Genomic DNA, 115,343 nt, shown 5'->3' with positions numbered 1-115,343 from the left:
AACCCGGCGACTATCCGCGTGGCGGCGCCGTGCACCTGCGACTGTGGCTCGCCGAACAGGTGGCGCATCTGGTCGGCGCCGCGAACCTGGCCGGAGCGCCCTGGATCAGCTACTACGCCAGGGCCCTCGGCGCCAGAATCGGGCCAGGCGTCGACCTGCATTCACTGCCTCCGGTCACCGGAATGCTCAAGATTGGGGCTGGCGCGTCCATCGAGCCAGAGGTCGACCTGGCCGGCTACTGGCTGGACGGCGACATCCTGCGGCTCGGTGCCGTGCAGATTGGAGCGGATGCCACGATCGGCTCCCGCAGCACGCTGCTGCCGGGCACCCGTATCGGCAGGGGTGCAGAGATTGCGGCCGGCTCCGCCGTTCACGGCCAGGTGCCCGCCGGCCAGCTTTGGGCCGGCTCCCCCGCCGAACGTATCGGCAAGTCACGGAACGACTGGCCAGACGAGCGGCCGCCGATCGGTACCCGCTGGCTCGTCGCCTACGGCGCCGGCTCCGTGGCGCTCTCGACCCTGCCGGTACTCGCCATTGCCGTTGCGCTCCTGATCATCGGAGCGGGCATCACCGGTACAACCGACCTCGGCGGGGCCGCACTTCGCGCACTGCTCTGGCTGCCCGTCGCCACGGCGGCCGGCGGCGTCGTCTACGCGGGACTCACCGTCGTCGCCGTCAGAGTGCTCAGCATCGGCCTGGTGCCCGGCACATACCCGGTGCGCAGTCGCATCGGCTTCCAGGTGTGGGCAACGGAGCGCCTGCTGGATTCCGCCCGCACCATCTTGTTCCCCTTATACGCGAGCCTGTTCACCCCTGTATGGCTGCGGATGCTCGGTGCCAGCGTCGGTAAGGACGTCGAAGCCTCAACCGTGTTGCTGATTCCCTCGCTCACCACCATCGGCGACCTGGCGTTCCTCGCCGACGACACCATGGTGGCCTCCTACGAACTCGGGCACGGCTGGATGCGCATCGACAGGGCAAAGGTCGGCCGACGCGCCTTCCTCGGCAATTCGGGGATGACCGGCCCAGGACGCACTGTGCCGAAGAACGGACTCGTCGCCGTGCTCTCTGCAACCCCACGGAAAGCGAAATCAGGGTCGTCGTGGCTCGGGAATCCGCCGGTGCGTCTCCGGCGCGCGGTGGCCGAGTTCGATGAGACCCGCACCTTCCAGCCGTCGACCGCGCTGCGCATCGCACGGCTGCTCTGGGAGTGCTGCCGGTTCGTGCCCGTCGTGGTCTCTGCCGCCATCGCGCTCGGCATCATCGTTGGACTCGAATGGATGATCGCGGCCTGGGGCACACCCGTGACGATCCTGTTGTCCGGCGTGGCGATGCTGGTTGCCGGAGCTGTGGCGGCGGGCGTCACGACAGTGATGAAGTGGATTCTGGTGGGGCGAATCAGGGTGGAGGCGCATCCGCTGTGGTCGTCGTTCGTCTGGCGCAACGAAGTGTCTGACTGCTTTGTGGAACTGGTGGCCGCCCCGTGGTTCGCTGTCGCGGCGACGGGAACACCCGCACTGGCCTGGTGGCTGCGCTCCCTCGGCGCGCGGCTCGGCCGGGGCACCTGGTGCGAGTCGTACTGGTTGCCTGAGGCCGACCTGGTGAGCCTCGGCGACGGTGCGACGGTCAACAGGGGCTGCGTCGTGCAAACCCACCTCTTCCACGACCGGGTGATGTCGCTCGACACCGTCGTGCTCGCCGACGGTGCAACGCTTGGCCCGCACAGCGTGATCCTGCCCGCGGCCGCCATCGGTTCCCACGCAACTGTCGGCCCTGCCTCCCTCGTCATGCGCGGCGAATTCGTGCCTGACTCAAGTCGCTGGGCTGGTAATCCGATTGCGCCCTGGAACGCGGGGCGATCCTCATGACCTGCAGCAGAGCCGGACGATGGGTCGCCCTGCGTGATGGGACACCTGACGGGTCGCATGATGGGTCGCCTGGGTCACCTCGGATGATCGATTACGCCGCATGATCAATTACTCTGGCGAGGTGACAGCTGCCGACGAGGAAAAGACCCATGGCGCGGCAAGCTTCGGCGACCCGTACCTGCCGGGCAGCGGCAATGGCGGCTATCTCGTCACGCACTATGCCGTGGAGCTCGACTATCGCGTCGCCGGCAATCGGCTGGCAGGAACGGCGATCATCACGGCGGTGGCCACGCATCCGCTGGGCAGGTTCAGCCTTGATTTCTCCGGGCTCTCTGCCCAGAAGGTGCGCGTCAATGGCGTGCGAGCGCCTCGCTTCACGCAAAGCGCCCACAAGCTCACCATCACTCCCGCACGCCCACTCGAAGTCGGCGAGCGCTTCACCATCACCGTGCGTTACGGCGGTTCACCGGCACCACGGCGCAGCCTCTGGGGTGATGTCGGCTGGGAGGAACTCACCGACGGCGTGCTGGTTGCCGGCGAACCGTGCGGCGCGCCCACCTGGTTTCCGTGCAACGACCACCCGAGCAACAAGGCGACGGTCACCCTCACCATCACCACGGACTCGCCGTACCGCGTCGTGGCGTGCGGAACACTGGTCTCCCGCACGATCAAGGCGAGCAAGACCGTGTGGGTTTTCGACACCGCCGAACCGGTGGCCACGTACCTGGCCACCGTGCAGATCGGGCACTACGCCCTGCATCCCATTGCCGCAGCAGACATCCCGCAGCGGGCATATATCCCGGTCGACCTCGCTGCAGACGTTGCAACCGACTTCGCACGACAGCCCGCCATGATCGAATCCTTTGAGCGGATGTTCGGACCATATCCATTCCCGGAATACACCGTTGTCGTGACGGATGACGAGCTGGAGATTCCGCTTGAGGCCCACGGCCTGTCGGTCTTCGGCCGCAACCATGTCGACGGTGCGCACGGCTCCAGCCGACTCATCGCGCACGAACTCGCCCACTCGTGGTTCGGCAACAGCCTCACCGTGTCATCGTGGCAGCACATCTGGCTGCACGAGGGCTTCGCCTGCTACGCGGAGTGGCTGTGGTCTGAGGAGTCGGGCGGGCCAACCGCCCAACGCCTCGCCGAGTCGTACTGGGCAAAGCTCAGCGCGCTGCCGCAGGACATCCTGATCGGCGACCCCGGCCCCGACCTGATGTTCGACGACCGGGTGTACAAGCGCGGTGCGCTTGCCCTGCACGCTCTACGGCTCACGATCGGCAGTGAGCTGTTCTTCACGATGCTGCGCGAGTGGACAGCGCTCAAGCGGTTCGGTTCAGTGACGACGGCGGAGTTCGTGACACATGCCAGCGGATACACGGATCGCTCCGTCAGCGCGCTGCTCGGCCTCTGGTTGTTCGACACTGCACTGCCGAAGCTTCCGCGGGGGTATCGCGACTGATCCCGGCTTCCCGGCTTCCCGGCTTCCCGGCGGTCGACGAACCCGTTCACGGCCGACCACTCGAGACCTGCTCGCGATGATTTCGAGACGCGGCCTCGTTCCTCGGGCGCTCCTCAATCAGCGGATAGCTCCAAGCACGGCGACAGCGCCGAGTAGGCGACTGTCGGCATCCGTTGCGGGCAGGTCGACAACCACGATGGTGGGTGCATCGTCGAGACCGAGCTCTGCCGGCCAGGCGTCGAGAATCAGCTCGTCGTCAGCGAGAACGGTGAGCGACAGGGTGGCCAGTTCGATCGCCAGTCCCCATCCGGTGGCCTTCAGCACGGCTTCCTTTGCGGTCCAGAGCAGCGTGCGACGGTGAGCGCGCAGGGACTCCGGCAGCGTCGCGAGCGCGCGCCGCTCGTCGGGATGCAGCAGCACCTCATCGACGGGAGCTGCAGCAATCGCTGCCGCGAGCGCCATGGGGTCCTCGAGGTCGAAGCCGATCGGACTCCCCGCCGTCACAGCGACGACCACCTGTCCCCCAGCTCGGCTGAGGCTCACCTGGATCTCTGACCCATCAATGAACACCGGAGCAAGGATACGTGGCTTGCCATGATCGTCGGCACCGCAGCGGCGGCAGTGCCTGGCAATCACCACGTCGATGGCCGAGGTGCCGGAGAACGCCGCGACGGCATCCGCTATCGCCGCGTTGCCAGCGCTGCCCCCGCTCGCAACGGGGTCGGCGGGGTCTGCAGGGTCGGCGGCCTGGCGGTAGATCGCGACGGATACCCCCGCGACTGCTCCAACCGATGCCCCTACTCGTGGCGACTGCATATGCTTATCCTGCTCCTTCGCTTTCCTGCGCGTCCATTCTCTGACACGCATATAAGCCGGGGTAGTGTCGTTCTGTGACAAATGAGAGCGAAGACGCCCCCAAACCCCTCAAGGCCAAGCGACCGGGTTTCGTGTACTTCCTCGGCTACGGCATCATGGCACCCGTTGCCAGGCTCGTCTTCCGACCTCGTATCACGGGCAGGGAGAACATCCCGAAGACCGGCCGCGTCATCCTCGCGAGCAATCACCTGTCGTTCGTCGACAGCCTGGTCATTCCGCTGACCGCGCCGCGCCGGGTGCAGTTCCTGGCGAAAAACACCTACTTCACCGGCACCGGCTTCAAGGGCTGGGTGTCACGCACCTTCTTCACCTCCATCGGAGCCGTCGGCGTCGAACGCGGAGCCGGACAGGCCGCACAGGATGCACTCGACGCCGGTCGACACATTCTCGAATCGGACAGTGCCTTCGCGATCTACCCAGAGGGCACCCGATCCCTCGACGGTCGTCTGTACAAGGGGCGGACCGGTGTCGCCTGGCTCGCCCTGACCACCGGCGCTGTCGTCGTTCCGGTCGGCTTGATCGGCACCCAGGAGATCCAGCCGGTCGGGGCCAAGTTCCCACGCATCCGTCGGATCTCGGTCAAGTTCGGTGAGCCCATCGATGTCAGCGTTCATGGGTCTGCGGAGTCTGGCAAGGCCAGGCGCCTCGCGACCGACCAGATCATGGCCGGTATCCACGAGCTGTCAGAGCAGGAACTCGCCGGCGTCTACAACGAGTCGCCGCCGTCTGGCACGCTGCACCGCATCGCCGACAAGGTCTTCCCGCGCGAGCGCATCTAGTTCTGATCGCTGGGCAGGCGATCGTCCAGGCACCTACAGCTCAGCTCAGCTCAGCTCAAGGATGGCTCGCTGGGTTTCGAGACGAATGCTCCTCCGTCGCGTTCTCCTCAACCAACGGCGGGTCGCTGTGCACACGCCGCACACACCTGACTGTCATGTTCAGGAAACGTGGGCGACGTACTCTTGATGTTATGACTCGCACGTTCTCAGTACCCCAGCAGCGCAAACTCGTCACCGAACTCCCCGGCCCGAAGTCGGTCGAACTCCAGAAGCGCCGGGTGAAGTCCGTCTCCAAGGGCGCAGGCACCCTGGCCAACATCTACATGGACCACGGCGCGGGAGCAGTACTCGTCGACGTCGACGGCAACCAGCTCATCGACCTCGGCTGTGGCATCGGCGTGACCACGATCGGGCACGCCCACCCCGACGTCGCGGCGGCCGCTGCTGCCCAGGCCGGCAAGCTCACCCACACCCTGTTCACGGTGACCCCATACGAGAACTACGTGCGCGTCGCAGAGAAGCTCGCCGAGATCACCCCAGGTGACTTCGAGAAGCACTCCATCCTCGTCAACTCCGGCGCAGAGGCCGTCGAGAACGCGGTCAAGATCGCGCGCAAGTACACGGGTCGCCGCGCCATCGTGAGCCTCGACCACGCATTCCACGGCCGCACCAACCTGACCATGGGCATGACGTACCGCCCCTGGCCAGAGCGTGCAGGTATGGGTCCAGTACCCGCAGAGCTCTACAGTGTTCCGATCAGCTACCCATACCGCGACGGCCTGTCCGGCGAAGAGGCAGCCGAGAAGACCATCGACTACATCAACACCCACATCGGTGCCTCTGAGATCGCGGCGTTCTTCGTCGAGCCGATCCAGGGCGACGGTGGCGTCATCATCCCGGCACCCGGCTACTTCAAGCGCCTCTCAGAGTTCTGCACCGAAAACGGCATCGTCTTCGTTGCCGACGAGATTCAGGCCGGCATTGCGCGCACCGGCGCGTGGTACTCGATCGAACACCACGGTGTTGTGCCAGACCTCATCACGACGGCTAAGGGCATCGCGGGCGGCTTCCCGCTCGCTGCTGTCACCGGTCGCGCCGAGATCATGGATGCCGTCCAGCCCGGTGGCATCGGCGGCACCTTCGGTGGCAACCCGGTTTCGACCGCTGCTGCTCTCGAGGTCTTCGACATCATTGAGCGTGAAGGACTGATTGCCGAGGCGCAGCGCGTCGAGAAGGCACTCTGGGCTCGTATCGGCGACTGGGCAGACCGCTTCCCGATCGTCGGCGAGGTCCGCGGCAAGGGCGCCATGTTCGGCGTCGAGCTCGTGCACCCTGGCACGAAGAAGCAGAATCCTGAGGCGCTCACTGCAATCCTCAAGCACGCGACAACCAACGGTGTCATCGTGCTCGACGCCGGCAGCTGGGACTCCGTGCTGCGCATCATGCCGTCAGTCGTGATCTCCGACGAGCTCATCGACGACGCTGCGACTGTCATCGAGGAAGCACTCACCGCCTTGTCGGCTGCCGCCGTCTAGGTCGACTTGCTCTCTCGTTCGGCTACGCTGTGGTCGAACAAAACCGTGAGGCGCCACATCTGAATGTGGCGCCTCACGGTGCTTTAACGCGACAGCGCGACAGCGCTGGAGTACCGCAGCACGTCAGCACGTCAGCCCGTCAGCACCTCAGCACCTCAGCACCTCAGCGCCTCAGCACCTCAGCGCCTCAGCGCACGCGCGAATCATGCTTCAAGACTCCACGTCAGGGTGCGCCTTGCTCCGATAGCTCCGCGCCTTCTGCCGGTTGCCGCAGATTTCCATGCTGCACCACGCCCGTGATCCGTTTCGGGAGCGATCGAAATACGCCTCCTGGCAGGTATCGGCCTGGCACAGCTTCACCCGCGGCATCGTGCCCAGGATGCTGAGCCTCACGGCTGCAGAAAGCGCCGCCTCGGCAACGGTGGCCGACGTCAATGACAGGCCGCCTCCATCGCACGAGGGCTCGAGGGACACCTTCGGCAGGATCGGCTTCTCGCCGGCGACCAACTGGCGCAGCGCGTCACGCACGGCAACGGTCTCCGCGAAGTCGCCCGGTTCAAGCTCCCGCGCCTCTGCCCACTCGGCGAGCGCAGTCTGGCTGGACAGCGCATCCGTATTCGACTCCACGTCGACGGTGTTGAGAAAGTCCACGAGCAGGTCTTCCGGCGACTGCTGAGCGCCGACTTTCGTTGAAATGCTGCCATCCATCACATAACCAGTGTACGCACTTTACGGGTTACGGTAGCGTGGCATTTAGTAACCGGTAAAACGGTCATGGAGGTTACGCAAAGCGCATGGCGGCGCCGAAGACGATGGAGGAATCATGAATCCGCTCGCTTGGTTCACACTGTCTCTAGTCGAGAGCAGGGAACGAGAACTGGAACGCGCCATCGAGCAACACAGGCAGCGCACGGCAGGCGACGACGCGGCGCCCCTGTCGCGCGACGACAAGTGGACAGCCGCGATTCGGCGCTGGGCAACAAGGGGATGGAGCGATGCCCCGGAGGTCAGGCCTGAGGGGGTTGACGCTCGTAGACGAATTCGAGCCCATCTTCTTCATCCATCTGCTCACCGGTGAGAACGAAATCCCAGTTTGCGATGACGGCCAGCGATGCCACATTCTCAGGGCTGATGCTGGCCCGCACGACCAGCACATCGTTGCGGTCGGCTGCGAATTTCAGCAACTCTCCGACAACGGCCGTTGCAATGCCCCTCCCCCGGTGTTCCGGAAGCACGGTGTAGCCGATCTCCACCATGCCGGTCTCGTCCGGATGAAAGTGGAAACCGGCGTGTCCGACGACTTCGCCCGTCGACTGCAGGACAACGGCGCGGGCAAGCCAGCCGACGGATGCCGGGTGCTGCAGCATCCGCTCAGCGTGCAATCGCCATAACCAGGCCTCGCCGATGAAGTACGAGGGAAAGGTCAATCCGGTGAGCGCACCAGCGCCCTCGAGATCACCGTCAGCCAGCGCGCGGAGCGCAGTGCTGTCGAGAACGACGAGTTTCACCAGGGCGGGCATCACGCGCTGCCCGCCGGAGCCTGGCCCGCCTGAGCCTGGCCGACCGGAACCGCGGCAATCTCCCCGTCCGCTGCGTCGGCTGCCACGGTCAGCGGCTCGTGGCCAACCCGAAAGTTCACCGACGAAGCGATAAAGCACTGCGCGGCGGCCTGCGCGTGCAGCGATTGGGCCAGGTCGATCTGGCCGGCATCCGTGATGGTCACCCGCGGCTTGAGCACGGCGGCTGTGAAGTGGCCGCCACCATCTCTCGTTTGCTCCATCGAGCCTGTGGCGGCGTCGGTGTATGACAGCACCGTCACGCCATGTTGCGCCGCCGCGTGCAGGTACGACAGCATGTGGCACTGGCTGAGCGCCGCCAGCAGAAGTTCTTCTGGGTTCCAGCGCTCAGGGTTGCCCCTGAATGCCGGATCGGCTGAGCCTTCGATGTCGTGCTTGCCGATCGCGCTGACCAGATGTTCGCGGCCGTATGCCCGATAGGTGCTGGTTCCGGTGCCCCGATTGCCCGTCCATTCGACCTGAACGGTGTAGTCGTGAACGATGTCCATCTGGGCTCCTTCTGTTGAACCGGTGCCAATCGCAGTTCTCCCCAAGAATATCCGTCTGAACCCGCCCCTCTGGTCGGTAAACTTGCAGCATCATGACTGAAACTCTCGCAACCACCGCTGCCCAGGCATCCGCTGCCACGACCGTCACGCAGGAACGCCGTATCGTGACCGCCATTCCTGGGCCGCGCTCTGTCGAATTGCAGGAGCGACGACTGGCAACGGTGTCAGACGGCGTGAGCTCCATGCTGCCCGTCTACATCGAGCAGGCGCACGGCGCGATCCTCCGCGACGTCGACGGCAACCAGTTCATCGACCTGGGAGCCGGCATCGGCGTGACCACGATCGGTCACACAGAGTCAAGTGTTGTGGATGCCGCGGTCAACCAGGTCGGCCAGTTCATCCACACGCTGTTCACCATCACGCCTTACGAAGAGTACGTGCGCGTCGCAGAGCTGCTCGCCGAGCACACCCCCGGTGACTTCAAGAAGAAGTCCGTCCTCATCAACTCCGGCGCAGAGGCCGTGGAGAACGGCGTGAAGATCGCCCGCAAGTACACCGGCCGCCGCGCCGTCGCGGTGCTCGACCACGCGTACCACGGCCGCACCAACCTCACCATGGCCATGAACTACAAGGCCGCCCCATACGCAACCGGCTACGGCCCGCTCGCCGGCGATGTTTACCACGCACCGAGCTCCTACCCGTATCACGACGGGTTGAGTGGAGCGGATGCCGCAGCTCGCACCATCGCCTACCTCGAGAAGGCTGTCGGGGCGAGCGACCTCGCCTGCCTCGTTGTCGAGCCCATCCAGGGTGAGGGCGGATTCATGGTTCCGGCCGACGGCTACCTCCCCGCACTGCAGGAATGGTGCACGGCCAATGGCGTCGTCATGATCGCAGACGAGATCCAGAGCGGCATGGCCCGCACCGGTGCGTACTACGCCAGCGAGCACTTCGGCTGGGTGCCAGACCTCGTCCTCACCGCAAAGGGCATTGCCGGCGGCCTTCCGCTGGCAGCCGTCACCGGTCGTGCAGAGATCATGGACTCCTCGCAGCCCGGTGGCCTTGGCGGCACCTTCGGCGGAAACCCGGTGGCCTGCGCCGCCGCGATCGCCGTCTTCGAAGCCATTGAGCAGAACAACCTGCTCGCAGAGGGCAAGCGCATCGAGAAGAGCCTCAAGGCGGGTCTCGAAGAGCTGAAGAACAGCACAGACATCATCGGCGAGATCCGTGGCTACGGCGCAATGGTCGCCATCGAGCTGGTCCAGCCCGGGACGGGCGACACGACAAAGGAACCCAACGCCGCCGCCGTCACCGCGATCTCGGCGTATGCCGCGCAGCACGGCGTGCTGGTCCTCACCGCTGGCACCTACGGAAACGTGCTGCGCTTCCTGCCGAGCCTCGCCCTGACCGATGACCTCATCGCTGACGCCCTGTCCGTCATCGGTGATGCCATCCGGGCCCTCTAGAGCGTGGCGGCCACATTCAGCGTCGCCGACTCCGTCGAGTTGGCCGTCGTCGAACGCAACGGATTTGTTGAGTCCCGGCATGCCGGTTCTGCCGTCGTCATGACCGGTGAAGGCGACTTGCTGCGCACGCTCGGCGACGTCACCAGCCCGATCTTCCCGCGCTCAGCGCTGAAGCCGTTCCAGGCGATCGCCGTCATGTCGAGCGGCGTGACGCTGCGCGGCGAGGACGCGGCCATTGCCACGGCCAGCCACACCGGCACGTTCAAGCACGCCGAACTGGCCAACGGGCTCCTCACCCGCGCCGGCCTCTCGTCCGCAGCGCTCGAGTGCCCCTCTTCCTGGCCGGATGACCGGGCGACCAGGGACGTCCTCGTTCGCCAGGGCCTCGGTCCAGACCCGCTCTACATGAACTGTTCCGGGAAGCACGCTGCGATGCTTGTGGCGTGCGTGCAGAACAACTGGTCGATCGACGGGTATCTGCACCCTGAGCATCCGTTGCAGAAGCGGATTCTCGACGTCATCGAGCGCTTCACGGGCGAACGCCCCGCGGCGTCCGGCATCGACGGCTGCGGCGCGCCCGTGCACGCGATCTCGCTCACTGCGCTGGCACGCGGCATCGCTCGCATCGCCACGAGCCGCTCGAACTCGCCATTCGCCATCTACCGCGAGGCCGGCTTCCTCGCTGAAGCCGTGCGCGACAACGGCTGGATCATCGCCGGCCCCGGCCAGCCCGACACCGTGGTCATCGACCGCCTCGGCATCTTCATCAAGTACGGCGCTGAGGGCATCACCGTCGCGACGGCACCGGACGGCACGACGGTTGCACTGAAGGTGCTCGACGGCAACCTGAGGGCAGCGACGATCGTGGCGCTCAGCCTGTTGGCGGATGCCGACGCGCTTGCCCGCGAGGACGTCGATGCGCTGGTGCCAGACCTGCACCTCGCCGTCCAGGGTGGCGGCCGCCCCGTCGGTCAGATCAAGCCGAGCTACGTGTAGCTGAGGCAGGGTTGGGTGCCGCGAGCGGCGCCCAACCCCGCTGGCCCGTTCCTCGCGGTTGCTCTCGCCGTTGGCTACTGCTCCTGGCTGTTCCTGGCCGTTCCCGGCCTGCCCCTGGCCTGCTCCTGGCTGCTCTCGGCTGTTCCTGACTGCTCCGGCTGTTCCTGGCTGCTCCCGGCTGCTCCCGGCCTGCCCTCGATTGCATAACTCCTGCAGAATCCTCTCGGCCGGTTAGCCAGCCCCGGAAACACGGGGCGGAAGCCCACACGCCGGGCAACTTGCAGGAGTTATGCACACAGAACCCGCGCGACGACAAACATGCCGGGCCGACCTGGGTCCGCGCCCGGGTAAGCCTGAACCCCGAGCATGACTCAGCCATGTGCATGACTTGCCTGAGGTCCGGCGGCACACAACAGCTGACACTGAGACGGCGCCGACTGGACGTCTGCTGCATAACTCCTGCAGAACACTCCGCGGCCGCTGCGACTGCCGCGAAAACACGGCCTCGCAGATCACCCGCCCGGCAAATTTCAGGAGTTATGCACGCGGCACCGGCGCGACGGCACATCTGCCGGGCCAATCTTCGCCCGCGCGCGAATAAGCCCGAACCCGGAACCCGGAACCCGGAACCCGGAACCCGGAACCCATCGTGTCGACTGGACTTCTCGTCTATAACTCATGCAGAACACTCTGCGTCCGGTTCGACCACCCCTGAAAAACTGGGCGGGAGCTGGCACGCCCGACAGATTGCAGGAGTTATGCGCCAGCAGCCAACCGGTAATCCGCCAGCGAGGCCGGCCGGTCGGCAGCCGGTCGGTCGGCAGCCGACCAGCCGAACTAGCTGAGCCTCGCCAGCCGCTTGGCGCGCGCCGCCGAGGAGACCTGCGTGGTCACCACGATCACCAGCGCGAAGATGAACACCGCTGAGGCGATCACGTTCGCTTCCGCCGGTATGCCACGCGCCGCCGAGATGTAGATGTACTTCGGGAACGTCGTCACCGAACCGGAGTTGAAGTTCGTGATGATGAAGTCATCAAAGCTCAGCGCGAATGACAGCAAGGCCGCCGCCAGGATGCCAGGCAACAACAGCGGGAACGTCACGCGCATGAAGACCTGCGACGGCGACCCGTACAGGTCACGGCCGGCCTCTTCGAGTGCAGGATCAAGCCCGGCCACCCGCGCCTTGACGGTCACAACGACGAAGCTGATGCAGAACATCGTGTGCGCCAGGATGATCGTGACCATGTCCTTCGGGATACCCACCGACAGGAACTGCGCGGCAAGACCCGCCCCAAGAACCACCTCTGGAGTGGCCATCGGCAGGAACAGCAGCAGGCTGATGCCGGAGCGGAACTTGAACCGGTAGCGCACAATCGCGATTGCGATCATGGTTCCGAGTGTGGTGGCGATGAGGGTGGCGACGGCGCCGATCAGCAGGCTGTTGCCGAACGCCTGGCAGACAGCCCCGTTCTGCACGGCGCAGACGTTCAACCATTTGTCGAGCGTGAACCCTCGCCAGGAGATGTTCGATTTGATGGAGTCATTGAACGAGAAGATGAATGTGTAGACGATCGGGATCATCAGGAAGATGAGCGCGAGGGTCGCATAGAGCGGCAACAGCCATTTGCCGAAGGAGATCTTCACAGCAGGTCCTCCGTTCCTGAACGCTTCACGTAGACACCAACGATGACGAGGATCACCGACATCAGAATGATGGAGAGCGCTGCCGCAGCCGGATAGTTCAACAGCACCAGGAAGTTCGCTTCGATCACGTTTCCGATCATCTGGGTGTCAGGTCCACCGAGGAAGTCCCTGCTGGCATTGATGTAGTCGCCAGCCGCCGGGATGAACGTGAGCAGCGTCCCCGCAACGATGCCGGGCATCGAGAGCGGAATCGTCACCTTCCGGAACACCTGGAACGGGCTGGCGTAGAGGTCACTGCCAGCCTCGAGGTAACGCAGGTCGAGCCGCTCAAGCGTCGTGTACAGCGGCAGCGTCATGAACGGGATGAAGTTGTAGGTGAGGCCGAAGATAACGGCAGCCGGAGTACCCGTGAAATGGGCATCCGGTGCCATCAGCGAGAGCGCCTTCAACGACGTGATCACGAACGACTCGTCAGACAGCAGCTGCTTCCAGGCCAAGGTGCGCAGCAGGAAGCTGATGAAGAACGGTGCGATCACCATCACCAGCATCAGGCTCTGCAACAGCGGCCACCGCCGGGCTTTCACGCCGATGAAATAGGCAAGCGGATAGCTGAACAGCAGCGCGAGCACCGTCGCGACGAGAGCGTAGCCGAACGAGCGCACGATGTGCGGCCAATAGTCGGAGATGACCGTGACGTAGTTCTCCCACTTGAATGCGTAGGCGAACTGCCCGACGTCGCCGAATTCTGCCGGTTGCTGCAGCGAGGTGAGCAGCAGCGACACAAGGGGGGCCAGGAAGAACAGCACCAGGTACAGGATGCCGGGCAGGAGCAGCAGGAAAGCCACCCTGCTGGTTCGGCGCGGCGCCGGTTCGGCCGCGGTTGTCTGAGGGGCAAATGCCGCGAAGGCCATCCCTACGCTCCCTCAAGCTCCGTGATGAGGTCGTCACGCTTCTGCGCGGCGATGCTCTTCGTATCGGTGTCTGCCGCGAACCGGGGGGTTTCATCCGGGTCATCGTCGAGGCCGAAGCCGTGCTCGATCGCCCACGACATCCACACCTGGTCACCCTCATGGGCGACGGGGCCGAACGCCATGTTCTGGGCGAAGACCACAACGCTGCCGATTCCAGGTACGTTGACGATGTACTGGGTGCTCACACCGGAGAACGACACGTCGGTGACGTATCCGGGGCCGAGGACGTTGCGCTTCACATCGTCAAGCGGAACCTCGCGGTGCAGCGTCAACTTCTCCGGCCGCACGCCAACGGTGATACTTCCGGCATGCCTGTGCGCCCGCGCCGTCGGGACGACGACCTTCGAGCCCACGATGTCGACGGAGATTGCCTCGCTGGTTTGACCAACGACAGGACCGACGAAGAGGTTGGACTGACCGAGGAAGTTGGCGACGAAGGCGGTCCTGGGCAGTTCGTAGAGCTGCTCGGGCGCACCCATCTGCTCGATCCGACCCTTGTTCATGACAGCGACGGTGTCGGCCATGGTCATGGCCTCTTCCTGGTCGTGGGTCACGTGGAGGAACGTCAGGCCGACCTCTTCCTGGATGGTCTTGAGCTCCAGCTGCATCTGGCGGCGGAGCTTCAGGTCGAGCGCGCCGAGGGGTTCGTCGAGGAGCAACAGGGCAGGGCGGTTGACGATGGCCCTGGCCAGCGCAACTCGCTGCTGCTGGCCGCCGGAGAGCTGGATAGGCTTCCGGGCACCGAGATGGTCGAGCTCTACCAGGCGCAGTGCCTCGTGTGCTTTCTGCACGGCGTCGCTGATCTTGCGTCGCCGCAGCCCGAAGGCCACGTTCTCCAGCACCGTCATGTGCGGGAACAGCGCGTAACTCTGGAACACGGTGTTGACCGGACGACGATACGGCTTCTGCTCCGTGACATCCGTTCCACCGATCAGGATGCGACCCTCGGTGGGATCTTCCAGCCCCGCCACGAGTCGAAGCGTCGTCGTCTTGCCACAGCCGGATGGTCCGAGCAGCGCGAAGAAGGACCCTGCCGGAATCTTGAGGTCGAGGTTCTCGATGGCCGTGAAGCCAGGGAACCTCTTCTGGATGCCGATCAGCTCGAGGTCTGCTCCCCGGTCGGCGAATGCTCCTCCGGCCATCGCTACGCCCCCAACAGGATGCTCTGGAATGCTGCGTCGTATTTCTGCTCCTCAGCGCCGGTGAGCGAACGGAACACGTGGGCGTTGGCGAGGGTTGCCTCGTCGGGGAAGATGAGCTGGTTGTTCGCCAGCTCAGGATCGATGGCCATTGCGGCCTCCTTCGCCCCGACGACCGGAGTGATGTAGTTCACGTAGGCAGCCACCTCAGCCGCCACCTCTGGCTCGTAGTAGTAGTTGATGAGCGTTTCAACGTTGGTCTTCCGCCCCGAGCCGATCGGTACGACGAAGTTGTCGTTCCAAATCGTGCCGCCCTTCTCCGGAACGATGAACTCCCAGCGATCACCGTTCTCGGCGTTCAACTGGGTGATGTCACCCGACCAGACGATCGCAGCCAGGGTGTCCTCGTTGACGAGGTCTTCCTTGTACGAGTTGCCCTTGATGTTGCGGATCTGCCCATCAGAGACCTGCTTCTGCAGCACGTCGATCGCAGTGTTGTAGTCGTCTTCCGTCCAGTCGCCCGAGATGTCGACGCCGGCGTCGAGCATCAGCAGGCCCATGGTGTCGCGCATCTCAGAGAGCACGCCAACCCGGCCTTTCAGGGAGGGGTCCCACAGATCTTCAACGGATGCCAGGCCGCCGGGCAGCTTCTCCTTGTTCCAGCAGATACCCGCGAAGCCGCCCTGCCACGGAACCGACATCGAGCGCCCTGGATCGAAGTCGACATCCTTCAACGACGGCGTGAGGTTGGCGAGGTTGGGGATGTTGGCGTGGTTGAGTTCCTGCACGAAACCAAAGCGGATCAATCGGCCGACCATCCAGTCGGTGAGACACACGGCGTCTGCGCCGATGTCCTTGCCGAGCGCGAGCTGGTCTTTGACCTTGCCGTAGTAAGTGTTGTTGTCGTCGACGGCCTCGGTGTAGTTGACCTTGATACCTGTCTCTGCCGTGAATGCGTCCAGGGTTGGGTAGTTGCCATCGTCGTCGATGTCGATGTACAGCGCCCAGTTGTCCCAGTTCAGCGTCTTGTCGGTTGCCGAGTTGTCGGGTGCGGCCGTCGGCTTGGCCGACGCGCCGGTGGAGCATGCGGCGAGCGCGAGAGCGGCAGCACCGGCTCCTGCTCCGGCCAACAGCGTCCTTCGCCCCATTTGCGCCCGTTGAGCCTGGCGGATGAGCTGCTGAATCATCGGGTCTGCGGGCATCGGCCGGTGAGTCATCTATGGATCTCCTTGCGTGAACGAGACGAGACCGGACCAAAGCGCCCGGCGGCATTTCTGGGCAGTGCGAGTGGATAGATACTGGCACAGTCGAGACACCGCCGACAGCATTAGTGCCCAAATCGATATTCGAGAACCCAACTTGTAACGAAATCAGTACATAGACGCAACATTCACCCTCGAAAACAGCCGTTCTAGGGCAGTAGGCTGACAGCACAGGCGACGATGTCTGGCTACGACGTGAGGATCCACATGAAGGTCGCAATTCCCACCGAGGTCAAAAACAACGAGTTTCGCGTTGCGATAACACCGGCGGGAGTGCACGAACTCGTGTCGTACGGTCACGAGGTCTTCATCCAGTCAGGGGCCGGTGCAGGGTCGTCAATCTCCGACGCCAGCTACGCCGCCGCGGGCGCCCAGCTCCTCCCAGATGCCGCTGACATCTGGGCGATCGCCGATCTCCTGCTCAAGGTCAAGGAGCCGATCGAGAGCGAGTACGCCTACTTCAGGCCCGACCTTTTGCTGTTCACCTACCTGCACCTCGCGGCAGAGCCCGAGCTCACCCGCGCCCTGCTGGCCGGCGGAGTGACGGCCATTGCCTACGAGACGGTGCAGCTGCCATCCCGCGCACTGCCGTTGCTCGCCCCCATGAGCGAGGTCGCTGGGCGACTGGCCCCAATCGTCGGCGCCAACGCCATGTTGAAGCCGAATGGCGGGCCAGGCCTTCTGGTGCCTGGCGTTCCCGGAACCCACCCCGCGCAGATCACCGTGCTCGGCGGCGGTGTCGCAGGCACAGCTGCCATGCAGGTCTCCCTTGGCCTTGGCGCTGAGGTGACCGTGCTCGACACCAACCTCTTCCGGCTCAGGGAACTGGATGCGATGAACTTCGGTCGGGTGAAGACCATCGCCTCGAACAGCTTCGAGATCGACAGGGCCGTGGTCAATGCCGACATGGTGATCGGTTCGGTTCTCATCCCCGGCGCCAAGGCACCGAAACTCGTCAGCAATGAGCTGGTTTCGCGGATGCGACCGGGCAGTGTGCTCGTGGACATCGCTGTCGACCAGGGTGGCTGCTTTGCCGACACGCATGCAACAACGCACGCAGACCCGACGTTCACCGTGCACAACTCGCTGTTCTACTGCGTGGCGAACATGCCGGGTGCTGTTCCCAACACGTCGACCTACGCGCTCACCAATGCCACGCTTCCCTATGTGCGTGCCGTGGCGAACTCTGGTTGGAAGAGTGCGCTCAGCACCGATCCGGCGTTGGCTCTCGGCCTCAACACCAGTGGGGGCGCGGTCACCAACCAGGCCGTCGCTGCGGCGCACGGACTCGAGTACCGCGAGCTGGCGGATGCGCTCGCTGAGTAAGAAGCGGATGCGTCGGCCAGAGTTGACCGCGGATGCTGGCCGGAGTCGGCGGGAGCCGGCACGGCTGCCTTACGCCTACGCAAATACCCCACGACTGATCAGCCCGTCTGGCTGAAGTATCCAGACGTGGCGTCGGCCCGGCGCGATGTGGGGTGGCAGACTGCGTCCCCGCGTGATGAGGCGGATGTCGGCCAGGGTGCAGTGATCGAGTATGACGATCGTGTTGCGTCGCAGCGCGGTAAACAACGCCCACTGCGATTGCCAGGCATCGACGTCTCCCACCAGAATCTCTCCCGCAGCACCCGTGCCGGTGACGCGGAGCATCCGCTCATCTGATTCGGCGCGATTGCTTCGGCTCACGTCGAAGACAGAGGTACTCGCGGGGACTCGTGACCGAAGGTACGCGCAGGTGGCAGCCGGCCGGCCGGACACCACGACCAGGTTGGACTCGTCAGCGAGCCGAATCGGCCAGGCGGTGTGCGGTTGCTCCGGTTCGTGGGTGTCATAAGTGGCATGGGTGGGCTGAGTGGGGTGAGTGGCTTTGGCCAGAAGCTGAACATGACGCCCGCGCCAGAGTGCTGCGCCTGGCGGCTGTTCGGACTCTCCCCATCCGGCGTGCAGAGTGATGTCCGCGCCTGCCGCAACGAGGTCGGCGGGGCTCGTTCCGCCCAGCACGAGTGTGCTCGGGCACAGCGCTCCGATGCGTTGCAGGGCGGGGGTGAGCTGGCCGAGGGTGAGCACGACATGCAGTCCGCTGGCGGGTCCCGTCCGCAGGAGATCTCCCCAGAGTGTTCGGGCAGCATCCTGATGGTCACTCCCCCACGTGGCGTAAATCGCGTCGATGTCGTCGAACAGCAACAGGGTCCGTGGTGAGGGACCCACAGCGTCAGCATCAACCCGATGCCCTGCCCGCCCGTGCTCCAACCGCCCAGCGGCATCGACCAGGGCATCCCACATCGCCTCGCTGTCGGCAGGGACGATGGTGCAGCGGAGAGCAGCAGAGCGCTGGCCGGCCAATGAGGCGATAAGCGTCGATCGGCCGGAGCCGGGCCCGCCGACAACGAGAAGCCCACCATCGGCCACCGGGTCGTATCGCGCGATGCTGTAGCGCTGATGCTCCGGCTCGTCCGCGAGTCCGAGCACGAGGGAGGTCTGACTCGACGAACGCATGGCGTTCGCAGGTGGTGTTCTGCCACCTGCACGACCCGACCCACCAGCACCGCCGGCTTCACGTGCCGCGTCTAATCCGGCCCCGCCGAAGAGCCTGGCCAGATCGCCGCGTTCCACCCTGGTCGGGAGCGGGTCCAGCCACGGGCGTCTGGGTGCGCGGGGTTCCCCTGCCGACTCGCGTGCGGAATCGGCCCAGCGGGCGACGATGCTGTCGACGTGAGTGCTGCTGGTCGTGGCGACCTGGCACAGGACGAGGTTGTCGCCCGTTCGGATGAGGCATCGACCTGGGTCGCCCTGGGCAAGACCGACCGCATCGTCGACACCGAGAATGGCGACACTGTCTGCCGCATTGTTCACCCGCAGCGACAATCGCAGGCTGCAGTTGGCCAGGAGTGCATCCCGCACCACGCCGGTGGGTCGCTGGGTGCAGAGAATGAGATGGATTCCGAGGGACCGGCCACGGGCGGCCAGATCGACGAAGAGCGCATGGAGCGGTGGAAAGGCTTCGAGCATCGCCTGGAACTCATCAACCACGATGACGAGTCGCGACAGCCGGCCGCTCCGGTCCTCCGCGATGTCCCTGGCTCCGCTGTCTCGCAGTGATTCCTCGCGATAGCGAATCTCGGCACGCAGACTCTCCAGCGCCCGCTTAGCCTCAGCAGCGTTGAGGTCGGTGATGATTCCGACGCAGTGCGGCAGTCGCACGAGGTCGTCGAATGCAGCTCCACCCTTGAAATCCACAAGGAGGAATGTGACGGCATCCGGTGGATACGCCGCAGCGAGCGCGGCCACCCAGGTGACGAGCAGTTCGCTCTTCCCGCTTCCTGTCGTTCCGGCGACGATAGCGTGCGGGCCTGACTCAACGAGGTCGACAACGTGGACACCGTTGCCGCCCATGGCAATGGGGCATCGCAGGGAACGGCGGTCGATGGCATCCGCTGATTCACCGTGGATCGACTGACGAAGCGCGCGCGAGCCGGGCAGGGTGTGCGGGTCAGGCAGGCCAAGCGGTTCAGCCAGGCCACGCGGTCCAGGCTGATCAGGCAGAGAGCCCGGCCCCGCAAGTTCGTGCAGCTCAATCCGACGGGGCAACGCCCTCGCCATGGCCCCGAATCCGAGATCTCCTGCCACCTCTGCCAGGTGCACTGACAGCTGATGGGCCTGGCTGGCCGCGACGAGTTCGGGCTGGAGGGACAGGCCAGTCGGATGATAGTTCGAACGCACGATACGTGCGTCGTTCGGCACGTCGATTCGGACAATGGTCGAGCATCCTGGCGGAAGCGCCTCACTCGACGACGCCATCGCAATGAGGATCTCGCCTTGGGCCGAGCCAGGGCGCAGCATTCGCGCGTCCTCGCTGACGACCAGGCTGATGGCATCGCCGGGCGACGTCTGGCCGAGTTCCGGCCCCAGGTGTGGCAAGGCCTGTGTCCACGTCCATCCGTCGTTTGGCGGAGCGTGAACCGTCAGTCGGCCGGGGTGCAGGCGGTGCGCGAGTTGCAGCACGAGGCCCCTCGCGAACGAGCGGGTCAGGACCAGTGGGCCGACCAGGCCGATGCCGGCTCCGGCGTCAACCTCGACGGGGGCGTCGGGGCAGCTCCGTGCCTCGGCCTCGATGGCCACGCTCTCCATGCCGCTGCCGTCCGCGGCTCCACTGTCCGATGCCCTCACCGGCTTCTCCACGGTGAAAGTGCTGGGCACGGTCCCCCGCCCCAAGGCAATCAACGGATGGGCATCTGGTTCCCAACGGGACAACGCGGCGCTGGCATCCGCGACGTGCGGCGCGGTGTCGGCACCAGCCTCGCTCTTCTCCCCCCGGTCGTCGGCCGTAGCGATCCCCGCGAACTCCACGACACCGCTGCCACTCTCGATCATGGCAACGGACGGAGTCCTCGCCCATGCGTCGTGGCGCTGCTGCCGGTGCAGGGTCACGATCCGCGCCCTGACGTCGGCGCAGTCCGCTCCGAAGCGCCTGCGTGCCGCAGCCCTGGCCTTGCGCAGCCCGCGCCGGTTGTCCACCATGCTCGCCAGCGCAATCACAGGGCCGAGCACGGCGAACAACAGCATGTACAGGGAACCGGTGACCATCCACATGACTCCGGACAGCACAACAGGGGCAGCTGTCGCGACCACCGGGAATCCCGCGCGAGCAGGCGTGGCCGACAGTTCGGGGATGCGCACGGCAGTCGGTGGTTCGATCACTCCCCCACAACAGCAGGTCACCGCGTCGTGATCCGCAATTCAACAGCACCGGTGGTGTATCCGTGATCGCTCGACGTGGGGAGGAGCATCCGTCACGTACGGAATGCTCGTCTCGCGTCTGTGAGTTGCCCGTTTTTTGCTAGTGCCGATGCCTGCCCTACCAGCAAAAATGGGCGGCTTTTGGTGGGTGCGTGTGCTGCGAAGGGTGAGTGGGTCAGATGACCATGAAGAACTGGTCGGCCAGCTCGACACGTGAACCGCGAGGGACGAGATAGCGCCTGCCGGCCTCGCAGCGGAGCGCAGCTTCATCCGGACGACGGATGGCTGTCCCGTTTCCGGAGAAACGGTCACTGATCCAGAATTCGCCGTCATGCTGCCCGAACTCGAGGTGGGTCTTCGAGACTGACATCCCGACATCCGCAATCTGGATCAAGTGATCGTAATACTCAGAGGGCTGCGGCAGCGGACGGCGTCCGATCAAGCCTGAGCCATGCACGACGACGGTCTCCCCCGTGCTGAATTGCAGCACGAAACGCACCGTGGGCCGTGTGAAACGGGGCTCTGCCCCACGCTCATCCGACACCGGTCCCGACGGTGACTCGGTCGTCTGCGCAGTCGTCACTAGTCCTGACGCTGACGCTGAGCCTGGCTCAAGCCCCACGGTCGATGCTCTGGTCAACTCCGAATCCGAACCAGCCCCCACTTGCACGCCGGGGTCCACACTTTTTGCCCCGCCAGGACCGCCATCGTGCCCAGCGACCGGAACGGAGATAACCGTCGGTATACGGGGCAGCGGCTGGATGATCGTGGTGTCGGCGGGACGCGGATCCTGTCGTTTCCTGGTCGCTACGGTCGCTGTTGTCGAGCTTCCGCACTCGCCGCAGAACATCGCTCCCTCTGGGAGTTCCGCTCCGCAAATCTGACAGTTCACGATCGTTGCCTTCCTGTGCCCGCGTGTCCAGCGTATCGGCCAAACGAGCGCAGGGAGACGAGCGCGCGGATGCGCTGCCGGCGGCTGAGCCGCGCGGTCAGCGCGTTACCGAGTTCGTCGACGCTGGTCCACACGTGGTCGGCATCGGCCACGGTGGGTTCGTCTGGAGCAAAGACAGCACGGTCGACGAACGAGGCCAGCCCCAGCGGACGCATTCCCCCGACCCGCTCCGCGAACTCGATCCGTGTGGCAGATGCGGGAACGTCCACACCGGAATCGACAGCCTGGTCGGCGAATTCACGCCAGCCGCCGGCGATGCGCTCCTCGGGTGACCCGGTGCGTTGACGCAGTTTCCGCCGCCGGGTCTTCCCGACGACGATGGCGATGAAGGGTGAAAGCAGCAGTGCAATTCCGAGCACGACCCAGCCCAGGATCCGAAGCACGGTGAACAAGACCGCGAGGAATTGATCGGTGGCTGGAGCCGGGTCCTGTTCGCTGCTCTCCGGTTGAGTGGCGTTGTTCTGCTGGTTCGGCTCCTCAACGGGCGGCGGAACCACCGATTGCGGCCGAGAGACTTCGGTCGGCAGGTCAGGCTGCTTGTCCGGGATGTCGCGTACGACCGGATTCGGGTCGATGCTGACCCAGCTCCCGTCAGAACTCTGCACCTCGATCCAGGCCGAGATATCTGATCCGGTCACGGTCGTGGTTCCAACGGCATCCGTGCTGCTCGCTTGCGGAACGAACCCCATGACAACCCTCGCCGGGAATCCGATGGTCCGCGCCATCAGCGCAGCGGTCACCGCATACTGCTCGGCATCCCCCACCATGGGGCGATCGGTCAACAGTTGGGTGATCCGGTCCGCACCATGGCCCGATCGGCTGAACGGCTCTTCGGGGTCGATTCCGTGGCTGACGTACCCCTCCGTTCGCAACGCGTCCACCATGTCCGCCAGCTGTTCGCCTGGGGAACGGTTCTCCTGCACCCACCGCGCCAGCGTCTGGGTGACCTGGTCGGGAACGACACCGATCGGCGGCAGCACCGCTGTGCCTGGCGAGAGCGTCTCGAGGGTGTCCGGGGCGGCCGGCACCACAGACGTTGCGCGGTACTCATCCCCCTCGTGCAACCCGCCGAGCACCGCCCCTGTCCTGCTGTTGTCGTTGTAGAAGAACGCGTCAGCCAGAGCGGATGCCGTGCTCCCCGAAAAATTGATGCGTTCCAGTGCCCCTGCGCCCGGCACCCACACACCGGAATAGCCGTCAACGTGCACTGTGAGCGTGGCCTGCTCGCCAGCCACGCCGCTCTGGTCGAGCCGGAACGGCAGCCGAGTGAATGAGCCCGAAGCACTGTCCGTGTCGCTGTCACCCACCGAGTAGACGATGCCGTCGTAGGTGTCGAGCGCAGCAAGCCTGATCCACGCCGACTCAGGGAGTCCGGTTACCCGCAGCATGTCAGTGTCGGCCAGGTCTGGCTGCAGGTAGTTGCGGAACTCGGTCAGCGGACTGGTGTAGTCACGGGGATCGAACGGCTGTTGCACCCGCGCCCTGACCACGTCGCGGGGAACTGACGCCGGAGCCGCGATCGCCGCAGCGGTGCCGACGGCGATGGCCACGGCAACGATGATCGCGGCGCTGGCCAACCCACGCGCAGCGTTCAGCCGGCGGTCGAGCGCCGACTCAGAGGTGCGGGACGCAGGCGGCGAGACCGAGGGTGCGCTCCTGCGCCTGCGGTGCCAACGCAACCACAGCAGCCACGACAGCACGCCGACGAAAACGGCAACGCCGATTTCGATGGGAGCGTCAGGGACTGTCGGTCCAAGCGCGATGCCGCCGACGAATAGTGCGAGCGGCGCCAGCACGGCGAAATCCGGATGCCGTGCCCTGAGCGCCGTGGTGAGGCCAACCACGCTTGTCAGCAGCACCATGATGAACGCGGGCACCAACAACGCCTGATAGTCGCCAACGGGCAGGACGATGGTGACGAGTTGCTTCCACCCGAGCGCGGTGGCAACGAGCAGCTCCCGCACCCCGTCTGCCGTCGGCAGTATCCCGCCGATACTTTGTCCTGGAACGGCCAGCGGCACGCCAGCCAGCAGGAAAACGACAAGGGTGGCCAGCGCAACAGCCCACGATGGCCAACGGAACACAGCGCCGAGAACGGCGACGGATGCCCCGAGCACGATGGTCACTCCCACCATCACCACAAAGGCGCTGCTGTGGTAAATGGGCCACAGCGTGGTGGACGCCACAGCACTCGTCACCGCAAGCGCTATGACGTTGCCAAGGATGAATCCCCAGTTCCGGGTTGCGGCTGGGGCAGCACGCCTGCCCGCAGATCGGCCGCTCATTCGGCTGCCGCCCTGGCCAGGATCTTCTGGAGGTCTTCGAGGTAGCCGATCGTGATGACGGTGAGATCACCCATCTTGCGAACCGTCGGCACGACATCCGGGTCACACACGACGGCGACGACCGCGACGCCGGCAGGATATCGGGTCGCAGCTCTCCGCAATTGGGCCGGCGTGCACGACGAACCGCAGATCAGGAAGGCGACCGAGATGCCGGCGACGTTGTCGGCAGCGACCCTGGCCAGCTCGGTCAGGGGAAGCGCGGATGGAGCCAACTCAATGGTGCTGAGGTCGTCGAGCAGCCGCACCCGCGAGATCGTGCTGAGCGAGCGCATCGAGTACACCGTGCGCTTGGCGAATTCGGGGGTGAGCTCACTGACGACAACCGACACGTTGCGGGCGTCCCGCACGGCACGCACGCCCAGGGAGCCCGCGACGCTGACGGCCATCTCGAACTCGTCGTCTGTCGCAAAATCAGGTTCGGCCAGGCTGAGCACCACCATGAGGTGGCTCCGCCTGGTCTCTTCGAACTGCCGCACCATGAAGGTGCCTGTCTTGGCAGTGCTCTTCCAGTGGATGTTGCGTCGATCGTCACCGGGCACGTACTCGCGCAACGCGTGGAATGACACGTCGCTGTTGGTCATATCCCTCGTCGGGATGCCTTCGAGATCGCGGACGAATCCGGTGCTCATGCTCGGAATCGAGATCGTACGGGGATGCACGTAGAGATCGATCTCTTCTGCCCAGGCCCGTTCTGCCCTGAACAGTCCGATGGGGTCACCGCGTACCGTGTGGACGGGCCCAATGGGGATGACTCCCCGTCGCTTGGTCGGTACGACGAAGACGTCGTCGAATTGGGCGCCATGACGCAGGGCAGGCATCTGGAACACGGCCATGTCCGCGCCAATCTGCACCTCGACGTCGACGCCGGGGAGGCGTCGTTTGGTGGGATTGCGCACCAGAACCTGACCGGGGACCCGTTCGCCGACGACGACCTTCGTCGTCGGCAGCTCAAGGCGAATCTCGTACGCATTCCTACCGATCAGGTACAGCAGTGTGGCGCCGATGAGCACCAGGCCTGCCCACCCGATAGTGACGAGCTCGCTCCACCCCAGCTGGTAGCCGAGGATGAAACTCGCCGCGACGGCGCACATGACGCCCCATCCGAGCGCGGTCACGACAGCGGCGACTGCCGCGGCGGCGGCCCTGGCGGCCGCGACGACGGCGCGCCAACTGCGCACGCACCAGACGATGGCGTCTGCGAGTGCCCCTTCGGTGCGCGAAGCTGTGGTCACACTCACACGGGCTGCCTATCGCTGGGCGGCGGCGTCTCGATAAGGATCTGGGCGATCACACTCGGCGCCGTGACGCCGTCGAATTCTGCTTCGGGGTCGAGCAACAGCCGGTGCGCGAGCACCGGAAGGGCGAGCGCCTTCACGTCATCGGGAATCACGTAGTGCCTGCCGTTGGCGGCTGCGAGTGTCTTGGCGGCCCTGATCAGCGCGAGCGCACCACGAACGCTGGCCCCCAGCCGCACCTCTGTGGCCGAGCGTGTTGCATCGACCAACCGGGCAACGTAGTCGTTGATACTGGGATCCACGAAGACACTCCTGGCCAGCGCGGCCATCTCTACGACCGAATCTGCGGTGACAACGGGCTGTACGAGCTGCTCGTGGGCGCGGTTGCCAGCCCCTTCCAGAATACGAATCGTTGACGCGTGGTCTGGATAGCCGATCGATGCCTTCATGATGAATCGGTCGAGTTGCGCTTCAGGCAGCCGGTAGGTTCCCGCCTGTTCGATGGGGTTCTGCGTTGCGATCACCATGAATGGCAGTGTGACTTGGTGGGTCACCCCGTCAGCGGTCACCTGGCCTTCCTCCATCACTTCGAGCAGGGCTGCCTGGGTCTTCGGGCTCGCCCGGTTGATCTCGTCTGCCAGCACGATGTTCGCGAAGACCGGCCCACGGTGATACTCGAACGCGCCGCTCCGCTGGTCGTAGATGCTGACGCCTGTGATGTCTCCCGGCAGCAGGTCTGGAGTGAACTGGATGCGACTGTTGCTGCAATGCACACTCTGGGCCATCGCCCTGGCGAGCGACGTCTTGCCGGTTCCAGGGACGTCTTCGAGGAGCAGATGTCCCTCGCTGAGCAGCGCGGTGAAAGCGAGGCGGATGACGTGTTCCTTGCCAAGTAGGACCTGTTCGACACCGCGCACCATCCGTTCGAAAACGTCAGCGAAGTGAGTGGCCTGCTGCGGGGTCATCGTCATCGGTTGGTCTCTCTCGATTCTTTCATTGCCAGTTTCGGCACTGGCCCATATCGGCGCGTTGGTCGTCATTGTGAATCAGCTACAGGTCGTAAGGGTATGCGACGTTGTTCACCGTGACGATGAGCCGCACCGTCCCTGCCGGCGCAGGTGCCGGCAGCACACAGGTGGTTGCGAGGGGGTCGGCCGTCACCGTCACAGTCGAGTCGCGCACCTCACAGGTGATTGTCGCGGTCAGCGCACCGTTCACCGGCACCGACGCCCAAGAGAAGACACCGGAGAGCTCGTCGTACGTAAGCCCGCTCATCGCGAATGTGATCGAGGGCTCTGGCGCCGTGATCGTCGCAGACCATCCGCCGCACTCCCCCCACACGCTGCATCCGCGCACCTCGAACTGCACCGGGGCTCCGAAGGGCTGCGAGAGAATCTCCCGCGGCCAGCCCGTCCCGGAGAACGGCAGGGCGTCGCCAGACCCCGGTGAGCGAATCTCGTAGCGCACCAGTGCCGCAGCGCTGGAGGGGGTGAGGCCCGTCACATGGTAGTCGCGCCCGTCGCCACGCGTGTCCATCGTGCCCGTCGCCGTGACAGTACCGACAGCAGGTCGGATCGTCACGGCACCAGAGCCCGCAGCCACACAGCCGGCCTTGTTGTAGCCCCACACCACGAAATGGTATTCAGCACCGGATGCCGTCAATCCACTGAACGTGGCCGACGTCGCTCCTGGCCCGACAACGATCTGCTCAAGCACGGCGCCGCCCACGGTAGGAAGGGAGGCGCTTCCGGGTGCTGGGCTCGAGACGGTACAGGCCTGCGCTCCTGTGGGGATGCCGCCGCCGTTGACCCGCTGCACGACGTAGCCGCCCACGGCGTTGCCGTTGCCGTCGAACGGGGCCCACGCGACCGTCACCGTCGCGTCCGTCGCAGAGCCACTCGCCGAGACGGTCCCGGCTACCGGTGCACCATACGGTGTGCCGCTGCCGCTTGAGCTGGTCCAGGCAGTCAAGGCCGGGTATGCGCCGTTCCTCGCGCTGACAGAGTAGGTGGCTACCGCCCCGTTGGTCAGTGGGCCGACGGTCGTCGAGCACCGGCCGGCCACACACGCGGGGCCTGCAGCGCTGACCTCACTCTGTTGCACGCCGTTGACGGTGATCACGTAGCTGCTGACAGCGGTTGCGCCTGAGGGAACGCCGACGGCCGCCCAGCTGAGAGTCAGCGCCGAGTCGAGCGGGGCTGACGAGAGCCTCGTCGGCGCCGCGGGGACGACATCGGACCACACGGCACCGCTGGTCGCTGTCGGCGTGGAGAGCCCAATCGTGTTCCGGGCGGCGACCGAGATTCGTACACCGTTCGCTTGTCCGTTGCCGGCGGTCTGCAGGGTGCAGGTGGTTGCAACGCACGACGTCGTGCTGAGCACTCCACCCGATCCGGCATCAAGCTGGGAGATCTCGTACGCCGAGATGGGTGAGTTGTTGAATCCGCCTGGGTTGAACGACACCGTCAGTGAGCGATCGCCGTATCCCGTCACAGCGAGACTCGTGACGGGGTCTGGTTTGTCCTGCACTGAAATACGCACAGTGCCCCAGGCAAATCGAGCCGGGTCATTGGTGGCATCAGCCACCTGGTATTGCAGGGTCGCGTCCGCCGCGACCGCCGTCGACGACACGCGAACCGTCAACGTCGCTTTGTCTGCACTCGGGGTGACAGAGATACCCTCCGGCAACGACGAGCTGTCGCTCCCCCGCACTGCCACGACCCGAAGCGGCACCCCAGGGAACGGGTTGGTCGCGTTGTCGTTGCCCAGTACGTCGATTGTGGTCGTCTGGCCGCGCTGCACGATCGCCGAGTCAGCCGCTGGCACGGCGACAGGGCGAGTGGATGCGACGACCCGCATCTCGATTCGGCCGGTGCTCCCATCGTTGACGGTATCCGTGACGCCAATCAGCAGCGTTCCGGTCGCGCCCTTCTGGGTGTCCGCATTGGCCCGCACCGTGAGCTTCTGGCCATCGAGCGACCAGGTGAATCCGCTGGGCTGAGGGTCGAGGACCGTGTATGCGAGCTTTCCCAATTCGTCTGGATAGCGGTAGGTGGTGAGCTTCACGAGATCGATGACCTTGGACTGGTCAGGCTCGAAGTCGATGACGGCGCCGCTGAACGCTGGGGGCTGGTTCTTGCGCGGCGTGACCGTGATGGGCAACACGATCGTCGCGGTGCGTGGGCCGCCGATGGCGGACGTGTCGCCATCCGTCACCTCGAACGCGATCGACGCCGGTCCGAAGAACCTGTCTTCGCTGGTGAACGTGAGGGTCGTGGAGTTTGCGACGAGATCCGCACCGTTTGAGTGAGTCGCACTCACCGTGCTGGTGTCGGCCAGCGTGACGTTCTTGCCTCCCGCCGCGACCACGTAATCATTGATATCAATCGTGAGCGCCGATTCGCTCTGCACGGTGAGCTTCGGTGCACCGCGACGCAGCTGAGGAAGGGCGTCGTTGAATCCAGGAACCCAGATGAACGCGTTGGCAACGACCGCTGGATCCTCTGGATGGGCGACGGCGAACGGAATGATCTGCGCCTCATCCGTAATCGTCACCTCGACCTTCTTTCCGGCCGTCACCCGAGCGTTGTCGGCGAATCCCGGTAGGAGGGTGAGTGAGAGGTCGCGCTCTGAGCCATCGGCGAAGAACACATTCCGCAGCACGTCGACCGTGATCGTGGTGCGGTCGAGGATGTCGGAGAGCACCAGGACCGTATCCCTGGCATCTGGCCGAGACAAAGGAGCATCAGCCGTGACGACAGCCGTGACGAAGTTGGAACTGGTTCCGCCACGCTCATTCTGGATCTCGTAGATGAAGCCGATCCTGCCCTCCTGCGGAGGAGCGGTCACGACGACATAGTCGTCCTGCACCGTTGCGGTACCGAGGCTGCCGGTCGGGATCACGCTGGTGATCGACAGTGCTTCGCCGTCTGGATCTGAATCGTTGTCGAGTACCCGAACCAGGATCGTGCTTCCCGGTCGCACGAAGACTTCGTCTTCAACGGCGATCGGGTTGCGGGCGCCGTCAAGCCGTTGGCCGATACCGACCCTGATCGTGCCGGTTGCCCGAGCACCCAGCGCGTCGATCACCGTGTACGTGAAGGTATCTGTGCCTGCGGAGTAGTCACCGGAGAGGTACTCGATGGACGCCGTTCCCACAGCCGTCACCGCGCCCTTCTGCGGGCTCGTCTCCTGGCCGAGCAGTTGAACGGAGTCACCGTCCGGATCGATGCCGCTCAACGGGATCGGGATACTGACGCTTTCACCGGCCAGCACCCTGGCGGTGATCGTTTTGGGGACAGGAGGATGGTTGGATGCCGGATCGGCCTCACGCACGGAGATGGTCACTTCAGCGGTGGCGAACTGTCCGTCTGGTGCATCGACCTGGTAGACGGCGGTGAAGTTTCCCGGTGTGTTCGGGGCGAGGTAGCGAAGCACGCTGCCAGAGGTGAACAGCAGTCCGGAATCCGCGGGCAGCGGTGTCGGGAGCGTGCTGTGCAGGGTGAGGGTGTCACCGTCTGGGTGCTCGTCGTTGGCCAGTACCGGAATGTCGATGGCCTGGCCAACGCGCACCGCGATCGTGTCAGGCATGGCAACGGGTGGCTGGGCACGCACCGGCTCTGGTATCTCGAGCACGGTCACGGTTCCGGTCGCTTCGCTCAATCCGTTACTGACGGTGTAATTGAACGACACGGCGCCCTCGAGCGGCCGGGTCAGCGTGACCCGCAGGGTGCGCTGCTCCAGGATCTCCACACGGATGCCGCTTTCCACCGGAACATTGCTCGTGCCGGTGACGAGCAGCACGCCGCCTGCGGGATCGAAGTCGCCGTCGAGCACGGAGACAAGCGCTGAGCGCTGCGAACGCACGAACGCCGTGTGCGGCACCGTCACCGGTTTCACATTCTCGTCATCCGGCGTCGTCACGTCGATGCGCACCTGCCCGTTGGCCGTTGACGTGCCATCGGTCACCGCGTAGTCGATGTACTGGGTGCCAGCCCGTGAACTGGAGAACCTGAACGTGCCACCGTCGAAGTCTGCGGTGATCGTGGCGTCGGGTTTCGACGGAACGCTGCTGAGACGGAGGGGGCCTGACCCGCCCTTGACGTGCTCGAGGGGGGCAACCGAGACTTCGGTGTCCACAGTGGTGGCGACCACGAACGTCTCGGTGATGATGGGCACAGTTCCCAGGCGTTTGACCGTGACAGCGAGGTTTCCGGTTCCATTCAGACGGCCGTCAGACACCGTCAAGCCGACCAGGGCGAGGTCGCCGCCCGAACCGGCATCCGTGTAGACCACGTTTCCCTGCGGGGTGAAGCTGGCCTGATTGGGGCTGACCACGTTCACGCCGGCGAGGTAGAACGAATCGCCGTCTGGGTCGACCCAATCGGTGAGGACTCTGGTCAACACCCGCCCACCAGCCTCGACCGTTGCCGTTGTGGTGCGCGCTTGCATGGGCGGCGAGTTCTCGTCCTCGCCCCGCACGGTCAGCGTGATGCTGGCGCTTGCCGAACCGCCCCGACCATCGTTGATGGTGTAGCCGAACTGCAGCTGTCCGGTTGCCCCCGCCACCAGCGTCACCTGCACTTGTTGCCCATTGGACACAAGCTCAACCCTGCCGGCCTCACTCGGGAAACCGGTGACCTCTGTGATCACCAAGGCGTCGCCGTTGGGGTCATAATCGTTCAGCAGCACGGGCAGCATGCTCGCCCTGCCCGGCCTGGCACCAAATTCGTCGTCAACGGCGACAGGAGGCACCTGCAGCTTCTCCACCTCTGGCGGTGTGTCCTCGCTGTTGGTCTCGACCTCGTCCTGGTCAGTCAGCGTCTCGATCAACTCGTCCCAGTTGTCGATGAGCTGGTTGTCGGCCTGCACAGCCCAGGCCGCACCATTGCGAGCGTCGTTCAGCAGTACCCCTGTGCCGTTCTGCTGGAACTCCAACCGGGCGTCACCGGCCAGCGAAGCGAGAGTGGACAGTGTGCCTTCGCTGGGAGCGGATGCCGGGTCGTCCTGCACCCCGCCAGGCGCCGTGTCACCTGCGCACGAACGCCACGCAGCGCCGTCATTCCAGGCGCCGAATGAGCACGCGTCGGTCACAATGGGTGCAGCGGGCACTCCGCTGCGGCCGGAGACGAGCACCTCTGGCTCTCCGCCATCAATCGGCACGGCGAGCATGCCGCCACTGTGGGCGACCAGCACCCGATCACCAGCCAGACTGGGTGCCTGCAGCAGCACAACGGAGCTGTCCAGCGTGCTGCCATCGGCCAGGGTGCCTGACAGGTCGATGCTCGCGTCACTGACCAGGAGCTGCAGTGTCGATTCATTCAACAACGCCCAGCGGCCGCCGACGCTTGTCAGCTGGTAGGTGTCGGTTACCGCACCGGCGTCGAGGATCTCCGTTTCGGTGACGGCCTCGCCCGCCGACGTGTCCACTCGCGAGAGGTTGCCCGTTGACGGCGTGAACGAGAACAACACTCCTGCGCCATCGACGCTGGTGATGGCGCCTGTGCCGAGGGACAACGTTGGTTGGGCCGCGCTGTCAAAAGTGTCGAGGCTGGCAATGGGCATACTCCACACATCGCCGTCAGAGGTGATGACTGCGTTGTTCGGCGTGAGGTGCACCGCTGGGGAGACGGGCGGGAGCGGCACTGACTTCGAGACCGTCGCCGTCGCAGCATCAACGATGTCAAGTGAACTGCTGGTGCGGTCGATGACCAGCACATTCGATCCGCTTTGGACCAGATCGAGGCTCGTGCTATCGGCTGGCACCACGGTGTTCAACTGGCGAACCGCGGTGTTGGCCCTCCCGACCGTCTGCCGGGACTCGTTGCTCACCCAGACGGCCGCGTCACCGAGATCCATCCGTTGGGCGGTGTACCCACCAGACACGACAGCCATGGTCACGACCATGGCTACGACGAGCAATCCGCTTGCCCACGTGATTGACTGGGCGCGATTGGCCCGAATCCACCGGAAAATCACGGAGTGCTCTCGGCGGAGACGTCGACGCACTTCTGCCCGCTGGCCTGCCCCGTCTTTCCCTCGCGATTGACCGCGACGCTGAGGCACACGCGATCGCTGTCCCGCGGGTCAACGCTGAACTCCGTTCCGCGCTGGATGCTGCTTTCGCCGCTGCCCAGGGTCACCACGTAGGCGTCGCCGGCACGGAGCCCGGGGTCTGACCAGCTGAAGACCACCACACCTGACTCTGCAGATCCACCGATCGAGGTGACGGTCGGGATGTCCTCAGCGGCAGAGCGCGTCAGCATGGTCACGCCAACGCCGGCCAACGACACGATGACGGCCGCGAGTGCGACCATTCCCCACACCAGTCCTGCTTTGGATGCGCGGGTCGTGATTCGGGTCGCCGATCCGCTGGTTTCCGCCTGGCCCTGCGACGGACGCGTGCCTGAACTCGATCGAGCGGATGCTCCCACCGCCTTTCGACGACGCCGTGAACCCTGCGGGTCAAGGGCGCGCACGCCACTGATCCTGGTTTTATCTTCTGGGTCGGCGAGCGAGGCCTCTGCCCAGTCATCCATCGACACTTCAAGGGGTGTCTGCACCAGCCCGAGTTCGGCCTCGACCCCCTGCAGCTCGCGAATCAGTTCGAGTGCGCTGTGCTGGCGCTGCTCCGGCCGGCGAGACATCGCCTTCCTGAGCGCCAGTTCCAGACGCGGAGGAACGTCGGCACGACCGAGTGGTGGCAACTTCGCCTTTGCGATGCGAGCCATCAGGTCGGCAGACGAGTTGTCGCCACCGATCTGTTCAAAGGGCGAGCGGCCGGCGAGCAGGGAATAGAGTGTCGCCCCCAGCGACCACACCTCAGCAGCAATCGACCCAGAGACCTCGTCGAACAGCACTTCGGGGGCCGACCACGGAATCGACAGGCCGAGAGCATCCGTCTTTTCAGCGTCACCGACGGTGGCGGCGATGCCGAAGTCGGAGAGCACCGGATGCCCGTACGCCGTGATCAGGATGTTGGATGGCTTGATGTCGCGGTGCAGGACACCGGAGCGGTGCGCTGTTTCCACAGCACTTGCAACCTTGATTCCGACGCGCAGCACCTCTGGCACCGGCAGCGGTTCACTGCGGTAGCGCTGGCTGAGCGTCGACGAGCAGTACTCCATCACAAGGTATGGACGCCCGTCGGTGGACACACCGGCCTGGTACACGGTGAGGATCGCCGGATGCGAGCTCAACTGGGCCATGAGGTTCGCCTCGGCCTGGAACAGCTGGCGTACCTGGTCGTTGACGACCTCGGCCAGCAGCACCTTCACGGCGACCTGCCGCCGCGGCATGCTCTGTTCGAACAGGAAGACATCGGCGAATCCGCCAGAACCCAGCGCCCGCACGTAGGAGAAGCCCGCCAAGTTGGGCGGCGAAGACGGCAACCGTCGTGTCATCATCGCCTCCCGCTTTCTACTGATACGTGTTGGGTCGAACATTCAGCACGCGCCGTAACGGGTGCACCAGCGAGCGTTCTCCAATTCTAGGCAGGGAATCACTCGCAGACAGCCAAGGACACCGATGTCTGAAATGGCTATCAGTTGTCGCGTTCGAAACCGGGCAGCTCGGCCGTATCCTCCAAGGTCTGCGAGTGCGCCGTCTCCACGTTTGGTACGGCAGCTGACACGACGTCGAGCACGATGACCGTGACGTTGTCCCTGCCGCCGTTCTCCAGGGCCGCGGTGACGAGTGCGTCCGCCGCATCGGCGGGCTGCGGGTTCGACAGCAGGAAATGACGGATGCCGTACGGCGTCAATTCCTTCGTCAGCCCATCCGAGCAGACGAGGATCCTCATGCCGGGAATGACGGGAAGTATGCGGAAGTCCGGTACCGGCGGCTCGTGGAAGCCCACCGCCCTGGTGATGACGTTGCCGTGCGGGTGCACGTCGGCTTCCTCACGCGTGATGCGACCGGCGTCGACGAGCTCCTGCACGACGGAGTGATCGACGGTGACTTGTTCGAGCACGCCTGACACCAATTGATAGACGCGCGAATCACCGATGTTGAAGACGATCCATTGCGGGGTGCCGGATTCAATGACCAGGGAGACACCGGTCACCGTGGTTCCTGTGCCGAGGTCGGTGACGCCTTCTCCTCGGGCCATGTCGTCAACGGCGAGCGACAGTGCGCGGCTGATGGCTCCGGCGTCGGCCTCTGATCGCTCTGCGAACTCCGCAAGCCTGCCGACGACAGCGGCGCTGGCAACATCGCCGGCAGAGTGCCCGCCCATGCCGTCCGCGACGGCGAATATTGGGGGGATGCTCACCAGACTGTCTTCATTGACCTCGCGCCGGTGACCGGTGTCTGTGAGTGCAGCCCACGCGAGCGTGAGGGTGTCCTTCGACGGCAATGCAACCGTGAAGCTGGTCGAGCCTTGACCGATCTGGGTCACAGGTGACGCCTTTCCGAATGCGGATGTGCCGGCGGGCGTGATGACGCAGCGTCAACCGGGAGGATCTGGACGATATTACCGTCACCGATGTCCACTCGCATGCCGGGCAGCACAGTGAGCGAGCCGCGAGGCTGCAATCGCTGGGCCGTACCGGTCAATGAGATGACACGTGTGCCGTTGGTCGAACCCAGGTCGGTGACGACGACGGAGTCGCCGACCTGTCGAATTTCAATGTGCGTCCGCGAGACGGCGGCGGTCGGGGAATCAACAGTGACCAGCTGCGGATGCTGACCGCTCGACACGCGCGGCGCGCTCGGCCGACGCCCAACGAGGCACGGTGCCGTCAGCTCGAACGGAGTGCCAGCAGTCCGACCATGCCGCTCCACAGCGACGCGGAACGTCATCGGCACGATCTCAGGAATCGACGCCGTCTCCGGCGGCCGACTGAGCACCGGCCGACTGAGCACCGTGTCCGCGTCGCGGACCGGCCGGCTGAGCACGGTGTCAGCGTCGCCCGACTGCGTTGAGGCTGGTGCGCGCAGCACGGTGTCGGACACGGTGCCGATCGACTCCGCAGCGGGTGTGGATTCCGGTGCCAGGGTCAGCGCCGGCGTCGCGGCTGCCACTCCCTGAGCGGATTCTGCCACTGTCGACCGCCGAGGCCCATCCGCTCGATCCGCTGCAACGCCCGAATTCCGCAGCGGTTCGGGGGTGATGAGGTCTGCAGTACCGATCTCACTCGACCAGTACAAGGCCTGGCCTGGCATGACGCCAGAGTCAACGTGCACGCCGCCTCGCAAGCTCGTCGCAGGGAGCACCGGGGCCGCCGGGTCGCTGATGGCGACGCCGGTCACCGACTGGAAATCTGCCAGCAACCACGGTCGGATGTCACTGTCTGAGAACCGGCGCGACCCACCAACCGAGTAGACGTCGGCAACGATTGCGCCGCGAATGACCGCAGACACCGACACGCCGTCTGCCCCGTCGTCTGATGGGCTGCCGGTCGCTCGACCACTGCCAACAGCTCGTTGGCCCTGCGCCACAATGACGATGAAGCTCTGCACCGCATCGACGCCGGACAGCGGGATAAGCGCGACGACGGTTTCTATCTCAATGGCGTCTCGCGCGACGACCGCGGTCAGCCGATCCACCACATCCTGGGACGTGGTGGCAGGAATGGCGACCAGGAATGTCCGGCCAACGACGAAGACCCACTGGGGTGCGTGACCAGTCGCCAGGGAACAGCCCACACGACCCGTGATCATGCGCCCACCGTTCCCCTCGACATCGACTCCCTCTATTCTCCGATATATGACATCACATGCTTGACACGGGTGTAGTCCTCGAACCCGTACATGGACAAATCTTTGCCGTAGCCGGAGTGCTTGAACCCGCCGTGGGGCATTTCGGCCACGATCGGGATGTGCGTGTTGATCCAGACACATCCGAAATCGAGGCGCTTCGCCATGCGCATGGCACGACCGTGGTTGCTGGTCCAGACCGAGGATGCCAGTCCGTACCGGGAATCGTTGGCGAACCGCAGTGCCTCTGCTTCGTCCGTGAACCGCTGCACGGTGATGACGGGTCCGAAGATCTCCTCCCGCACAGCCTCATCGGCCTGTCCAAGCCCGCTGACGATGGTTGCCTCATGGAAGTAGCCCGTGTCGCCCTGGCGGTGTCCACCGAGCTCGATCACGGCGTGGTCTGGCAGCCGGTCGATGAATCCGCTCACCTGGGCGAGCTGGTTCACATTGTTGAGTGGCCCGAACAGGATTCCCGATTCGGCCGGCGCACCGGTCTTCGCGTTGTCACGGGCGTGTGCGGCGAGGGCGGCGACGAACTCGTCGTGGATACTGTCCTGCACGAGCACCCGGGTGGCTGCGGTGCAGTCCTGGCCGGCATTGAAGTATCCGGCCGCCGCGATGCCGGCCACTGTCGACTCAATGTCGGCATCGTCGAACACGATGACGGGAGCCTTGCCGCCAAGTTCGAGGTGTACTCGCTTGAGATCAGCGGATGCGGCCTTGGCCACTTCCATCCCGGCACGCACTGAGCCGGTGATCGAGACGAGCTGCGGGATCCGGTGATCGATCATGGCTGCGCCTGTGCTGCGATCACCCATGACCACGTTGAGCACACCGGCTGGGAGGAACTCAGCCGCCACCTCTGCCAGCAGCAGCGTGGCGCTCGGGGTGGTGTCCGATGGCTTCAGAACGGTGGTGTTTCCGGCCGCGAGCGCGGGCGCGAACTTCCAGACGGCCATGTTCAATGGATAGTTCCAGGGGGTGACCTGGCCGACGACGCCGATCGGTTCACGGCGGATGAACGACGTGTGGTTCGTCAGGTACTCGCCGGCCGACTTGCCTTCGAGGTTCCGGGCGGCTCCGGCGAAGAAGCGGATCTGGTCAACAGAAAGCAGGATCTCGTCTTCAACGAGTGAGGCACGCGGCTTCCCGGTATCGCGAGATTCGGCATCGGCGAACTCCTCTGCACGCGCCTCGACGGCATCCGCGATGCGGAAGAGGGCAAGCTGGCGCTCGGCGGGTGTCGATTCTCCCCAGGTCTCAAACGCGGTGGACGCAGCCTGGTACGCGGCGTCGATATCGGCCGCGGAGGAGACCGGGCTGGTGCCGTAGCCGGCTTCCGTCGCCGGATCTATCAGGTCCAGACGGGCATCGGAGGTTGATTCAACGAACTCTCCGTTGACGAAATTTCGCAGTTGCAGCTCGCTCATGAAGGCGATTCTAACGCCTGAGTGCATGCTTCTCTGAGGTGAAATCAATAGGAATCCGTAGTTTTCGATGGCTTTTGCCACGGAATCGCTTGTTTAGGCCTGTCTTCAATGACACAATCGATCCATGAATGCCCCCGGACGCAGCACTGCCAAGCCACTGCAGCTCGACGCTGTCTCCAAGAAAATCATCGAGCAGCTGCAGGTCGACGGCCGCCGCTCATACGCCGAGATCGGCAAAGCTGTCGGTCTCAGCGAGGCCGCTGTGCGGCAACGTGTTCAGAAGCTGACGGATGCCGGCGTCATGCAGGTCGTCGCCGTCACCGATCCGATGCAGCTCGGCTTCACCCGCCAGGCCATGATCGGAATCCGTGCCTCTGGTGACACCCGCGTGCTGGCCGAGCAATTGTCGGCCATCCCCGCCATCGACTATGTCGTGCTCACCGCGGGCAGCTTCGACATTTTGGCCGAAGTCGTCTGTGAAGACGATGAGGAGCTGATCGCGCTCCTCAACTCTCGTATCCGCAATCTCGATGGAGTCCTCTCCACCGAGACGTTTGTCTATCTCAAGCTGCACAAGCAGTTCTATAACTGGGGAACACGATAAAGATGTCAATTCTGGAATCAGCACCCACCGTATACAGCGATGCCGAGAACGCTGCGATGCAGCAGAAGGCCAAAGATCACCTGTGGATGCATTTTGCGCGCCAGTCCGTCATGGAGTCAGGCCAGGGCGTGCCGATCATCACCAAGGGCAGCGGTCACCATATCTGGGACTCGAAGGGCAAGAAGTACATTGATGGCTTGAGCGGACTCTTCGTCGTGAACGCCGGCCACGGTCGCAAGCGGCTCGCGGAGGTCGCGGCGAAGCAGGCAGAAGAACTCGCGTTCTTCCCCATCTGGTCGTACGCACACCCCAACGCCATCGAGCTTGCCGACCGTCTCGCCTCGTATGCCCCCGGCGACCTCAACCGCGTGTTCTTCTCCACCGGTGGCGGAGAAGCCGTCGAAACGGCCTTCAAGCTCGCGAAGTATTTCTGGAAGCTGCAGGGCCGCCCGACCAAGCACAAGGTCATCTCACGGGCGGTGGCCTATCACGGCACCCCACAGGGCGCACTGGCGATCACCGGCATCCCCGCCATGAAGGAGATGTTCGAGCCGGTGACGCCCGGCGGCTTCCGGGTTCCGAACACGAACTTCTACCGTGCAGACGAGATGAGCCCCGGCCTCGGATCCGACCTCGGCGCATTCGGCCTGTGGGCCGCGAACCGCATCGAGGAGATGATCCAGTTCGAGGGCCCTGAGACCGTCGCTGCCGTGTTCCTGGAGCCCGTGCAGAACTCCGGCGGCTGCTTCCCGCCCCCTCCCGGCTACTTCCAGCGTGTGCGCGAGATCTGCGACAAGTACGACGTGCTGCTCGTGGCCGATGAGGTCATCACCGGCTTCGGCCGCATCGGCGAGATGTTCGCCTCGACCGCGTATGGCTTCCAGCCCGACATGATCACGTGCGCAAAGGGCATGACGAGCGGCTACTCGCCGATCGGCGCCACCATCGTCAGTGAGCGCATCTACGAACCGTTCAAGCACGGCGATACCGCGTTCTATCACGGTTACACGTTTGCGGGGCATCCGGTGTCGTCTGCAGTGGCATTGGCCAACCTCGACATCTTCGAGGAGGAAAAACTCCTGGAGAACGTGCGCGAGAACTCACCGGTGTTCCGTGCAGAGCTCGAGACGCTTCTCGACCTGCCGATCGTCGGCGATGTGCGCGGTGACGGGTACTTCTTCGGCATCGAACTGGTCAAGGACAAGAAGACCAAGGAAACGTTCAACGACGATGAGTCTGAGCGACTGCTGCGCGGCTTCCTGTCCGGCGCCCTGTTCGACGCGGGGTTGTACTGCAGAGCGGATGACCGTGGCGACCCCGTCGTGCAGCTCGCTCCCCCGCTGACCATCGGTCCCTCAGAGATCCGAGAGATCGGAAGCATCCTGCGCGGCGTGCTGTCGGAGGCAGTGAACCACCTGTAGCCCACACGCCCAGGGCGCACTGATGCCCAGGGCACGCTGACGCTCTGGGCGCACTGATGCCCAGGGCACGCTGACGCTCTGGCAAAGCCAGGTCAGGGAGTGGTGCATCCGACACCATTCCCTGACCTTTTCTGTCGCGGCCCCTGTGGCACCCGTCATTCCGGTTCGACGAACAGCCAGTCCGGCACGTGCCCGGACGACAAGAGCTTGTTGAGCACTCCTGCCATGCCATAGTCGGCGTCAATGGTGAGTGCCTTGTCAACGAAGAGTCCTCCGACGGTGCTCTGGCCCAACGCCCATGACAACCACGCCAGCATGCACAGCGGAGCTGGCCTGGCGGTTCGTGGTGCCAACGCCACTACCCGCTTCAGCAGGATGATCCCGCGTTCGATGCGGTCGTCGTCCGGGCGAACCTGCGACCTGCCCAGCAGTATCTCCGACCCGAAGTCGTTCAGCATTCCGGCGGCGCCTTCGTCCGCAGCTGAATGCGCCGCGGCATCTGCCCTGGAACTGGCTCTCTCCGCCCACACGAGGTCGTCTATGCCGAGGCCCGTCATCTGCTGAAGCGCCGCGTAATGCGAGTTGAGGGCGAACGCCCGCATACCTTCCTCCCTGCCGAAGGCGAACTGCACCATCATCTGGTCACGAGTGGCCGGGCTCTGCAGCATGAGCAACAGCGCCGCAGATTCCTCGTCGGTCATCTCGTCGGGGTTCCAGTCCAGCGCCAGCTCAGCCAGCTCAATCGGATCGAGCAGGTCGGTGAGCGTATCGATGAGGGCCATGGCGGTATCAGGGGAGGATATCGCCCTGGTGTACCGGCGGTACATCCTGCCAAAGCGCTCTTTAGCGGCACGACTCACGACGGGAAGGTCGGCGCCACTGAGGAGCGTGCCGATCGCTGATCCCGCAGACCCGGTCTGCCGTGCCGCAGAGAGCCGTGACACAGAGAGCTCTGAGCCTTCAATGTCGCTGAGCGGATGCCCCTGTTTCGGGCAAGCCGGGTCGAGAAAGGAGCCCCAGCCGTCGTCGGCCACGCAGAGCGAATCCCGAATCCCAAATCCGGACAAACTGAGGCGCGACGCCAGCCTGTCCGCGAATAGCCGGTGGGGTATGCCGCCAGATTCCCGGAAGCTGTCGTTCGTGTAGATGACGGGCACCACCGAATCGACTCCGACGAGCTTGCACAGCATTCCGACCACGGTCGTCGCAACGCGCTTGTGCACCTCCGTTGGCGTATCGGGGCTCGGAAGGTTGAAGCGCAGTATCCCGCAGGTGCGCCTGCCGCAGAACGCGACCAGCACGACGCTGTCCACGGGCACGAATCCACTCAACTGGGGAACCAGGGCCAAAAGGTCTTGAGGTTCGTTCGCCTTCATGATTGTCGGTTGCATGGGGCAAGCCTCCGCGGAGTACGTGCCAAGCGACCGACGCTCGGCACATGTGTGCAGAACGCCGGCCGCATCCGGTCTGTGGAGAAGCCCCGTTACACCTCGTCCGTTTTACACCTCGTGCGTTTTATACCTCGTGCGTTTTATACCTCGTCCGTTTTACACCTCGTCAGTGATCGCAGCGGCGAACTGTGCGTTGTACAGGTTGAAGTACGCGCCTTCCGCGGCGAGCAGCTCTGCGTGTGTGCCCTGCTCGACGATGTGGCCCGATTCCATCACAAGGATCAGGTCGGCATCCCGAATTGTCGACAAGCGGTGCGCGATCACGAAACTTGTCCGGTCTGCGCGCAGCGCGTTCATCGCCTTCTGCACCAGCACCTCTGTGCGCGTGTCGACGGAGCTCGTCGCCTCGTCGAGGATGAGCACGCTGGGCTGCGCGAGGAATGCACGAGCGATGGTCAAAAGCTGCTTCTCCCCCGCGCTCACGTTGCTCGCCTCATCGTCAAGCTTGGTGTCGTACCCCTCTGGCAGTGATCGCACGAACCTGTCGACATAGGTGGCGCGAGCAGCCGCGAAAACGTCGTCGTCTGAGGCGTCTGGACGCCCATACGCAATGTTGTCCCTGATCGTGCCGCCGAACAGCCACGTGTCCTGCAGCACCATGCCCATTCTGGAACGCAGGTCATCGCGGGTCATGGCCGCGATGTTGACGCCGTCGAGCGTGATGGATCCGCCATCCAGCTCGTAGAAGCGCATGATCAGGTTCACCAGGGTGGTCTTCCCCGCGCCCGTCGGTCCGACGATGGCAACGGTCTGGCCGGGTTCGGCCACCAGGTTCAGGTGTTCAATGAGCGGCTTGTCCGGCGAATAGCTGAAGGAAACGTCAGTGAAGACCAGGCGTCCCTCCGACTCGACGGGGCTCTCTGCCGGGTCTGGGTCGGGGCTCTGCTCTTCGGCATCGAGCAGTTCGAACACGCGCTCGGCCGATGCGACACCGGACTGCAGCAGGTTCGCCATCGAGCCGAGCTGGGCAAGCGGCTGGGTGAACTGCCGCGAGTACTGGATGAACGCCTGCACGTCACCGAGTTGCATCGCCCCAGATGCCACCTGGAGGCCGCCGACCACGGCAATGGCGACGTAGACCAGGTTGCCGATGAAGGTGAGCGCCGGCATGATCATGCCGCTGATGAACTGGGCGCCGAAGCTGGCTTTGAACAGCTCCTCGTTCTTCGCTGCGAACCGTTCCTCTACCTCGTGCTGGCGGCCGAACACCTTCACGAGTGCGTGACCGGTGAATGTCTCCTCGATCTGCGCGTTCAGTTCCCCGGTGTTCGTCCACTGGTCGACGAACAGCTTCTGCGAGCGCTTGGCGATCAGCATCGTCACGACGAGGGTGAGCGGCACGGTGACGAGCGCGATCAGCGCAAGGAGCGGCGACAGCAGGAACATCATCAGCAGCACGCCAACGACGGTCAGGAGAGAGGTGACCACCTGGCTCAGCGTCTGTTGCAGGCTCTGCGAGATGTTGTCGACGTCGTTCGTGACCCGGCTGAGCAACTCGCCGCGCTGCATCTTGTCGAAGTACTTCAGCGGCAGGTCGTTGATCTTCACCTCGACCTCTTCGCGCAGGCGGAACACCGTGCGCTGGACGACCCCGTTCAGCACATAGGCCTGCAGCCAGCTGAAAACGGATGCCAGGATGTACAGGATCAAGACCCACATCAGCACGTTCGTCAGTGCCATGAAATTGATGCCGATGCCAGGCGTCAGCGTCATACCGCTCAACATGTCGGCCTGTTGGTTCTCGCCCGTCGCACGCAGCTGGGCGATCACCTGGTCCTGTGTGACACCGGCCGGAAGCTGCTTTGAGATGACACCGGCGAAGATGAGGTTGGTGCCCTCGCCGAGGAGGCGCGGACCGAGCACGGAGAACGTGACACTCACCACGGCGAGCAGGAATACGAGGAACAGCCAGAGCCGTTCCGGACGCAGCTTGCCGATCAAACGCCTGGCCGATGGACCGAAGTTCATCGACTTCTCTGCGGGCATCGCCATCCCCGCCATGGGTCCGCCGCCTGGACCACCGCGCGGCCGGGGCGGTCGGGCGGGCGTGGTGCGCTCTTCGCTCTGCTCGCTCATGCTGCCTCCTCCGCTGCAAGCTGGGATGACACGATCTCCTGGTACGTCTTCGACGTCTCCAGCAGCTCTGAATGGGTGCCTCGACCGACAATGCGTCCGTCCTCAAGCACCAGGATCTGGTCGGCGTCGAGAATCGTCGACACTCGCTGGGCGACAATGAGCAACGTCGCTCCCCCCGTATCCCGCTTGAGCGCCAGCCTGAGCCTGGCATCCGTTGCAAGGTCGAGGGCGGAGAACGAGTCATCGAACACGTACAGGCTTGGCCGCTTCACCAGCGCACGCGCAATCGCAAGTCGCTGGCGCTGCCCGCCTGACACGTTGGTTCCCCCCTGGGAGATGGGAGCATCGAGCCCACCCTCCATCTCTTCCACGAAGTCCTTCGCCTGCGCAGTCGCGAGCGCCGCCCAGAGTTCATCCTCCGTCGCATCGGGCTTGCCGTAGTGCAGGTTGCTCCGCACGGTTCCGGAGAACAGGTACGGCTTCTGCGGCACCAGGCCGATGTGGCCCCACAGCAGGTCGGGGTTCAGTTCTTTCACGTCGACACCGTCAAACAGCACCGATCCGCTCGTGGCATCGAACAGGCGAGGGACCAGATTGATCAGGGTCGACTTGCCAGACCCCGTGCTGCCGATGATCGCCGTCGTCTTGCCCGGCTGCGCGAAGAAACTGATGTTGCTGAGCACAGGCTGTTCGGCGCCTGGATACGCGAAGCCAACGTCCAACAGCTCGACCTGGCCGTTTCCCGTTGTCTCGCTCACGGGATTCGCCGGCGGGCGCACGCTTGATTCGGTGCCAAGCACCTCTCCGATGCGGTCAGCACAGACAGCCGCACGCGGAATCATCACGACCATGAACGTTGCCATCATCACCGCCATCAAAATCTGCATGAGGTAGCTGAGGAAGGCGATCAGCGTTCCGACCTGCATGGAGCCGTCCTCGATGCGGAACGATCCGAACCAGATCACCGCGACGCTCGACACGTTAAGCACCAGCATGACGACGGGGAACATCAGTGCTATCAGACGCCCGGCGCGCAACGCGGTGTCCGTCACGTCGACGTTCGCCTTTTCGAACCGCTTCGTCTCGACGTCTTCGCGTACGAAGGCACGGATGACGCGGATGCCGGTGAGCTGCTCCCTGAGGACGCGGTTCACGGTGTCGATGCGCTTCTGCATCTTGCGGAACAGGGGCACCATCCGCACGATGATCAGCCCGACAGCTATCAGCAGCACCGGGACGCTCACGGCGATCAGCCAGGACAGCTGGAGGTCCTGGCGCATCGCCATGATGATGCCGCCGATGCTGAGGATCGGCGCCGTCACCATGAGCGTCGCGCTTGTCAGCACGAGCATCTGCACCTGCTGCACGTCATTCGTGGACCGGGTGATGAGGGAGGGCGCTCCGAACTTCGCCATCTCCTGCTCCGAGAACTCGCCGACCCGTGAGAAGACCGAAGAGCGCAGGTCTCTGCCGAGCCCCATGGCAGCCTTGGCGCCGAAATACACCGCGATGATGGCGCAGATGATCTGGGCGAACGTGATGAGGAGCATCACGCCACCGGTATTGAGGATGTAGCCGGTGTCACCCGTTGCCACACCGTTGTCGATGATGTCGGCATTCAGGGTGGGGAGATACAGCGACGCGATTGATTGCAGGAGCTGGAAGAACACCACGCCAACGAGCAACCGCGAGTGCGGCTTGAGGTACTGCACCAACAACTTCCACAGCATTGCTACTCCCCATCGTTCGTCGCCTCTGTGCGACCTCAACCGTGCGACTACAACTGTGCGATTACAACCGTGCGACGACCGTTGCGCAGCACACCGCGCACCAGCGTGATCCCGCTCTATTCGAACAGGCGTGAAATCCAGGCGATATCGTCGGCGGACGGCTGCCAGGCCGTCGCCGCTTCGGCATTCTGGATGATTTGTTCCGGCTTTGTGGCCCCAGCGATCACGCTGGTCAAGCCGGGCTGGGCGAGCAGCCACGCCAGCGTCGCCGCCAGCATGCTCACGCCACGCTCGTCGCAGAACGCCTGGTACTCCTCGATGATGTCCCACGGCGCGTTGTCGAGCAGGTGCTTGCGGATCATCATGATGCGGCTGTCTGCCGGGCCGCCGCCACGGCTGAACTTGCCGGTGAACAGGCCGTTGTACAGCGGGAAGAAGGGCAGGAAGCCCAGGCCGTACTGATTCACGGCCGGGAGCACTTCGTCCTCTGCGTCCCGAACCAGCAGGCTGTACTCGTTCTGCGCTGAAATGAACCGCGGGTGGCCACCGATGCGGGCCGTGAATTCGGCCTCAGCAATCTGCCATCCGCTCAAATTCGAGTGACCGATGTACCGGATCTTGCCCTCGGTGATCAGGTCGTCGAGGGTCGCGAGCGTCTCTTCGATCGGCGTGTTCGGGTCTGGCTGGTGCAGCTGGTACAGGTCGATCCAGTCCGTCTGCAAGCGACGAAGCGACGCTTCGACAGCCAGGCGGATGTAGCGGCGCGAACCCCGTGCGCCCCAGTCGGGTCCGTTCTGCCCACCCATGTCCATGCCGAACTTCGAGGCGAGCACGATCTGGTCGCGGCGACCGTGCAGGGCCTTCCCCATCAGGGTCTCGCTCAGGCCGCGTTGGGCACCATAGATGTCGGCTGTGTCGAAGAACGTCACGCCGGTATCGATCGCAGCGTTGATGACAGCGCTCGTGCCTTCCAGGGATTCCGATGCCGTTCCTGTACGCCCGAAGTTGTTGCACCCGAGTCCGATGGTTGACACGATCAGGCCGGAGTCACCGAGCGCCCTGTACTGAATCTCTGCCATCCCATCAGCCTAAGTCCATGGAAGTGCCGCGGCACCCGCGACGCCTATACAAGTTCTCAGGAAGCCGCTCGCCTCAGGCAGAGCGAGCCGAAAGCTGCGTGTATCCGCGCACCACAGCGGCCTCCACCAGCTCGAGGGGCACGTTGGTCAGTGACGCCAGCCGCTCCCCCACCGACTCAATGGGCTCGACAACGGCGTGTGCAGAGCGGATGCCGTCGGCAATCGCACCGAGCACGCCGGCTTGGGCGCGCACGAACGAACGGTCAACGGCGCTGCCGTGGCCGGGAACCACGACGTCCGTGGCATCCCCGGCCGAGTCATCGATCATCGACGCGAGCACGTCGAGGGCGGCCGGCCACTCGAGCGGGAAGCTGCCTGAGCCATACATCGGGGGGCCAGATTGCTCGATGACGTCGCCGACGAGCCAGGCGTTGACATCCGGGACATGAACGACCAGGTCCGTGTCTGTGTGGCCGGCGGGCAGCGGGATGAGGTGAACGACCCGCCCGCCGATGTCGATGGTGTGCCGCTCGTGCACCAGCACGCTCGGCGGGGTGAGCTGCACGTCTCGCCAGTCGTACTGTGGGGAGTTGGCCGGGTCATGCATCCAGTCCGCGAGCCTGGGGGCCTCATACGTCGCGAAATGCCGCGGGATGAGGTGATGCCCGTAAATCGGTGTCGCCGGTGCGAACACCTGGTTCCCGAACGTGTGGTCGTAGTGGGCGTGCGTATTCACCACCCAGCGGATGGCGCCGGCGCCAAGCACCTGGGCATCCTCGACGATCTCCCGCGCCTCACGCGGGTTGCTTCTGGTGTCAACGAGCAGGAGGCCGTCGCTGCCGCGCACCAGGCAAACGGAGACGTCGAGAGGTTCGTAACGCCGTTGATACACACCGTCTGCAACTTCGATCCACGTCATCTGATCACCCTAGTCTGGTGATCACCCAAGTCTGGCGTGATGCTCCTCCACAGCGCTCACGGCGGGCTGGCTGTGCAGAGGGCTGGCATCCCGCAGTGGGCACTGGCCGCTGTTCAGTAGCCTCGCCGCATGAATCCAGTACAGCTGAACATCGAAACCGATGTACCCCAGACGCTCCAGCGCCCGTCCGTCTTACGTATGCCGAGTCCAATCGGCATGATCGAGCTCATGGCATCTGCTGCGGGCGATCTCATTTCGGTGGCCATCGAGCACGATGGCCGCCTCCCGCATGACACCCTGCCTGACGCCCCCACCGCGGTGCTGCGCGCCGCATCCCGCGACCTGCGGAAGTATTTCAGCAGTGGGCATCCGGTGCTCGTTCCGGGTGTCGACGCGCTGGCCGGTACCGACTTCCAACGGATGGTGTGGCATCGGCTGGCCGCGGTGTCGTGGGGCGAATCCATCACGTACGGACAGATTGCCACCGACATCGGGATGCCGGGTACCGGCAGGGGAATCGGCAATGCCGTTGCGGCTAATCCGATCCCGCTGTTCGTGCCGTGCCATCGCGTGCTCGACGCCCAGCGGCGTGTCACCGGCTACACCCAGGGCGCGGGAGTGGCCACGAAGCGCTGGCTACTTGATCACGAAAGGATCGAGTACCGAAAGCGCGACAAGGAGACTCAGCCGCGTTTGCCCGCAGTGACCTCGGCCACGACCAGCTCCAGCTCACCGGCAGCGCCGTGATCGAGCCGATAGCCCGCTGCTGCGGCCCAGTCGAGTAGCTGCTCGACGGTGTCGAAGTCTTCGGCATTCTGAATGATCGCCCTGGCGAACTCACCCTTTGACTTCTTGTTGAAGTGATTGAGTGCGCGCCTGCGTCCTCCGGCATCCGTCACAACCCGGAGGAAGTAGGAGCCATCCCGCACGGGCGCTGGGCCGAGCGCCACATAGGCCTCAGACCGGAAGTCGAGGATGAGGCCGGGGCGGGAGGCCAGCACATCGGCATTCACACTCCCCCAGTGCTTCTTGAGGGGGGTGTCTGGAATGCGCGAGTCATGCGACAGCCGGTAGGCCGGAATCGGGTCGAGCGCCATGACGAGGCCGAACAGCGCGGAATGCACAGCGACATGGGATGCCGCGAAGTCGCGCTCGGCGGGCGTCAGCGACGCCGCATCGAGGGCGTCGTAGAGCACACCGGTGTACCGGTCGAGCACGGGCATGGTGGCCGAGGATGTCACAGCCAGGTTGCGGCCGATTTCGGCATGCTGTTTGGGTCCGAGCTTCAACGCCGCGATCGTGGCGTCTGGGTCGTGGGCAATTGTGTGCAGCGCGTGAACCAGAAAACGCCGACGAGAGTTCAATGTCGGATGCGCAAGCGCATCGTAATCAAGCTTCTCGTCGGCGCCTCCGTCGCGCTTCGTTTCAGAAGGCGGAAGAATTACCAGCAAAGGTGTGCTAAACCAACTCTGCCTGGCGGGCCACGATAGTAACCGTGTTGTTCTCTACGGACAGGAAGCCGTCGGCAGCTTTCGCCACGACCTTTGATCCGTCAGTGCTCGTGATGCGAACCTCGCCGCTGGCCAGGATCGCGAGCATCGGCTCGTGACCGGCAAGAATACCGATCTGACCTTCGACAGTGCGAGCAACGACCATGGAGGCCTCGCCGGACCACACCTGGTGGTCCGCCGAGACGACACTGACGCTAAGGGGCGCCGAAGCCATGGTTAGCCGTTCTCCTTCTGGATCTTCGCCCACAGTTCTTCGACGTCGCTGAGCCCACCGACGTTGAAGAAGGCCTGCTCGGCCACGTGGTCGAATTCACCCTTGGCGATCGCGTCGAACGACTCGATGGTCTCCTTGAGCGGAACCGTCGAGCCCTCTACACCGGTGAACTTCTTCGCCATGTAGGTGTTCTGCGACAGGAACTGCTGGATACGGCGTGCGCGCGAAACGGTGACCTTGTCTTCTTCAGAGAGCTCGTCAAGACCAAGGATCGCGATGATCTCCTGGAGTTCCTTGTTCTTCTGCAGAATCGCCTTGACCGAGGTGGCCACACGGTAGTGGTCAGCACCTAAGTAACGCGGGTCCATGATGCGGCTGGTCGAGGTGAGCGGGTCGATGGCCGGGTAGAGGCCCTTCGACGCCATTTCACGCGACAGCTCAGTGGTGGCGTCCAGGTGGGCGAACGTCGTTGCCGGTGCCGGGTCGGTGTAGTCGTCAGCAGGCACGTAGATGGCCTGGAGCGACGTGATCGAGTGGCCACGGGTCGAGGTGATGCGCTCCTGGAGCACACCCATCTCGTCGGCGAGGTTCGGCTGGTAACCCACGGCGGAGGGCATGCGGCCCAGAAGGGTCGACACCTCAGAACCGGCCTGGGTGAAGCGGAAGATGTTGTCGATGAAGAGCAGAACGTCCTGCTTCTCCACGTCGCGGAAGTACTCAGCCATGGTGAGGGCGGAGAGGGCGACGCGCAGACGCGTTCCCGGCGGCTCATCCATCTGGCCGAACACAAGCGCAGTCTTGTCGAAGACGCCTGCTTCTTCCATTTCAGCGATGAGGTCGTTACCCTCACGGGTACGCTCACCGACACCGGCGAACACCGAAACTCCACCGTGGTCCTGCGCAACGCGCTGGATCATTTCCTGGATCAGAACGGTCTTACCAACACCAGCACCACCGAAGAGGCCGATCTTTCCACCCAGTACGTACGGGGTCAAAAGGTCGATCGACTTGATTCCGGTTTCGAAGAGCTGAGTCTTGGACTCGAGCTGGTCGAATGCCGGGGGCTTGCGGTGGATGGGCCAGCGCTCGGTGATCTCAATCTTTTCACCGGGCTCGGCGTTGAGCACCTCGCCGATGACGTTGAAGACCTTGCCCTTGGTGACGTTTCCGACGGGGACCGTGATGGGTGAGCCAGTGTCCTGGACCTCCTGGCCACGAACCATACCGTCGGTCGGGTTCAGGGCGATTGCACGAACGAGGTCATCGCCGAGGTGCTGTGCAACCTCGAGGGTGACCACGGAGGTCGACTCGCCCATGACGACGGTGGTCTTCAGCGCGTTGTAGATCCCGGGAATCGAATCGTGCGGGAACTCGATGTCGACGACGGGGCCGGTGACGCGGGCGATACGGCCAACAGCACCTGCTTTGCCCTCTGCCTCGACTGGCGCGGTTGCGGTGTCAGTCATTGCTCTCTCTTCTCTGCTTAGTTCTTGGCGGATGAGAGCGCGTCGGCTCCACCCACGATCTCGGAAATCTGCTGGGTGATCTCAGACTGACGGGCGTTGTTGGCCAGTCGTGTGTAGTCAGTGATCAGCTTGTCTGCGTTGTCGCTCGCGGACTTCATAGCCTTCTGGCGGCTGGCGTGCTCTGAAGCAGCCGACTGCAGCATGGCATTGAAAAGACGGCTTTCGATGTAAACCGGAAGCAGTGCGTCGAGAACAGTCTCGACATCCGGCTCAAACTCGTACAGCGGCAGAATCTCTTTGTCGCCGGGCTCTTCTACACCCTCGACAACTTCCAAGGGAAGAAGTCGAACAACCTCAGAAACCTGGCTGACCATGCTGACGAAGCGGTTGTAGACGATGTGGATCTCGTCCACGCCGCCGTCTTCGCTGTCGCGCAGGAAGGACTCGAGCAGTGCGTCGCCGATTTCCTTCGCCGTGTCGAACTGCGGCTGGTCTGTGCCACCCGTCCAGACGCGCTCTGCAGCGCGACGACGGAACCCGAAGTAAGCAACTGCCTTGCGGCCCACAAGGAAGTACACGACATCCTTGCCCTGGCTGCGCAGCAGCGTGCTGAGTTCTTCGGCTTCTTTCAGAACCTGGGAGCTGAATGCGCCTGCGAGCCCGCGATCCGACGTGAAGATGACGACGGCTGCCCGTTCGACCTTCTCCGGCTCGGTCGTGAGTACGTGCTCAACATTCGAGTACGTTGCCACTGCCGACACTGCGCGCGTGATCGCACGCGAATACGGGGTGGACGCAGCGACTCGCGCCTGCGCCTTCTGGATGCGCGAGGCGGAGATCAGCTCCATGGCCCGAGTGATCTTCTTGGTCGTCTGGGCAGATTTAATCTTCTGCCGGTAGACCCGAAGTTGCGCTCCCATGTGTCTCCTGTGGTTCTTAGATTAGATGTTTATGAAGAAGTTGGCGGTGATCGAACGAGTCGAACTAGCGCTTCTGCTTCACAATCTTTTCCTGGTTGACGTCTTCTGCTGCGATGGCTTCAAACTTCTCTGAACCAACGGAGGCGAGCGGCTTGCCCTCACCCGTCTGGAACTCGAGCTTGAACTTGTCGACCTCGGCATCGAGCGTCGCCACAGTGGCGTCGTCGAGAACGTTGGTCTCGCGCAGGGTGGCCAACACGGTCGTGTTGCGAGCGAGGTAGTCGAGCAGCTCGCGCTCAAAGCGCAGGATGTCTTCGACAGGAACCTCGTCGAGCTTGCCCTTGGTGCCGGCCCAGATCGAAACGACCTGGTCCTCAACGGGGAACGGCGAGTACTGCGGCTGCTTGAGCAGCTCGGTGAGGCGTGCGCCACGGGCGAGCTGACGGCGGCTGGCCGCGTCGAGGTCGGATGCGAACATCGCGAAGGCCTCAAGTGAGCGGTACTGGGCGAGCTCAAGCTTGAGCGTTCCAGAGACCTTCTTGATGGACTTGACCTGGGCGTCTCCACCAACACGGGAGACCGAGATTCCAACGTCAACAGCTGGGCGCTGGTTGGAGTTGAAGAGGTCTGACTGCAGGAAGATCTGGCCGTCGGTGATCGAGATCACGTTGGTCGGGATGTATGCGGAGACGTCGTTTGCCTTGGTCTCGATGATCGGCAGGCCGGTCATGGAGCCGGCGCCCAGCTCGTCGGAGAGCTTGGCACAACGCTCGAGCAGACGGGAGTGCAGGTAGAAGACGTCACCCGGGTATGCTTCGCGTCCCGGCGGACGGCGGAGCAGCAGTGATACTGCACGGTAGGCCTCTGCCTGCTTTGACAGGTCATCGAAGATGATGAGGACGTGCTTGCCTGCGTACATCCAGTGCTGGCCGATGGCCGAACCGGTGTACGGGGCGAGGTACTTGAAGCCGGCGGGGTCAGATGCCGGAGCGGCCACGATGGTGGTGTACTCCATTGCGCCTGCGTCCTCGAGTGCACCCTTCACCGAAGCGATGGTTGAACCCTTCTGGCCGATGGCGACGTAGATGCAGCGAACCTGCTTGTTCGTGTCGCCGGACTCCCAGTTGGCCTTCTGGTTGATGATGGTGTCGATCGCGATGGCCGTCTTACCGGTCTGGCGGTCACCAATGATCAGCTGGCGCTGTCCGCGGCCGATCGGGATCATGGCGTCGATGGCCTTGATACCGGTCTGCATCGGCTCGTGCACCGACTTGCGCTGCATGACGCCAGGCGCCTGCAGTTCAAGGGCGCGACGGCCTTCTGACTTGATCTCGCCGAGACCGTCAATCGGTGCGCCCAGCGGGTCGACAACGCGACCGAGGAATGCGTCACCGACGGGAACCGAAAGAACTTCACCGGTGCGGTGAACTTCCATTCCCTCAACGATGCCGGTGAACTCACCGAGGACGATGACACCGATCTCATCTTCGTCGAGGTTCTGGGCGAGGCCCAGCGTTCCATCGGCGAACTTGATGAGTTCGTTTGCCATGACGCCGGGAAGACCCTCAACGTGAGCAATGCCGTCGCCAGCGGTGGTGACGTACCCAACCTCGGTGGTCGAAGCCTTGTTCGGCTCGTAGGACTTCACGAAGTCCTTGAGAGCGTCGCGGATCTCATCGGGGCTGATCGTTAGTTCTGCCATCATCTTCCCTTTTCTGTACGGGGTGTACAGGTTCTGTCTGTGCGAGACGTTGCCGTCTCGAGGTTTCTAAGTTTTTCTGGCTGAGAATCAGCTAGCGAGCTGAAGTCTCAAGTCGTTCAAACGCGATGCGACGCTGCCGTCAATCACGTCGTCGCCAATCTGGACGCGCACGCCGCCGATCAGGGCCGGGTCGATGACCTGGTTGACCAGGAGCGAACGACCGTAGCGAGCAGACAGACCGGCGATGAGCCGGTCGAGCTGCGCCTGGGCGAGCGGAGCAGCCGAGGTCACGGTTGCGATGGAGTGACCTGACTGGTCTGCGACAACGGATGCCGCGTGGCGAAGGAGTTCACCGATACGACGGCCGCGAGGCTGGCGTACGAGGTGGCGAACAATCGCGAGTGTCTGGGCAGAAACCTTGCCGCCGAGGAGCGCGTCAATGACACGAGCCTTGGCATCCGCATCGCCCAACTTGCTGGCCAGGGCCAGCTCGAGCTCTGCGTCGGAAGAAACCGCGACACTGAAGGAAAACAGCTCGTCCTCAATAGAGGTACCTGCTGGGACTGACCGTGCGATAGTGCGCAGGCCGAGATCTTCGATCCCGGCAAGCACGTCGTCATGGCTCGACCACCGGGCACCCGCAACACTCTGCAAGAGAGTGAGTGCCGTCGGCGTGACTGCGGATCCGAACACGCTCGTGACGAGCGCGGTCTTTGCCGCAGCATCCGCTGACGGATCTGCGAGTGCCGTGAGCAGCTGCGGCGAGTCGCCGACGACTCGACCGGCGTTGAAAAGGCTTTCGCCCGTCGCCAGATCGGCCGTGCTGCCACTGGCAGCCAGTGCCGCCCGCGTCAGGGCCAAAGCTTCTCTGGTGGCGCTTCCCATGCTGTTAGTTCTTCCCTGCTGAAGGCGTTGCCTTCTCCGAGGCTTCAAGATCAGCCAGGAAACGGTCAACGATGGCGGTAGCCTTCGCGTCGTCAGTCAGGCTTTCGCCGATGACACCCGATGCGAGGTCGATGGCCAGGGAGCCGACTTCTGAGCGAAGCGACACAACGGCCGCCTGACGCTCTGCTTCGATCTGAGCCTGAGCTGTTGCGGTAATACGAGCGGCTTCGGCCGAAGCCGCATCCTTCTGCTCTGCGACGATCTTCTGGCCGTCAGCGCGAGCCTGCTCGCGGATCTGGCCGGCTTCGATGCGCGCCTCAGCGAGCTGGGCCGTGTACTGCTCAAGAGCAGCCTCGGCCTTGCGCTGTGCGTCATCTGCCTTCGCGATATTGCCTTCGATGGCCTCTGCGCGGTCATCGAGCATCTTCTGAACCCTCGGAAGCACGAGCTTCCAGAAGAAGAACAGGATCACGACAAAACAAACCGCAGACCAGACAATGTCGTAGACCTCTGGGATGAGCGGGTTACGCGTCTCACCCTCAGCGGCAGCTGCAATCACTGCGTGAAGCATCATGCCTCCTAACTAGAGTGAAAGAGGGCTACTGACCGGTGGTGAAGATGAAGTACGTAGCGATACCGATGAAGGCGAGTGCCTCGGTGAATGCGATACCGATGTACATGAGGACCTGAAGCTGGCCAGCGAGTTCAGGCTGGCGTGCAACGCCTTCGATGGTCTTGCCAACGACGATACCAACGCCGATTGCCGGGCCGATTGCCGCGAGGCCATAACCGACAGTCGCGATGTTTCCCGAGAGTGCCGCGAGAACGGTAGTTGCGTCCACGTGTGTTTCCTTCCGTGATGAGCGAATACGACGGATGCCGAGTTCGTTGTTTAGTGTTCCTCAGCCAGCGCGAGCTGGATGTAGACAGCGGTGAGCAGAGCGAAAATGTAGGCCTGGAGAACCGCGATCAGCACCTCGAAGAGGGTGAAGGCGAATCCGAAGACCAGGGTTCCAGCACCGAACAGCTTGAATCCGCCGTCTGCAGTGAAGAAGAAGAACTGGGTTGCGCTGAAGAACAGCACCAGCAGGAGGTGGCCGACGACCATGTTCATGAGGAGTCGGAGCGTCAATGTCACCGGGCGAATGATGAACGTGGACACGAACTCAATCGGCGTGACGATGAGGTATAACGCCGGCGGAACTCCGGGCGGGAACAGCGCGTTGCGGAAGAACTTGCTGGGATTCTTCTTTACGCCGGCGTAGATGAACGTGCCGTAGGCAATAACAGCCAACAGCAGCGGAACACCGATCACGGAAGTTCCGGCGATGTTCAGGCCAGGAATGATTCCGGTGAAGTTCATGAACAACACCATGAAGAAGATCGTGGTGAGAAGCGGCAGGAAGCGCTTGCCGTCTTTCTTGCCGAGGAGATCCTCTGCGATGTTGACTCGAACGAAGTCGAGTCCCATCTCCGTCAGGCTCTGCAGTCGGGTCGGAATGACCTTCATACGGCGAGTACCCAACCAGAAGATGAGCATGAGCACGACCATCGCGAGAACGCGGATGATCATGATTCGGTTCATTGCGAACGGAGTGTCCGCGAATAGAACGATGTCGGGAAAGAATTCATTGATGGTGGGACCATGGAAGCCCCCGTCGTCGCTTGCAGACGGGAGCAGCAGGTTCACAGCGGTTTCTAGCAGCGCTATCTCCTGTTTCGGGGCGGTGAGCTCTGCTCTCCGAACGACGAACGAATGACTGGTTTAGGACACAAGTGAATGCTGCCTTTACCGGGGGGAATCGCTTATGACTCTAGCAAATAACCGGGCATCCACCCAATCGAGGTGAATGTTTATTCATGTTTATTCTTCGTGAGGTGCGTCTGGGAGCTTGACATCGCTCGCATACGGCATCCTGCTTTTCATCAGTACAACGGCGTCGATGACCAACGAGCCCACAACACCGGCAATGATGCTGAGGAACAGCACGACCGGGTTGAGCCAGACCTGGTCTTTCAGCAGGAAGACCAATACCAGGAAGACGACGAACTTCAGCAGCCATCCTCCGAGGACGATGGCGAAGAACGCACCGATCGCAGCCTGCTGGCCGGCATAGCGATTGGCGATCAGGAGGCTGGCTGCGGTGACACCCATGAAGACCACAGACATGACCGTGCCGATGAGTACGCTCACGATGCCGGGCATGCCCGCAAAGATCCCGCCAAGGATGCCGCCGATGACGGCGATGCCGAGGGCGAGGTACGACCCGTAAATCACGATCTTGCGGAACGCCGGGACGGATGTCGGTTCTGAGTATGTGGGGGGCGGGGTGGACGTCATGTTGTGGTCTCCTCGACGTGTTCTGATGCCTCATCGAGTGGATCGAGTCTGGCGATGGGCAATGTTTCCTCTGCCACTGGCGTGAGCTGGCTCGCGGCTTCAACAGCCTTGCGGCGGCTGAGCGGGGCGAGCGTGACAATGGTGCAGATCATCAGCGAAACGACCAGGAACACTGTCGCGTACCAGCTGGGGAGCTGGAAGTAGACGGGCAGGACGAAGTACAGCAGGCATCCAATGGAGGCCGCTGCCGTCCAGCCGTAGAAGATGAGTACGGCGTGCAGGTGCGTGTGGCCCATATCGAGCAGGCGGTGGTGCAGGTGCTTGCGATCGGCGCTGAACGGCGATTTACCCACTCTGACCCGCCGGAACACCGCAAGGCCGAAGTCGAGCAACGGGATGATCAGGATGGCCACTGGCAGCAGGATCGGGATGAATGCTGGAAAGAGCTGTGAGCGGTTCACGGCAGCCGGGTCAACCTGGCCGGTGATCGCGATAGCGGATGTCGCCATCAGCAGTCCGACAAGCAGCGCGCCGGCATCCCCCATGAACATCTTGGCCGGGCGCCAATTGACGGGCAGGAAGCCGACGCAGGCGCCAACCAGGATCGCAGCGATGAGTGAGGCGAGGTTGAAGTAGTTCGTGGGCGATGTGTCGCGCACGAGGAGGTAGCTATAGAGGAAGAACACTCCGTTGGCGATGAGCGCGACGCCGGCGACAAGTCCGTCCAGCCCGTCGATGAAGTTGATCATGTTCATGACGAGCACGATCGCGAAGACGGAGATGAAGATCGACATCCAGCCAGAGCCGACGGTGAGTCCGCCGATGGGCAGCGAGTAGATCTGTACGCCGCCCTGCCAGGCAACCAGTCCAGCTGCAATGAACTGTCCGGCCAGCTTGGTCATCCAGTCGAGGTCCCAGATGTCGTCTGCGACGCCGATGAGCACGATGAGGAGCGCTGCGCCCAGGATCGCGAGGATCTGCTGCGGATTGGAGAACACCAGCCGGAGAGGCGCGAATTGCGCCGAGATCACATACGACACCCCGAAGGCGGCCAGAATGCCGATGAACATCGCGATGCCGCCGAGCCGGGGCGTCGGGCGGGTGTGCACGTCACGTTCCCGGATCTTCGGGTACAGGTGATAGCGATGGCTGAGCCTCAGGACCACGAAGGAGAGCCCGAAGGTGACGATTGCCGCCACCAGGGCGATGACGATGAAGAGGGTCATGGCTTAGTCGGAGGACGTCTCTTGGGCAGGCTCATCGGTTGCGCCTGGCTTGGCCGTTGCCGCGCGCGTGACCGAGACAGTGGGCTCGTCTGTGATTTCGGCGGCCGGGTCGTCTGTGGCGGCCGCCTCGTCTGTGGCAGCCGGCTCGTCTGTGGCAGCCGGCTCGTCTGTGGCAGCCGGTGCCAGCGCATCGCCGATGACGGCCGCGATCTGGTCGCGTGAAATGACACCGTTACGCACGATCATGAGCGTGCCGCCGTTGGCATCGAAACGCGTGGCGTCAATGATGGTCGACGACGTGTCGCCTGGGCGGTCGCCGATGGCCTCGTAGTCGAGCCCGGCCACTCCCCCGTCGAGGAAGACGGAGACGCTGCTGCCGAGCATCTCTTCTGCGCCTACGGCATCGATCGCAGACGGCATGCCAGTGCGATTCGCCGACGACACCGCAAGTGGCCCGGTCTCAGCGAGGAGTTCGAGCGCGATCGGGTTGCTGGGCATCCGCAGCGCAACGGTTCCGCGCGTCTCGCCCAGGTCCCAGGCGAGCGACGGCTGGGCGCGAAGCAGAATGGTGAGCCCGCCTGGCCAGAATGCGGCGACGAGGTCGTGCACAGGAGCGGGGATGTCTGTGGCAAGAGCGTCGAGCGTCGACACCCCTGGGATGAGTACGGGCGGCGGCGACTGGCGGTCGCGACCCTTCGCATCAAGCAGGCGCTGGACGGCTTCGGGATTGAAGGCATCCGCTGCAATGCCGTAGACGGTGTCGGTGGGGATGACGACGAGCGCTCCCCGTCCGATTGCGGAGCGTGCCAGTCTCATGCCGGCCGTGTGTTCAGCTTCGACCGAGCAATCATAAATGCGTGTCATTTGGCCTCAATTCTAGACCAGCCTCCTTGGGAGATACTGGAGGGATGTCAACTGACGTGTACTTCTTCGATTGTGACAAGACCCTCTATGCATACGATTTCCGGAAAAGGCTGCCGGCGCTCGCCCGACTGACCGGTTCCAGTGAGTATCACCTGGCCACGACATGGTGGGTTGGCGGGCATGAAACCGCGGCCGACGAGGGCGAGTATCCCTCCACAGAGGAGTACCTCCTGGCGTGGAAGGAAGTAACGGGAACGACGTTGACGCTCGAACAGTGGCAAGAGGCCAGGGCTGCGGCGATGACTCCGATCCCGGGCGCCATTGCAGCGCTCCGCCGCGCGGCGACCCTTGGCACTGTGTCGCTGCTCTCGAACAACCCGATTCCGTTTCGCGACTCGCTTCCGGTGCTCGCCCCCGAGGTCTCCGACATCCTGGCCGGCAATGACCTCACCTCAGCGGTGCTCGGCGCAGAGAAGCCGGAGCGACGGATCTACACCCGTGCACTCGGCGTGTACGGCATCCCGGCCGAGAATTCGATCCTGTTCGACGACAGCGCGGCGAATGTTGCCGGCGCCCAGGCTGCCGGCATGCATGCGTGGCAGTTCACCGAGACGAACGGCGTTTACGACGTCGATGGGCTGAACGCCGCCATTGACGCGTTCGCCTCGCGAGAGCGCTAGGCGCCTGCGCCTCATCCGGTGATTGAGGAGCGACCGACGTAGGAGGCCGCGTCTCGAAATCTGCTCGCTAGGTCTCGAGACGGCCCTGGCGGGCCTCCTCGACCACCGGGGAGGGTCGTGGGCGACCGCTACGGGCGCACTGCCGTCGTCGCGCGATCTCTCGTCGTGTAGTCGCGGTGGGTTGCCGTCGCGCGCCAGCCGTCTGCCTCGAGCAGCGCGCGGATCTCGGCCCCCTGCAGCTCGCCATGCTCGATCACGAGGGTGCCGCCGCTTCGCAGCAGGCGCAGTGCCGTCTGCGACACGTGGCGCACGACATCGAGGCCGTCCTCGCCGCCGTACAGCGCAAGGGCGGGGTCGAAGAGGCGCACCTCTGGATCGCGCGGGATTGCGGCGGCCGGGATGTACGGCGGGTTCGAGATCACGACTGCAACCGTGCCGTTGAGCTCGGTCAGCGCGTCGGCGAGATCGCCGAACACGAGGGTCGCGTTCTCCGCACCGATATCCGCGAAGTTCTTGGACGTCCAGGGGAACGCCTCAGGGGACTTTTCGACGGCCCAGATTCGCGCGTGCGGAACCTCGGTTGCCATTGCCAGTGCGATCGCACCGCTTCCGGTGCCGAGGTCAACGCCAATGGGCGCGGCATCCGGCATGGAACTGAGCGCATCGATCGCGAACTGGGCGACCTGCTCGGTCTCCGGCCGCGGCACGAACACCCCGGGCCCGACGGACAGCTCAAGGTGTCTGAATGGCGCCGTGCCGACGATGTGCTGCAGGGGTTCGCGGGTGGCCCGCCTGGCGGCCAGCTCGAGGATGCGACGTGCGTCCTCCTCGACCAGCGCACTGCCCATGATGACGGCCGACTGCACCTGGCCGCGGCTGAGGCCGAGGACGTGACCGATCAAGAGGTCGGCGTCGACGTCTGGGTCTGGCACGCCGGCATCCGTCAGCGTGGAAATCACACGGGATCTGAGCGCTGGAATCGTCTGAACAGCGGGGCCTTGCGAGCCGTCGTGGTTGCCGCCCTCGATGTTGGCGGAGTCGGAAAACGGGTCGGATGGAGTCACAGGCACATAATGGAATGTAACGTACTCGCACGTGCAACTCCCGTGGCTCTAGGCTGAGCGAGGTTTCCCACAACGAGCGAAAGGTCTTCCCGATGGCTGCACAGATCTACTCCGACATAACTGAGACGGTTGGACGCACACCCTTGGTGAGGCTGAACCGCCTGACAGCGGGGACCGACGCCACCGTGCTCGCCAAGCTCGAGTTCTACAATCCAGCCGGCAGCGTGAAAGACCGCATCGGCGTCTCGATCATCAACGCCGCTGAGAAGTCAGGCGAACTGAAGCCGGGCGGCACCATCGTTGAAGGAACCAGCGGCAACACCGGCATCGCGCTCGCCCTGGTCGGCGCCGCACGCGGCTACAAGGTCATCCTCACCATGCCGGAAACCATGAGCAAGGAGCGTCGCGTGCTCCTGCGGGCGTACGGCGCCCAGATCGTGCTCACGCCCGGTGCCGACGGCATGCGTGGCGCAGTCGAGAAGGCGCGCGAGATCGTGGCATCCACTGAGGGTGCCATCCTTGCCAGCCAGTTCCAGAACCCCGCCAACCCGGCGGTCCACCGCGCGACGACCGGCCCGGAGATCTGGGCAGACACCGATGGCGCAGTCGACATCTTTGTCGCCGGCGTTGGCACCGGTGGAACCGTGACCGGTGCGGGGCAGTTCCTCAAGGAGCAGAAGCCCGGCCTCACGGTCGTGGCCGTCGAGCCGATCGACTCCCCCATCCTGTCTGGCGGCGCACCTGGCCCGCACAAGATCCAGGGCCTTGGCGCCAACTTCGTTCCCGACATCCTCGACCGCGAGGTCTACGACTCCGTCACCGACGTCACCCTGGCCGACTCCGTCGCCACTGCACGCGCGCTGGCAACGGATGAGGGCATCCTCGCCGGTATCTCTGGGGGTGCCGCGGTCTGGGCTGCACTTGAGCAGGCCAAGTTGCCGGAGAATGCCGGTAAGACGATCGTCGTCGTCGTTCCCGACTTCGGAGAGCGTTACATTTCGACGGTGCTCTACGAAGACCTGCTTGACTAGAACCATCCGAACCTGACCGACTGGACACACCATGGGAGTTTTCTCACGCATTCGCGAAGATGTCGCGACGGCGCGAGCCCATGACCCGGCGGCCCAGGGAAGTGTGGAGATCTTTCTGGGATACAGCGGTCTCCACGCTGTGTGGGCATATCGGCTGACACACAAACTGTGGGTGGCCGGCTGGCGTTTGCCAGCCCGGCTGCTTTCGCAGTTCGCCCGGTTTCTCACGGGAGTCGAAATTCACCCCGGCGCCCGGATCGGTCGACGGCTCTTCATCGACCACGGCATGGGCGTCGTCATCGGCGAGACCGCTGAGGTCGGCGATGACGTGATGCTCTACCACGGGGTCACCCTCGGCGGAAAGAGCCTGCACGGCGTCCCCCGCGGCGCCAAACGCCACCCGACGCTCGAGAACGGCGTGACTGTCGGAGCTGGAGCCAAGGTGCTCGGCGCGATCACGATCGGCCAGTGGAGCACGATCGGCGCGAATGCGGTGGTGACCAAGGACGCACCGGCCAACTCGTTGCTGCTCGGAGTTCCGGCATCCGTTCGTCCGGCCAAGGCAGAGACCACCGAGTCAGCCAGGGGCGGCATCACGCATTCAGAGCCGCTCTAGCCGGGCCCTCTGCCGCTGGTGATCCGACAGGCGGCAGCATCGCCGGTCTGACTGTGTAGCTGGGAATCGCCGTGTGAACTCGCTCTCAGAAACCTGAGGCTACATCAGCGGGCCAGAACGTGTCAGGCTGGAGTGGTGGTGCAAATTGTGGAAGAGACACGTCAGGAAACAGAAGCGCAGACAGGGCAGAGCCCTGCTGCTGCATTTGACGTGCCATGGCGCGTTGTCGTCTGGAACGACCCCGTCAACCTCATGTCGTATGTGGTCTACGTCTTCCGGAGCTACTTCGGTTTCGGCAACGATGAGGCCGAACGACTGATGCTGCAGGTGCACAACGATGGCCGCGCCATCGTTGCCCAGGGCAACCGCGAAGCCATGGAAGTGCATGTTCTCGCCATGCACGAGTTTGGACTCTGGGCGACCATCGACAGGGACGGCGCATGATTCCGTTCCACCGTCAGTCGACGGGCGCAATCGTGGCCGACTTCGACAACAACGAACGCCTGTTCCTCTCCGATCTGGCATCGCAGCTGGTGGAGGTGCTGGAGGCTGAGGGCACGGATCCAGCTGTCGAGCGGCTGCTCCCCCGGGCGTATCCGGGCGACGCAGAGGCATCGGCTGAGTTCAGGCGCTTCACCGCAGACACGCTCACCGAGCGGAAGATCGAGCACGCCAGGACCATGATCGCCTCGCTCGACGCCCCCGACGACGAGGAATCGTTCTTCGACCTCAGCGACGCAGAGGTACAGGCCTGGCTCCGCACTCTCACCGACCTGCGACTCACTCTCGCCGTGCGGCTCGAGATCAACAACGACAACGAAGAGGGACGCACCGACGAAGAGGCTGAACCGCTTCAGACGGTGTACTTCTGGCTCGGCGGCCTGCAGGAGTCGCTGCTGACCGCGCTGCTCGCCGCCGAGAAATAGCTAGCGAGAAGTAGCTGACGCTGACGCAGTTGGCCCCGCGCCCCCGCCCATCGAAACAGGGCCCGGCTGGCGCGAACGCCGACCGGGCCCTGTAAGGGTTGCTGCTGAGCTACCTACTCGTGGTCACCGATGTCGGCGAGACGAGCTTCCTCGTCTGCCAGGATGCACGACGTCACAACGGGCTCGAGTGCACCGTTCATGACGGCATCGAGGTTGTATGCCTTGTAGCCGGTGCGGTGATCCGCAATGCGGTTCTCCGGGAAGTTGTACGTACGGATGCGCTCTGAGCGGTCCATGGTACGGATCTGGCTCTTGCGAACCAACGACGCCTCAGCGTCGATCTCTTCCTGCTGCCTGGCGAGAACGCGGGCACGCAGAACGCGCATGCCGGCTTCACGGTTCTGCAGCTGGCTCTTCTCGTTCTGCATGGCAACCACGATGCCTGTCGGCAAGTGGGTGATGCGAACGGCGGAGTCGGTCGTGTTGACCGACTGGCCGCCAGGGCCGCTGGAGCGGTAGACATCGATCTTGAGGTCGTTCGGGTGAATCTCGACTTCCTCAGGCTCGTCGACCTCTGGGAACACCAGCACGCCGGCTGCAGAGGTGTGGATGCGTCCCTGCGACTCGGTGGCTGGCACGCGCTGAACGCGGTGCACGCCACCTTCGTACTTCAGGTGCGCCCAGACGCCCTCTGCAGGGTCGCTGGAGTTGCCCTTGATCGCGAGCTGGACATCCTTGATGCCGCCCAGGTCGCTCGAGGTCTGCTCGATGATCTCGGTCTTCCACTTCTTGGACTCTGCGTAGTGCAGGTACATACGAAGCAGATCGGCGGCGAACAGCGCTGACTCAGCGCCGCCCTCACCCATCTTGATTTCCATGATCACGTCGCGGCTGTCGTTGGGGTCACGCGGAATCAGCAGGCGGCGCAGCTTTTCGGCTGTTGCATCCAGCTGTTCTTCGAGGCCCGGGATTTCTTCCGCGAACGCTTCGTCTTCGTCAGCGAGCTCACGAGCGGCGTCAAGGTTCTCGCCAACCTCTTTCCACTCGTTGTACGCCGCGATGATGCGGCTGAGCTCGGCGTAACGACGATTGACCTTCTTGGACCGCGCCGGGTTGGAGTGCAACTCAGGATCGGCCAACTGACCCTGCAACTCGTCGTGCTCAGCTAACAGGGTGGAAACAGACTCGAACATCAGTGGTCCTTGTCTGACCCGTTCGCGGTCGGCATCGACTTCTGAACCTGCATCAGGAATTCAACGTTCGACGACGTCTCCTTCAGTCGGCCAAGGATCGCTTCGAGAGCCTGCTGCTGGTCGAGACCGGCAAGTGCGCGACGCAGCTTCCAGGTGATCTTGACCTCATCGGCGCTCATCAGCATTTCTTCACGGCGAGTACCGGATGCGTTCACATCGACGGCGGGGAAGATGCGCTTGTCTGCCAGCTGGCGTGACAAGCGAAGCTCCATGTTGCCGGTGCCCTTGAACTCTTCGAAGATTACCTCGTCCATCTTGGACCCGGTCTCGACGAGCGCGGAGGCGAGGATGGTGAGCGAGCCACCGTTCTCGATGTTGCGCGCTGCACCGAAGAAACGCTTCGGCGGGTACAGGGCTGCGGCGTCAACGCCACCGGAGAGCACACGGCCAGACGGCGGGGTCGCCAGGTTGTATGCACGGCCGAGGCGCGTGATCGAGTCGAGGAGCACGACAACGTCGTGACCGAGCTCAACGAGGCGCTTGGCGCGCTCGATGGCCAGTTCGGCGACGGTGGTGTGGTCTTCTGCCGGACGGTCGAAGGTGGAGGCAATAACCTCACCCTTCACCGTGCGCTGCATGTCGGTGACTTCCTCAGGACGCTCGTCAACGAGAACGACCATGAGGTGAACCTCAGGGTTGTTCGTGCTGATGGCGTTGGCGATCTGCTGCATGACGATCGTCTTGCCGGCCTTGGGCGGTGCGACGATGAGGCCGCGCTGTCCCTTGCCGATCGGGGCAACGAGGTCGATGATGCGCTGGGTCAGCTTGCCGGACTCGGTCTCGAGTCGCAGGCGCTCCTGCGGGTACAGCGGCGTGAGCTTCTGGAACTCGACACGGCTGGCTGCCTCTTCGACGGTCAGGCCGTTGATGGAGTCGACCTTGACGATCGCGTTGTACTTCTGGCGACCGTTTGCGTCGCCTTCACGCGGCTGGCGGATGGCGCCGACGACGGCGTCACCCTTGCGCAGGTTGTACTTCTTGACCTGGCCGAGGGAAACGTAGACGTCGCTGGCACCCGGCAGGTAGCCGGAGGTGCGCACGAACGCGTAGTTGTCGAGGACGTCGAGGATGCCGGCAACCGGGATCAGTACGTCGTCGTCGGTCAGCTCTGGCTCGAAGTCATCTCCTGCAACGGATCCGCGACGCTTGCGGTCACGGTAACGGCTGCGGTTTCCGCGGCCACCCAACTCGTCGTCGAGGATGTTGCCACCCTGACCGCGATCGCTGCCCTGGCGTTCGTTGCCGCCCTGGCTACGGTCGCCCTGGTTGCGGTCGCCCTGGGTACGGTCGGCCTGGTTGCGCTCTGCGCGCTCCTGGTTACGGTCCTGACCCTGGTTGCGGTCGCCCTGGTTGCGCTCTGCGCGCTCCTGGTTGCGATCCTGGCCCTGGCCACGCTCGTTCTGGTTCTGGTTGCGGCCCTGGCGCTGGTTCTGCTGGCGGCCACCGTCTTCGGTGCGCTCTGCAGCGGGCTGGTTGCGCTCAGCAGCAGGCTGGTTGCGGTCTGCAGCAGCCTGGTTGCGGTCCTGGTTACGCTCACCGCGGTTGCGGTTGCGGTTGCGGCCCTGGCGCGGCTGGTCTGACTGCTCAGCGGATGCGTCGGTCGTTCCCTCAGCGGATGCGTCGGTGGAGACCTCGGTCGACGTCTCGGTCGACGATGCGCCCTGCTCTGCAGTTGCGGCAGCATCCTGCGTTCCAGTGGAGCTGGCACGGCGGTTGCGCGAGTTGCGGCGAGCCGGCTTCTCGGTGGCCACGTCGGCGTCAGCGGCCGGAGCGTCGGTGGACGGCGCAGTCGTTGCTGCATCGGCGGCGACCGCGTCTGCGTTCTCGGCGACGGGCGCAGCACCGCTGGTGGTGCGGGTGCCCCTTGCGGAGCGGGTGCGCGGCACGACAGCGTCGAGCGCAGGGATCAGGGAGTCAAGCCCTGAGCCGCCATCGACGTTGACGTGGGCAACGGCCGGAGCCGCGGACGTCGTGGTGCTTGCACGTCGCGGTGCACGCTTGCGGGCTGCGGGTGCAGCATCTGCTGCTGCTTCCGTTGCTTCCGCAACGGGAGCTGCAACGACAGCCTCGGCTGCCGGTGCCGCTACGACAGCGTCGGTGCCAGCCGGTGCGTCGGTAGCCGGTGCGTCGGTGCTGGCCGGTGCATCGCTGCTGACCGGGGCGTTCGACGTAGCGGACCGCGTGGCCTGGACCTCGGAAATTGCTTCCACGAGTTCTCCCTTACGAAGTTTGGACGCGCCCTGAATGCCCAGTTCGCCGGCCAGAGCTTGAAGCTCGGCGACGCGGAGAGCGGTGAGGCGTGATGGGTCCACGCCTGCGGCGCGGAGATTGACATCAGTCACGAAAAAATGTTCCTTCCCCCTGGGAGCCGAAATGCTATGCCAGGAGAGCTGGTGCAGCGATCATTGCGCTGCGGGTGACCCAGTCCCACACAGAATGTGGACCGGGATGAACACACACAGCCACGCTTGCATACAGCAGTAGCAGTGAGTTACAGGGAATACACCAAAGAAGAGATTCGCACGTTAGGCGGTTTTCTATCGGGTGCGAAGCAAGTCTAGCACCGTTGGCATTGCGCTTTCGACGCGCCTCTTTCGGCGTGTCCCCTGTAACTCACTGGCTTGGGCGGCTAGCCCACTGACCTGACGGTCGTCGGCTCTAGGCGACCGGTACTGATACTGAAACGGATGCGCCCTGGAAGTCAACAGCCAGCATGAGCGCCTGCCAGGGGGTGTCGGACGCTGCAGCGACGAGCTCGGCAGCAACGAGGCGCTGGCCAGGGTCGCTCGCGAGCACCAGGAGCGATGGACCTGCTCCGGAGACGACAGCCGCGAAGCCCTGTTCGCGCAGCAGCGTGATGAGCTTGTTCGTCTCCGGCATCGCCGCGGCACGGTAGCTCTGGTGCAGCTTGTCTTCCGTGGCCGCGAGCAACAGCTCAGGGCTCTGGATGAGTGCCGCAATGAGCAGCGCGGAGCGGGACACATTGAAGACAGCGTCTTCGTGCGGCACGGACTCCGGCTGCAGGCTGCGTGCGAGTGCCGTCGACATGACGTGCTCTGGTACGAATACCAGCGGAGAGACTCCCCTGTGCACGATCAGCTTCTTGTGCTTGGGTCCCTCAGGCGTCGTCCAGGCAATGGTGAGACCACCGAAGAGCGCTGGGGCGACGTTGTCTGGGTGACCCTCCATGTCGGTGGCCAGCGCGAGCAGCTTGTCGGAATCGATCTCGACGATGCCCTCAAGCAGCCCCTTGGCCGCCATGATGCCGGAGACGATGGCCGCGCCGGACGAGCCGAGGCCGCGGCCGTGCGGGATCGCGTTGTGTGCGACGACATTCAGGCCGGGCATCTCCTGGTCGAATGCCTCGAACGTGTGCGCGATGGCGCGCACGACGAGATTCGACTCATCCGTTGGCACCTCGCCCTCACCGATGCCATGCACCTCGACCAAGACGCCGGGTTCGTCGCGAACACTGACCTCAAGGGTGTCGTAGAGCGCGAGCGCGAGGCCGAGAGTGTCGAAGCCTGGGCCGAGGTTGGCGCTGGTGGCCGGAACCTGGACCGTCACAAACCGACCGCTGAGGTCGGAGGCTACGCTCATGCCTTTGCCAGCCCGAGCACGCCGGCGATCTCGCCTGCATCGATCGACACACTGATCGGCTGCACGTCACTGCCGTCTGCCGTGCGAAGAGCCCACTGCGGGTCCTTCAGGCCGTGACCGGTGACGGTGAGCACGACGGTGGCGCCGGCCGGGATCTGGCCGGCCTCTGCGCGCTCGAGGAGTCCGGCGACGCTGATGGCCGATGCGGGCTCGACGAAGATGCCGACCTCTGCAGAGAGGATGCGGTATGCCTCAAGGATCTTCTCGTCTGAGATGGCGCCGAAGTAGCCGTCGCTCACCTCGCGCGCGTTGAGTGCGAGGTCCCACGATGCCGGGTTGCCGATGCGGATGGCGCTGGCGATGGTGTCTGGGTTGTCGACGCGGTGGCCGAGCACGATGGGTGCACTGCCTGCGGCCTGGAACCCGAACATGCGGGGCAGCTTGGTGGTGGCGCCGCGCTCGAGCTCTTCGCTGTAGCCACGGAAGTATGCGGTGTAGTTTCCGGCGTTGCCGACGGGAACGATGTGGAAGTCGGGTGCGTCTTCGAGAACCTCGACGACCTCGAATGCGGCAGTCTTCTGGCCTTCGATGCGGTCTGGGTTGACCGAGTTCACCAGGTGAACAGGGTAGTTCGCCGCCAGGTCGCGGGCGAGGTCGAGGCAGTCGTCGAAGTTGCCCTGCACCTGCAGCAGCTGGGCGTTGTGCGCGATCGCCTGGCTGAGCTTGCCCATGGCGATCTTGCCTTCTGGCACGAGCACGGCCGCGGTGATGCCGGCGTGCGTCGCGTATGCGGCAGCAGAGGCGCTGGTGTTTCCGGTCGAGGCGCAGATGACGGCCTTTGCACCGGCTTCGACGGCCTTCGAGATGGCCATGGTCATGCCGCGGTCCTTGAACGAACCCGTTGGGTTCATGCCCTCAAACTTGACCCAGACCTTGGCGCCGGTGCGTGCGGACAGCGCTGGGGCTGGAATCAGCGGGGTGCCACCCTCACCGAGCGTGATGATCGGTGTGGCATCCGAGATGTTCAGACGGTCTGCGTACTCCCGCAGAACGCCGCGCCACTGTCGTGACTCTCGGCGAACGAGGGGCAGTGTCTCGTTTTGGCTGGGCATCAGGCTCCTTCAACTCTCAAAACGGATGCGATCTTGGAGACGACGCTGTTGGCGGCGAGGTCTCGTACGGTGGCGGCGAGAGCCGCTTCCGTGGCTAGGTGGGTTCCAATAACAAGGCTAGCTGTCGAACGTACAGCCTCATGACTGGCAGTTTGCGCCTGGGCTGGCGTTATCGCCTGCTCGACAAGCTCAAGTGAGACGTCGTGATCGCCGAAGACGTTGGCGATCCTGGCCAGCGCGCCCGGTTCATCCGTTACCTCGAGGGAGACGGAGTACCGCGTCATGATGTGGCCGATGTCGAGAATGGGGAGGTCGGCGTGCACGGAGGCGGCGAAGCCAGGGCCCCCAACCACGTGACGACGAGCCAGTGAGACGAGGTCGCCGAGCACGGCGGAGGCGGTTTCGACTCCCCCGGCTCCTGCGCCATAGAACATGAGGCTGCCGGCAGCTTCCGCTTCGACGAAGACGGCGTTGTTGGCGCCGTGCACGGCGGCGAGCGGATGCGACCGGGGAACCATAGCTGGGTAGACGCGCGCTGACACGCCTTCTGTGCCGGTGATCGGATCGACGAGTCGCTCGCAGATCGCGAGGAGTTTGACGACGTAGCCGGCCTTCCGAGCGGATGCGATCTGCTCTGCGGTGACCGCCGTGATGCCCTCGCGATACACGGACTCAAGGGGAACCGTGGTGTGGAAGGCGAGGCTGGCCAGGATGGCTGCCTTCTGCGCGGCGTCGTAGCCGCCGATGTCTGCCGTCGGGTCTGCTTCGGCGTAACCGAGGTCCGTCGCCGTGGCGAGTGCCTCTTCGAGGGTGTCGCCGTCGACATCCATGCGGTCAAGGATGAAGTTGGTGGTGCCGTTCACGATGCCGAGGATGCGGTTGACCCTGTCACCGGCGAGGCTGTCGCGCAGCGGGCGCACGATCGGGATCGCCCCGGCGACGGCAGCTTCGTAGTTGAGCTGGGCGCCCACCTGGTCGGCAGCCATGAACAGCTCTGCGCCGTGTGCGGCGAGCAGGGCCTTGTTGGCGGTCACGACGTCTGCGCCTGAATTGATGGCCTGGAGAATGAGGGTGCGCGCGGGCTCGATGCCGCCCATCAGCTCGATGACGACGTCTGCACCGAGAATGAGCGACTCGGCATCCGTTGTGAAGAGCTCTTTCGGGAGGTCAACGGTGCGCTCAGCGTTGACGTCGCGCACGGCGATACCGATGAGCTCGAGGCCGGCGCCCACGCGATTGGCGAGCTCGTCACCCTGTTCGAGGAGCAGCCTCGCGACCTGGGCACCAACGGAACCGCCCCCGAGGAGGGCGACGCGCAGGTTGCGGTATTCGATCATCGAAGCGAGTCCTTAGATTCAAAAGAAACAGAGCCAGAAGAAGCAGCGGGCGATATCCCGGTGTCGCGGGCGAGCACATCGGCGATGCTCTCGCCACGCACGATGAGTCGCGCCGTGCCGTCGGCGACGGCGACAACGGGTGGGCGTCCGAGGTAGTTGTAGTTGCTCGCCAGCGACCAGCAGTACGCACCGGTCGCGGCGACGGCTACGAGGTCGCCTGGCGTGACGTCGCCAGGCAGGTAGTCGGCATCCACCACGATGTCGCCGCTCTCGCAGTGCTTGCCGGCGATCCGCACGAGGGCTGGGTCGGCATCCGTCACGCGGTTGGCGATGCGCACAGAGTAGTCGGCGCCATAGAGGGCGGTGCGGGCGTTGTCGCTCATGCCGCCATCGACGCTGACGTACAGGCGGGGGTGACCGCCGACGTCGACGGGCTTGATGGTACCGACCTCGTACAGGGTGACGCCGGCCCGGCCGATGATGGCGCGGCCTGGCTCGAAGGCGATGGCCGGCAACGGAATGTCGCGGGTGGCGCATTCGGCGGCGACGATGTCGGCGATGCGGGCGGCCAGCTCGCCGATGGGGGTGGGCGAATCGGCTGACGTGTACGCGATACCGAAGCCGCCACCGAGGTTCAGCTCCGGCACAGGCCCTGTGTTCAAGAGTTCGGCGTGCAGGGCGAGCAGGCGGCTGGCCGATTCGGCGAAACCGTCTGCGCCGAAGATCTGGGATCCGATGTGGCAGTGCAGGCCGAGGAAGCGCAGGGAGTCGTGCGACCTGATGGCCGCGACCAGCGTCGGTGCATCCTCAAGGGTGATGCCGAACTTCTGGTCTTCATGGGCGGTGGCGAGAAAGCTGTGGGTGTGTGCGTGTACGCCGCTGTTCACGCGGAGGCGAACGTTCTGGACGATGCCGTGGCGTGCGGCCGCCGCAGCGACGCGCTCGATCTCGACGCTGCTGTCGATGACGATCGTGCCGACGCCGACACGGGTCGCTTCGTCGATCTCGGCGAGCGACTTGTTGTTGCCGTGGAAGCCGAGGCGGGCGGGTTCGACGCCGGCCGCCAGCGCGACGGCGAGCTCTCCCCCACTGCAGATGTCGATGTTCAGGCCGTCGGCGGCCATCCAGCGTGCGATCTCTGTCGTGAGGAACGCCTTGCCGGCGTAGTACACCGTCGCGGTGGTGCCGATGCGGGAGAACTCGGTCTCGAACGCGGTGCGAATGGCACGGGCGCGACTGCGGGCATCCGCTTCGTCAATGACGTAGAGCGGAGTGCCGAAGCTGCGGGCGAGCTCGGACGCAGTGACGCCGCCGACGCTGAACTCGCCGGTGTCGGTGCGTGTCGCTGTGCGTGGCCACAGGCCATCGGCAAGCGCATTGGCATCGGCGGGCAGACTCAGCCAGTCAGGGGCAAGAGGGTTGGTGGCCACGGGTGAAAACCTCACGGGACTATCGGTGGGTGTCTCACTGAGTGGCGAGCGAACCCGGATTGGTCCCTGAAGCCAGTGAATGATCAGTCGCTGTTCTGTGCACGAGGTTCTGTGCACGAGCGAGTACCGGAATTCTAGCGAACGCGTAGTGAGCGTGCCGAATCAGCCGTGTGCATCTGGCCAGGATGGCGACCGCTGATGCGTGCCACAGTTTATTACCCGTCACGTGCCACGAACGGAATATGACGAGCCGTTCCAGAACGAGCTATTCCAGAACGACAACTTCGACGGTGTCCACGATCCACGCCTCCGGTTCGCTGATAACCCCTCTGCCGGTTCCCGCCCAGATCCGGTGCATCTTTCCCAGCATCAGTTCGGCCTCGCGGACCGTATCGAATTCGAGGTCGACCATGACGAAGTTGGGATCGGTGACCTGGCGACGAACGGTGTATCGGCGCACCCCAGACCCTCGTCGGTCGGCCGGATCGGCGTCGAAGACCACCTTCCAGCGGTCGTAGTCAGAAACCGGATGTTGGATTCGGAGAGTGGTCACGGTACTCACGCCCAATCGGAGGTGCTGGTGTCGCAGGGGCGCTGGGACTGCGCTCGAGCGCTCCAGATGGCTTCACACTAGGGAGCGTGAGCACCCGATTCAAGGCCTGTGCCGCTGCCATCGGTCGGCGTATCGTGCTTGTCCCGCGTCTTACATAGCGGCGACTTCCTGCGACAACGTACGCTGGCGCCATGGGAACCGATCTGGCGGGCAAGACCATCATCATCACCGGTGCGAGCTCCGGGCTGGGGGCAGAGGCTGCGATCGCACTCGCAGCGCAGGGCGCGCAGGTTGCAGTGGTGGGGCGAAATCCGGAGCGCACGCGCGAGGTCGCCGCTGCCGCGAACGGCGAGGCGTTCATCGCCGACTTCGCGTCGTTCGCCCAGGTGCGGGCGTTAGCGGATGCCGTGCTCACCCGATACGAGACCATCGACGTGCTGGCCAATAACGCCGGCGGCCTGGTGTCGAAGCGCACCATGACGGAAGACGGGCATGAACTCACCATTCAGGTCAACCACCTGTCGCCGTTCCTGCTGACCGGCTTGTTATTCCCGCGGCTGGCGGAGACGGCATCCGCTGGTCATACCGTGCGCGTGCTCGGAACGGCCAGCAGCGCAAACCGGATGGGCGATCTTCGACTGGACGATCTCGACTGGGCGACGCGGCCGTGGACTGGCGGATGGCGCGCGTACGGCAGCTCGAAGGTCGCCACGATCTTGTTCATGCGGGAACTCGCCAGACGAGCACAGAGCACGGGCATCGAGGCGTTCTCGTTTCATCCCGGATTCGTGACCACCAGTTTCGGCGCAGATTCCCCGCTGATGAAGGTGGCATCGAAGCTGCACTTCGCGGGGCTCGGGCGAACCCCGAAAGCCGGCGCGGAACCGCTGGTCAAGCTCGCGAGCGCCCGGAATGTTCCGGCGGCCAGTGGCGCGTTCTTCAACCGCCTGCATCCGAATGGCGCGACGATCAAGCAGGCCACGGACGACACTCTGGCGGCTGGGCTGTGGTCGATTTCCGCGGAGCTCACCGGAGTCGATCCCCTGCCGACTGCTGCGAACCGCAGCGTGGCGTAACGCCACAGGCGGTGCGGGGAGGGCGCTGCGGGGCGTTGATTTGCGCTGCCGCGACGCGGTCGTGCGCAGTGGAGGGTAACGGTCGTGAGCAGTGGAGGGTAAAAGGTACGCAAGACTGGACCTTCACGCTTACGAAGGCAGCAAAACATGATTACTCTCACGCAGGATGCCGAAGGCTTCATCCGCATGAACAAGCACTTTCCCCAGAAGACGACGATTGCTGTCGCGTTCACCGATGGAACCGTTGAGCAGTTCTCCGGTCTCCAGCTCAATGAGATCTACGACGAAGCGCTGGCCACCTTCCGCGCCGAGAACAACCTCGACGCCAAGGGGTTCTCACGGCGTCCGGTGAAGACCGTGCAGTCGAAGCACAGCATCGAGTTCGTGCCGGTCGCACCTGGCATGGGTACGCGCTAACTGGTTGGGAGCGCCGCGCGGGTTGAACGCAGCGACGCGGTAGTTGCAACATGCGCGTGGCTGCGTTCGACCCGCGCCGCTATGCCGGCGCCAAGCAGTTTCGCCTGCTTGCGAAGAGCTACTCGAAATAGAGGTGTCGGTGCAACCGACATCCGTCGTTGAAATCGGCTGCACAATGCGGGCATTCACTGGCAGTGAAGTACGTCGCGATTGACATTGTCTGCTGGCACACGCCGCAGAGAACTGCGTGCTCGTCGCGGCTCTCAACCGGCCAGTACGAGGCTTCGTGCTCGACGGTTTCTGCGTGGCAGAGATGGCACGGGTAGAAACGGGAGCAGCACGCAAACTGGATCGCGACGACGTCTCGCTCTGTTGCGTAGTGCACGCAGCGCGTCTGGTCGTCGATCGGTTTGCCGTATATCTGCACCCTCTAACCGTCTCACAGGCGGACTGATGCCGCGGGTGGGCGACAGGCGCGGGGCGGATTTCGAGACGCGGCCTCGTACCTCGGGCGCTCCTCAATCAGCGGGATTGGGAGCGCCGCGCGGGGTGAACGCAGCGACGCGGTAGCTGCAGTGTGCGCGCGGCTGCGTTCAACCCGCGCAGTTCAGGTGTGAGCGGCATCCGCTGGATTTCGAGACGGCCTGGCGGCCTCGTCAATCAACGACTGCTGGTTAGCCGCAGCTGCCCACTGTGCTCAGCGAGTCGTGGTTCAGCTTGAGGGTGTTGTCGGCGGCGACAGTGACGCGCGCCAGTTCAGGCGTGATCTCCACGCCTGTCACCTTGAGCCCGTTCGGCAGGTACTGCGCGACGCAGACCGAGATCGGCGATTGGCCGAGCACACGCTGCACGAGTGAACTCGCATCAACCGTGCCGAGGCCTGTCGTGATCGTGGCGCCGGTCGGCGTGAAGGTCACCGATGACCCTGCGGCCTCCGGCTTGGCCGTCGCTTCGTATCCGATCGGCAGCCCGAAGACCTCGATCTGGCCCGTGTACGAGATCTGGTCATCGCCGAGCGTCACTTCGCCATCTGGCGCATCCGGCGACGTCTGAATCAACGTGTTGAGGGCGGCCTGGCCGATCTCAACGGTGCCCTGCACCTGGCCGACGGTCTTGTTGCTGTCGAGAGGCACGTCCATCGCGACGATGCGCACCGCGGCATCCGCCCCGTTCACGTTGAGCGAGGGAGCCGCGAGGTCGACCTTGTCGAAGGTGCCTGACAGGTACTGGGCGATCACCGACATCCCGCCGATGTCGACCGACACATCGCCGGTGACTCCCTCTGGCAGGTTGGCGGTGATCTCCTGCTTGATGCGGTTCTCCGCGACGTTTCGCAGCACGGCGTCGATGATGAAGTAGGCAGCCACAAGCGCAAGCACCGTCAGGCCGGTGACGACGAGAGCGGTGAGTCCCTTGCGCTTGGGGGCCATGACTACATCCGTTCTGGTGCTGAGACGCCGAGCAGGCCGAGGCCGTTGCGGATGACCTGGCCGGTGGCGTCATTCAACCACAGGCGGGTGCGGTGCACGTCGGTGACGGGCTCTTCGCCCTGCGGGATGACGCGGCAGTTGTCATACCAGCGGTGGTAGTAGCCGGCGACCTCTTCGATGTATCGGGCGATGCGGTGCGGCTCGCGCAGCTCTGCGGCCTGGGCGACGACGCGCGGGAACTCCTGCAGCACGCCGAGCAGAGCCGACTCGCTGTCGTGGGTGAGCAGTTCAGGGGCGAAGACCGAGCGGTCAACACCGGATGCCGCTGCGTTGCGTGCCACAGACTGGGTACGGGCGTGGGCGTACTGCACGTAGAACACCGGGTTCTCGTTGGTGCGCTTGCCGAGCAGGTCGAGGTCGATGTCGAGCTGCGAGTCGCTGCTGGAGCGCACGAGAGCGTACCGACCGGCATCCACTCCGACCGCGTCGACGAGGTCGTCGAGCGTGACGATGGTGCCGGCGCGCTTCGACATGCGCACGGGCTCGCCGTCCTTCAGCAGGTTGACCATCTGGCCGATGAGGATCTGCAGGTTGACACCCGGAACGTCACCGAACGCCTCGACCATGGCCATCATGCGGCCGACGTAGCCGTGGTGGTCGGCGCCGAGCATGATCATGTTCTGGTCGAAGCCGCGCTCGCGCTTGTTCAGGTAGTAGCCGATATCGCCCGAAATGTAGGCGGGCTCACCGTTGGAGCGGATGATGACGCGGTCGCGGTCATCGCCGAACGTGGTGGTGCGCAGCCAGATGGCGCCATCCTCTTCGAAGATGTGGCCCTGTTCGCGCAGGCGCTCGATGGCGCGGTCGACGGCGCCGGATTCGTGCAGCGAGTCTTCGTGGAAGTACACGTCGAAGTCAACGCCGAAGCTGTGCAGCTTGGCCTTGATCTCCTTGAACATGAGGTCAACACCGATGGAGCGGAAGACTTCCTGCTGCTCGTCGCGCGGCAGGGCAGCGATGTCGCCGTCGTACAGCGCGACGACCTGGTCGGCGATGTCGGAGATGTACGCTCCGCCGTAGCCGTCTTCCGGCGTCGGCTCACCGAGGTACGCGGCCAGTACCGAGCGTGCAAAGCGGTCGATCTGCGAGCCGTGGTCGTTGAAGTAGTACTCGCGTGTGACATCCGCTCCCTCTGCCTGCAGCACGCGGGCGAGGCTGTCGCCCACAGCTGCCCAGCGCACGCCACCCATGTGGATGGGGCCGGTGGGGTTGGCGGAGACGAATTCGAGGTTGATCTTGATGCCGTCGTACAGGTGGCCGGTGCCGTAGCTCTCGCCGGATTCGACGATGGTCTTGGCAAGGGCGCCGGCAGCTGCGGCGTCGAGGCGGATGTTGATGAAGCCGGGTCCTGCGACCTCAACGGATGCGACACCGTCGACCTGCTCGAGGCCAGCGGCGAGCTCTGCAGCGATTTCACGCGGGTTGGCACCGAGCGGCTTGGCGATCTTCATGGAGATGCTGGAGGCCCAGTCACCGTGGTCGCGGTTCTTCGGTCGTTCGAGGGTGACATCTGACACGGTCAAACCGAGGTCGGGAACTTCTGCACCAGCCTGGCGTCGTCGCTCGACCAGATCGGTCACGAGGTTGAAGAGGGTCTGGGAGAGTTCGGCTGGAGTCACCCCCTAATCTTACGGGCGCGCGCGGGGACGCTGTGAAACGGGCACCAGACGTGCCAACTGGCTGTGAACGGCCACCAGGCCGTGCCTGCTGGCGCTCGGGTGTGTCCGCTGTACCCGCTGGGCCCGCTCCTAGTGGGAGTCGCGTTTTGCGTAGTCGGGAGCGCCGACGAGTTCCAGCCCGACGAACGACTCATTTCCGACGACGTGGGCGTCGTGTCCTGGCGGGATCGCGTAGGAATCCCCAGCAGCGACCGTGGCCGTTGCGCCATCGTTGGTTGTCACTTCGAGGGTGCCGGAGATGCAGTATCCGACGTGGTTGACCTGACAGGAGTCGGTGTTGACGACGGGTTTGATGCACTCAGACCAGCGCCATCCTGGCTCGAATGTGAAGCGCCCGATCGTGTAGTTGCCGAGGGTGTTGAGGTCGACGGTGGTTTTGTCTGGGGCGCGACGTTCATCTGGCGAATCATGGGACTTGACTTCAAGTCGGGTTACGACGTTGTCAGCCATGAGGAACTCCTTAGAAGACAAGGGCCACGCGGGTGAGTGAGCGAGCACGTGGCCGCTCCCCTCATGCTATTCCCGAAATCGACGGTCGCAACGGGCTAGACATGGGCGTTGGAGGCCACATGGCGGATTCGGCATGATGCACTTGGTAGTGTCAACGCGTGCCTGTCATGAACTCGTCTCAGATCCGTACCTCTCGCCTGCGTACCGGCGTCGCCCTTGCTACCGCGACCCTCGCCCTCCTCGCCCTGGCCGGGTGCTCCCCCGCATCCGATGGCGGGGCGAACACGCCGAAGCCGACATCCGCTTCGAGTGAGACGGCTGCGCCGGTCGACACCGCAGCGCCGACGGCCGCACCGGAACCGACGGGCACCGCTGTCGCGTTGACCTGCGACCAGATTTTGACAGCGGATGACGTCTACGCCTTCAACTCCAACGTCGGCACGGCGCCGGACTACGCGCCCGCGGCTGGCAGCAAGGGCGCGACCGCCGTTGAGTACGAGGGCGTGGCCTGCGGCTGGATGAACCAGACCAGCGACGCGCTGATCGAGGTGTCAGTGGCCCAGCCGAACGACACGCTGATGGCGGAGCTCAAGGCCGATGCCGTGACCGCCAGCACGGCTGTTCCGACCTACGGCGACCTCGGATTCTTCAAGTACGTCGGCGGCACCGGCACCGCGCAGCTGTTCACGGGCGCGTACTGGGTGACGATCAGCTCGGTTGACTTCATTGAGCCCGGCGACGTGCAGGTGCTCATGTCAACTGTGGTGTCGCACCTGCCGTAAGAGTCGCATCCGCTACTTCGTTTCATCCGCTCGCAAGAAATCGACCTAACCCACGAGTTTTAGGTCGATTTCTTGCGAGCGGATGTCGATGCTGCCCCATCGCCTGGCGCAAATCCGCGTGGTGCGTGCGCGCTGCGTGTCGAACCTGCGCCGAGTGGGCTGCTAATCTAGTGAACACCCTGGCCCCCATAGCTCAGGGGATAGAGCACTGCCCTCCGGAGGCAGGGGCCGCAGTTCGAATCTGCGTGGGGGCACATTTATCACGTGACACGCGAAGTTCGGACTTCTGCCACGTAGTTCGGACAACAGTCGCTTCGAGCACGCTTCCCTCACACCAATTGCGGCTGATCTTGCGACGTCTGAGATCCTTCGAGGGGAGAGCCCGAATCAGGCCGCATCAGGCCGCATAGCAATCCGAGTAAGCGCCCGGTGCCTAAAGGTTTGGAAATAGTACGGCGATCAAAAGAAGTAGAAACAGGGACAGAAGGATAGAAGATACGGCAACGACTGCCGATCGCATAAACCGGTGAGAACGTGTCTCATCGAGGAGATGCCGAGGCCTTACATGCTTCGGTGGTGGCACGGTCTCTTGAGGTGCTTCCTGCGAGGAGGGGGTGGCTTCTTCTTCCCTTTTATTCACGTAGCGATCGAGAAGAAGCACAAACACGGTTCCAAGTACAAGGAGCGAAGCGAGGGTGATGCCGTTGACTCCGTTGTGGATAAGTCGTCCAGTTCCAAATAGGAACACTACAGTTGACCCGGCCACCACGACGATGGACCCTGCGACTATGCCAGCGACCGTGAGAGGATGCATTCTCTTCGCGCTCATTTATCAAAGCATCCCTCGATTGAAGCGCCGAGTGACGCTGAATGCGGCCCTAGCACAAGGTTTGTCCGACTAGCGTAAACCGGAAGTTTAGACGACTGCAAAGGACCAGCTCTGATCGGGACCTTTCAGCACGATCAGTTCGGGGAAAAGCGGCGTAAGGTGCGTTATTTGGCCAGAGCAGGCCAGCTCCACCGCACGGCTATCGCTTGCTGCTCTGCCTGAATCTGAGCTTCCAATTCGTGGGGACTCCTGGCCACCTCCGTATCGCCGTTCCCAGAGAACACACCAAGCTGCAGCTCTGTGACAAGGATCGCCGGATGTTGGTTGCCGCTTACGACGGACCGTTTGCCCCGTTCATCAACGGGATCTTTTGAATTGCCATCTTCATTTCCATGGGGGAAACGTCGTGGTGGCGGTCGTCCCGAAGACTCAGCTGGATCCGGTTACTGCGGTCCGTCGTGTTGAGCCTGAGTTCGATCGCGGGATGACTTCTGTACCCGTCGCTGACGCGACCAACAATCGCAGATTCGATGTCAGACGCACGAAGAGTGAGAGTCGGTTCCGGTACACCCGCCTCCCAGAACTTGATAGCGGCAGCGCTGATACTGACTCCAACGGCGGGTACAGATGCATAGGACGATCCGTAAACTCGCCAGCCAAGTCGGCCCAGCTGAGTCTTGACGGGCGGATACACAAAGGTGATGAAATGGCTGGCGTTCGGATCGACATTCAGCATCAGTTCCCACGTCCGGTTCGACTTCCGGCGACGCAGCAATGCCACCACGGCGATGAATGTGAACCCAGCCAGAAGGATGGGCAGCCCAACGCCAATCCACGGCAGGAATGCGTTCGATGCGCGAGCGGATCTCCAAACGACGAGCCACCCAAGTAGCGCGCCAACGAGCAGGATAGGTGCAACCACTCGCCAGTTGAGATTTCTCATTCCGTCAGCCCTCCATATGCGTACATTCCGACCGTCCGAGTTGCATGTCGTCGTCGATGCCGTTCCACCCGATGGGGTAGCTTCACCCCAATCGGTTGTCGGTTTCGTTCGCCACTCCATCTTCCATAGGTGTGACGGCGCAATGCCGGCTCGTCACCACACGTTGTTGCCATCGGCTCACAAGCCCCGCAAACGCTTCGTCATCGACTGGTTTTAGCCGCATGAAATGGCAGGCTTGCGGTGAGATTGGGACGTCGATTGCACGACCCTCGATGTGCATCGTCAGGACTATTGCCCTGTCAGTGGTGACAAAATGGGACACCGTGCCGACGTCTGCGGCAGTGATTGTCGACCATGCAAACCGCCCCACGCGTCGCGCCCCTCCGCGATACCATCTCCACAACTCAAAATTGCTGCCGGTTTCAACAAGCACGAGAAACGCGCCAGACGGCGACTCACTCGATGCAAGCGTGGTGCCAGTGAGCTCCTTCACACCGCTGATGAAGGGCGCTGAGGCATAGAAGGGCACGACCTGAAGTCCCGGATTCGCCTCAGTCATAACTCGAAAAAGTCGACGTCCCGGTCGGTAGCAGCCCCATAGGAACAACCAGCCCAAAGCGATGCCGGCTGTCAGACCTCCGGCAATTTCAAAGAACACCGGCAGCGTGACTGATCCCTGAGCACCAAATGCAAGTGGAATGAGCGTAGGGCCGGCGATTACTAGCAAGACAGCGGCCAGCAGGAAGAGAGCATTGAGTTGCTTCTTACGTGCGGGCGGAAGCCGCCTTGGTTTCATTTCTCCACCGTCCAATATCTACTTTCGTGACCTCTAAACAACACGCTGGCCACAATTAGCCCTGGCACTTTATCTATTTCCAAAGCTTGCCGGCGGCACGGATGGAGTAGTCACGAGATCCATTGAGGCGACCGTGCAGGGTGCTGTCGCTCCATCGTCCGCAGCACAACCGATACCCCAACTTACAAGGCCCTCGATAGCCTCGAACCAGCCGGGTCTTGGCCTCGACCAAGTAAGCGCTCTATCGAACTGCGTCCATGAGGGCCCCGCCTAGCCACTGCTCGACCTCATGCCGCGATCGCAGCCGCACTACGACGAGGTGGGGGTGCTGGAGTTCCAGCAGCGGCACCTGCTCGTCGTACTTCCGCCTGGTCGAGATCGCCCACCGCACGATGTGCTCACGGTCCGTGAACACCGCGTGTAAGGGGCCCTCAACGTTTCCGTTCCACAATTTCTCACGGTGAACCCTGCGACGAATAGTGCGGCGGATCACCCGGGGAAGCGTCACTCGCATGAATGGCAGATCGAGCCACACGAGCAGATCCGCGCGCTCGACAAGCAACTGGCGAGCGGAGCCGTACTGCCACTCGGTCGTCCAAGAATCCCCGGCGATGAGCGTTCGTACATCATCGAGGAATTCTGGACGAGGGACCCAATTCGGGCCATGGAATAGCGAGTCGATCTCAGTTGGCCGACCTCCTGTGATGGCGGCAATCCGCGCAGCAAGAGTGGTCTTGCCCGTGCCAGACACGCCCGCCACAAGTACGCGGCGTGGCCGAAGAGGAAGAGCGTCGTCGTGGGAAAGCATCGACTAAGTGTAAATACGGTCTTGCGAGCCGCTACTTTCCTGGATTCACAGGGTCTTGACGAGGCCGCCGTCAATCATGAAATCTGACCCGTTCACGTTGCCGGCCCGATTGCTGGCGAGCAGGAGCACCAGGTCAGCCACCTCCCCCGGTTCGGTGAAGCGCCCCGTGGTGAATCCGCCCTGCGCTTCGATAGCCCGCGCCTTGGCCGTGTCGAAATCGACACCCATCTTCTTGGCGAGTGTCGCGGCAACACCGCTCTCCCCCAGCCACAACGGAGTTGCCACCGGGCCCGGGCTGATGGTGTTGAAGCGGATGTTCTGCGGCCCGAATTCCTTGGACAGCGATTTGGAGAAGTTCCACACCGCGGCCTTCGTTGCCGAATAGTCGATGACGCCATAGTCGGGAAGGAACGAGTTCACCGACCCGATGGTCACCACGTTGCCGCCGCCCCGCTCAAGCAGGAGCGGGATGGCCGCTCGTGTCGACCTCACGGCTGCCATCAGGCCGAGGTTCAGCGTGGCAAGCCATTGCTCATCCGTGACGCTCAGGAATCCCTCGGTGCGCGGGGTCACGGCGCCGACGTTGTTCACGAGAATATCCAGGCCACCGAATTCAGCAGAGCGTGCCACGAGTTGCGCTGGCGCTTCGTCGGTCGACAAATCGACGTTCACAGACACGACGGCCCCCGTTGCGACGAGCTTGTCGAGCTCAGCCGATCCATGCCGGGAACCGGCGACAACGCGAGCGCCTTCGTCCACCAGCCCCTGGACGATGGCCAGGCCAATGCCCTGGCTTGCCCCTGTGACCACTGCAACTTTGTCTGTGAGCCTGAGATCCATGCGAAGTCCGTTCTGCGCGAAGTCGGTCCGATGAAGAGCTGCTTGAGTCTCACATAGAGTCGCGTTTCGCGGTAGTGAGCGCCGGTGAATATGGCGATGGCAGTAGTGCGCTAGCGCGATACCCCGCAGATGCTCGACCCCATTGACTGCAGGACGGTTGTCGGGGAATTAATGGGTGTCCAGCATCGCCCCGCCAGACCTCCGTACCCGAAGCGGATGGGTCGCGGGCGACCTGAATGGAGCAGCGTGATGTCGATTCAGTTCACCCGACCGGCCAGCCAGACTCCCCCCATCCGCCGCTCAGGTGCCGTCCGCCGGTGGCTCGCGTGGGTATCGATCGCCCTTGTCACCGTCGCCTCGGCCGGCATCGCAGATGGGATCATCGCCGCCCCTGCGCAGGCGGCCGGCCCCGCGGTGATCTCGCTCACCTTCGACGATGCCAACGCTGACCAGCTAACCGCGGCCGCGATCATGAAGACCAACGGCCTGCGCGGGACCTTCTACGTACCGTCCGGGTACGTCAACCAGCCCGGGTACCTGACCGTGGCCAACCTGCAGTCCCTCGCCGCAGACGGGCACGAGATCGGCGGGCACTCCGTGACACACCCCGACCTGGCGACGCTGCCGACCGAGGAGGCAACCAGGCAGGTGTGCAACGACCGGGTCAACCTGACCAACTGGGGGTTCAGGATCACCAGCTTCGCCTACCCGTTCGCGTCGCTACTGACCCCGGCGACCGAGACCATCGTGAAGAACTGCGGCTACAACAGCGCACGCAATCTCGGTGATATCCAGACCCGATTCAGCTGCAGCGGATGCCCGCTCAGCGAGGCAATCCCGCCGGCCAATCTTTTCCAGACCCAGGCCCCAGACCAGGTCGAGAAGACGTGGACTCTCGCCGACCTCCAGAGGTCGGTCACCCAAGCCGAGACCGCGGGCGGTTGGTTGCAGCTGACCTTCCACCACATCGGAGGCAGCGACCCGCTGGCCATCTCGTCGGCTCTCTTCACCCAGTTCGCCACCTGGCTCAAGGCCCGGCCGGCCACGACGAGCGTCAAGACGGTCGACCAGGTGATCGGCGGCACCGTCAAGCCCGTGGTCTCCGGCCCTGCGGTGACGCCCAAGCCGGTGGGCAGCAACCTCATCACCAACCCCGGCCTGGAGACCCTCACGAGTGGTGTGCCGCAGTGCTGGCAGAACGGCGCCTACGGCACCAACACCCCGACCTTCACGACGGTGACCCCCGGGCGCACCGGGGCGCGTGCGGCGCAACTGCGGATGGCCGGCTACTCAAGCGGCGACGCAAAGTGGCTTCCGGCCCTCGATCTGGGCGGATGCTCACCCAGCGCTACCCCAGGGCACAGCTACACCCTCGCCGCCTGGTACAAATCCACCGCCCCGACCCAGATCGAGGTGTATTACCGAACGGGACTTGGCTCGTGGACCTACTGGACGGCGAGTCCGTTCTTCGCCGGCTCGACGAGCTACCTCAAGGCCTCGTGGACGACGCCCGCCCTGCCGGCTGGAGCCAGTGCGATCAGTTTCGGGCTCAATCTCGTCAGCAACGGCACACTCACGACCGATGACTACGAGATGTTCGATGCAACGGCGGCGCCCCCGCCACCGCCGCCACCCGCAGGGACCAACCTCGTGCAGAACGCGAGCCTGGAGACAGCCGGCACAGGCACGACACCGCAGTGCTGGCAAACCTCTGGATTCGGCACGAACACGGCAGCCTTCAGCACGGTGGCGACCGCACGCACCGGCACGAAGGCGGAGCGCCTGATCGTGTCCGGCTACGCAAATGGTGACGCCAAACTGCTGCAGAGCCTGGACAGTGGGAGCTGCGCCCCGCTTGCCATCGCCGGCCACACCTACTCACTGCGCGCCTGGTACACATCGACGGCCGTAACCCAATTCGCCGTGTACTACCGTGACGCAGGCGGCACCTGGGTGTACTGGACCTCAAGCCCGTGGTTCGCCGCGGCCTCGGCTTACACGCAGGCGACGTTCACGACGCCCGCGCTACCGGCCGGTGCCACCGCGATCAGCTTCGGCCTGAACCTGTTCAACAACGGCACCCTCGTCACCGACGACTATGCGATGTACGACTCGGTCGGAGCGCCTGCGCCGTAGGCGCTTGCTACGACGCGTGACGTTAATGCGGATCGGTCAGGTCAACGACCCGCGACTTCGCGTCTGACTTGACGAGCTCGATGCCTTTGAGCGCCGCCGCCTTGGTTTGGTAGCTCTCCGACGTGACGAGCACCTCGCCACTGTGGGCCTTGAGCGTGAAGATGTACCCACCGGATCGGTCTGCACTCAGTTCGTATTTGCCGGACAAGACACACTCTCTTCGTTGAGATGGAGCTCCGCCGGCTACGGGGCCGGTGTCCACACCCTACCGCGCCGCGATCGTGAGGTCGACGAGTTCGTCGACGTCACGTTCAACCGACATCCGCTTACGGACGCGCCCCAGCAATCACCAGTTCCACGAGCACATCCACATCGGATGCCGTCGGCTGCTGCTGACGGCCGAGGACGCGATAGAGGGGAAAACCGATGAGAACGCCGGCCAGGCTGTTCACATCGGCATCCGCTTTGAGCTGGCCCTGGGAACGAGCGGTCTGCAACCGCACCCGCAACAAGTCCTCGTGCGGCCCGGTGAAACGCTCGTAGAGCTGGTCGGCGATCGCCTGGTCATCGGATGACGCTGCGGTGAGGGCCAACGCCAAGCCCATGCCTTCTGGTGTGGTGACATGCGCAACCCAGTCGTACATCCAGGCTCGAACGTCTCGTGAGACATCTCCGGTGTCTGGAATTGCGTCGAGCGACGGGACGAGGCCGCCGTCGAGGGCAGCGTCGGCGACGATCGTGCCCTTCGATCCCCACCAGCGGTAGAGCGTCTGTTTGCCGACGCCTGCCCGCGCGGCGATGGCGTCGATGGTGAGGCGCTCATAGCCCAGCTCGAGGACGAGCTCACGCGTGGCAGTGAGAACTGCGAGACGCGAGGTCTCACTTCGTTTGCGTCCGGCGGCCATTGCATCAGTTTAGGTAGTGCGGGCAGCACGGCTGCGCGTGTAGATTCGGCTTGTGAGACTAATCGTCTCGCAATCGAACACCTAGGAGGTCGGCAATGCCGAATGAAGTTCTCGTAATCATCGGTACCGGCGGCATGGGTGTCGCTGCCAGCCGTCGTTTCGGCGCAGGTAAGACGTTGCTGCTCGCCGACTTCAACGAAGCAGCTCTCGACGCTGTCGCCGTTGCCCTCCGCGAAGAGGGCCAGCAGGTCGTCACCCAGGTTGTCGATGTGTCTTCTCGCGAATCGGTGCGCGCCCTCGCCCTCGCAGCCGCAGAGCTCGGCCCCGTGCGCAAGGTCGTTCACACGGCCGGACTGTCGCCGGCACAGGCGCCGACCGTCGCCATCCTCAACGTTGACCTGCTCGGGGTTGCACTGGTGCTCGACGAATTCGCCGAGGTCATCGCGCCCGGCGGCGCAGGCGTCGTCATCGCCAGCATGGCCGGACACTTCATGCCCCCGATGGATCGTGAGCTCGAGGGCCAGCTGGCACTTGCGCCGACGGACCAGCTGCTGAGCCTCCCAGCCACCGCGCCAGACAACTTCCCCCACCCCGGCGCCGCCTACTCCTTCGCAAAGCGCGCCAACCAGCTGCGCGTGCGCGGCGCAAGCTCCGCCTGGGGCGCAAAGGGTGCACGCATCAACTCGATCAGCCCCGGCGTCATCTCCACCAAGATGGGCCAGCAGGAACTCGCCAGCCCCTCAGGCGCCGGCATGCGCGCCATGGTCGAGGGGTCAGGCACCGGCCGTCTTGGTTCACCGGATGACATCGCAGCCGCCGCCGAATTCCTGCTGTCGGACGCCGCATCCTTCATCACCGGCACCGACCTGCTCGTAGACGGCGGCGCCGTCGCAGCAGTGCTCACCGGAAAGGTCGACCTGTCGGCTCTCGCCGGCTAGCCAGCCTGAGCAGCTACCAGTGCTGCAGCGGATGCCTGAGGGCGTCTGAGCGAGCGTCGCCAGTCCTGGCGGCGCTCGCTTCTGGTTTCGTGCCGGTCTCCGTCGCGGGCGTAGCGAATACAGGAAGCGGCATCCGAAAGTGGCGGATTCTTCCTGTATACGACGACATTCGGCCGATTCATCCGGTATTCGCGACGCCCTGGGCCAATGCGCGTCTGACTGCTCAGCTCACGGCATCCGTTTCAGGCGGCGGAATGTAGGCCGGGCTCTCCGGACTCCGCTTGCGGTGGCCGAGGGCGATCAGCGGGAAGAGCAGCACCGAGAGCATTCCGGCGCCGACAAGGGCCGCGGCGGTGCTGGATGCGAGCACTTTCTGGTCCACCCCGATCTGCGTCACGGCGACGATGATGGGCAGCGCAGTGGCGCTGAAGAACAGGAGTGCGCGGCGGTCGGCCTTTGTGGCGCCGTCCGGTGCAGCGAGTAGCCCTGGAAGCCCGCGCACCACCAGGAACAGCACCACGAACAGCGGCACCGTAGCCAGGGCGAGCGGGTTGCTGAGCAGCGACTCCAGGTCGAAGGTGATGCCGGTGTTGATGAAGAAGACGGGCACCAGGAAACCGAATGCCACGCCATCAAGTTTCATCTCCACGATTTCGCGTGCGCGCGGATCCGCGCGGGCGACAAGCACACGCCACAGCACACCGGCGGCGAACGCACCGAGCAGCATGTCGAGTCCGAGCAGGAGGCTGAGCATCACCAGCGCAGCGACGATGAGGATCACAAACCGCACGGCAAACTGCCCACTCGTGTGCAGCGTGGCGGCGACCAGCCGGTGCAGCCCCTTGTGCGACCCGCGTGCGGCCAGCAAGATCGCCAGCGAGGCAACCACGGCGAACACGAGCAGGACGACGGTCGACGGACCAGGGTTTCTCCCGCTGAGGAACAGAGAGATAGCGATGAGCGGGCCGAACTCCCCCGCGGCACCGATCGCCGTCACCGCACGCCCGAACGGAGTGTTCAGCTCACCGGCGTCGCGGATGACCGGAAGGATCGTGCCGAGCGCCGTCGAGCTCAGTGCGATACCGATGAAGATTCCGGCCTCGAATGTGGGCGCCAGCAGAATGCCAATGACGATTCCCGCGGCGAGTGAGATGAGCCAGCCCAGGCCTGCACGATTGAGCGGGCGACCCTTGATTGCCGCGAAATTGATCTCATTCCCCGCCATGAAGAACAGCATGGCGAGTCCGAAGTTGGCCAGCGTTGTCATGAACTCCGTGGGATGCACCCACCCGAGCAGGCTTGGCCCGACCAGGATACCGAGCACGATTTCGAAGACGATGACGGGGACCTTCACGACCCGTCCGAGCACGGCGGCAAGCACCGGCGCAAGCACGGCAAGAAGCGGAATCACCACCAGGCTCACTGACAGGTCGCTCATTGGTCCCTCCCTCCTTGCAGCCAGTGTGCCAGAAGGAGCGGCTGGCGTCGCTAGCTACCGCGCGTCTTTCCGCCGTGCAGGTCGGGTCGTTGTTGCGGCGAACTATTCGTAGTTGCGTTGTGCGCGCCAGGTCGTAGTTTGCAGCTAGGTTGTGCGCGTCAGGGCTGCGATTTGGATATCCCGGCGCGGACTAGAACGTGTGACTCCGGCTCACCCGGCCAGGTGCCGCTGAGCCTCACCTGCCGAGTCTCTTTTCCCGGCGCCACATCGGCGTCCGCAGCCACCGCCAGGTCTGCTTCCGCGGCCCCGTGTGCGATGGGGACGGCATCCGTTTGGACACCCTCTTCGTGCGTGTGCTCGCCGAGCACACGCGGCACGACGACCGTGAGGTCACCCATTTCGATGATCGTTCGACGCTGCTCTTGGCGCGTCGACACGTTGACAATCGGCGCTGGCAACACCCGCGCGCCGTCGCGACCACTGCCGACGACAACCGCCGTAGGGTCGCGTCGCAGAAGTTCACCATCGACCTCGAAGACCACGTCGGCCTCGTGTCCGCCGGTGAAGGCCGCAGTCGCAACTGCCGCTATGTACACGGGATCACCCGTCGCGTCGTACACCCAGCGCTCACCGAGCACCGAGTGCTCCATGGTGGTGATGAGCCAGTCGTCGCCGCCCTCAAGCGGCGCTCCCCTGTAGGTGAGCGGCACCTGCAGCAGCGGCCCGGCGTCACCGAATCGGACGAGCAACGTCTCGATGCCGACTTCGCCGTCTGGATCGTCGAATCGGTATGCCGCCACACTCGTCACGGCCGCGTTGCCGTCGCCCTCGAACCACGGCTGGGTCGGGGCCCAGTCGGCGATGAGCTGCGCTTTGGTAGGGCGAATATCGGCCTGGTGAATGAGTGCCATGCGTTCGATCGTACGACCGCCACTGCCGTGAGTGAACAGAAAAGTCCCCTAGTCTGGTCGAACAATTGATCGGCGCGGAGTCACTTCCGCTCGCCGGAATGGAAGTGGGGGCTTCACCGAATGACTATTTCGGAGAATGAATCGATTCTGGCTGGCGGCAGTGGAGAGGTCGCGTATCGCGGCGCTGCGGCGGGTGGCGCCCTGCCGTATGGCGCCGTTTCGAACGCTGCCCTGCCGTATGGCGCCGTTTCGAACGTGACACAGCGGATGCTGACAGCGCAGCGTGTCCTCGAGCTCGTCTCGCAGGATCAGCGCGCCCTCGCGGATCTCGTTGCGGCATACGACGGCCCCGGCGATGTGCTCCTCGCGCTGCGTCGCGCAGCCAATCCGCCTACTCCCGAAGATGATCGCCTCGCGATTGAGGACCTCAGGAAGCTCGCCTTTGGTCGCACCACGACTGAGGAAGAACACCAGGCTGCAGCGGATGCCCGCGCGCAGCTGCACCAGCTGGAGCTGTCGATCAACGCGACCGGTGGCGCTGCCGACGCCGTGGCCGACGCCGGGGCCGGCAGTGACGCTGCGCTGGATCGGGCGCTGGCTGCGCTCGGCCGCGGCCACAGCATCGTGGAATCAGCTGCCGTTGCGGATTCGCCCAGCGCGCGGCTATTCGCCCGCCCGATTCCTGACGCTGACGTCGGCACTGGCGCTGGCACTGGCACTGGCGCTGGCACGCTCCCCTCCCCCTCATCCGCCGACGTCAACCAGCTGACAGACGCCCGCTCAGAGCGCGCCTCCCACGCTGCCGCCCCGCACTCACCACGACGTCCGGTAACCCACAAGCGACTGGTTCTCGGAGCCATCATCGCCGGAGCGCTGATCTTCGGCAGCGTGGCCGGCTTCGTGATCGCGCGCAGCGTTCCGGTCGGTAGTGACTCCGCCACCCCTGGCGATCTTGCGGCCGCAGAGAAGTGGTTTGGCTCCGCACAAAATGCCGACGATAAGCTCCCGGTAGCGAATTCCGACCGGTTCGATTCAGACACCACCAGACTCGTACGCGCTCTCGCACCGGGAAATACCGTCTGGGTGGCCAAGTCCTATACGGGCGAGCTCTGCTTGATCAGCCAGTCCGTGCCCGACTCCTTCGTGGGCGCGTGCATCGAGCCTGACCAATTCAAGTCGGCCGGCCTCTCCCTCGTCGATGGCGACCGAACAACAACCTGGGATGGCACGGCCGTGACCATATCGGTCACATCTCCGTAGTCGCTTCCGTCACTCCCGCTGTTCCGTTGCTCCTGGTACTCCTGGGACTTGAGTCACGTCCGCATCGGCGGCCCTCCCACACGCCATCCAGCGCCCTGCGGCCAGCCGCCGTGCCGCATCTGAGTTAAGATTTTGTAGTGTCTCCCTCATCTCATCCCCTCCGCATCGCTCTCGTTTCGCTTCACACGTCACCAGGAGCAGAACCGGGTTCTGGCGACGCCGGCGGCATGAACGTGGTGGTTCGCCACCAGGCTGAAGCGCTCGCCTCTCTGGGACACACGGTGGAGATCCTGACGCGACGGTCGTCATCCGCTGCCCCTGCCGCAACCGAGCTAGCGCCGGGCGTCACGCTGCGCTTCCTCGACGCAGGGCCGGCAACTCCCATCGCCAAGGGCGAGCATGAAGCCGTCATTGATGAATTCCGGATGCGCATGGCCGCGTTCGGCCCCTACGACGTCATCCACTCACACCACTGGTTCTCCGGCATGGCCGCGCTGCCACTCGCGCGCGAGCTCGGGGTGCCGCATGTGCAGAGCTTCCACAGCATCGCCGCCGACGAATCAACTCCGCTGTCGTCAGGCGAACGGCCCGAATCTCCCGGCAGGCTGGTCGGCGAGGCCTGGCTCGCCCGCGAATCGGACGCCACCGTCGCAATCAGCGAAGCCGAAGCTGAGACCGTGGTCACGCGCCTCGGCGGAACGCGAGAACGCATCGCTGTCGTGCCGCCCGGCGTCGACAGTGCACTGTTCCACCCGGCGTCGCACGTGCCTGCCCCTCGTGATGGCCGAGCCGAGCACACGCTCAACAACTCAACCGCGGCGGCCACCTCCGACGCCTACGCACTCGTCGCCGCGCGCCTGCAGCCGCTCAAAGGGCTCGACCTGGCTATCGAGGCAATTGCCGCGGTGCCAGCGGATGTGCGGCCGGAACTTGTCATTTCAGGGGACGCCTCCGGAGATTTCGACGGGTACATCGATGAGCTGCGCGCCCTCGCCGCCCGCAACGGCATCGAGGACGGCGTGCATTTCGTGGGGCCGCAGTCGCGGGTCAACCTCGCGACGCTGATGCGTGAAGCACGACTGGTGCTCGTGCCGTCGCACTCTGAAACGTACGGACTCGTCGCCCTGGAAGCGGGCGCAAGTGGTGTTCCCGTCGTGGCTGCAGCATCCGGTGGTCTGCGCGAAGCCGTCGTCGATGGCGTGACGGGTGTCGTGCTCGACTCCCGCGACCCCATGGTCTGGGCAGATGCCATTACGAGAATCCTGACGGATCCCGAGCTGGCGACGCGCTTGTCGGTCGAGGCACGGGCCCACGCGGAGACGCTGAGCTGGCCGCGATCGGCCGAGCGGCTGCTCGACGTGTACCGCGCGCTTCTGCAGGCGAAGCTCGAGAAATGACGACAGGAGCACGTGACACGGTGAATATTCTTGATTCGGCATCCGTTCTCTTCGTGCATGCCCACCCCGACGACGAGACGATTTCAACGGGTGCTTTGATCGCCGAGTTCGTCGCCCGTGGCAGCACCGTGTGGCTGCTGACGGCGACGCGGGGTGAGCGCGGTGAGGTCGTCGACGGCCCGCTGTCAGGGCTCGAGGGCACCGACGACCTTGTCATTGAGCGCGAGCGCGAGCTGGACAGGGCGACCAACACTCTCGGCATCACCCAGCGGTTCTGGCTGGGCGAGCCCCCGGCCCGCGCGGCCGGCCTGGCTCAGCGGCGCTACCTCGACTCCGGCATGGAGTGGATCCGACCAGGACTCGCCGGACCGGCCGCAGACAGCGACGACGCGGCGCTGTCCGTTACGCCGCTCGACGAGGTGACCGCGGATATCGCCGCGCTCATCGCCCACCTGCAGCCGGCCCTGGTCATCAGTTATGACAGCAACGGCGGCTATGGCCACCCCGATCATGTGCGCGTGCACGATGCGACGGTGCTCGCGAGCCAGGCGAGCGGCGTTCCGTTCGTCGAGGTGCACCACGAACGGGCAGCGGATGTCGACTGGCTCGACCTCGACGCCCACTTCGGCACCGTCTCTGCCGCGCTGCAGTGCCATGCGAGCCAGCTCACCGTGCACGGCACCGACATCGTGCACTCCGGCGGGCAGCGGGAGCCGATCACGACCTCGGTCGGCGTGAAGCTGCTCTAGGAGCGTTCCGCGCTGGGATGTGTGCGGCCCCGGTGTCGTCGCGCCCGTTGTGGCGGACCGCGCCCGCTATAGCGGGCGCGACGAGCGACAACAGGCGCGGTGATCGAGGACGAGGCCGTCCACGGCCGCACCGAAACCCGCAGTTGCGAAGCCAGCCTGCGAGATTTCGAGACACTCGCTGGCGCTCGCTCCTCAATCAGCGGGGCTCCTCAATCAGCGGGGCTCCTCAATGAGCGGCGCCCCTCAATGAGCGGGGCTCCTCAATCAGCGGAGAGACGTCACGCAATCGACACGACGGCAGGATTCGAACCTGCGACAACCGGAATATGAAACCGGCCCCTTCGTCCACTCGGGCACGCCGCGATAGACCAACGCTACGAAAGCCACCCGCCGCTGTCACGCAGATTGCGCCCGCTTACGTCGCGTTGCACCGTGTGACGTAAGCCCGGCACACCCGGGGCATGGCACACCGCAGCGCTCCCCCCACCCCAGCGCTCAGCCCACCCCAGCGCTCAGCCCACCCCGCCGCTCAGTGCACTTAGCGCGAAGCCTGCACCCTCACCACGAAGTCACGCAACAGGCCGCGCCCGGCATCCCAGCCGCCCAGATCGCTCGCTGCGTTCACGTGCCCGAGGCTCCCGACGTGCGCGAAGTCCGATTCCCATGCTGCTGCAAGCTCCAATGCCGCGGCGATCTCGCAGTACGGATCGTTGTCGCTGGCGACGACCAGCGCCGGCACACCGAGGGCAGCCGGCTCAATCGTCAGGAAGGAGGGAGCGTCGGCGGGGAATTCGGGTCCGAAGCGGTCTGGCGGTGCTACCAGGAGCGCTCCAGCCACGCCACCGGGGTTCTGAACCAGCCACTCGGCCACGGCCAGTGTCCCCAGGCTGTGCGCGATGAGGATGGTGTCTGAGCCCTGCAGCGACACCGCGTCGTCTATAGCTCGGAGCCAGTCGCTGAGTTCAGGCTCGTCCCACGATGAGGGGGCGATTCGACGCGACGTGCCGTCATCCGCTTCCCAGATCGACTGCCAGTGTGCAGGACCTGATCCCCCAATGCCCGGAACAATCGTCAGCCGCATGCGTCCCTCATCCGCTCAGTCTGTTGCACTGTATATTCCCCTCCCGACAATCTAGCTGTCGAGCCTGCCGCACTGACCGACAGCCGCCCTTCATGACGCCTTGTTTCCGTGTCGTCGCCGTCACGAACCCGGCCTGCCGATAGATTGTTGACGGCACAAATCACCACACGAAAGAGAGCCGATGGCAGCGAGTTCCGCACCGGGCACTCCCGCCTGGCTGGGCGCATGGAATGATCGCACCGCCCTCTCCCTGCTTCTCGAAAACGGCCCGCTCTCGCGAGTGCGCATCGCCGAACTCGGTGACATGTCAAAGCCCACCGCGTCGCTCGTCGTCACCCGCCTCGAATCGGCCGGGCTCATCACCGTCGCCGGCGAGACGACAACGGGGCAGGGCCGGCCCGCGAAGACCTACACCGCCCGCGCCGACCGCGTGCTGGGCGTCGCCATCGACATTGACGCCAAACGGATGCGCGCCTGCCTCGTCGACGCGCTCGGCACCGACCACGACACCGTCGAGATCCCCCTCCCTGCCCCCGCAACGAAGCGTGATGCCCCGCGCGAGATCCGCGAGGCAATTGAGGCCGCATGCGCGCCGAGCGGGGCAGACCCCGCTGCGGTGCGGAAAGTCTGCCTCGGTGTGCAGGGCTACCTCGACACCCGCGACGATGACCATCTCGACAGCGAGACCCTGCCTGGCTGGCCCCGCACCGGCGTGCGCCGCCACCTCGAAGACTCTCTGCAACTCGAGGTGCAGATCGACAACGACGTCAACCTGGCCGCCGTCGCCGAACGCGCAACGGGCACAGCGACGGATGCCTCCAGCTTCACCCTCTTCTGGCTCGGCAACGGCATCGGCGCAGCCCTCGACCTCGACGGCACGGTCTTCCGTGGCACCTTCGGCGGCGCCGGCGAGATCGGCTTCCTGCCTGCCCCGAGCGGCGTGCTCGGCCATGACGACAAACCGGCCAGCGAGCTGCAGGATGTCATGGGCGCCAAGGCCATCATCCGCCTGGCCCGTGAGCACGACATCCATGGTCGTACCCTTACCGACATCCTCGACGCCCTCGCGGTGAGCCCCGCCAGGGATGCTGTCATCACCGAGTTGGCCCGCCGGGTCACGTTCGGCGTAATCCCCCTGCTGGCAGTACTCGACCCGGCCCTCGTCGTGCTCGGCGGCCCGACCTGCATGGCCGGTGGCGACCAGCTCGCCGCACTCGTCTCTGAGCAGATCCGCCGCACCACCCGGTGGACACCCACCGTCGCCGCCAGCACCGTCAAGGGCAACCCGATTTTGGCCGGCGCCCGCGAGCTCCTCATAGCGGATGTCCGCAACCAGCTCCTGGAGTCCGTCGCGAAGATCAGCGCGTAGGTACGCGCTCCTCCGGTCGATCTCAGGTGGGCGCGCGGAAACGCGCTGGGCACGCGAAATACCGCGCGCCAGGCGCGTTTCCGCGCGCCAGGATTCGGCCGTGCGTCTGGAGGTCGGCTCGCTGTGGTTTCGAGACGTGGCCTCGTTCCTCGGACGCGCCTCAACCAGCGGATGTCGCGAAAACCGGAAACGTTGCCGCAGAGAGCGCGATCCGTCCTGTATTCGGTGACACTTGCTCGATTCATCCTGTATTCGCTACAGGGTGGCGCGGCATGGTCGTGACGCGAATGCCCGATAAACGCCCGCGGATGCGGGCGACCGCTCCACGAGCGGAAAGAGGTCAGGCGAACGCGAGTGCGCGGGCGCCTCTGCGTGAGCGAGCGCGTGCCGGCGTGACCTGACGCTGCAGTGCATCGAGCAGCAGCGCCAGCTGGGCTGCCGGAGCATCGGGCGCCTCAGGATGCCACTGCACGCCCGTGATGGGCGCCGTCACGTGCTCAAGCGCTTCGACGAGTCCGTCTGGGGCGACAGCGGCCGGCACCAGGCCGGCGCCGAGGCGGTCGACAGCCTGGTGATGTGCGCTCTGCACGAGCACGTCGGTTGCACCGAGGCTTGCGGCCAGCCCACTGTTATCGGCGAGGGTCACCGCGTGCGTGGCGAGAGTCTGCTCGACCGGCACATTCAGGTTCTTGTGGAAGCCGTCATCCTCGATGTGCTGCACGAGGGTGCCGCCGAGGGCGACGTTGATGACCTGGAGCCCCCGGCAGATGCCGAGCAGCGGCGTCGACCGCTGCAGAGCGCGGCGAACGATCGCAATCTGGCCGGCATCCGCTTGCTCGAAGTGGATGCTCTCACCCTCGTACCCGGTCTCGGCCCCATAGAAGTGCGGTGTGAGGTCTTCGCCGCCAACGAGCACGATGGCGTCGGCGTCGATGGTCGCGGCGAGCAGGTCTGCGGCCGTGGTGTCTGCGGCGGCGTGACGGCTGACGGTCCAACCGCCGTCGATGCCAACTGCCGCAACGCGCCCATTCAGCGTCTGCACCTTGGCGTGATAGGCGGGGCGATCCGGGCGGGACGCGGTGACCTCAATGATCGCGAGGTGCGGGCGGGAGGTGTACTCACTCATGCTCTCGCTCCTGTCTCGATCGGGCTGCGGAATGTGGCGTCGATTCTGCCGTGAGACCAGTGTGCCAAGGCAAGCGGATGACGGCGACTCCCGTCGTAACAGGCTGCAACACAACTCAAATGGCCGGTTCAGCGACACCGAAGCGGCACCCAGTGTTGCCTGTGACCTCCCAGCGAATTCCTAGACTGGGTCGGCGGCTGGTCGTAAGCTCGGCAGCACGGAAACAAGCTGACGAAGGCAGGCCGATGCGGGCACGACTGACTGTGGGAGCCATCGCCGTGATGACGGTGCTGGTGTTCGGATTCCCGGCTGCGGCATCCGCCGAGAGCCCGGTCACCTTTGGTTCGAGCCACATTTCTGACTCGGTCGGCGCCATCGGCAATGACACCGCCGACGTGCAGGCTGCGATCGACTCCCTCTATTCAGAGACCCAGATCGACCTCTTCGTCGCATACGTCGACACCTTCTCCGGGGTTTCAGACCGCGAGCAGTGGGCAGACCAGACCGCCGACCAGAATGGCTTCGGCACCAATGACGTACTGCTGGCCGTGGCCACTGGGGACCGGCAGTACCAGCTGTCCGTCGCCCCCGACTTCCCGCTCACCGACGCCCAGCTCAGCGAGGTGGAGTCCACGGCCATCGAGCCTGCGCTCCGCGAGAACGACTGGGCAGCTGCCGCAATCGGCGCCGCCAACGGCCTTGCGGCCGTGTCCCTTGGCCAGGAGGTCGTCGCTCCTGACATCACGCCTGGCGAGGCGAATCCGTCGTCGGGAATCAGCGGCTGGGTGGTGTTCCTGATCGTGCTGGTAATCGTCGCGTTGATCGTCATCGGCATCATCTTCTTCGTGCGGAGACGCCGCGCTGTGTCGGGTGGCGGTGCAGGTGCAGGCAAGGCCGGCGTCGACGCGGTGCCAACGGCCACGCTCAAGCAACGTGCAGGCAGCGCGCTCGTGCAAACGGATGACGCCATCAAGACAAGCGAACAAGAAGTTGGTTTCGCAGACGCCCAGTATGGCGCCGAAGTAACGACAGCGTTCCACACCGCGGTGGCAGAATCCAAGGCTCTCCTCACACAGGCATTCACCCTGCAGCAAAAGCTCGACGACGGCGAGCCGGATAGCGAAGAGCAGCAACGCGCCTGGTACAGCGAGATCATCGACCTGTGCGCCAGGGCCAACGCCGCCCTCGACGAACAGGCTGACGCATTCGACGAGCTGCGCCAGCTGGAGAAGCGTGCCCCAGAGGCTGCGGCCGACGTCACCGCGCAACTTCATGCGCTCACCCGGCGCACCGTCGACGGCGCCGCATCGCTCACGGAGCTGGCCGCAACGTACTCGGAGGCCGCCATCGCCACCGTCGCCGACAATATCAACCAGGCAGAGGACCGGATCGCATTCGCTCGCACCGCGATCGAAGACGCCACCACCAGCCTGGCCGCCGACGAGCGGGGAGACGCGGCAGTTGACATCCGCGCCGCCGAAGAGGCCGCCGCCCAGGCCGGCCTGCTGCTCGATGCCGTCGACCGGCTGGGAACCGACCTGAAGAACGCGGCCGGAACGGTGAACTCGACGATCGCCGACCTCGAGTCAGACCTCATCACCGCCAAGGCGTTGCCGGCCGGAACGCCGGCCGCCGAGTCGATTCCGACGCTCGTCCAGGTGACGGAACAGACAATCGCCCAGGCCAAGGAACGGATGGCCGCTGGCCGCACGAATCCGCTTGAACTCGTGCAGTCCCTCGAATCGGTCAACGAGCAGATGGACGCTGCCCTCGCCGGGGTGCGGGATGCCCAGGTGCAGGCGCAGCGGGCTCGCGCCGCGTTCGACCAGACGCTGCTCTCTGCGCGCAGCCAGGTCTCTGCTGCAGAGGACTTCATCACCGCCAGACGCGGGGCCGTCGGCGCCGAAGCGCGCACCAGGCTGGCCGAGGCCGGTCGTCTCGTTGTGCAGGCCGAGTCACTATCGGCGTCTGACCCTGCAACGGCGCTTGCGACCGCTCAGCGTGCAAACTCACTCGCCGCGGAGGCGATCAACCTGGCCCAGAACGATGTCGACGGTTTCCAAAGCGCACAGTACGGCGGCACCTCCGGTGGCGGCATGTTCGGCGGCGGCACAGCCGGTGGCGGCGGCAACGGTGCCATGGGCGCAATCCTCGGCGGCATCCTGATCAATTCGCTCCTGAGTGGCGGCAGCCGATCGGGTGGCGGTATGTTCGGCGGCGGCGGAGGCGGCATGTTCGGCGGGGGTGGCGGCGGACGCCGATCCAGCGGCGGAATGTTCGGCGGAGGTGGCGGCGGACGCTCCCCCGGCAGCTTCGGCGGCAGCGGCACCCGATCGCGGCGCGGCGGTGGCGGCCGCTTCTGACAATCGGCATCACTGCTGCGCATCGCTCAGCCCCAGATCCAGAACCAGATCCAGATCCAGATCCAGATCCACTCAGAACCTGCACTATCCAGAACCAGATTCATCCCGCACTCCCGAAAGGACACTGAAATGGCAAAACAATCCATCTTCGGCCGCATCTCACAGCTGGCCAAGGCGAACATCAACGCACTCTTGGACTCGGCTGAAGACCCCAAGCTGATGCTCGACCAGATGGTGCGCGACTACACGAACAGCATCGCGGATGCCGAGAGCGCGATCGCAGAGACCATCGGTAACCTGCGCCTGCTCGAAGACGACCACCGCGAAGACATCGAAGCCGCATCCGAATGGGGCAACAAGGCACTCGCCGCCAGCCGCAAGGCCGACGAACTGCGTGCATCCGGCAATACAGCGGATGCCGACAAGTTCGACAACCTGGCCAAGGTCGCACTCGGCCGCCAGCTGCAGTCCGAGAACGAGGCCAAGGCCGCTGAGCCGCAGATCGCCTCGCAGACCGCCGTGGTCGAGCAGCTGAAGAATGGCCTGAACGCCATGAAGCAGAAGCTCAACCAGCTGGCGTCGAAGCGTGACGAGCTGATCGCGCGCTCCAAGAGTGCGCAGGCACAGTCGCAGGTGATGGATGCCGTCAAGAGCATCGACATCATGGACCCCACCAGTGAGGTCAGCCGTTTCGAAGAGAAGATCCGTCGCGAAGAGGCGAAGGTTCGCGGCGCGAGCGAGCTCGCGGCATCCAGCCTGGATGCCCAGTTCGAGAGCCTGGACAACCTGGGCGAGCTGACAGAGGTAGACGCGCGCCTGGCTGCGCTGAAGGCGGGCTCCGGCTCGAAGGCTCCGACGGCGTCGTTGGAGCAGTAGTACCGCCGGGCTCCCCCGCTCGGTCTCGAGACGCTCGCTGGCGCTCGCTCCTCGACCACCGGATCCTCCCGTTGGTCGAGGAGCGCCCGAGGAACTCGACCAGCGGGGGCCGCGCGGGTCGAACGCAGCTTCGCGCATGCTGCAACACCCGCGCAGCTGCGCACGACCCGCGCGACGCCGGCAACCGGCATCCGCCCACCAAACCGGCATCCGCCCACCAAACCGCGACCGACGCTGGAAGTCGAACGCCTTCACAGGAGATACTGAGCTGTGCCCCCCACCTTCGTAGTCGTACCGCAATGGCAAGGTTCCGTTTCTCCCCGCGCGATGCGCTTGAGTGATGGTGCGGAGGCGATCAGGGGCGATCTGCCCATGTCCCGTACTCGCGTCGTTGAGATTCCGATCGAAGCCGGCGACGCCCTCGACACCGGCGTCCATCGCTACTCGGCGCTGCACACCGTGCGGGAGCGCCTGGCACACGAACTTCAGGCACTCGAACATCGGGCGGAGTCGGACTGGGTCCTCACCGTCGGAGGCGACTGCGGCGTCTCGCTGACCGCCGTCGAGCACGCGTCCACGGCGCATCCCGATGCCATGGCCGTTGTCTGGTTCGACGCCCACCCCGACCTGCACACCCCAGAGTCGTCGATTTCCGGTGCCTTCACCGGCATGGTGCTGCGCGCGATCTCCGGAGAAGGCGCAGATGGCCTTGCCCTCACCGAGCCGGCAGCCGTTCCGCTCGATCGTGTCGTGCTCGCCGGCATCCGCGACATCGATCAGGCCGAAGCCGACCTCATCGGCGAGCGGGAGATTGCAGCCGTTCCCGTCGCCGTGCTCGACACGCCTGATGCCCTGCTGGCAGCGGTGGGAGCGACCGGCGCCACCGCTGTGTACGTGCACATCGACCTCGACGTTCTCGACCCCTCGGTGATCACGGGCATCTCCAACGCCGTGCCGTTCGGCCTGAGCGTTGAAGCGCTGACCGCGGCAATCACCGCGTTGAAGACCACGTACACGCTGGCCGGGGCGACGATCGCGGGCTTTGCACCATCAACACCGGATGCCGCCAACGACGACCTCTCAGCAATCCTGCGCATCATCGGGGCGCTCACCCGCTAGCCGGCGCACACATACCCGCTGGCAGACACGCTCAGTGGCTGGTTGTGCGGCTAGCATGTGTTCCACGGCGCTTTGTCGTAGTTTCGAGCAGAGGAAACGGCGTGAGATCTCTCACCACCAGGCTGGTCATGCTCATGACCATGTCGTTCCTGGTGCTCGCTCTAGCCCAGTCGCCTGATTCATCAGCGGTAGTCGTCGTCACCGGCGCCGCCGTGCTGGCCATTGCAGCGTTCTATGGGGCCAGGCACGCCACGATCGCCATCTCGTGGGTCACCCTCACGATCGGTGCCAGGTCGCGAGTGCATCGCGAAGTGCTCAGCCGCATCGTTGCTCCCCGGCACCCCAACACTCCGGGTAAGCCCCGCACGCGCGCGCCGTCGCAGTCAGAGGCACTCGCGTAATTCGTCATCCGGGCAGCTCAGCATTCTGAGCACCTCAGGACGCTGGTAACCCAGTAGCCCTGCACGTCTCCGGGACGAGTACGCGAGTCACTTTCGCGACCACTCTTCCCTCTGACTGTAAGGACCACTCACCGTGGACATCTATTCCTTCGCGCCTGTCGCGACGGTGCTCGACGCCGCCTACTCGGTCGTCACCGCACTTGCCTCATCCCTCACTCCGTTTGCCGGAACATTCGCCACCGCCCTCGCCATCGTGCTGATCACCATGTTGGTTCGCACCATGTTGATTCCTGTCGGCCGATCTCAGGTGCGTGCTGAATTCATCCGTCGGAAGCTCGCACCCCAGCTTCAGGAGATTCAACGTCGCTACAAGAAGAACCCGGAACTCATGCAGCGCAAGACCGCTGAGCTCTATGCCAGCGAGAAGGCGTCGCCGTTCGCCGGCTGTCTCCCTACGCTCGCGCAGGCCCCCGTGCTTTCCACGGTATACGGGCTCTTCATCCTCACCACGATTAACGGTCACACGAATTCACTGCTGGCCGATCAGCTGTTCCAGGTGCCGCTCGGCACGTCCCTCGTGCATCTCGTCAGCACGGGCAACTCATGGCCGGGCGTCTCGGTTTTCGTGGTGTTGCTCGCAGTCATCGCCCTGATCGCCTGGCTGTCGCGGCGCACAGCGCAGCGGAACGCGGCGCTCCTGCCTGCACCCCCGACCGGCGAGCTGCCGGGATCGATGCCCGCGATGATGCCGCAGCTCACCGGCATCCTGAGTTGGATGCCGTTCATCACCGTGATCTTCGCGGCGATCGTACCGCTGGCGGCCACGCTCTACCTCGCGGTCACCACGACGTGGACGTTCATCGAGCGCTCGCTCCTGCGGCGTCGGCTCGAGCTGCGGGACGCCTAGCATGGGGAAGTACACGATCAAGGGAGATAACTGTGACAGATGAGCAGCGCATCATCACCGAACGACGCGGGCACGTGCTCATGATCGGCTTCAATCGGCCAGAGAAGCGCAACGCCGCCGACTTCGCGCTGCTCCAGCAACTGTCGCTCGCCTACGCAGAACTCGAGAATGACCCAGAGGTGCGGGTCGGCGTCATCTACGCGGTCGGCGACCATTTCACGGCCGGCCTCGACCTGGCCGACGTCGGCCAGCATCTCGGACCTGACGGCCTGCAGATTGTGCCGGAGGGCGGCATCCACCCCTGGCAGCTGGAAGGCGTCTCGCTCTCCAAGCCCGTCGTCATGGCTGTGCACGGCATCTGCCTCACGCTCGGCATCGAACTCATGCTGGCCAGTGACATCGTGGTCGCTGCGGAGTCAACCTCGTTCGGCCAGATCGAAGTCGCCCGCGGCATCCTGCCGTTCGGCGGAGCGACGATGCGGTTCCCGCGCGCCGCCGGCTGGGGCAATGCCATGCGCTGGCTGCTCACTGGAGACCGCTTCGACGCGGCTGAGGCGTACCGCATCGGCATCGTCCAGGAGGTCGTCCCTGACGGCACGCAGCTCGATCGCGCGCTGGAACTCGCCGAGCGCATCGCCGCCCAGGCTCCCCTGGCTGTGCAGGCCACCCTCGCCAATGCCCGGCTCGCCATCGAGGCCGGAGATGCAGCCGCGGCAGCCGCACTGCAACCGGCGCTCGCCCGCCTGGCCGCCACCGAGGATTCCCGCGCCGGCATGGCAGCGTTCCTGTCCAGGACGCCGGTCGTCTTCACCGGCCGCTAGGGTCAGCTGCGCTGCCGGGCTAGGCTGGCCAAACACTGCGCGAGCATGGGGAGACATCATGGCCACTGTTTACGACCTCATCATCATCGGCGGGGGTGCCGTCGCCGAGAACGTCGCCGATCGCGCCGTGCAGGGCGGGCTCTCGACGGTCATCGTCGAGCGCGAGCTCGTTGGCGGCGACTGCTCGTACTGGGCCTGCATGCCATCGAAGACGCTGCTGCGAAGCGGCGCTGCCGTCGCTGCGGCTAAGCGGGTGCCTGGCGCTGCTGAGGCTGTGACGGGCACAACGGATGCCAGGGCCACACTGAAACGACGCGACACCATCGTGCACAACTGGAGCGATGAAGGCCAGGTCACCTGGCTGAACAAGACAGGCATTGACCTTGTGCGCGGCCATGGCCGTCTCACAGGGGTGCGCGAGGTCACGGTCAGCACTCCGGGAGACGGTGCGGGCCCTGACGGCGTTGGCACCCCGAGCACCCAGGTGCTCACCGCCAGGTCTGCCGTCGTGATCAGCACCGGATCCGCGCCGCTCCTCCCCGACATCCCCGGCATCGGCACGGTCTCCCCGTGGACCAGCAAGGACGCCACCAGCGCGCACGAGGTTCCGGCCAGCCTCGCCGTCATCGGCGGTGGCGTGGTGGCCGTCGAGCTGGCGACCGCATACGCTTCGCTGGGTTCCGCGGTGACCATCATCGCGCGCAGTGCGCTGTTGCATGGCCAGGAGCCGTTCGCCGCGAAGCTCGTGACCGATGCGCTGCGAGGCAACGGCGTCGAGGTGCTCATTGGCCGGTCGACCCAGCGGGCGGCGTTGAACGAGCGCGGAGACACCGAGCTCACCCTCGACGACGACTCCGTGGTCACCGCGGCGAAGGTGCTCGTGGCCACCGGACGGATCGCCCGAACCATGGACCTCGGGCTCGCCACCGTCGGCTTGACCGACGGCGACTGGCTGCCGGTCGACGACACCATGCTCGTGCAGGGCGACTCCCCCGCGCTGGCCGGCCAGTGGCTCTACGCGACCGGCGACGTGAACCACAGGGCTCTGCTCACCCACCAGGGCAAGTACCAGGCCAGGGCGGCCGGCGATGTGATCGCAGCTCGCGCGAAAGGCCTGCCCGTCGATGACTCTCCCTGGGGAGCTCACGTTGCCACGGCCGACCATGCAAGCGTGCCGCAGGTGGTGTTCAGCGACCCTGAGGTAGCATCCGTCGGACTGACGAAGGCCGCAGCGGAGAAGGCTGGACACCGGATTCAGGTGGTGGACTACGACATGAGTTGGGTGGGTGGGGCGACAATCCTGGCGGATGACTACGTTGGCCAGGCCCGCGCCATCATCGATCTCGACCGTGAGGTGCTGCTCGGCGTGACCTTCGTTGGCCAGGATGTCGGTGAGATGCTGCACTCGGCCACCATCGCGGTCGTCGGCGAGGTGCCGATCAACCGACTCTGGCACGCGGTGCCGAGCTATCCGACGATGAGTGAGATCTGGTTGCGGCTGCTCGAAGAGTATGGGCGCCCTGCCGACCACCAACGCCCAACCGAAGACCTACGCTAGAGCCGTGCGCAGCATCCTCTTCGACTCTCCCCTCAGCCGGGCCGGCTACCTGTATGCCACCACGGTCGGGCTTGTGTGGGGCGCAATCTGGAGCACAGGACGCGTCGAGCGACGCGCAGGTCTCATCGTCTTCCGCGGCATGCCGAAATGGGCATTCGGCCGCGGCGGGTCGTGCGTCGGCGGCTGCTACCTCACCAACCAGAACGTGTCTGACGACGTGCTCGAGCACGAGGCCGTGCACAAGCGCCAGTGGCAGCGCTACGGAATGGTCTTCCCGCTGTTGTACCTGGTCGCCGGTCGCAACCCGCTGAAGAACCGCTTCGAGATCGAGGCCGGCCTCGAAAAGGGCGGCTACCTCCGCAAGCCCTCTGCCACAGTCTGACGATTCCGGCTGCCCACCCGCTGGCACCGCCGAGCCAACAGCGACGGCGCCGGCGCCGCTACACGGCCTCGTTCCTCGGGCGCTCCTCAATCAACGGATGTCGCGAAAACCGGAAACGTTGCTGCAGAGAGCGCGATCCGTCCTGTTTTCGACTACAAATGGCCGATTCATCCTGTATTCGCGACAGGGCCGACGGAGAGTGCAGCTCTAGAGCGCGGGCGCCACGCCCCTCACGCGCGGAATGACCATGGGTGTCCCTGCCTCAGGGTCGGTGATGACCACGCACGCCAGCCCGAAAACATCTTCGATGAGGTCGGCCGTCACAACATCGTGTGGGGCGCCGGTCGCTACGATCTGCCCAGCCTTCATGACCACGAGGTTCGTGGCGTAGCGGGCAGCCTGGTTGAGGTCGTGCAGCACCGCGACGAGGGTGCGGCCCTCGTTGTGCAGCGCACTGCACAGTTCGAGCACCTCGTACTGGTGCGCGATGTCGAGGAATGTCGTGGGTTCGTCGAGCAGCAGCAGTTCAGTTTCCTGGGCAAGAACCATGGCGATCCAGGCGCGCTGGCGCTGCCCGCCGGAGAGTTCGGTGACGTAGCGCTCAGCCAGGTCGGCGATACCGGTCGAGGCCAACGCCGTCGCGACGGCGCGTTCATCGGCCGGCGACCACTGCCGGAGCAGGCCCTGGTGCGGGTAGCGTCCGCGGCTCACGAGGTCTTTCACCGTCATCGCCTCTGGGGCGATGGGGCTCTGCGGCAGCATCGCGAGCTCCCTGGCAATGGCGCGGCTGCGGAGCGAGCCGATCGGCTGCCCGTCGAGGAGCACCGTGCCGGCCTCCGGCTTCAGGGTGCGGGACAGCGCCTTGAGCAGGGTTGATTTGCCACAGGCGTTTGGACCGATGATGACGGTGAAGCCACCGTCGGGAATGGAGACGTTCAGATCGTCAACGACGACCCGCTTGTCGTAGGCCAGGCGCAGATGTTCTGCGGCAAGTCGTGACGTGGCCACTAGACCGTTCCCTTCTTCCACTCGCCCAGCAACAGCCAACCGAGGTAAATTCCGCCGAGCCCCGCCGTGAGGATGCCGACCGGCAGCTGCACTGGAAGGGGCGACTGCTGGGCGAGCAGGTCAGCGAATGCCAGCAGGAGAGCTCCGGCCAGCGCTGACATGACGACATTCGGACCGGGCGCCCGCGTGAGCCGTTTGGCGATCTGGGGCGCGATCAGCGCGATGAATGCCACGGGCCCAGCCACGCTCACGGCGGCTGTCGCCAGTCCGATTCCGGTCAGGATGCTGAGCACCCTGGTGCTGTCACTCCTGCCGCCAAGGGCATCCGCTTGCTCATCGCCCATCTCGGCCAGCTGCAGGCGGCGGCTGAGCAGCAGCGACAGCGGCAGGAAGACAATGAGTGCGCCCCAGATGATCGCGGCATGCTCCCATGACCGTGAAGCGAGGCTGCCGTTGAGGTAGGACGCCAGCATGGTGGCCTGCTCAAGGCCGGTACGGGCAATGGCGAACTGCACGAACGCCAGCGACATGGCCGAGACTCCGATGCCCACCAGCAGCATCCGTGTCGGGGATGAGAACCCGGTTCCCGTCGCGAAGAAGACCACCCCCATGGCCACGAAGGCACCGATGAGCGCGCCGACGGGCAGTGGCACAATACCGGTCCACATCACGCCGAAGGCTGCGGCGCCGGCGGCAGCCCCCGAAGTGAGCCCGATGACGTCTGGGCTGCCGAGCGGGTTGCGCGTGACGGTCTGGAAGAGGGTGCCGGCCACGCCGAAGGCCGCACCGGCGGCAATGGCCACCACAACGCGCGGGCCGCGGATGACACCCAACACGATCTGGTCTGTGCCTGTCGCGTGCCCGAATAGTGCGGAGACCAGCCCGGGCAGCGAGACGCCGAGTTTTCCGAGGGTGAGTGCCAACACGGCGACGACGAGGATGGCGAGCAGGAGGAGCCCAGCGACGATGAGGCTGCGGCGGCGCACGCGCAGGCTCAGCCAGCTGCCCACCCGAATTGTCGCCTCGCGGGCGGGTGACACCTGCGACTGCGACGGAGCTGTGGGCTGCGGCTGCAGGGCGCGCGACGACTCGCTCACTTGTGCACCTTCATCCGTCGCACAGCGAGAATCAGAATCGGGGCACCGACGAACGCGGTGATGATGCCGACCATGAGCTCAGCGGGGCTCGCGATCACGCGGCCAAGGATGTCGGCCGCGAGCAGCAGGGCCGGCCCCGCCAGCAGGCTGTACGGCAGCAGCCAGCGGTAGTCGCTGCCGGTCACCGACCGCACAATGTGCGGCACGGCAAGGCCGACGAACGCGATGGGGCCCACGGCAGCGGTGGCCGCAGCGCACAGGAGCGTGGTTGCGATGGCACCCAGGATGCGGGTGCGCCCGACATGTGCGCCGAGCGCGCTGGCCGTGTCGTCACCGAGCGCGAGTGCGTTCAGGGATCGAGCCAGCCCGAGGGCGAGAACGAGACCCACCACGACGAACGGCAGAACGTCGAGAATCAGCTGCGGGTCGCGGCCGGCGAGCGAGCCGATCACCCAGAACCGGTAGCTGTTGAAAACGGCGGGGAAACTGAGCGTGATCGCCTGGATATAGGCAGCGAGCACCGCCCCGACCACCACGCCGGCGAGTACCAGCCGCACGGGTGTCGCCGTTCCAGACACCGATCCGAGCAGGTAGACAACCACGACCGCGAGCAGGGCGCCTGGCAGGGCAACCCACACGCTGGTTGCCGCAGAACCCAGGCCGAAGAAAGCGGATGCCGTGACAATCGCCGCCGCCGCCCCTGCGTTGACGCCGAAGAGCCCTGGGTCTGCGAGCGGGTTGCGCGTGATGCCCTGCATGACAGCGCCGGCCACGGCCAGGCTTGCTCCGGCGAGGAGTCCAAGGATGGTGCGCGGAATCCGGCTGGCGACCACGGCGTCAGCGTAGGTGTCGCCCGGATTGAAGAGCGCGTTGATGACGTCGGGCAGCGGCACGTACTTGTTGCCGATGGCCAGACTGAGCAGCATCACGACGACCAGCACAACGGCGAGCACGACGAGTCCCGTCGCCAGGCCGATCTTCGGCCAGCGCGGCAGACGACGCTCACGCGCACGACGATCGGGCGCAGGGATCCCTGCGCCCGATCGGTCGAGTGACGTGGTGTCAGTCATTACTGCTTCGCGTTATGCAGCTGCGGTTCATGTTGCTGTCTTTACTGTCTCTGGCCACGCGCTCCTGCGGGGTTTTCCCTGCAGGTTTCAGGCAGTGTGCCTACTTGGCGACGTTGGCTGCCGCGTCCTGGATCATCGGGACGAAGGCGTCGAGGGCCCACGGCACGCTCAGCGGGGTGAGCAGGCTCGAAGCCATGGCGAGCTGGTTGTCAACGTTCGGCACGTATGACCCACGGGCGAATGCCGGGATCTGGGCGAACAGCGGCTGTGACTCGATCGCCTGCTGGTTCTCGGCGTCGTTGAACCAGGTGAAGAGCACGTCAACGTCGTTCAGCAGGTCGGCCTGTTCGAGTCCGACCGTTGAGGCGAACGTGCCTTCCGTCAACGGCACAGCGGCGACAGTGGGGTCAACGGTCAGTCCGAGACCGGAGATGAGGTCGACCCGCGGGTCGCCGGACTGGTAGAACGCCAGCTGGCCGGGCTCTGCCGTGTAGACATACGCGAAGCTGAGGTCAGCGAATTCGGGGTTCTCTGCAGCCGTGTCTGCGAGTTCGGTGGAGATGCCCTCGATGAGTTCATCGGCTGCGTCGCTCTTGCCGAGTGCCTTGCCGATGATGCTGATCTGGTCGTCCCAGCTCGTCTGCCAGGCCTCCTCAGGGTATGCAACGGTCGGGGCGATGGCCGAGAGCGTTGCGAAGTCCTCAGCGGAGAGGCCGGACTGCGGGGCGAGGACCAGGTCGGGCTTGAGCGCGAGGATGGCCTCGACATCGACCTCTGGGTACACGTTGAAGGTCTCTGGGAGCTCGTTGCCGGACTTCTCGATGGCGTCACGAACCCACGGGAAGTACAGGTCTTCGTCGCCGCCCCATGTTGCCGCTTCGACACCAACGGGTGTCTCGCCAAGCGCAACGACGGTGTCGGCCGAACCCCAGCCGATGGTCACGATGCGTTCTGGTGCCGCAGGAATCACGGCGTCGCCGAGGGCGCTGGTGATCGTGACGGGGAACGCCGCATCGCCAGAGGCATCCGCTGTGGAGTCGTCGGTGGTTGCTGAGCACCCAGCCAGGAGCAGTGCAGCCACTGCGGTGGCTGCGACGACGGTCGCGCCTGTCATCCGGCGGGCAAATGTGGTCCTGGGCACAGGAGTTCCTTTCAGAGAAACGCTGCAGCTGCGGGGCGCTGCAGTTCGGTAAAGCATCGTGGTCTCGCGAGGGGCGCAGCGGTGTGCTGGCGCCAGCGAGAGGTGTTAGTTGAGTTCAGAGCGACCCGCGCGCCAGTAGCCCATGAAGGCCACCTGCTTGCGGTCGATGCCAGACTCGGTCACGAGGAAGCGGCGCAGCGACTTGATGACGCTGGCTTCGCCGGCAAGCCAGGCATAGAGGCCATCGTTGCTACGGCTGGTGTTCTCCTCTGGCACTTCCCAGAGGAGACCCTTGTCGATATCGACATCGGCGAGCTCAGGCCCCGAGGTTGGCGCGTTGAGGAAGCGTGACGTCCATTCACGCACGGCGGGCGCGAGGCCAGAACCGTGACCCTCGTGAGTGTCGCCAGCAGCGTTTGACGCATTGCGAGCGAGCCAGGTCACCTGGACGCCAACGGGAGAATCAGTTTCGAGGAAGTCGGAGGGTTCTGGGACCTCGATGAACGCGCAGCCCGTCGCGGTGCGGGGCAGGGCGGCGAGGATCGAGCAGATCGCGGGGGCAGCTGTCTCGTCGCCGGCGAGGAGAACAGTGGCGGCGTTGCCCGGTCGCCATTCGACGCCCGAGGTCGGATCCGCGCCAAGGGCATCGGGGCCGACAATCATGAGCTTGTCGCCAACTGCAGCGGATGACACCCAGCGCGACGCAGGACCGGCATCGCCGTGCAGCACGAAGTCGATATCGATCTCGCGCTCTGCCTGCCGCACGAAGCGAACGGTGTACGTACGAATAGGGTTGCGGGCTTCCTCTGGCAGCTGGCGCCACGCGGTGTACCAGTCCTGGCCATCGGGCAGTTCAGAGATGCCGATTCCGGGGAGAGGCAGCACGACCTTGACCCGCTGGTCGAGACCGACAGTCCCGAACTCGTGCAGGTCGTCACCGGTGAAGGTGACACGCAGGAAGGTTGAGGAGAGCTTCGTCAAGCGAGCAACTGAGACATCGAACAGACGGAAGCTTGGCTTCGGCTGTCGAGGCGCGGCGCGCGTCACCTCAGGGGCGTCGGTCGAAGTAAGCATTACCTTAGTATGGCATGCCTTACCTTTGTGCGCCAGTGAAATATCTCGGCGGACTGAGATCGTCGGTAGCGCCAACGACAAAGCGCCCAGTCAGAGACCGGGCGCTTGAAGGCGACTGGCTAGCTGGCCAGTTCGTAGCTCGTGCTGTGGCGAGCGTCGCAGTCGACGTAGCTGCCAACGACGGCGCTCGTCGCGACATCGGTGACATAGCCGCCGACGACAGTTGCCGGTGCGGCATCCACTGTCACGTATCCAGTCGAACCCGCGCTGGTGCGTGCGGCGGGGACGGTGATGTATGAGTTCATTTTCTTCTCCTTGTCCACATGCGAAATGCATGCGGGTTCATGTGAACGCAGAGCTTCTTTGGACGGCGTACGGTGGGGCATCCGGCAATCGGCAGACGACCGGATGCCCCGCTTGCGTTACCGGGTTGGTAACGCGAGTGTGATGGGCTGTGTCGAACTATTCGGCGATAGCCGAGTAGGCGTCAACAGCGCTCAGCGCGGCAACAAGCTGCGCGCCGAGTTCAGCATCAACGCTGGTCCAGTACCAGATGGCGCGTTCCCGCACCTCTGGACGCTGGACACCGCTGATGGCGTCGGTGATGGTGTCGAGGAAGCGAGCCTTGGCTGCGTCATCGAACACCTCGCGGTAGAGCGTTCCGGCCTGGCCGAAGTCGCTGTCCTCTGAGCGCAGCGTCGCTGCGCTGCGCACGAGGTCACCGTCGCTCTCCCAGCTGCCGGTGCCGGCTGCTGCGGCATCCGCTGCAAACCCGCCGAGCGAGTTGGGAGCGTAGACGGGCGTCGCTGCGGAGTTGAAGCCGTGACGGGCCGCGCCATCCTGCGAGTAGTTGTTGACGGGTGCCTTCGGCGCGTTCACCGGGATCTGGATGTAGTTCGCACCCAGGCGGTAGCGCTGGGAATCCGGGTAGGAGAACACGCGAGCCATCAGCATCTTGTCGGGGCTGATGTCGATGCCGGGCACCGTGTTGGCGGGCGAGAATGCTGCCTGCTCGATCTCGGCGAAGAAGTTCTCCGGGTTGCGGTTCAGCGTGTGCGTTCCCACCTTGATGAGCGGGTAGTCAGCGTGCGGCCAGACCTTGGTGACGTCGAACGGGTTGAAACGGTAGGTCTTGGCTTCCTCGTACGGCATGACCTGTACGTGGAGGTCCCAGGACGGGAAGTTTCCGGCCGCAATGGCCTCATAGAGGTCGCGGCGGTAGTGGTCAGCGTCGCCACCGGCGATGAGTTCAGCATCGCTGCCGTCGATTTCGACGTTGCCCTGGTTGGACGTGAAGTGGTACTTCACCCAGAAGCGCTCACCCTCAGCGTTGATCCACTGGTACGTGTGTGAACCGAAGCCGGGCATTTCGCGCCAGGAGCGCGGCAGGCCGCGGTCACCCATGAGGTAGGTCACCTGGTGTGCGGACTCAGGGGACAGCGTCCAGAAGTCCCACTGCATGTCGGCATCGCGGAGACCGGAACCCGGAAGGCGCTTCTGCGAGTGGATGAAGTCGGGGAACTTGATGCCGTCGCGGATGAAGAACACGGGGGTGTTGTTTCCGACGATGTCGTAGTTGCCCTCGGTCGTGTAGAACTTCAGCGAGAAGCCACGCACGTCGCGCCAGGTGTCAGGGGAACCCTGCTCGCCGGCAACGCTGGAGAAGCGCTGGACGGTCTCGGTCGTCGTGCCCGGCTGGAACACGGCTGCACGGGTGTACTTCGAGACGTCTTCGGTGACCTCGAAGGTACCGAATGCTCCGCCGCCCTTGGCGTGCACAACGCGCTCCGGGATACGCTCGCGGGCGAACTGCGCCAGCTTCTCGAGCAGGTAGCGATCGTGCAGCGCCGTGGCGCCGTTGGGGCCAGCGGTCAGCGAGTGATCGTCACTCGGAACCGGGGTACCGGTCTGAGTGGTCGTGGGGAGAGTAGTCATGCTTCTCGATTCGATTCAGTAATGGTCAGGACAGCGAAAACAAGTGTGGGGAAACTGTGGGTCGGCAAGCGGGCTGCCGAACAATGCGCGGGTTAACCGCAAGGGAGCTAGATGACGGGACCGATTGCCTGTTGGGCTTCCGCGGCCTGGCAGGCTGAGCACACGCCCCAGAACGTCACCTCGGCTGACTGCACTGCGAATCCTGAGGTGTCGGCCGGCACCAGGCACGGCGCCTCACCGATCACGCAGTCGATGTCGGTGACGGACTTGCACTGCGTGCAGACAGCGTGGTGGTGGTTGTCGCCGATGCGACGCTCGTAGAGTGCCGCAGAACCTGCTGGTTCGATGCGGCGCGCGAGTCCGGCGCCGGTCAGAGCGGTCAGCACTCCGTACACCGCTTGAAGCGAGGTACCCGGGAGCTCGGTGCGCACGGCGGAGTACAGCTGGTCGGCATCCGCATGGGGAATCGTGACCAGCGCAGACATCACGGCAACGCGGGGGGCCGTGACCTTCAGGCCGGCAGCGCGAAGGCTGTCAACGACGTTCGGCGACGCGTTATCGACCAACACAGTGGCGTCGAGCGCGGCGGCAGTATCTCCTACCGCTTCGGTCTGTTCCACTGTGTTCATATGCCCATTCTAGCAGTTGTTTTGAATTACTCAAAACAACGGCGGCAGAGCTACGCGCCTGCAGGCGCCCGCAACTGCCATCGCAGGCGGCGTTCCAGCTGGGCGCCGAGCGCGAGAAGCGTGGCCTCTCCCCCCGGCTTGCCGATCAGCTGCACACCCATGGGCAGGCCATCTGCCGTCGTGTGCACGGGCAGCACAATGGCCGGCAGCCCGGAGACATTCACCATGGACGTGAACGGCGTGTACTGCACCTGCTGCTCGAAGTTACGCTCACCGTCGTTCTGGTCATACCAGCCGACAGGCCGGGGCGTGAGCGCCAGTGCGGGCGTGAGAACTGCGTCGAATCGCGACAGCTGGCGAATGAACGAGCGTTCGTACAGCGCCAGTGCCGCAAGGGCGTCAGCGAGCTGACGGGCCGACAGCGCACGGCCGCGAGCCAGCAGCCAGGCCGTGAGCGGTTCGAGCATCGCGAGTTCGGCATCCGTCTCTGCGGGGATACCGGCGGCTCCCGCCTGCCAGATGGTCCTGAACGCAGGGGCATAGCTGTGATCGGCCACCAGGGCGGTCTCTTCAAGCCCGTGGCCGAGCGCCACGAACTCGTCGATCGCCACCTGTAGTGCGGCGGTAGCCTCTGCAGAAATGCGGATGTCATAGGCGTCGTCCCAAGCGGATGTCGTCATCACGCCCAGTTGGTAACGTCCCTCGCCGCGCACCGCCGCCGCGAGCAGCGGGGCGTCGTCGGCCGGAGAGCGCAGCGCGAAGTGGTGGTCTGCGTGACCACCCCGTGGCGTGATCATGGCGTCGAGCAGGAGGGCGGCATCCGCTACCGTTCTGGCCAGCGGGCCGGCGACGGGGAGCCCGGCGAGCTTGTCGATACCGGACGACGCTGGGATCAGCCCTCGACTCGGCTTCAGGCCGACGAGCCCGCAGGCGGCCGCGGGAATGCGCACCGATCCGCCGCCGTCGGAGCCGGGAGCGAATGGCAGCAGGCGCGCCGCGACAGCGACTGCAGCTCCGCCGCTTGAGCCTCCGGCGCCGAGTGCCGGGTTCCAGGGGTTGCGGGCAGGTGGAAAGGCCAACCCCTCTGTATACGACGGCAACCCGAACTCGGGGGCGGCGGTCTTGCCGAGACTGACGGCGCCGGCATCATCGAGCCCCTGGGTGAGTTCGTCAGATTCGTCGGGCACGAAGCCCGCCATGAGCCGGGAACCGAACTGGGCTGGCACGCCGGCGCGCAGCTGGAGATCCTTGTCGCCGAACGGCAGTCCCCAGAGCGGCGCGGTGCGGGGAACCTCCTCCTGCACAAACCGGGCACGAGCGCGGGCGTTGTCGGCCGTCACCGTGGCGAATGCGCCGAGCGTCGGGTTCGACGCGTCAATGCGTGCCAGGTAGTGCTCGGTGAGCTCCGTGGGGCTGACGGCTCCGGTCTGCAGCTGCTGCCACTGTTCGAGGGCGGTCAGGTCATGCAGTTCAGCCATGGCTTGAGCCTACTCAGGCCGGGGAGGTAAATGGCTGTCGTGAATTCAGCTGGGCGCGCGTTATCCCGGCTGGCGCGCGATAAAACGCGCGCCTGAGGGGATTCCGCGCGCCAAGACTCGGCTGCGGACGCACCGGCCAGGAAGATGGACTCGGTCAGCTGCCCGTCGCGTTCAGCTGCTCGTCGAGTTCGGTGAGCAACCGTCCGAAAGCCGCTGGGGCGTTCTGCACGACAGATCGTGCGGTGATGGCTCCGGCCCAGTGCGCCTTCTGCGCCACATTGATGATCTCGAATTCGACGACGGAGCCCTGTGCGTCCTGTTCCGGCCGAACGCGGTATTCGGCCCTGTACCACCAGTCCCCCTCGACGATCACGAGTCGTGCGTCTGGATCGGTCAGCATGTGGCCACCGGCCTCATCACCGGGAATGAGCCGGGCGACGAGAAGCGGGTAGACGTCGTCTGGCGACGCATCCAGATGCCCGGCGAATGAGCGAAGCACTGTGTGCTTGGCCGGGAGGTCAAAGTGATGGTCGGTCATACTCCGACTTTACGCACCCACTAGCCTCGAGTGAGGCCCGCGGCATGCGGACGCCCATCGCCACGTGCCTCGTCACACCCACGCCCCGCCGAGAACGGACACACCATGGGCTACCTGTTCCTCGCCATCGCGATCGTCACCGAGGTGGTCGCAACCAGCTTTCTGAAATTCGTGTCAGGGCCCGACCCGCGCTGGTGGGCGTACGTGGTCGTGGTGGTCGGGTACGTGGTGTCATTCGCGATGCTGTCGCAGTCGCTCAGCCGGGGAGTGCCGCTCGCCATCGGCTACGCCATCTGGTCGGCGATCGGCGTCATCCTGGTGTCGGTGGTGAGCTGGGTATTTTTCAAAGAGAGCCTCACCTGGGTACAGATCACCGGGATGATCCTCGTGATCGTCGGTGTCGGCCTGCTGGAGCTGGGCGCCGCGTCGAAGTAACGCCGCCGAATTGGCCTAAACGGCCAGCGGGATGAGCACAATTCCGGCCAGCGCGATAGCGCCAGCCGATGCGGCGATGATGCCAGACAGTGCGACCCGCGACCAGATTCGGGCGCGCCCGCTGGCCGCCTGCACCTCGCGCTGCAGGCGCTCGAACCGGTTGATGTGCCTGATGGTGTCATCTGTCACACGGGCGACGCTGCTCCACTCCCCCTGCTCGCGGAGGGCCCGTTCGTAGAGCGTGAGCGCGCCGTCGGTGTGCACGCGTTGCCCGGCGGCCAGCCAGTCGCGCACATCTGTCGCCGGCAGCACCGTGATGATCCCGTGGGTCTTGCCCAGCTTCATCGACACCGGTGCGACCAGCACGATCAGTGGAATGATCTCGACATTGGCTCGCACACGCGCAGACAACAGACCAGCCGCACGAATGGTCTCCTGGCGGCTTTCGGCGAGCGCCTCTGTGCGTTTCCGGCCGATGGTGAGCGATCCGCCGTCGACGACGACGGGGCGACCGCCATGTTCAACCGTGGTGACGGAATAGAGCCCGCTCGGCCCGATGAGAATGTGGTCGATGACGTGTGAGCCATCCGCTGATGGCAGGGCGTGCAGCACCGTCCACTCCGGTGACAGCGTGGTGAGGACGCGAGCGACGGCACCTTCTGCCACGGCTTGCGGGAATGCCTCGCGTGCTTCCGGATCGAGCGGGCAGCGGCCGAAGAGCCTGCCGAGCGCTCCCCTGGGCGTCGCATGCGCCTGGATCCGAAGGCAATCCTGGATTCCGTCGTAGACCGGCCCGCGCGCGCGAAGCAGGGTCTCGGAGTCCACTGGCACCGGTTCAAACGGCATAGCGTGACCCGCAACGGCTTGTGGCACAATTCCTCCACGCTGAACTTAGTGGCGAGGAGGGATCCCCCGCTAGTCCCCAAACGTGTGACAGAACGCGGATCTGCTGCATTCCGAACACGAACGGATGCCTACTTCAGGCTCTTCTGCATCATCACGATGCCGAGCCAACGCTCGAACTTGAAGCCCACCTTGCCCATGCGACCGATTTCCTCGAAGCCGAAGTCGCTGTGCAGCTTGATGGAGGCATCCGCTCCCTGGTCTGCGATGACGGCGATGACCTCTTTCAGCCCTGCCTGCTTCGAGCGGGCAAGGAGCTCGGTGAGCAGCACGCGCCCGAGGCCTTTGCCGGTGGATGCCGCGCCCAGGTAGATCGAGTTCTCGACCGTGAACCGGTAGGCCTTCTTCTGCTTCCAGGGCGAGACGAGCGCGTAACCGAGAATCTGGCCCCTGGTGGATTCGGCCACGATGAACGGCATGTTGAACTTGGCCAGGTAGTCGAACTTGTCGCGCCACTCCGTGAGGGTCATCGCGTCTTCGTCGAACGTCACGGTGCTGTTGGCCACGTAGTAGTTGTAAATCTCCCGAATGTGCGGGAGATCTGCGCGCGTGGCATCCCTCAGCGTGTACTCGAATGGCGCCTCTGGTTCAGGGGCCGGCCGCAGGTGCGGTGGCAGGCGTCGTCTCGGCTGGTATTCCTCTTCGAGCACGGCGCTCCCCTTTCCTGTCGCGGTACATTTCACGAACGGTCATCGCGCTATCGCGCTG

The 115,343-nt window shown here is 64.5% G+C and carries 103 protein-coding genes and 2 tRNA genes (1 of these 105 only partly in view); 35 read left to right on the top strand and 70 right to left on the bottom strand.

The window, feature by feature from the left end:
* Positions 1-1,868, top strand: the 3' portion of a protein-coding gene (locus AC25Z0_RS13210) for a Pls/PosA family non-ribosomal peptide synthetase (protein WP_488133491.1). Its footprint begins 1,645 nt before the window's first position; the window shows 1,868 of its 3,513 coding nt (coding positions 1,646-3,513); its start codon lies off the left edge, out of view; the stop codon is at positions 1,866-1,868.
* Between the two features lie 100 nt (positions 1,869-1,968).
* Positions 1,969-3,336 (top strand): M1 family metallopeptidase, encoded by a 1,368-nt coding sequence (locus AC25Z0_RS13205; RefSeq protein WP_488120112.1) that lies wholly within the window; start codon positions 1,969-1,971, stop codon positions 3,334-3,336.
* Between the two features lie 117 nt (positions 3,337-3,453).
* Here the strand turns inward: AC25Z0_RS13205 and AC25Z0_RS13200 are convergent, their stop codons facing one another.
* On the bottom strand, positions 3,454-4,152 hold the full coding sequence (locus AC25Z0_RS13200) for a 4'-phosphopantetheinyl transferase family protein (RefSeq protein ID WP_488120111.1): 699 nt from the start codon (positions 4,150-4,152) through the stop codon (positions 3,454-3,456).
* 155 nt (positions 4,153-4,307) lie between these two features.
* Here AC25Z0_RS13200 and AC25Z0_RS13195 point away from each other — a divergent pair, with 155 nt between their 5' ends.
* Together AC25Z0_RS13195 and AC25Z0_RS13190 are read left to right on the top strand one after the other, a co-directional pair.
* Positions 4,308-4,991, top strand: a complete 684-nt coding sequence (locus AC25Z0_RS13195) for a lysophospholipid acyltransferase family protein (RefSeq protein WP_488120465.1) — start codon at positions 4,308-4,310, stop codon at positions 4,989-4,991.
* Positions 4,992-5,182: 191 nt separating this feature from the next.
* Positions 5,183-6,526, top strand: a complete 1,344-nt coding sequence (locus tag AC25Z0_RS13190; protein ID WP_488133490.1) for an aminotransferase class III-fold pyridoxal phosphate-dependent enzyme — start codon at positions 5,183-5,185, stop codon at positions 6,524-6,526.
* A 210-nt stretch (positions 6,527-6,736) separates the two neighbouring features.
* On the opposite strand, the gene AC25Z0_RS13185 is transcribed toward AC25Z0_RS13190, so the two are convergent.
* The 3 genes from AC25Z0_RS13185 to AC25Z0_RS13175 form a co-directional block, all read right to left on the bottom strand.
* Complete coding sequence (locus tag AC25Z0_RS13185) at positions 6,737-7,234, bottom strand: CGNR zinc finger domain-containing protein (RefSeq protein WP_488133489.1); 498 nt, start codon at positions 7,232-7,234, stop codon at positions 6,737-6,739.
* Positions 7,235-7,533: 299 nt separating this feature from the next.
* Positions 7,534-8,046, bottom strand: a complete 513-nt coding sequence (locus AC25Z0_RS13180; RefSeq protein ID WP_488133488.1) for a GNAT family N-acetyltransferase — start codon at positions 8,044-8,046, stop codon at positions 7,534-7,536.
* Positions 8,046-8,591 carry an OsmC family protein gene (locus AC25Z0_RS13175; RefSeq protein WP_488133487.1) on the bottom strand — a complete coding sequence of 182 codons (546 nt, stop codon included), beginning with the start codon at positions 8,589-8,591 and terminating at the stop codon, positions 8,046-8,048. The genes AC25Z0_RS13180 and AC25Z0_RS13175 overlap by 1 nt, the downstream gene beginning before the upstream one ends.
* A gap of 92 nt (positions 8,592-8,683) precedes the next feature.
* Here AC25Z0_RS13175 and gabT point away from each other — a divergent pair, with 92 nt between their 5' ends.
* The 3 genes from gabT to AC25Z0_RS13160 are packed head-to-tail and all read left to right on the top strand — an operon-like array spanning position 8,684 to position 11,260.
* Positions 8,684-10,057 carry a 4-aminobutyrate--2-oxoglutarate transaminase gene (gene gabT, locus AC25Z0_RS13170; RefSeq protein ID WP_488120106.1) on the top strand — a complete coding sequence of 458 codons (1,374 nt, stop codon included), beginning with the start codon at positions 8,684-8,686 and terminating at the stop codon, positions 10,055-10,057.
* A 3-nt stretch (positions 10,058-10,060) separates the two neighbouring features.
* On the top strand, positions 10,061-11,053 hold the full coding sequence (locus AC25Z0_RS13165; protein WP_488133486.1) for an asparaginase: 993 nt from the start codon (positions 10,061-10,063) through the stop codon (positions 11,051-11,053).
* A gap of 15 nt (positions 11,054-11,068) precedes the next feature.
* A complete protein-coding gene (locus AC25Z0_RS13160; protein ID WP_488133485.1) occupies positions 11,069-11,260 on the top strand; it encodes a hypothetical protein in 192 nt (63 codons plus the stop codon).
* 630 nt (positions 11,261-11,890) lie between these two features.
* On the opposite strand, the gene AC25Z0_RS13155 is transcribed toward AC25Z0_RS13160, so the two are convergent.
* From AC25Z0_RS13155 to AC25Z0_RS13140, 4 genes are read right to left on the bottom strand one after another with little or no spacing between them, the layout of a single operon-like run.
* A complete protein-coding gene (locus AC25Z0_RS13155; RefSeq protein WP_488120104.1) occupies positions 11,891-12,697 on the bottom strand; it encodes an ABC transporter permease in 807 nt (268 codons plus the stop codon).
* The gene (locus AC25Z0_RS13150) at positions 12,694-13,608 is read right to left on the bottom strand and encodes an ABC transporter permease (RefSeq protein ID WP_488120103.1); all 915 of its coding nucleotides are present in this window, start codon (positions 13,606-13,608) and stop codon (positions 12,694-12,696) included. The genes AC25Z0_RS13155 and AC25Z0_RS13150 overlap by 4 nt, the downstream gene beginning before the upstream one ends.
* A 2-nt stretch (positions 13,609-13,610) precedes the next feature.
* Positions 13,611-14,810 carry an ABC transporter ATP-binding protein gene (locus AC25Z0_RS13145; RefSeq protein WP_488120102.1) on the bottom strand — a complete coding sequence of 400 codons (1,200 nt, stop codon included), beginning with the start codon at positions 14,808-14,810 and terminating at the stop codon, positions 13,611-13,613.
* A gap of 2 nt (positions 14,811-14,812) precedes the next feature.
* Complete coding sequence (locus tag AC25Z0_RS13140) at positions 14,813-16,024, bottom strand: ABC transporter substrate-binding protein (protein WP_488120101.1); 1,212 nt, start codon at positions 16,022-16,024, stop codon at positions 14,813-14,815.
* A 252-nt stretch (positions 16,025-16,276) separates the two neighbouring features.
* Here AC25Z0_RS13140 and ald point away from each other — a divergent pair, with 252 nt between their 5' ends.
* Positions 16,277-17,395 (top strand): alanine dehydrogenase, encoded by a 1,119-nt coding sequence (gene ald / locus AC25Z0_RS13135; protein WP_488133484.1) that lies wholly within the window; start codon positions 16,277-16,279, stop codon positions 17,393-17,395.
* 75 nt (positions 17,396-17,470) lie between these two features.
* On the opposite strand, the gene AC25Z0_RS13130 is transcribed toward ald, so the two are convergent.
* The 10 genes from AC25Z0_RS13130 to AC25Z0_RS13085 all read right to left on the bottom strand — a co-directional run bounded on the left by AC25Z0_RS13130 (position 17,471) and on the right by AC25Z0_RS13085 (position 37,469).
* Entirely contained in the window at positions 17,471-20,767 is a 3,297-nt protein-coding gene (locus AC25Z0_RS13130; protein WP_488133483.1) for an FtsK/SpoIIIE domain-containing protein, read from the bottom strand.
* Between the two features lie 214 nt (positions 20,768-20,981).
* Positions 20,982-21,389, bottom strand: coding sequence for an FHA domain-containing protein (locus tag AC25Z0_RS13125; protein WP_488133482.1), 408 nt, complete (start codon positions 21,387-21,389; stop codon positions 20,982-20,984).
* 305 nt (positions 21,390-21,694) lie between these two features.
* Positions 21,695-24,043 carry a transglutaminase-like domain-containing protein gene (locus tag AC25Z0_RS13120; protein WP_488133481.1) on the bottom strand — a complete coding sequence of 783 codons (2,349 nt, stop codon included), beginning with the start codon at positions 24,041-24,043 and terminating at the stop codon, positions 21,695-21,697.
* Entirely contained in the window at positions 24,040-25,341 is a 1,302-nt protein-coding gene (locus tag AC25Z0_RS13115; protein WP_488133480.1) for a DUF58 domain-containing protein, read from the bottom strand. Before AC25Z0_RS13115 ends, AC25Z0_RS13120 begins: the two co-directional genes overlap by 4 nt.
* Positions 25,338-26,309 (bottom strand): AAA family ATPase, encoded by a 972-nt coding sequence (locus AC25Z0_RS13110; RefSeq protein WP_488120095.1) that lies wholly within the window; start codon positions 26,307-26,309, stop codon positions 25,338-25,340. Before AC25Z0_RS13110 ends, AC25Z0_RS13115 begins: the two co-directional genes overlap by 4 nt.
* 79 nt (positions 26,310-26,388) lie before the next feature.
* Complete coding sequence (locus AC25Z0_RS13105) at positions 26,389-32,316, bottom strand: Ig-like domain-containing protein (RefSeq protein ID WP_488133479.1); 5,928 nt, start codon at positions 32,314-32,316, stop codon at positions 26,389-26,391.
* Positions 32,313-33,743, bottom strand: coding sequence for a serine/threonine-protein kinase (locus AC25Z0_RS13100; RefSeq protein ID WP_488120093.1), 1,431 nt, complete (start codon positions 33,741-33,743; stop codon positions 32,313-32,315). The genes AC25Z0_RS13105 and AC25Z0_RS13100 overlap by 4 nt, the downstream gene beginning before the upstream one ends.
* Before the next feature lie 137 nt (positions 33,744-33,880).
* Positions 33,881-34,735: a PP2C family protein-serine/threonine phosphatase gene (locus AC25Z0_RS13095; protein ID WP_488133478.1), complete on the bottom strand. Its 855-nt coding sequence runs from the start codon at positions 34,733-34,735 to the stop codon at positions 33,881-33,883.
* Positions 34,732-36,000, bottom strand: coding sequence for an FHA domain-containing protein (locus AC25Z0_RS13090; RefSeq protein WP_488133477.1), 1,269 nt, complete (start codon positions 35,998-36,000; stop codon positions 34,732-34,734). The genes AC25Z0_RS13095 and AC25Z0_RS13090 overlap by 4 nt, the downstream gene beginning before the upstream one ends.
* A 32-nt stretch (positions 36,001-36,032) precedes the next feature.
* Complete coding sequence (locus AC25Z0_RS13085; protein WP_488133476.1) at positions 36,033-37,469, bottom strand: gamma-aminobutyraldehyde dehydrogenase; 1,437 nt, start codon at positions 37,467-37,469, stop codon at positions 36,033-36,035.
* A 124-nt stretch (positions 37,470-37,593) separates the two neighbouring features.
* On the opposite strand from AC25Z0_RS13085, the gene AC25Z0_RS13080 reads away from it, so the two are divergent.
* Positions 37,594-38,073: an Lrp/AsnC family transcriptional regulator gene (locus AC25Z0_RS13080; RefSeq protein WP_488120089.1), complete on the top strand. Its 480-nt coding sequence runs from the start codon at positions 37,594-37,596 to the stop codon at positions 38,071-38,073.
* Positions 38,074-38,075: 2 nt separating this feature from the next.
* The gene (locus AC25Z0_RS13075; RefSeq protein ID WP_488133475.1) at positions 38,076-39,494 is read left to right on the top strand and encodes an aspartate aminotransferase family protein; all 1,419 of its coding nucleotides are present in this window, start codon (positions 38,076-38,078) and stop codon (positions 39,492-39,494) included.
* 155 nt (positions 39,495-39,649) lie between these two features.
* On the opposite strand, the gene AC25Z0_RS13070 is transcribed toward AC25Z0_RS13075, so the two are convergent.
* From AC25Z0_RS13070 to AC25Z0_RS13050, 5 genes are all read right to left on the bottom strand, one after another.
* The gene (locus AC25Z0_RS13070; RefSeq protein ID WP_488133474.1) at positions 39,650-40,885 is read right to left on the bottom strand and encodes a DUF4192 family protein; all 1,236 of its coding nucleotides are present in this window, start codon (positions 40,883-40,885) and stop codon (positions 39,650-39,652) included.
* 156 nt (positions 40,886-41,041) lie between these two features.
* Complete coding sequence (locus AC25Z0_RS13065) at positions 41,042-43,021, bottom strand: ABC transporter ATP-binding protein (protein ID WP_488133473.1); 1,980 nt, start codon at positions 43,019-43,021, stop codon at positions 41,042-41,044.
* On the bottom strand, positions 43,018-44,751 hold the full coding sequence (locus AC25Z0_RS13060; protein ID WP_488120085.1) for an ABC transporter ATP-binding protein: 1,734 nt from the start codon (positions 44,749-44,751) through the stop codon (positions 43,018-43,020). The genes AC25Z0_RS13065 and AC25Z0_RS13060 overlap by 4 nt, the downstream gene beginning before the upstream one ends.
* 116 nt (positions 44,752-44,867) lie before the next feature.
* Complete coding sequence (locus tag AC25Z0_RS13055; protein WP_488133472.1) at positions 44,868-45,830, bottom strand: aldo/keto reductase; 963 nt, start codon at positions 45,828-45,830, stop codon at positions 44,868-44,870.
* Between the two features lie 73 nt (positions 45,831-45,903).
* On the bottom strand, positions 45,904-46,749 hold the full coding sequence (locus tag AC25Z0_RS13050; protein ID WP_488133471.1) for an MBL fold metallo-hydrolase: 846 nt from the start codon (positions 46,747-46,749) through the stop codon (positions 45,904-45,906).
* 129 nt (positions 46,750-46,878) lie between these two features.
* Between AC25Z0_RS13050 and AC25Z0_RS13045 the strand changes: the two genes are divergently transcribed.
* Entirely contained in the window at positions 46,879-47,496 is a 618-nt protein-coding gene (locus AC25Z0_RS13045) for a methylated-DNA--[protein]-cysteine S-methyltransferase (protein WP_488133470.1), read from the top strand.
* On the opposite strand, the gene AC25Z0_RS13040 is transcribed toward AC25Z0_RS13045, so the two are convergent.
* The 12 genes from AC25Z0_RS13040 to AC25Z0_RS12985 all read right to left on the bottom strand — a co-directional run bounded on the left by AC25Z0_RS13040 (position 47,433) and on the right by AC25Z0_RS12985 (position 57,878).
* Positions 47,433-48,200 (bottom strand): YaaA family protein, encoded by a 768-nt coding sequence (locus AC25Z0_RS13040; RefSeq protein ID WP_488133469.1) that lies wholly within the window; start codon positions 48,198-48,200, stop codon positions 47,433-47,435. The two genes, AC25Z0_RS13045 and AC25Z0_RS13040, sit on opposite strands and share 64 nt — an antisense overlap.
* Positions 48,201-48,207: 7 nt before the next feature.
* On the bottom strand, positions 48,208-48,474 hold the full coding sequence (locus tag AC25Z0_RS13035; RefSeq protein ID WP_488120080.1) for a F0F1 ATP synthase subunit epsilon: 267 nt from the start codon (positions 48,472-48,474) through the stop codon (positions 48,208-48,210).
* Positions 48,475-48,476: 2 nt separating this feature from the next.
* Positions 48,477-49,940: a F0F1 ATP synthase subunit beta gene (atpD, locus tag AC25Z0_RS13030; protein ID WP_488120079.1), complete on the bottom strand. Its 1,464-nt coding sequence runs from the start codon at positions 49,938-49,940 to the stop codon at positions 48,477-48,479.
* A gap of 17 nt (positions 49,941-49,957) precedes the next feature.
* On the bottom strand, positions 49,958-50,860 hold the full coding sequence (locus AC25Z0_RS13025) for a F0F1 ATP synthase subunit gamma (RefSeq protein ID WP_488120078.1): 903 nt from the start codon (positions 50,858-50,860) through the stop codon (positions 49,958-49,960).
* A 64-nt stretch (positions 50,861-50,924) separates the two neighbouring features.
* On the bottom strand, positions 50,925-52,562 hold the full coding sequence (gene atpA / locus AC25Z0_RS13020; RefSeq protein WP_488120464.1) for a F0F1 ATP synthase subunit alpha: 1,638 nt from the start codon (positions 52,560-52,562) through the stop codon (positions 50,925-50,927).
* Positions 52,563-52,649: 87 nt separating this feature from the next.
* Positions 52,650-53,447: a F0F1 ATP synthase subunit delta gene (locus AC25Z0_RS13015; protein WP_488120077.1), complete on the bottom strand. Its 798-nt coding sequence runs from the start codon at positions 53,445-53,447 to the stop codon at positions 52,650-52,652.
* 4 nt (positions 53,448-53,451) lie between these two features.
* Positions 53,452-54,018, bottom strand: a complete 567-nt coding sequence (locus AC25Z0_RS13010) for a F0F1 ATP synthase subunit B (RefSeq protein ID WP_488120463.1) — start codon at positions 54,016-54,018, stop codon at positions 53,452-53,454.
* 28 nt (positions 54,019-54,046) lie between these two features.
* Positions 54,047-54,289, bottom strand: coding sequence for an ATP synthase F0 subunit C (gene atpE / locus AC25Z0_RS13005; protein WP_488120076.1), 243 nt, complete (start codon positions 54,287-54,289; stop codon positions 54,047-54,049).
* Between the two features lie 50 nt (positions 54,290-54,339).
* A complete protein-coding gene (gene atpB / locus AC25Z0_RS13000) occupies positions 54,340-55,137 on the bottom strand; it encodes a F0F1 ATP synthase subunit A (protein ID WP_488120075.1) in 798 nt (265 codons plus the stop codon).
* A gap of 174 nt (positions 55,138-55,311) precedes the next feature.
* Positions 55,312-55,788, bottom strand: a complete 477-nt coding sequence (locus AC25Z0_RS12995) for a Cg1360 family ATP-synthase-associated protein (protein ID WP_488120074.1) — start codon at positions 55,786-55,788, stop codon at positions 55,312-55,314.
* On the bottom strand, positions 55,785-57,014 hold the full coding sequence (locus tag AC25Z0_RS12990; RefSeq protein WP_488120073.1) for an MraY family glycosyltransferase: 1,230 nt from the start codon (positions 57,012-57,014) through the stop codon (positions 55,785-55,787). The genes AC25Z0_RS12995 and AC25Z0_RS12990 overlap by 4 nt, the downstream gene beginning before the upstream one ends.
* Before the next feature lie 3 nt (positions 57,015-57,017).
* Positions 57,018-57,878 carry an L-threonylcarbamoyladenylate synthase gene (locus AC25Z0_RS12985; RefSeq protein ID WP_488133468.1) on the bottom strand — a complete coding sequence of 287 codons (861 nt, stop codon included), beginning with the start codon at positions 57,876-57,878 and terminating at the stop codon, positions 57,018-57,020.
* A 44-nt stretch (positions 57,879-57,922) separates the two neighbouring features.
* On the opposite strand from AC25Z0_RS12985, the gene AC25Z0_RS12980 reads away from it, so the two are divergent.
* Positions 57,923-58,558, top strand: coding sequence for an HAD-IA family hydrolase (locus AC25Z0_RS12980; RefSeq protein WP_488133467.1), 636 nt, complete (start codon positions 57,923-57,925; stop codon positions 58,556-58,558).
* Positions 58,559-58,686: 128 nt separating this feature from the next.
* Here AC25Z0_RS12980 and prmC read toward each other — a convergent pair whose 3' ends face one another.
* Positions 58,687-59,622, bottom strand: coding sequence for a peptide chain release factor N(5)-glutamine methyltransferase (gene prmC / locus AC25Z0_RS12975; RefSeq protein ID WP_488133466.1), 936 nt, complete (start codon positions 59,620-59,622; stop codon positions 58,687-58,689).
* Positions 59,623-59,714: 92 nt separating this feature from the next.
* Here prmC and cysK point away from each other — a divergent pair, with 92 nt between their 5' ends.
* The 4 genes from cysK to AC25Z0_RS12955 all read left to right on the top strand — a co-directional run bounded on the left by cysK (position 59,715) and on the right by AC25Z0_RS12955 (position 62,195).
* Complete coding sequence (gene cysK / locus AC25Z0_RS12970; protein WP_488133465.1) at positions 59,715-60,653, top strand: cysteine synthase A; 939 nt, start codon at positions 59,715-59,717, stop codon at positions 60,651-60,653.
* A gap of 31 nt (positions 60,654-60,684) precedes the next feature.
* Positions 60,685-61,269, top strand: coding sequence for a serine O-acetyltransferase EpsC (gene epsC / locus AC25Z0_RS12965; protein ID WP_488133464.1), 585 nt, complete (start codon positions 60,685-60,687; stop codon positions 61,267-61,269).
* Positions 61,270-61,416: 147 nt separating this feature from the next.
* Positions 61,417-61,713 carry an ATP-dependent Clp protease adapter ClpS gene (gene clpS, locus AC25Z0_RS12960; RefSeq protein WP_488133463.1) on the top strand — a complete coding sequence of 99 codons (297 nt, stop codon included), beginning with the start codon at positions 61,417-61,419 and terminating at the stop codon, positions 61,711-61,713.
* Positions 61,710-62,195, top strand: coding sequence for a DUF2017 family protein (locus AC25Z0_RS12955; protein ID WP_488120067.1), 486 nt, complete (start codon positions 61,710-61,712; stop codon positions 62,193-62,195). Before clpS ends, AC25Z0_RS12955 begins: the two co-directional genes overlap by 4 nt.
* A 113-nt stretch (positions 62,196-62,308) precedes the next feature.
* On the opposite strand, the gene prfA is transcribed toward AC25Z0_RS12955, so the two are convergent.
* From prfA to AC25Z0_RS12920, 7 genes are all read right to left on the bottom strand, one after another.
* Positions 62,309-63,388 carry a peptide chain release factor 1 gene (gene prfA, locus AC25Z0_RS12950; protein ID WP_488120066.1) on the bottom strand — a complete coding sequence of 360 codons (1,080 nt, stop codon included), beginning with the start codon at positions 63,386-63,388 and terminating at the stop codon, positions 62,309-62,311.
* Positions 63,388-65,790, bottom strand: coding sequence for a transcription termination factor Rho (rho, locus tag AC25Z0_RS12945; protein WP_488120065.1), 2,403 nt, complete (start codon positions 65,788-65,790; stop codon positions 63,388-63,390). The genes prfA and rho overlap by 1 nt, the downstream gene beginning before the upstream one ends.
* Positions 65,791-66,106: 316 nt before the next feature.
* Positions 66,107-67,048 (bottom strand): homoserine kinase, encoded by a 942-nt coding sequence (gene thrB / locus AC25Z0_RS12940; RefSeq protein WP_488120064.1) that lies wholly within the window; start codon positions 67,046-67,048, stop codon positions 66,107-66,109.
* Positions 67,045-68,160, bottom strand: a complete 1,116-nt coding sequence (gene thrC, locus AC25Z0_RS12935) for a threonine synthase (RefSeq protein WP_488120063.1) — start codon at positions 68,158-68,160, stop codon at positions 67,045-67,047. The genes thrB and thrC overlap by 4 nt, the downstream gene beginning before the upstream one ends.
* Complete coding sequence (locus tag AC25Z0_RS12930) at positions 68,160-69,497, bottom strand: homoserine dehydrogenase (RefSeq protein WP_488133462.1); 1,338 nt, start codon at positions 69,495-69,497, stop codon at positions 68,160-68,162. The genes thrC and AC25Z0_RS12930 overlap by 1 nt, the downstream gene beginning before the upstream one ends.
* Entirely contained in the window at positions 69,494-70,927 is a 1,434-nt protein-coding gene (gene lysA / locus AC25Z0_RS12925; RefSeq protein WP_488133461.1) for a diaminopimelate decarboxylase, read from the bottom strand. The genes AC25Z0_RS12930 and lysA overlap by 4 nt, the downstream gene beginning before the upstream one ends.
* Positions 70,928-71,192: 265 nt before the next feature.
* Positions 71,193-71,480 carry a hypothetical protein gene (locus AC25Z0_RS12920; RefSeq protein WP_488120060.1) on the bottom strand — a complete coding sequence of 96 codons (288 nt, stop codon included), beginning with the start codon at positions 71,478-71,480 and terminating at the stop codon, positions 71,193-71,195.
* Positions 71,481-71,671: 191 nt separating this feature from the next.
* On the opposite strand from AC25Z0_RS12920, the gene AC25Z0_RS12915 reads away from it, so the two are divergent.
* Complete coding sequence (locus AC25Z0_RS12915) at positions 71,672-72,556, top strand: SDR family NAD(P)-dependent oxidoreductase (protein WP_488133460.1); 885 nt, start codon at positions 71,672-71,674, stop codon at positions 72,554-72,556.
* A 147-nt stretch (positions 72,557-72,703) separates the two neighbouring features.
* On the top strand, positions 72,704-72,973 hold the full coding sequence (locus AC25Z0_RS12910) for a hypothetical protein (protein WP_488120058.1): 270 nt from the start codon (positions 72,704-72,706) through the stop codon (positions 72,971-72,973).
* Positions 72,974-73,091: 118 nt separating this feature from the next.
* On the opposite strand, the gene AC25Z0_RS12905 is transcribed toward AC25Z0_RS12910, so the two are convergent.
* From AC25Z0_RS12905 to AC25Z0_RS12890, 4 genes are all read right to left on the bottom strand, one after another.
* Positions 73,092-73,358, bottom strand: a complete 267-nt coding sequence (locus AC25Z0_RS12905) for a CHY zinc finger protein (protein ID WP_488120461.1) — start codon at positions 73,356-73,358, stop codon at positions 73,092-73,094.
* 289 nt (positions 73,359-73,647) lie between these two features.
* Entirely contained in the window at positions 73,648-74,403 is a 756-nt protein-coding gene (locus AC25Z0_RS12900) for an LmeA family phospholipid-binding protein (protein ID WP_488133459.1), read from the bottom strand.
* A 2-nt stretch (positions 74,404-74,405) separates the two neighbouring features.
* On the bottom strand, positions 74,406-76,082 hold the full coding sequence (gene argS, locus AC25Z0_RS12895) for an arginine--tRNA ligase (protein ID WP_488120056.1): 1,677 nt from the start codon (positions 76,080-76,082) through the stop codon (positions 74,406-74,408).
* 129 nt (positions 76,083-76,211) lie between these two features.
* Complete coding sequence (locus AC25Z0_RS12890) at positions 76,212-76,592, bottom strand: cupin domain-containing protein (RefSeq protein ID WP_488120055.1); 381 nt, start codon at positions 76,590-76,592, stop codon at positions 76,212-76,214.
* A 158-nt stretch (positions 76,593-76,750) separates the two neighbouring features.
* Here AC25Z0_RS12890 and AC25Z0_RS12885 point away from each other — a divergent pair, with 158 nt between their 5' ends.
* A complete protein-coding gene (locus AC25Z0_RS12885; RefSeq protein WP_488120054.1) occupies positions 76,751-77,374 on the top strand; it encodes an iron ABC transporter ATP-binding protein in 624 nt (207 codons plus the stop codon).
* A 182-nt stretch (positions 77,375-77,556) separates the two neighbouring features.
* Positions 77,557-77,628: transfer RNA gene (locus AC25Z0_RS12880), tRNA-Arg, on the top strand.
* 906 nt (positions 77,629-78,534) lie between these two features.
* Here AC25Z0_RS12880 and AC25Z0_RS12875 read toward each other — a convergent pair.
* From AC25Z0_RS12875 to AC25Z0_RS12860, 4 genes are all read right to left on the bottom strand, one after another.
* Entirely contained in the window at positions 78,535-78,987 is a 453-nt protein-coding gene (locus AC25Z0_RS12875) for a hypothetical protein (RefSeq protein WP_488133458.1), read from the bottom strand.
* A 241-nt stretch (positions 78,988-79,228) separates the two neighbouring features.
* Positions 79,229-79,942, bottom strand: a complete 714-nt coding sequence (locus AC25Z0_RS12870; RefSeq protein WP_488120052.1) for a hypothetical protein — start codon at positions 79,940-79,942, stop codon at positions 79,229-79,231.
* Between the two features lie 241 nt (positions 79,943-80,183).
* Positions 80,184-80,750 carry a P-loop NTPase family protein gene (locus AC25Z0_RS12865; RefSeq protein ID WP_488120051.1) on the bottom strand — a complete coding sequence of 189 codons (567 nt, stop codon included), beginning with the start codon at positions 80,748-80,750 and terminating at the stop codon, positions 80,184-80,186.
* Positions 80,751-80,795: 45 nt separating this feature from the next.
* Positions 80,796-81,590 (bottom strand): SDR family oxidoreductase, encoded by a 795-nt coding sequence (locus tag AC25Z0_RS12860; protein ID WP_488120050.1) that lies wholly within the window; start codon positions 81,588-81,590, stop codon positions 80,796-80,798.
* Positions 81,591-81,839: 249 nt separating this feature from the next.
* Between AC25Z0_RS12860 and AC25Z0_RS12855 the strand changes: the two genes are divergently transcribed.
* Positions 81,840-83,726: a polysaccharide deacetylase family protein gene (locus AC25Z0_RS12855; protein ID WP_488120049.1), complete on the top strand. Its 1,887-nt coding sequence runs from the start codon at positions 81,840-81,842 to the stop codon at positions 83,724-83,726.
* A gap of 22 nt (positions 83,727-83,748) precedes the next feature.
* Here the strand turns inward: AC25Z0_RS12855 and AC25Z0_RS12850 are convergent, their stop codons facing one another.
* Complete coding sequence (locus AC25Z0_RS12850; protein ID WP_488120048.1) at positions 83,749-83,934, bottom strand: YegP family protein; 186 nt, start codon at positions 83,932-83,934, stop codon at positions 83,749-83,751.
* A 118-nt stretch (positions 83,935-84,052) separates the two neighbouring features.
* Complete coding sequence (locus AC25Z0_RS12845; protein WP_488133457.1) at positions 84,053-84,631, bottom strand: TetR/AcrR family transcriptional regulator; 579 nt, start codon at positions 84,629-84,631, stop codon at positions 84,053-84,055.
* A 95-nt stretch (positions 84,632-84,726) separates the two neighbouring features.
* Here AC25Z0_RS12845 and AC25Z0_RS12840 point away from each other — a divergent pair, with 95 nt between their 5' ends.
* Complete coding sequence (locus tag AC25Z0_RS12840; RefSeq protein ID WP_488120046.1) at positions 84,727-85,569, top strand: SDR family oxidoreductase; 843 nt, start codon at positions 84,727-84,729, stop codon at positions 85,567-85,569.
* A 223-nt stretch (positions 85,570-85,792) separates the two neighbouring features.
* Here AC25Z0_RS12840 and AC25Z0_RS12835 read toward each other — a convergent pair whose 3' ends face one another.
* Entirely contained in the window at positions 85,793-87,007 is a 1,215-nt protein-coding gene (locus AC25Z0_RS12835; RefSeq protein ID WP_488133456.1) for a cation:proton antiporter, read from the bottom strand.
* 158 nt (positions 87,008-87,165) lie between these two features.
* The gene (locus AC25Z0_RS12830) at positions 87,166-87,918 is read right to left on the bottom strand and encodes a CG0192-related protein (protein ID WP_488133455.1); all 753 of its coding nucleotides are present in this window, start codon (positions 87,916-87,918) and stop codon (positions 87,166-87,168) included.
* Between the two features lie 120 nt (positions 87,919-88,038).
* Here AC25Z0_RS12830 and AC25Z0_RS12825 point away from each other — a divergent pair, with 120 nt between their 5' ends.
* The 3 genes from AC25Z0_RS12825 to AC25Z0_RS12815 all read left to right on the top strand — a co-directional run bounded on the left by AC25Z0_RS12825 (position 88,039) and on the right by AC25Z0_RS12815 (position 91,324).
* On the top strand, positions 88,039-89,178 hold the full coding sequence (locus AC25Z0_RS12825; RefSeq protein WP_488133454.1) for a hypothetical protein: 1,140 nt from the start codon (positions 88,039-88,041) through the stop codon (positions 89,176-89,178).
* A 137-nt stretch (positions 89,179-89,315) separates the two neighbouring features.
* Complete coding sequence (locus AC25Z0_RS12820; protein ID WP_488133453.1) at positions 89,316-90,575, top strand: glycosyltransferase; 1,260 nt, start codon at positions 89,316-89,318, stop codon at positions 90,573-90,575.
* Positions 90,572-91,324, top strand: a complete 753-nt coding sequence (locus tag AC25Z0_RS12815; RefSeq protein WP_488133452.1) for a PIG-L deacetylase family protein — start codon at positions 90,572-90,574, stop codon at positions 91,322-91,324. The genes AC25Z0_RS12820 and AC25Z0_RS12815 overlap by 4 nt, the downstream gene beginning before the upstream one ends.
* Positions 91,325-91,613: 289 nt before the next feature.
* Here the strand turns inward: AC25Z0_RS12815 and AC25Z0_RS12810 are convergent.
* A tRNA-Met gene (locus AC25Z0_RS12810) sits at positions 91,614-91,687 on the bottom strand.
* 175 nt (positions 91,688-91,862) lie between these two features.
* Positions 91,863-92,405, bottom strand: a complete 543-nt coding sequence (locus AC25Z0_RS12805; protein WP_488133451.1) for an RBBP9/YdeN family alpha/beta hydrolase — start codon at positions 92,403-92,405, stop codon at positions 91,863-91,865.
* A 181-nt stretch (positions 92,406-92,586) separates the two neighbouring features.
* On the opposite strand from AC25Z0_RS12805, the gene AC25Z0_RS12800 reads away from it, so the two are divergent.
* Entirely contained in the window at positions 92,587-93,774 is a 1,188-nt protein-coding gene (locus tag AC25Z0_RS12800; protein WP_488120039.1) for an ROK family protein, read from the top strand.
* Between the two features lie 340 nt (positions 93,775-94,114).
* Here AC25Z0_RS12800 and AC25Z0_RS12795 read toward each other — a convergent pair whose 3' ends face one another.
* Positions 94,115-94,900, bottom strand: coding sequence for a gamma-glutamyl-gamma-aminobutyrate hydrolase family protein (locus tag AC25Z0_RS12795; RefSeq protein ID WP_488133450.1), 786 nt, complete (start codon positions 94,898-94,900; stop codon positions 94,115-94,117).
* Between the two features lie 245 nt (positions 94,901-95,145).
* Here AC25Z0_RS12795 and AC25Z0_RS12790 point away from each other — a divergent pair, with 245 nt between their 5' ends.
* The 8 genes from AC25Z0_RS12790 (at position 95,146) to AC25Z0_RS12755 (ending at position 103,327) form a co-directional block, all read left to right on the top strand.
* Positions 95,146-97,263 (top strand): TPM domain-containing protein, encoded by a 2,118-nt coding sequence (locus AC25Z0_RS12790; RefSeq protein ID WP_488133449.1) that lies wholly within the window; start codon positions 95,146-95,148, stop codon positions 97,261-97,263.
* 129 nt (positions 97,264-97,392) lie between these two features.
* Positions 97,393-98,139: a PspA/IM30 family protein gene (locus tag AC25Z0_RS12785; protein WP_488120036.1), complete on the top strand. Its 747-nt coding sequence runs from the start codon at positions 97,393-97,395 to the stop codon at positions 98,137-98,139.
* Between the two features lie 327 nt (positions 98,140-98,466).
* Positions 98,467-99,258, top strand: a complete 792-nt coding sequence (locus tag AC25Z0_RS12780) for an arginase family protein (protein ID WP_488133448.1) — start codon at positions 98,467-98,469, stop codon at positions 99,256-99,258.
* 101 nt (positions 99,259-99,359) lie between these two features.
* Complete coding sequence (locus AC25Z0_RS12775) at positions 99,360-99,659, top strand: hypothetical protein (protein WP_488120034.1); 300 nt, start codon at positions 99,360-99,362, stop codon at positions 99,657-99,659.
* 133 nt (positions 99,660-99,792) lie between these two features.
* Positions 99,793-100,566 carry a YidC/Oxa1 family membrane protein insertase gene (locus AC25Z0_RS12770; protein WP_488133447.1) on the top strand — a complete coding sequence of 258 codons (774 nt, stop codon included), beginning with the start codon at positions 99,793-99,795 and terminating at the stop codon, positions 100,564-100,566.
* A 32-nt stretch (positions 100,567-100,598) separates the two neighbouring features.
* Positions 100,599-101,387 (top strand): crotonase/enoyl-CoA hydratase family protein, encoded by a 789-nt coding sequence (locus tag AC25Z0_RS12765; protein ID WP_488133446.1) that lies wholly within the window; start codon positions 100,599-100,601, stop codon positions 101,385-101,387.
* A gap of 58 nt (positions 101,388-101,445) precedes the next feature.
* Positions 101,446-102,945 (top strand): dihydrolipoyl dehydrogenase family protein, encoded by a 1,500-nt coding sequence (locus AC25Z0_RS12760; RefSeq protein WP_488133445.1) that lies wholly within the window; start codon positions 101,446-101,448, stop codon positions 102,943-102,945.
* A complete protein-coding gene (locus AC25Z0_RS12755; RefSeq protein ID WP_488133444.1) occupies positions 102,899-103,327 on the top strand; it encodes a Fe-S oxidoreductase in 429 nt (142 codons plus the stop codon). The genes AC25Z0_RS12760 and AC25Z0_RS12755 overlap by 47 nt, the downstream gene beginning before the upstream one ends.
* A gap of 207 nt (positions 103,328-103,534) precedes the next feature.
* Here the strand turns inward: AC25Z0_RS12755 and AC25Z0_RS12750 are convergent, their stop codons facing one another.
* The 10 genes from AC25Z0_RS12750 to AC25Z0_RS12705 form a co-directional block, all read right to left on the bottom strand.
* Complete coding sequence (locus AC25Z0_RS12750; protein ID WP_488133443.1) at positions 103,535-104,335, bottom strand: ABC transporter ATP-binding protein; 801 nt, start codon at positions 104,333-104,335, stop codon at positions 103,535-103,537.
* A complete protein-coding gene (locus AC25Z0_RS12745; RefSeq protein ID WP_488133442.1) occupies positions 104,335-105,432 on the bottom strand; it encodes a FecCD family ABC transporter permease in 1,098 nt (365 codons plus the stop codon). The genes AC25Z0_RS12750 and AC25Z0_RS12745 overlap by 1 nt, the downstream gene beginning before the upstream one ends.
* On the bottom strand, positions 105,429-106,502 hold the full coding sequence (locus AC25Z0_RS12740; RefSeq protein WP_488133441.1) for a FecCD family ABC transporter permease: 1,074 nt from the start codon (positions 106,500-106,502) through the stop codon (positions 105,429-105,431). The genes AC25Z0_RS12745 and AC25Z0_RS12740 overlap by 4 nt, the downstream gene beginning before the upstream one ends.
* 100 nt (positions 106,503-106,602) lie before the next feature.
* The gene (locus AC25Z0_RS12735) at positions 106,603-107,643 is read right to left on the bottom strand and encodes an iron-siderophore ABC transporter substrate-binding protein (RefSeq protein WP_488133440.1); all 1,041 of its coding nucleotides are present in this window, start codon (positions 107,641-107,643) and stop codon (positions 106,603-106,605) included.
* A 105-nt stretch (positions 107,644-107,748) separates the two neighbouring features.
* Positions 107,749-108,717 carry a siderophore-interacting protein gene (locus AC25Z0_RS12730; protein WP_488133439.1) on the bottom strand — a complete coding sequence of 323 codons (969 nt, stop codon included), beginning with the start codon at positions 108,715-108,717 and terminating at the stop codon, positions 107,749-107,751.
* 119 nt (positions 108,718-108,836) lie between these two features.
* Positions 108,837-109,022: a hypothetical protein gene (locus tag AC25Z0_RS12725; RefSeq protein ID WP_488120024.1), complete on the bottom strand. Its 186-nt coding sequence runs from the start codon at positions 109,020-109,022 to the stop codon at positions 108,837-108,839.
* A gap of 157 nt (positions 109,023-109,179) precedes the next feature.
* A complete protein-coding gene (locus AC25Z0_RS12720; RefSeq protein WP_488120023.1) occupies positions 109,180-110,652 on the bottom strand; it encodes a catalase in 1,473 nt (490 codons plus the stop codon).
* A gap of 107 nt (positions 110,653-110,759) precedes the next feature.
* Complete coding sequence (locus AC25Z0_RS12715) at positions 110,760-111,281, bottom strand: Fur family transcriptional regulator (RefSeq protein WP_488133438.1); 522 nt, start codon at positions 111,279-111,281, stop codon at positions 110,760-110,762.
* 50 nt (positions 111,282-111,331) lie between these two features.
* Positions 111,332-112,759 (bottom strand): amidase, encoded by a 1,428-nt coding sequence (locus tag AC25Z0_RS12710; RefSeq protein ID WP_488133437.1) that lies wholly within the window; start codon positions 112,757-112,759, stop codon positions 111,332-111,334.
* A 154-nt stretch (positions 112,760-112,913) separates the two neighbouring features.
* Complete coding sequence (locus tag AC25Z0_RS12705; protein WP_488120020.1) at positions 112,914-113,297, bottom strand: hypothetical protein; 384 nt, start codon at positions 113,295-113,297, stop codon at positions 112,914-112,916.
* Positions 113,298-113,402: 105 nt separating this feature from the next.
* Between AC25Z0_RS12705 and AC25Z0_RS12700 the strand changes: the two genes are divergently transcribed.
* A complete protein-coding gene (locus tag AC25Z0_RS12700; RefSeq protein ID WP_488120019.1) occupies positions 113,403-113,732 on the top strand; it encodes a DMT family transporter in 330 nt (109 codons plus the stop codon).
* A gap of 15 nt (positions 113,733-113,747) precedes the next feature.
* On the opposite strand, the gene AC25Z0_RS12695 is transcribed toward AC25Z0_RS12700, so the two are convergent.
* Entirely contained in the window at positions 113,748-114,578 is an 831-nt protein-coding gene (locus AC25Z0_RS12695; protein ID WP_488133436.1) for a nuclease-related domain-containing protein, read from the bottom strand.
* A gap of 128 nt (positions 114,579-114,706) precedes the next feature.
* Positions 114,707-115,285 carry an N-acetyltransferase family protein gene (locus tag AC25Z0_RS12690; RefSeq protein ID WP_488120017.1) on the bottom strand — a complete coding sequence of 193 codons (579 nt, stop codon included), beginning with the start codon at positions 115,283-115,285 and terminating at the stop codon, positions 114,707-114,709.
* Between the last annotated feature and the right edge of the window lie 58 nt (positions 115,286-115,343).

The organism is Leifsonia sp. Y862, from assembly GCF_057669585.1.
This window is presented reverse-complemented; position numbering and strand designations above follow the sequence as displayed.

Coding starts and splice junctions, on each gene's coding strand:
- AC25Z0_RS13205 (WP_488120112.1), top strand. CDS start 1,969: ATGATCAATTACTCTGGCGAGGTGACAGCTGCCGACGAGGAAAAGACC.
- AC25Z0_RS13200 (WP_488120111.1), bottom strand. CDS start 4,152: ATGCAGTCGCCACGAGTAGGGGCATCGGTTGGAGCAGTCGCGGGGGTA.
- AC25Z0_RS13195 (WP_488120465.1), top strand. CDS start 4,308: ATGGCACCCGTTGCCAGGCTCGTCTTCCGACCTCGTATCACGGGCAGG.
- AC25Z0_RS13190 (WP_488133490.1), top strand. CDS start 5,183: ATGACTCGCACGTTCTCAGTACCCCAGCAGCGCAAACTCGTCACCGAA.
- AC25Z0_RS13185 (WP_488133489.1), bottom strand. CDS start 7,234: ATGGATGGCAGCATTTCAACGAAAGTCGGCGCTCAGCAGTCGCCGGAA.
- AC25Z0_RS13180 (WP_488133488.1), bottom strand. CDS start 8,046: ATGCCCGCCCTGGTGAAACTCGTCGTTCTCGACAGCACTGCGCTCCGC.
- AC25Z0_RS13175 (WP_488133487.1), bottom strand. CDS start 8,591: ATGGACATCGTTCACGACTACACCGTTCAGGTCGAATGGACGGGCAAT.
- gabT (WP_488120106.1), top strand. CDS start 8,684: ATGACTGAAACTCTCGCAACCACCGCTGCCCAGGCATCCGCTGCCACG.
- AC25Z0_RS13150 (WP_488120103.1), bottom strand. CDS start 13,608: ATGGCCTTCGCGGCATTTGCCCCTCAGACAACCGCGGCCGAACCGGCG.
- AC25Z0_RS13145 (WP_488120102.1), bottom strand. CDS start 14,810: ATGGCCGGAGGAGCATTCGCCGACCGGGGAGCAGACCTCGAGCTGATC.
- AC25Z0_RS13140 (WP_488120101.1), bottom strand. CDS start 16,024: ATGACTCACCGGCCGATGCCCGCAGACCCGATGATTCAGCAGCTCATC.
- ald (WP_488133484.1), top strand. CDS start 16,277: ATGAAGGTCGCAATTCCCACCGAGGTCAAAAACAACGAGTTTCGCGTT.
- AC25Z0_RS13120 (WP_488133481.1), bottom strand. CDS start 24,043: ATGAGCGGCCGATCTGCGGGCAGGCGTGCTGCCCCAGCCGCAACCCGG.
- AC25Z0_RS13110 (WP_488120095.1), bottom strand. CDS start 26,309: ATGACGATGACCCCGCAGCAGGCCACTCACTTCGCTGACGTTTTCGAA.
- AC25Z0_RS13100 (WP_488120093.1), bottom strand. CDS start 33,743: ATGATGACACGACGGTTGCCGTCTTCGCCGCCCAACTTGGCGGGCTTC.
- AC25Z0_RS13090 (WP_488133477.1), bottom strand. CDS start 36,000: ATGATCACGGGTCGTGTGGGCTGTTCCCTGGCGACTGGTCACGCACCC.
- AC25Z0_RS13085 (WP_488133476.1), bottom strand. CDS start 37,469: ATGAGCGAGCTGCAACTGCGAAATTTCGTCAACGGAGAGTTCGTTGAA.
- AC25Z0_RS13080 (WP_488120089.1), top strand. CDS start 37,594: ATGAATGCCCCCGGACGCAGCACTGCCAAGCCACTGCAGCTCGACGCT.
- AC25Z0_RS13075 (WP_488133475.1), top strand. CDS start 38,076: ATGTCAATTCTGGAATCAGCACCCACCGTATACAGCGATGCCGAGAAC.
- AC25Z0_RS13070 (WP_488133474.1), bottom strand. CDS start 40,885: ATGCAACCGACAATCATGAAGGCGAACGAACCTCAAGACCTTTTGGCC.
- AC25Z0_RS13065 (WP_488133473.1), bottom strand. CDS start 43,021: ATGAGCGAGCAGAGCGAAGAGCGCACCACGCCCGCCCGACCGCCCCGG.
- AC25Z0_RS13060 (WP_488120085.1), bottom strand. CDS start 44,751: ATGCTGTGGAAGTTGTTGGTGCAGTACCTCAAGCCGCACTCGCGGTTG.
- AC25Z0_RS13055 (WP_488133472.1), bottom strand. CDS start 45,830: ATGGCAGAGATTCAGTACAGGGCGCTCGGTGACTCCGGCCTGATCGTG.
- AC25Z0_RS13050 (WP_488133471.1), bottom strand. CDS start 46,749: ATGACGTGGATCGAAGTTGCAGACGGTGTGTATCAACGGCGTTACGAA.
- AC25Z0_RS13045 (WP_488133470.1), top strand. CDS start 46,879: ATGAATCCAGTACAGCTGAACATCGAAACCGATGTACCCCAGACGCTC.
- AC25Z0_RS13035 (WP_488120080.1), bottom strand. CDS start 48,474: ATGGCTTCGGCGCCCCTTAGCGTCAGTGTCGTCTCGGCGGACCACCAG.
- atpD (WP_488120079.1), bottom strand. CDS start 49,940: ATGACTGACACCGCAACCGCGCCAGTCGAGGCAGAGGGCAAAGCAGGT.
- AC25Z0_RS13025 (WP_488120078.1), bottom strand. CDS start 50,860: ATGGGAGCGCAACTTCGGGTCTACCGGCAGAAGATTAAATCTGCCCAG.
- atpA (WP_488120464.1), bottom strand. CDS start 52,562: ATGGCAGAACTAACGATCAGCCCCGATGAGATCCGCGACGCTCTCAAG.
- AC25Z0_RS13015 (WP_488120077.1), bottom strand. CDS start 53,447: ATGGGAAGCGCCACCAGAGAAGCTTTGGCCCTGACGCGGGCGGCACTG.
- AC25Z0_RS13010 (WP_488120463.1), bottom strand. CDS start 54,018: ATGCTTCACGCAGTGATTGCAGCTGCCGCTGAGGGTGAGACGCGTAAC.
- AC25Z0_RS12995 (WP_488120074.1), bottom strand. CDS start 55,788: ATGACGTCCACCCCGCCCCCCACATACTCAGAACCGACATCCGTCCCG.
- AC25Z0_RS12990 (WP_488120073.1), bottom strand. CDS start 57,014: ATGACCCTCTTCATCGTCATCGCCCTGGTGGCGGCAATCGTCACCTTC.
- AC25Z0_RS12985 (WP_488133468.1), bottom strand. CDS start 57,878: ATGACACGCATTTATGATTGCTCGGTCGAAGCTGAACACACGGCCGGC.
- AC25Z0_RS12980 (WP_488133467.1), top strand. CDS start 57,923: ATGTCAACTGACGTGTACTTCTTCGATTGTGACAAGACCCTCTATGCA.
- cysK (WP_488133465.1), top strand. CDS start 59,715: ATGGCTGCACAGATCTACTCCGACATAACTGAGACGGTTGGACGCACA.
- epsC (WP_488133464.1), top strand. CDS start 60,685: ATGGGAGTTTTCTCACGCATTCGCGAAGATGTCGCGACGGCGCGAGCC.
- AC25Z0_RS12955 (WP_488120067.1), top strand. CDS start 61,710: ATGATTCCGTTCCACCGTCAGTCGACGGGCGCAATCGTGGCCGACTTC.
- prfA (WP_488120066.1), bottom strand. CDS start 63,388: ATGTTCGAGTCTGTTTCCACCCTGTTAGCTGAGCACGACGAGTTGCAG.
- thrB (WP_488120064.1), bottom strand. CDS start 67,048: ATGAGCGTAGCCTCCGACCTCAGCGGTCGGTTTGTGACGGTCCAGGTT.
- thrC (WP_488120063.1), bottom strand. CDS start 68,160: ATGCCCAGCCAAAACGAGACACTGCCCCTCGTTCGCCGAGAGTCACGA.
- AC25Z0_RS12930 (WP_488133462.1), bottom strand. CDS start 69,497: ATGATCGAATACCGCAACCTGCGCGTCGCCCTCCTCGGGGGCGGTTCC.
- AC25Z0_RS12915 (WP_488133460.1), top strand. CDS start 71,672: ATGGGAACCGATCTGGCGGGCAAGACCATCATCATCACCGGTGCGAGC.
- AC25Z0_RS12910 (WP_488120058.1), top strand. CDS start 72,704: ATGATTACTCTCACGCAGGATGCCGAAGGCTTCATCCGCATGAACAAG.
- AC25Z0_RS12900 (WP_488133459.1), bottom strand. CDS start 74,403: ATGGCCCCCAAGCGCAAGGGACTCACCGCTCTCGTCGTCACCGGCCTG.
- AC25Z0_RS12890 (WP_488120055.1), bottom strand. CDS start 76,592: ATGGCTGACAACGTCGTAACCCGACTTGAAGTCAAGTCCCATGATTCG.
- AC25Z0_RS12870 (WP_488120052.1), bottom strand. CDS start 79,942: ATGAAACCAAGGCGGCTTCCGCCCGCACGTAAGAAGCAACTCAATGCT.
- AC25Z0_RS12865 (WP_488120051.1), bottom strand. CDS start 80,750: ATGCTTTCCCACGACGACGCTCTTCCTCTTCGGCCACGCCGCGTACTT.
- AC25Z0_RS12860 (WP_488120050.1), bottom strand. CDS start 81,590: ATGGATCTCAGGCTCACAGACAAAGTTGCAGTGGTCACAGGGGCAAGC.
- AC25Z0_RS12855 (WP_488120049.1), top strand. CDS start 81,840: ATGTCGATTCAGTTCACCCGACCGGCCAGCCAGACTCCCCCCATCCGC.
- AC25Z0_RS12845 (WP_488133457.1), bottom strand. CDS start 84,631: ATGGCCGCCGGACGCAAACGAAGTGAGACCTCGCGTCTCGCAGTTCTC.
- AC25Z0_RS12840 (WP_488120046.1), top strand. CDS start 84,727: ATGCCGAATGAAGTTCTCGTAATCATCGGTACCGGCGGCATGGGTGTC.
- AC25Z0_RS12835 (WP_488133456.1), bottom strand. CDS start 87,007: ATGAGCGACCTGTCAGTGAGCCTGGTGGTGATTCCGCTTCTTGCCGTG.
- AC25Z0_RS12830 (WP_488133455.1), bottom strand. CDS start 87,918: ATGGCACTCATTCACCAGGCCGATATTCGCCCTACCAAAGCGCAGCTC.
- AC25Z0_RS12825 (WP_488133454.1), top strand. CDS start 88,039: ATGACTATTTCGGAGAATGAATCGATTCTGGCTGGCGGCAGTGGAGAG.
- AC25Z0_RS12815 (WP_488133452.1), top strand. CDS start 90,572: ATGACGACAGGAGCACGTGACACGGTGAATATTCTTGATTCGGCATCC.
- AC25Z0_RS12805 (WP_488133451.1), bottom strand. CDS start 92,405: ATGCGGCTGACGATTGTTCCGGGCATTGGGGGATCAGGTCCTGCACAC.
- AC25Z0_RS12800 (WP_488120039.1), top strand. CDS start 92,587: ATGGCAGCGAGTTCCGCACCGGGCACTCCCGCCTGGCTGGGCGCATGG.
- AC25Z0_RS12795 (WP_488133450.1), bottom strand. CDS start 94,900: ATGAGTGAGTACACCTCCCGCCCGCACCTCGCGATCATTGAGGTCACC.
- AC25Z0_RS12790 (WP_488133449.1), top strand. CDS start 95,146: ATGCGGGCACGACTGACTGTGGGAGCCATCGCCGTGATGACGGTGCTG.
- AC25Z0_RS12785 (WP_488120036.1), top strand. CDS start 97,393: ATGGCAAAACAATCCATCTTCGGCCGCATCTCACAGCTGGCCAAGGCG.
- AC25Z0_RS12780 (WP_488133448.1), top strand. CDS start 98,467: ATGCGCTTGAGTGATGGTGCGGAGGCGATCAGGGGCGATCTGCCCATG.
- AC25Z0_RS12760 (WP_488133445.1), top strand. CDS start 101,446: ATGGCCACTGTTTACGACCTCATCATCATCGGCGGGGGTGCCGTCGCC.
- AC25Z0_RS12755 (WP_488133444.1), top strand. CDS start 102,899: ATGGGCGCCCTGCCGACCACCAACGCCCAACCGAAGACCTACGCTAGA.
- AC25Z0_RS12740 (WP_488133441.1), bottom strand. CDS start 106,502: ATGACTGACACCACGTCACTCGACCGATCGGGCGCAGGGATCCCTGCG.
- AC25Z0_RS12730 (WP_488133439.1), bottom strand. CDS start 108,717: ATGCTTACTTCGACCGACGCCCCTGAGGTGACGCGCGCCGCGCCTCGA.
- AC25Z0_RS12725 (WP_488120024.1), bottom strand. CDS start 109,022: ATGAACTCATACATCACCGTCCCCGCCGCACGCACCAGCGCGGGTTCG.
- AC25Z0_RS12720 (WP_488120023.1), bottom strand. CDS start 110,652: ATGACTACTCTCCCCACGACCACTCAGACCGGTACCCCGGTTCCGAGT.
- AC25Z0_RS12715 (WP_488133438.1), bottom strand. CDS start 111,281: ATGAACACAGTGGAACAGACCGAAGCGGTAGGAGATACTGCCGCCGCG.
- AC25Z0_RS12710 (WP_488133437.1), bottom strand. CDS start 112,759: ATGGCTGAACTGCATGACCTGACCGCCCTCGAACAGTGGCAGCAGCTG.
- AC25Z0_RS12705 (WP_488120020.1), bottom strand. CDS start 113,297: ATGACCGACCATCACTTTGACCTCCCGGCCAAGCACACAGTGCTTCGC.
- AC25Z0_RS12700 (WP_488120019.1), top strand. CDS start 113,403: ATGGGCTACCTGTTCCTCGCCATCGCGATCGTCACCGAGGTGGTCGCA.
- AC25Z0_RS12695 (WP_488133436.1), bottom strand. CDS start 114,578: ATGCCGTTTGAACCGGTGCCAGTGGACTCCGAGACCCTGCTTCGCGCG.